The following is a 115,343-nucleotide window of genomic DNA, read 5'->3' on the forward strand; positions in this document are numbered from 1 at the left end:
GGAACAAGTCGCTTCACTGAAAGTGCTTGAACAGCAACTTGTGACGCTGCGAAAGCAGTGCCAAGCACCACACTCCGTTGAAGACTGTGGAATATTGCAAAATCTGAATGAGACTGCAGATGGGCATGAATGTGCATGCCACGACGACGATGCCAAAACTGCGACATCAGTTCGTGATCGCCTGTGAGCGGTAGCGGCAAGGAGTTGCCGCGCTACTGCAACACCTTTGACGGCAGGCTTGGCAATCAACTTTTCGACTGCGGCGGCCGGTACGTGGCCTTCAATAACCTGCCCAGATACGTCAACCACTCCACTGTATCGCTATGCGTCGACACGACCAGACGAAGCGGTCGCCCTTGCACCGATCATGGTGATTGCGGTCAAATCAGACTTGATCGCAATCACCGAAGTTTCATCGTGTCATGGGACATCACGCAAGCCGGTAATCAGGCGGCAACCATGCATGCATTCACGCCTGATTCAAACTCTCGTCCGGCTCACGTCTTTTTGACAAACTCCGATTTCAGGCTCATCGCGCCGAAGCCGTCGATCTTGCAGTCAATGTCATGATCGCTATCGACCAGGCGAATGTTCTTGACCCTGGTGCCCATCTTGACGACGCCCGCACCTCCCTTCAATTTCAAGTCCTTGATCACCGTGACGGTATCGCCGTCCTGCAACACATTGCCGGCCGCATCGCGATAGACCTTGCCGCCCTCTTCTGCCGTTTCGGTGGCGGCTTGCACGGGCCATTCATGGGCGCACTCGGGACAAATGTAAAGGCTGCCGTCTGCGTAGGTGAATTCGGAACTGCATCTCGGGCATGCTGGCAGAACGCTCATGGTGTCATCCTTTCGGCGCGGCGGCAGTCGCATAAAGGACGGCAGTATACTGCGCGCCCATGGTTCCGATGGCATTCCTGTTCATTTCTGTTTCGTTCCGTTCAAGACCTCGAGACGCGCCAGACAGTGCGCCAACATCAGCCTCACCCGACAACAGCTGCGATCGCACCGGCATGTGCTTCACGAAAACAGCTTCGACAATCTTCTCGGCAGAAACGACTTGATCCACGGCTACGCAGACATGATCAAGCTCGGCCGTTCATCTCCCGCGAGAGAAGCACAAGCTTGAGATAAATCAAAAGCTCATGTGCCATCGCTCCGGCACGCGACGCTCTTGCGATGCCCGATTGCATGACGCAACGACCCTGCACGGCGGATTGTCTGGCCGTCATCAACTTGTGCCTGCATTGCCTGCGCTTTGCCTTGCTTCTCCACCCCGGCTGGCTAGTATTAATGAATCTTGCCGTCGCCGGCTGCGGCGGCAAGTTCGTGTTCGCACAGCATGATCGGAGGGTCGCATGAGCTATCACTTGGAGGGTCGTCTACTTGAAGTTTGCAACTGCAATGTCCTGTGTCCGTGCTGGATCGGCGAGGACCCTGACAACGGCACTTGCGACACCATCATCGCGTGGCGCATCGACAAGGGCACGGTCGATGGCGTCGATGTGGGTGGCAACACTATCGCGGCCGTGTCCCATGTGCCCGGCAATATCCTGCAAGGCAACTGGACTGTTGCAATCTACGTCGACGATCAGGCATCCAAGGCGCAGGAAGAGGCATTGCTGAAGGTCTACACCGGCCAGGCCGGCGGCCCGGTCGCCGATCTCGCCAGTCTCATCGGCAAGCTGGTATCGGTGGAGCGCGCGCCGATCAAATTCACCGTGGTCGATGGCAAGGGCGAAATGGCGATCGGCAAGGACTACTACGCCGAACTCGAACCCTATCGCGGCCCGAGCGGCGGTCTGACCACGCTTTCCGACACCGTGTTCTCGACGGTGCCAGGCGCTCCTGTGTTTGTCGGCAAGGCCCCGAGCTATCGCTCCAGGAACGCCGCCATCGGCATCGACCTCGACATCAAGAACCACAACGCCTTGCAGAGCACGTTCGTGTTCGACGCATGAGCGCGACGGCAGGCGCGCCGCCGTCCGGCGTCTCGCGCCATCAGCGCGTGTTCCTGCCGGTCCTGGCCGCGCTGATTACGCTCGCCTGGGTGACGTTGTGGGCGTGGTCGCGCAGTCCGTACGGACGCTATCTCGAACACGGTGACTGGACAGTATCAGGACCGGCGGCATTTCTGTGCCGCGTTGTCCCGGCGGGCGATGTGCTCGTGCCGATGGCGCTCTATGCGGTCGCGTGGATCCTGATGACGACGGCCATGATGCTGCCGACCACCTTGCCGTTGTTCAATGTCTTCGACCGGTTGACGGCCCGGCGTGCAGACCACGGACGGCTGCTCGTGCTGCTCGGCCTGGGTTACATGGCGGTATGGGGCGCATTCGGGCTCCTCGCGCATGCCATGCACAACGCCGTGCTGTCGCTGCTCGCCCGCGTACCGGCACTGGCATGGCATGGCTGGCTGATCGGTGCAGCGACGATTACGCTGGCCGGTGCATTTCAGTTCAGCCGGCTCAAGTACCGGTGCCTGGAAAAGTGCCGCACCCCCCTGAGTTTCGTTATCCGGCACTGGCGCGGGCATGCGCAGGGATGGCACGCATTCGCGCTGGGCGCGCATCACGGCCTGTTCTGCGTGGGATGCTGCTGGGCGCTGATGCTGTTGATGTTCGCGCTCGGCACCGGCAGCCTCGGCTGGATGCTGCTGCTTGCAGCCGTCATGGCGATCGAAAAAAACGTCCGCTGGGGCCCGCGCCTCAGCGCGCCGCTTGGTGTCGCGCTGCTGTCATGGGCGGGCGTCATGGTGGCGAGCCATGCATGAATACGCTGCGGCCTGTTCGCAGGTCAGGGGTATGTGAAAGCATGACGACGGCCTTCTGCCGAAGTCCATGAAGGCAGCCCGGCACAGCACCTTCTGTCAGCCTGTTCAGGATCAAGGCCGAAGACAGCCTTGATCCCGTTCCGGCCTGCCTAGTTGTTCACCAGTTTCCAGTTGCCGTTGTCGATGGTGAGCAGCACCCGCGCATCGTCTTCGAGACCGAAATGGTCCTTGGGCGTGTAGCGAACGACACCCTGGGTGATCGTGATGCCCTTGGTCGATTCAAGCGCATCCTTCAGCGCGGCGCGGAATTCCGGCGTGCCCGGCTTGCCCTTTTTCAGCGCCTGCGGCACGACTGCCTGCAGCAGCAATTGCGCGTCGTAGCCGTGGGCGGCGAACTGGTTGCGGGTACCGGCGCCGAACTGCTTCTCGTAGCGGTCGACGAAATCGACCGCCAGCTTCTTCGACGGATGATTGTCGGGCAGCGCCTCGGGCATGACGGCGAGGCCGGCGACGACGAAGGAGCCTTCAACGTCCTTGCCGCCCAGGCGGATCAGATCGCGCGAAGCCGCGCCGTGGGTCTGGTAGATCTTGCCCTTGTAATTGCGCTCGACAACGGCTTTGTGCGGCATCGCCGATCCGCTGCCGGACGCGCCGATCAGGATCGCATCGGGCTTGGCCGCGACGATTTTCAGGGATTGCGCCGTGACGCTGGTGTCCGCCCGCGCGAAGCGCTCGGTGGCAACGGAGCTGAGGCCGGCCTTGCCGGCGAGGTCGGTGAATGACTTGTACCAGATTTCGCCGTACGCGTCGGAGTAGCCGAGGTAGGCATAGGTCTTCACGCCATGCTTTTTCATGTGCTCGATGATGGCGCTCGCCATCAAGGGCGTGGACTGGGCGACGCGGAAGGTCCACATGCCACGCCCTTCGGGAAGATCGACCGGTGAAGTCGAGATCTGCACCGTCTTGCCTTCCGTCGCGATATCGGCCAGCACGACCGAGGCGGGAGTCGCGGTGGAACCGACGATGACATCCACCTTGTCCTCCGTGATGAAGCGCCGGCCGTTCTTCGCCGATTGCGTGGTGTCGGAGGCGTCGTCCAGCATGATGATCCTGACCTTCTCGCCGGCTATCGTTTCGGGCCAGAGGGAAATGCCGTTCTTCGTCGGGATGCCGAGTCCGGACGCCGGTCCGGTCAGCGGCAGGCTGACGCCGATGGTGATTTCCGCATGCGCATTGGCGGCGGCAAAGGCGGTGACGAGCGCAGCGATCAAGGGGCGAAATCGTGTTTTCATGTTGTCTCCTCGTTGGGTGGGTGGGGCAGGGTTTGCTTCTTCTTCGACAAATAATGCGCGCGCCGGATCATGCGCCGGGCAGCGGGCACAGCTTCTTGAGCAAGTCGCGCAGCAGCTTTTTTTCCGCGCCGCTCAGGGCCTGCGCGATGCGGTGGTCGTGATCCAGCACGGTCTTCTTGTAGCGCTTGAGCTGCCTCTTCCCGTCCCTGGTCAGATGCAGGCTGTAGGAGCGGCGGTCGTCGGACGCGTGCCGCTCGACCAGTCCGCCCTTCTCGAAACGGTCGATGATGGAGACGACGCCCGAGCGGGCAATGCCCATCACTTCCGCAAGCTTCGTCTGGGAAATTCCCGGATTGTTTTCGATGATCACCAGCGAGGAGAATCGCTGCGGAGTGATGTCCTCGGCCGCCAGCGTCGCCGCAAAATCCTCGTAGATCGAGAGCTGCGCCCGGCGCACCGCATAGCCGACCAGATCATCGAGCACGTCGTAATCGATGCCTTCGATTCTGGCATTGAAATGCACCGGATCGCTCTTCGCTTCCGCACCACGCTTGGATACAGCCATTGCCACTCCATTCCGGTTTGCGCACGTCTTCGACGAATCAGCCGCTTTGCCATGCCGGCCGGAGCCGGGCGCGGGCGGATGCGTTGTCCCTCGTCCTTGTGTTACACAAAATAATTGTTATACAGTATAACAATACGACGCTGGAACAAGCTACCGTCCGGTGCTGGTTCCGCGAAGCGGTATCCACAAGGAGACAAGGATGAAAGTTGCAATCGCGGGTGCCGGCATCGGCGGGCTGACGCTGGCATTGATGCTGCACGACAAGGGCATTGAGGTTGATGTCTACGAAGCGACGGGCGAGATCAGGCCGCTCGGCGTGGGCATCAATCTGTTGCCGCATGCCAGCAAGCAATTGTGCGATCTCGGCCTGGAAGACGTTCTGGCCGTCAAGAGCATCGAGACCTCGACGCTGGCGTACTTCAACAAGTTCGGCCAGGAAATCTGGCGCGAGCCGCGTGGCCGGGCGGCGGGTTATCCCTATCCGCAGTTTTCGATTCACCGCGGCGAGTTGCAGATGCTGCTGCTCGATACCGCGCGGGCGCGACTGGGTGCGGCGCGCATCCACGCGGGGCATGCCTTCAAGGCGTTCAGGCAAGCCGCCGACAAGGTGATCTCGACCTTCACGCGGCGCGATGGCGCGACCGATGTCGAGATCGAATCGGACCTCCTGATCGGCGCCGACGGCATTCATTCCGCGGTGCGCAGGTTCATGTATCCGACTGGCGACGAGCCGCGCTTCTCCGGCCGCATGCTGTGGCGCGCCGTGACCGAGGCCGAGCCTTTCATGGATGGCCGCAGCATGTTCATGGCCGGCCACCAGAATCAGAAGTTCGTCGCCTACCCGATCTCCGAACCGCTGCGCCGCCAGGGCCGCTCGCTCATCAACTGGATCGCCGAGCTGCGGGTTCCGAACGGCGACATGCCGACGACCGACTGGAACCGCAAGGTCGACAAGTCGGTATTCAACCAGCCTTTCGCGAACTGGAAGTGGGACTGGATCGACATCCCCGCGATCATCGACGGCGCGGAAGCGGTGTACGAATTCCCGCTGGTCGACCGCGATCCGCTGCCGCGCTGGACCTTCGAGCGCGTCACCCTGCTGGGCGATGCGGCGCACCCGATGTATCCGATCGGCTCCAACGGCAGCGCGCAGGCGATCCTCGATGCGCGCTACCTCGCCGACTGCCTGACGAGCGAGCCGGACCTGCTGTATGCCCTGCGCGAGTACGAGGCCGAAAGGCTGCCGCGCACCGCCGGCATCGTCTTGCGCAACCGCATGAACGGCCCCGAGCAAGTCATGCAACTGGCGGAAGAGCGTGCCCCCGACGGCTTCGCCAACATCAACGACGTCATTCCGCAGGAACAGCTGGAAGCCATTTCGCTGCGCTACAAGCGCCTTGCCGGGTTCGACAAGGACTCGCTCAGTGCGCCGCGTCCGGCCTGAGCGCCATCCTCATTGTCCATTCAGGAAAACACCATGTCCGACATCCTTGAAAACCCGGCGGCCCTGCGGCCGGTGATACGCGTCGAAGTCCATGTCGCGCCACCGACCATGCTGGGCGAACTGGCAGGCGTCGAACGCCGCATCATCGCCATCGCGGGCGGCACGATTGCCGGCGCGGATTTCGCCGGCACCATCCTGCCGGGCGGCAGCGACATCCAGTCGGTGCGTGCCGACGGCACGATCGAACTGACCGCGCGCTACGCGGTCGACCTCGGCCCGCACGGCAAGCTGCTGGTCGAGAACACCGGCATCCGCCGCAATGCGACAGGCCTCGAGGCGCAGTCTGCGCCGCCGTATTTTCGCGGCGTCATGCGCTTCAATGCGCCGGCCGGGCCGCTGCAATGGCTGAACGACAGCGTCTTCATCAGCAGCGGCAGACGTGAAGGCGGCACGGTGTTTCTGGATGTGTTTGAGGTGGTTTAAGGGGGCTCAACCCGCGACCCCGTCATTCGCCCAGAACCCCGCCAGCCAGCCGCTGCGCCAGAAAATTCACCAGCGCCGCGACACGCGGCGCAAGCGTTCCCTGTTTGTAGAACACGGCCCACACCGGCTGCGCCCACGGCAGGGTCGCCGCTTCCAGCACCGGCACCAGGCGCCCGCTCGCCACGTCGCCGCGTGTCAGAAAGTCGGCCAGACAGACGATGCCGGCATCCGCCAATGCCAGGTGGCGCAAGGTCTCGCCGCTGGACACCGCGATGACCGGCTGCACCGGCAATCCTTCGCCGCCTTCCTGCGGCAGCGGCCAGATGTTGAGCGATGCCGGCGTGGTAAAGCCGAGCAGGCGATGCTGCGCCAGTTCATCCGCTTTCTGCGGCATGCCGTGGCGCGCCAGATAGGCCGGCGACGCCAGCAGGCGCAGACAGCTTGATCCGAGCCGTCGGGCATTCAAGGTGGAATCGGCCAGCGGACCGATGCGAATCGCCAGATCGGCACGCTCCTCGATCAGATCGATCACGGTTTCGCCGCTGACCAGTTCCAGCCGCACCAGCGGATAGGCATCCATGAATTCCGCCGCCAGCGGCGCTACCAGATGATCCAGGGCGGGCGTGGCGGCATTGACGCGCACCAGTCCCGACGGCTGCGAAAGACGGGCGGCCAGCTGCTCTTCCGTATCCTGCAAATCGGACAGGACTTTCCGGGCGCGTGCCAGCAGCCACTCGCCTTCTTCCGTCAGGTCCAGCCGGCGCGTGGTCCGTTTGATCAAGGCCATGCCGAGCTGCGACTCCAGACGCGAGATGGCGCGGCTGATTCCCGAGGGAGTCTGTCCCAGCCGCTCGGCTGCAGCGGAAAACGAGCCGCTATCTATTACGGCGGCAAAGGCAATTAGCGCATCGACACTGAGCATTTTTGATTCCCGGTCAAAAGTGTATTGTAGTCAACCCGGTTTTTCTTCGGCGGCGCAGGACTCACACTGCGGGGCATCGTTTATCCAAAAGGAAAAATCATGCCTCTTGCACTATGGGCGCTGACACTGAGCGCTTTCGCCATCGGGACCACGGAATTCGTCATCGTCGGCCTCATTCCCACCATCGCCGCCAGTCTCGATGTCTCCGTGCCGTCGGCAGGATTGCTGGTCAGCCTCTATGCATTGGGCGTCGCTGTCGGCGCACCGGTGCTGACGGCACTGACCGGCCGCGTGCCGCGCAAGGCGCTGCTGCTGGGCCTGATGGCGCTGTTTACTGCAGGCAATCTGATCGCATGGATGGCACCGGGATACGAAGCCCTGATGGCGGCGCGCGTGCTGACCGGCCTGGCGCACGGCGTGTTCTTTTCCATCGGCTCGACCATTGCCACCAGTCTGGTACCCAGGGAAAAAGCGGCCAGCGCGATTGCGCTCATGTTCACCGGGCTGACGGTGGCGCTGGTGACGGGCGTGCCGCTCGGCACTTTTATCGGCCAGACCCTTGGCTGGCAGGCGACCTTTCTTGCCGTCTCGCTGCTGGGCGTGATCGCATTCATCGGCAGCCTGATTCTGGTGCCCGCCGATATTGCCGGCAGCCCACCGGCATCGCTGGCGACCCAGCTGTCCGTGCTGAAAAAGCCGCGCCTGCTGCTGGTCTATGCGATGACAACTTTGGGTTATGGCGGCACCTTCATCGCCTTCACCTACCTTGCTCCGATCCTGCAGGAAGTGTCCGGCTTCCCGGCCTCCAGCGTCAGCCTCGTCATGCTGGTGTATGGCGTATCGGTTGCGTTCGGCAATATCTGGGGCGGCAGGCTGGCGGACCGGAAAGGCCCTGTACGTGCCTTGCAGATCGTGTTCGGCTTGCTCGCGCTGGTGTTGTTTGCACTCACTTTCACCGCGTCGAATGCGTGGCTTGCGGTGGCGACGGTGCTGGCATGGGGTGCGGTCGCATTCGGCAACGTTCCCGGCTTGCAGGTGTATGTGGTGCAGCGCGCCGAACGCGATGCGCCGCGCGCGGTGGATGTCGCATCCGGCTTGAATATTGCTGCCTTCAACGTCGGCATTGCGCTCGGTGCCTGGGGCGGTGGCCTGATCGTCGCCCGCTTCGGCCTGATGGCGACGCCCTGGATCGGCGCGCTGGTAGTGCTCGGCGCACTGGGTCTGACGACACTGGCCGGACGGCTTGACCGCGATGAGGGAATCGATCCCCGCGCCAGGCCTGCGGGCGCAGTCGCGGCACATTGATCCCCTACCCCGAATTTTCTTCTTCTACAGAAAGCGACAAATGCACATTCCCGCCATCGGCCTCGGCACCTTCCGCCTGCAGGACCGGCAAGTCATCGATTCGGTGCGCACCGGTCTGGAACTCGGCTACCGGCACATCGACACCGCGCAGATCTATGGCAACGAAGCGGAGGTCGGCCAGACGATTGCCGACAGCGAGGTGGCGCGCCGGGACCTGTTCGTCACCACCAAGATCTGGACCGAGAATCTGACGGCCGGCAAGCTCATTCCCAGCCTGAAGGACAGCCTCCGGAAACTGCGCATGGAGCAGGTCGATTTGACGCTGATTCACTGGCCATCACCGAAGGACGCGGTGCCGCTCACCGAAACCATGGCGGCCTTGCTGGAAGCGAAAACGCAGGGACTGACGCGACTGATCGGCGTGTCGAATTTCACCATCGCGCACATGACGCAGGCGATCGCCGCCATCGGCGCGGCGAACATCGCGACCAATCAGATCGAGATTCATCCCTTCCTGCAAAACCACAAGGTGGCCGCGTTTGCGCGCCAGCACGGCATCCACCTCACCGCCTACATGCCGCTGGCCTACGGCAAGGTGATGCAGGACCCTGTGCTCCGTCAGATTGCCGAACGCCACGGCATTACTGCCGCGCAGCTGTCGCTCGCATGGCTGCTGCAGCAAGGCTTCGCGGTCATTCCTTCCTCGACGCAACGCGCCAACCTGGCAAGCAATCTTGCCGCGCAAAACATCCACTTGCCGGAAACGGACATGGCGGCAATCCACAGTCTCGACCGCAATGAACGCATCGCCAGTCCGGACTTTGCGCCGGTCTGGGATTGAAGGCATGATGGTCGCGTGAATTGTTGCGGAGACCATTGATGAAAGCCATTGTTACCGGACACACCCGCGGGCTGGGTGCGGCGATTGCGGAAAACCTGCTGGCGCGCGGCGTTGCGGTGCTGGGAATTTCGCGCAGCAACAACACCACGCTCGCAAGGAACTTCCCGGCCGCGCTCGAACAGGTGGAACTCGATCTGTCGGATAGCGCATCGCTGGCACGCTGGCTTGAAAGCGGTCGGCTGCGGCAATTCCTTGCCGGCAGCGAAACGGTTCTTCTGATTAACAATGCCGGATTGCTGCAACCGGTCGGCCCGATCGCGACGCATGACGTCGCCGCCATCGCGCGCTCCGTCGGCGTGAACGTTGCCGCACCGCTGATGCTGGCCGCTGCGGTGGCTGCGGCCCCCGATGCCGGCGAGCAGCGCATCCTGCACGTGTCGAGCGGCGCGGGGCGCAGCCCGTATCCCGGCTGGAGCATCTATTGCGCGACGAAGGCGGCGCTGGATCAGCATGCGCAAGCAGCCGCGCTGGACCGCACGCCCGGCTTGCGCATCTGCAGTCTGGCGCCGGGCGTGATCGACACCGACATGCAGGCCGAAATCCGCGCGACATCGCCGGAGCGCTTTCCGCTGCGCGAGAAATTCGATGCATTGAAGCGCAGCGGCAGTCTGTCCGATCCCGCCGCCTGCGCGCAACGCCTGGTCGCCTATCTCCTGAGCGAGAAATTCGGCGAGCTTGCGCTTGCGGACCTGCGCGATACCGGTGAATGAAAACGGATGAATGAAAGCGGATGAATGGAAACGCGCCTTGCCATGCCGGCAGAGCGGCACAGCAAGGCGCGAATCTCGATGGCGCTCAGCCTGACATCTGACCGAAGCGGCCGCTGTTGAAATCATCGACCGCCTGCGCGATTTCCTCCCGGCTGTTCATCACGAACGGGCCGTAGCCGACGATCGGTTCGTCGATCGGCTCGCCGGCGAGGAGCAGCACGACGGCGTCGTTGTTGGCCTCGATCGAGAGCGAGGTGCCGGCGCGGTCGAGCACCACCATCTGCGCTTCGCGCGCGACCGCGTCGCCATTGACCAGGATCGTCCCGCGCAGCACGATCAGCGCCGTGTTCCAGCCATCGGGTTGACGCAACTCGCTGAGGCTGCCCTGCTTCAGCCGCATGTCCCACACGTTCATCGGCGTAAAGCTGCGCGCCGGCCCGGCCTTGCCGTCATGGTCGCCGGCAATCACGCGCACCGTGCCGGCATCGTCGGGCAGCGCCACTACCGGAATCTCGCGGTCGAGAATGGCCTGATAGCCGGGCGCGGCCATCTTCTGCTTCGCCGGCAGGTTCACCCACAGCTGCACCATTTCCAGCGTGCCGCCGGATTGCGTGAAGGCGTCGGAATGAAACTCCTCATGCAGAATGCCGCCGCCGGCCGTCATCCACTGCACGTCGCCGGGACCGATCACGCCGCCCTTGCCGGTGGAGTCGCGGTGCGCGACCTCGCCCTTGTAGACGATGGTGACGGTTTCGAAGCCGCGATGCGGATGCTGCCCGACACCGCGCGGACGCTCGCCGCGCTCGAACTCCATCGGCCCGGCGTAATCCAGCAGCAGGAAGGGGCTGAGCTGCTTGCCATGGCTTTGATAGGAAAACATCGAACGCACCGGGAAGCCGTCGCCGACCCAATGCTGGTGCGGGGCGCTGTAGACGCCGAGAACTTTTTTCATGCCCATCTCCTTGTGAAGACCATCACGAACATCGTTCCGGTAGTATGGATTCGAAACGATGAGGCCGGTAGACCGCAAAATTCGGCTTCACTGTCCCACCCATGGAACGATGAGGCCGCCATGCAGGATTTGAACGATCTTTATTACTACGCGCAGGTGGTCGATCACGGCGGCTTCGCGCCTGCCGGGCGGGCGCTGGGCATGCCGAAATCGACATTGAGCCGGCGCATCGCGCTGCTGGAAGAAAGGCTGGGCGTGCGGCTGATCCAGCGTTCCACGCGGCATTTTTCCGTGACCGAAATCGGCCAGACCTATTACGAGCATTGCAAGGCGATGCTGATGGAAGCCGAGGCGGCGCAGGAGGCGATCGAGGTGACGCAGGCCGAACCGCGCGGCATCGTGCGCATGACTTGCCCGATTGCCTTGCTGCACGCCAATGTCGGCGCGATGCTGGCCGATTTCATGGCCGCCCATCCGCGCGTGACGGTGCATCTGGAAGCGACCAACCGCCGCGTCGATCCGGTCAGCGAGGCGATCGACGTTGCGCTCCGCGTGCGTCCGCCGCCGCTGCAGGACAGCGAGCTGGTCATGCGCGTGCTGGCCGATCGCGGCCAGTGCCTGCTCGCCAGCCCCGCGCTGCTGGCGCGGCATCCCGCACCGCATGCGCCGGCCGATCTGGCCGACTGGCCCAGCCTTGCGCTGGGCACACCGCAGCAAAGCCATTTGTGGAGCCTGTTCGGACCGGACGGCGCGCATGCCGCCATCCATCACACGCCACGCTTCGTCACCGGCGACATGATTGCGCTGATCCATGCCGCGTTGGCCGGCGTCGGCGTGGTGCAGCTGCCGACGATGTTCATTCGCCCGCAGCTGGCGCAGGGATCGCTGGTGCCCCTGCTGCCGGAGTGGGCGCCGCGACGCGAGATCGTCCACGCGGTGTTTCCGTCGCGGCGCGGGCTGCTGCCTTCTGTGCGCAGCCTGATCGAGTATCTGGCGCAGCGCTTCGCCGCGCTCGACGAGGATTAAACGACGCAACGGCGCGACAAATCGCGCACGCGGGCGCACAATGAACGCCATCCCCGACCAACGTTTCTGCCATGCCCGACCTCCCGCGCGACGATCTCCGCCCTGTTCCGCCCGCACCGCCGGATGACGACGCCTGCTGCCACAGCGGATGCAACCCGTGTGTCTTCGACATGTACGCGGAGGAGCTGGAACTGTATCGCGAGGAATTGCGCGTCTGGGAGGAGCGCCGCAAGCAGGACGGCAAGGGCGACCGCCGTTCCCGCTGAAATCAGAGCTGCGGCAGCATCGGCAGAAGTTCGTGGAGCGCGGGCTGCGCGGGCTGCGCGCGATGCGCCTCGGGCAGCACCAGCGCGCCGCGCTCCCCAGCCGCGTTGGCCGCAAGCCGGTAGGACGCGCCTTGCGGCAGCCAGTGCACCTGCATCTCTGGCAGTTGCAGCAGCTGGTCGGGCTCAAACCCCTCGAGCGGCTGCGGCAGGCGGCGCGCATCCACCAGCGTCACGCCACCCGCGCCGAGCACCTCGAAGCCGTGCCCCTTGCTGATCACGAGCGCGGTGTCTTCATCGACGCCGATGCCGAGCAGCCGCGGGTTCCTGGCCACCGCCGCCAGCAGCCGCGCGAGGCGTCGCCGCTGCGAGAAGTGCTGGTCGATGATCGCCCCCTCCAGCAGGCCCATGCCGTCGCTCACGCCGCGCCCGGCAAGCATGTGGCGCGACATCGCCGCCGCGCCCGCGCTGGTGCCGGCGATGCATGCGCCGCGCGCCAGATAGGCGTAGCGGATCGCCTTCTCGATCTCGGTGCCGCCGATCAGCGACACGAGCCGACGCTGGTCGCCGCCGCCGATGAAGACGCCGTCCGACTGCACGATCTGCGCCGCCAGTGCCGGATCGTTGCAATCGTCGGGCGTGTTGATCGCGAGGTACACGCGCCGCCGCACGCCGATCTCGGTCAGCACCTGATCGTAGCGGCCCCAGGCGAAGTCGGGAAAGGCGCTGGCGGCGGTCAGCACCGCGATCTGCGGATCGTCGCGCCCGGTCAGTTCGACGAAACGGCGCAGGATGAGCTTGTCGCCGGTGCGATCCTCCGCGCCGCCGATGATGACGAGGCGACCCTGCCTGTGCTGCGGCGATGCAGACGGCGGCGCGGAGGGCGGCACTGAGGGTGGCACGATACGCACCGCCTCCTGGTGCGTCACCGCAGCCGCGTGCGCCGCCAGCCGCCAGCACCCGAGCGCGCCGATCCCCGCAATCAGAATGTTTCTTCGTTTCATTGATCCTTCCTTGTGCGCCTGCAGTGTCCGTGCATGCCGTGCATTGTCGCAGAGGCCGCTCGCGGGCGCGATTCGCCGGGAAGAAAGGAAAGGCTCAAGCCGGTGCCGCGATCGCCGGGCCGATCACCGTGCTCTTCGCTTCGTCGACGACGATGAAGCGGCCGCGCAGAAAGTTCGCAATGCACTGCTGCGTCGCCGGCAGGTAGGGAATATTGCAATGATCCGAAGCGGGCACGGTCTGATCGATCACCTCCGCGCCCAGTTGCGACACCAGCAGATCGGTATGCAGATGCGGCACCACGTCATCGGACTCGGCGCGCAGCACGAGCGTGGGTGCCGACACGTGCCGCGCATACTTCACCGACTCGAAGCGGTGCCTGAGCACCAGCGCCACCGGCAGCGAACGGAAGCGACGCTTCGCGAGCGCGAGAACCGAGTCGTACGGCGTGATCAGGGCGAGCGCAGAGACCGGTCGATGCGCCGCCACCTGCAGCGCCACGCCGGAACCGAGGCTGCGCCCGACCACCGCCACGCGCGCCGGATCGACGCGCCGGTGGCCCGCCAGCCAGTCGAACAGCATCCTGCCGTCCTCGATCATCTGGCGCTCGCCCGGGTTGCCGTGCGAGTCGCCGTAGCCGCGATAATTCATCACCAGCACCGCCATGCCGGGAAACATCGCCGCCGCATCGCGTGCGACCCACGACACCTCCTCCGAGCGGCCGCCGAAGTAAATCACCGCCGGGTGCCTGCCCAGCGCCACGGGTACCAGCAGCCACCCGCACAGACGCGTGCCATCGGCGCTGCGCAGCACGACCGGGCGCGTCCGATGCCCGGTGCTGCGCGGCCGTTCCACCACCTTGGTGCGAATGGGATCGAAAATGAGTTTGTGCTGCGAGGCGGCGATCGCTGCAAGTGCGCCAAGCCATGCGGTACCGGCAAGGCCGGCAATGCCTGAAAGCAGGCGTTTGGTTCGAATATTCATGAATCCGTGCAGGTGAATCGATACGGATTCAGTTTAGCCACACGGTAACTAGCGGCCTTGCGCTGGGACAGGAGTGAAAGCGAATGTTTTCGTCGGTGGCGAAGACGCAACAGCGCCCCGTGAATCGGCATCTCATCGCTCCGCGCGCGTTGCCCTCGCGCGAAGCAGCAACAGCAGCGACAAGGACACGGCCAGCAGCAGCCCGCCCGCAAGCCACAACTCGTGGGTGCTCGCCTCTGCCAGCAGGCGCATGATCGCGCGTCCAAAGAAGTAGCCGGCACAGCCGATGAGCGTTGCCCACGCCAGCGCGCTGATGAAGTCGAGGACGAGGAATCGGTACGGCGATACGCCGCTCATGCCGATGGCGATCAGACCGGCAGTGCGCAGGCCGTACAGGAAGCGGATCGAGAGAATGAGCGGAACCTGATGGCGGCGGAGCAGCTTGTTGACATGTTCGGCACGCGTTTGCACCGAGGGGAACCGGCTCAGGAGTGCGGAGCCGTAGTGGCGGCCGGCATGGAAGCACGCCTGATCGGCCATGAAACCCGCGATCGCGGCAACCATGATCACGTACGGCAGCGTCAGATGGCCGCGCGCTGCGGCCACTCCGCCCATGAGCAGCACCGCCTCTCCTTCGACAAACATGCCTAGCGCGATCGCCGCATATCCGTATTGTCCTACCCAGCCTGCAACATCCATTGCAAAATCCTTTCGTTCAGTGGAGATAGAACAGGAATCTGTGCAAAAGTTGCCGTGCATCTGCCAGGGCGATGCCGCGGCTGCAGCCGTGGTCAGGCGTGCCATGAGCGCTAGTGTCCTGAGTTTGAAGTTCGTTGCAAATAAAAGTGATGAAATCGCGACGAGACAAGGAAAAAAGCGCAGCAAGGCCGAGGCCTTGCGAGCATTTTTGACGCCGTATCGGTGCGATTCTCGTCATCTTTTATGCAGCGAATTTCGAATTCAGGACACCAGGATCATTTGCTACACCAACAACGCCGTACGGTCTTTTATTTGCCGCAACAAACCCCAAGTTTGCAGACGCAGGGTAAGCTACCATCTCCCGCAAGACTTCTGCCACGCAAAGGAATGTCAATGAAGCAAGCGAAGGGTTTCACGATTGTTCAAACCATGGTGATTCTGTTTGTTGCCGGCATCATCGGCTGGTTCGCGGTCGATGCCATCATCGACAAGCGCTGCGAAACCGAGCCGTCGGGGGCGATGTGCGCGGACCGTGCGCCGGCCTCGAAATGAGCGCACGATACAGATACGGATACGGCCGGCCTGCAATGCCGCCGGTGGTGGCAACGATGCTTGAAAACTGGACATCCTTCTTCATCAAACCCAGATATGCGCAACCGCCGCAGGATGGCTGGTATGAAACCAGTACCGACGCGTTTGCGACGACGCTCGTGCTGTACTGGCGCGGCGTGGAATGGGTGGCATCCCCCGACAGCCCGCAAGGGAAGGAGCATATTCGCCAGGACCGGCAGTGGCGCGTGTTGCCGGAGGGACCGGCAACAGAATCGCCGTCGTGAACTGGCGTGTTGATGCACCTGTTGCTCCCTGCCTCCCGGCAATCCGAAGCCGCCTCAATGCGCAGTGCCCTCCGCAGCGTAGAGCGGCGCGCATCACCTCGCTGCCGCTGCATGTCGCGCCAGCTGCAATTCATCCGTTCCCCGCTGCCCTTGCATCTGCCCCGTTGCCGGAACCGGTGAGCGCATTCCTGTAATCGATCACGGCGCCGATGAAGGCGGCATGCACGAAGGTCTGCGGAAAATTCCCCAGCATCCTGCCGCTTCCCGCATCGGCTTCCTCGGCGAAAAATCCGAGATCGTTGGCATACTTCAATGCGGTTTCCAGCAGCATGCGCGCCCGCGGCAAGTCCTTGCGCATCACCCAGTACTGCGCGACCCAGATGGTGCCGGCCAGGAACGCTCCTTCCTTGCGCGCATCGAATTCCTCCAGGTGTCTGCGATAGAGACGTCCGTCCGAATGGTCGCGTTCCAGCACGCGCATGGTCGCCAGCATTTCCGGCGCATCGGCAGCCGTGTAGCCCCACACCGGGAACAGCGCGGCGGATACATCGACCGCTTCGCCGCCGGCCACTGCGGCATATGCGCCTTCGGCATTGAGGCAATGCGCGGCGACATGATCGTGGATCTCGCCTGCCGCATCGCGCCAGCGCCGCGCCTGCGCATCGTTGTCGGCATGCTCGGCCAGATAGCGCAGCGCGCATGAGGTGATGACCTTGCCGGCCGTGTACTGGCGGAGGTCATGCTCTTCCCAGATGCCGTTGTCCTCCTGCCGCCAATGGGCGGCGAGGAAATCGGCAAGCTGCCTGACCGTGTCCCAGTGCTCGCGTGTGCCGTAGCGGTCGTAGATCAGTTTCGCGGCGAGCAGCACGTTGGCGAATCCATCCAGTTGCATCTGGTCGTTTGCATTGTTGCCGATGCGGACCGGACGGCTGCCGAGATAGCCGCCAAGCGGCAATTCGACTTCGTCCGGCGCGGGCTGATAATCGAGCGACACGAAAGGCGGCAGCAGCGGCTTGCGCGCATCCTCCTGTTTCGAGCCGCAGATGAATTCGAGGAACTGCCGTGCAGCGCCGCCCTGGCTGCCGGCACGCACCAGCGCGCTCATGATCATGCCGGTGTCGCGCAGCCACACGTAGCGGTAGTCGTAGTTGCGATGCCCGCCCGGCACCTCCGGCAGCGAAGTCGTGGCCGCCGCGATGATGCCGCCATTGGGCGCATAGGTCATCAGGCGCAATGCGCGCAGCGATTGCGCGACTTCCGTTTCGAACGGGCCCGCGTATGCGGTCTCGGACGCAATGTCGCGCCATTGATCGAGCGTGACGTTCAGCCAGCGCCGCACATCCGCTTCTCGCGGTCTTGCCATCGATGCATTCGCCAGCACGGCCCAGCCTTCCTCCCCCGCCGGCAGCTCGAAACGGATCGCGCCATCTTCGATGACAAGCGGATGCGAGGCGTGCAGGCAGTATCGCCCGTCGATGCGCACGCCCTCCTCATGCGGCTGCAGATCGGCCGTGCCCCTCGCATAATCCGGCGCGGGCTTCAGCACGATGGCGATCCGTTGCGGCGCAGAGGAAAACAGCCGGCAAACTCCGTCCGGCACGGCGGCGCCGAGCGGCATCCAGTCCGTTATCGTGCATTCGCCGCCTTGCATGCGCAAACGCGTTTCCAGCACCCCGCTGTGTTCGAGATAACGCCGGCTGCCCTTGATGCTGCCCTTGATTGCGGACGACGGCTCGACCGTCCATGCGCCGCCCTTGTCCTCATCCAGCAGCGCCGCCAGCAGGGAAGGATGGTCGAAGCGCTCTGGGCAGTACCAGACGATGGAGGCATTGCGCGTCACAACGGCACATGTCTTGCGATCGCCGATGAGGGCGAGATCGCGGATGTCAGGTTGAAGCGTCGACATGAGAATCCTTTGGGAGCGTAGTGCGAGCGCATTGCGCTACGGGTCAGGCCGCTGCCTCTGAAACAGTATCAGCGCCCCTCCGCATTAGTCCATGCGTTATCCCGTTCGGTAGCTAGCGTATCCATGGCGAACTTTCCCGTGTTGAATATTGAATCTCGCTTGATCCGTCTTTCGTCGAGGTGTTGTCATTCTTGATGGACACGCTGCCCATATTCAAGTCGAAATCGAAATACGCAAACGGGTGAATCGAGAATGCCAAGGAGATGGCCCCGGCTGACGCGATGGAAACATCCCGCATGTGGTGCCGCAATACACATGCCAGACGGTAGGCGCGAGACAGACCGGAGACAGACCTGATTCAACGCACTGTTGCGCGCATGGTCAGTTCAAAAAGTTCATGAATCAGAAGCAGATGGGAGATGCATCAAGTCCCGGGCCAATTTCTCGCCGATGTGGGGCGAGGTTTTCCAGGTTCGCATTGCTCATCACGGACTGCTCATCATACTGGAGTCATCGTTTCATCAATTTAAGGAGTCTTCCATGAAGTTTCGCTCTCTCTTGATTGCCGCGTTGGCACTACCGATGGGTATTGCATCTGCTCAAACAACAAGCACCCCCGATCCGTTCGTCCCGCTGACTTCCAGCGCCGGCAGCACAGGCGCAAACGGATCGGCAGCCGGCAGCTCGACATGGTTTATCGATACCACCAATAAACTCGTGGTCCTGTGCGCGCAGAGCGCCAGCTCGGGCACGACGGCACCTCCAGCCTTTACCTGCACTGCGCAGGCAGCGCCCACCTCAGCAAGTACCGGCACCACAGGCACTGGAACCGGAGCCACCGGCACCACACCCGCAGCGAGCAGCGCGGCCGGAATCAATCCTCTGGGACGCTGAATACGGATAGCAAGCTTGCCGGATCTGGTTGACCGGCATTTCGTGCCCGCACCGCGAAGCCGTGCGGGCATTTTCATTTCTGGCGCGGATCATGTTCGTTGTGGCGAATGCATTTTCCTGCGCAAGCTCTGATGATGTTCACGCGCCCTGCCCCTGGAACAGCATCAGCGCCCCATCCACCACCAGCGTCGTGCCGTGAATGTAGCGCGCCTCATCGGAGGCGAGGAACACGGCGGCATAGGCGATTTCCTCTGGCTGCGCGGCGCGCTTCATCGGGATCGACTGCACCTGCTCCTCGAGCACCTTGGGGTCGTCTATCGCTTCCTGATTCATCGGCGTGAGCACCATGCCCGGCGCGATGTTGTTGACGTTGATGTTCTTCTCGGCGAGTTCAAGCGCAAGCGTGGTCGTCAGATTGCGCAAGCCACCCTTGGAAGCGTCGTAGCCCGATGCGCCGGCACGCGGAATCTCCTGATGCACGCTCGTGATATTGAGAATCGTGCCGTGCCTGCCGCTGCCTTCGATGCCACGGATGAATTCGCGGCAGCAGTAGAAGGGGCCGTACAGGTTGGTGCGCAATGCGTTGTCCCATTCCTCGTCCGTCATGTCGCTGACCGGCTTGCCCAGGGCATCGATGCCGGCGGCGTTGACGAGGATGGTGACGGTCCCCAGGGTTTTCTTCATGTCGCCGAACAGGCGGGCGACGCTGGCGGAATCGCGCTGATCGAGCTGAAAGACCGCCGCCTTGCGTCCGGCTGCCTCGACCTGCCGCGCCGTATCCTCCGCGCCCTGCTTGTCATGGAAATAGGTCAGGGCGACATCCGCGCCTTCCTTCGCGAACGCGATGGCGGTGGCTTTTCCTATGCCCGAATCCGACCCTGTCACGAATGCGATCTCGCCCTGCAATCTTTGCCTGTCCATACTCGATTCTCCTGCTCAATGCGCACCTGCCATCCACATCTTCCTGTCGGTACGCGGAAACTTCGCATTCGCTTTCATGCACCAAGAGTTGTTGTGATCGGCTCGTGATAATGAGGTTCCATTTTCTGTGCAGCGGAAATGACGGTCCGGAAACGACTGCCGCTCGCAAAGATGCCTGTGCCATTTCCTTTTGCAAGAAGGACACGCGACATGAAAAATCAACAGCCTCCCCCGCCCAAACCGCAACCGGAGGAAATTCCGCGCAAGCCGCAACCGGAAGTTCCACCGCCGCAACGACCGGAACCGGAAATCGAACCGCCGACGCCGCCCGAACCGAAGATTCCGCAACTGCCGCCGGAGATCACGCCAGGCATACCGACGGTGCCGGAAATCATTCCCGATCCATCGCCACGGGAATGACGGGCGCCACGTTTGCAGATGCGTTCGGCACCGATCTGCATTTCGGGCGCGGCACGGTGAGCGGGTTTGGCGGGGCGGAGACCAAAGGGCGGGAGGTGCGGAGAGCTGTGATTGTCGCGACGCGCTCAACGAAGCCGTGTTGATATTTGTGGTGAACGACGTTGTCAAACGCGTTCATGATAATGAGAACGCACATAGAACGGACCAACAAGACGAGAGGGCCGATGCTTGCAAGCTGGATACGATTGGCATTTGCCTGGACCACGGTTGCCGTGTTTTTCATCTTCGGCGGCGACTGGCTGGCCGACCTCTCTTCCACGCCCAAATCGCTGGCGCTGTTTGCCTGGCTGTTCGTCATCATCCTGTGGTGCGTTTTCGGGGTCGTGAAAGAAGCGGATCATCTTGCCGAGATGCTCGGCGAGCCGCTTGGCACGCTGGTGCTGACCTTGTCGGTGGTCATCATCGAAGTGGTGCTGATCGGCGCGGTCATGCTGGATGCCAAGGAATCGCCGACGGTCGGACGCGACACCATGTTCGCGGTCCTGATGATCATCCTCAATGGCGTCGTCGGACTGGTATTGTTGCTGGGCGGATTGAAGCATGTGGAACAGTCGTACAACCTGCAGGGAGCATCGGCCTATCTCGCATTGATCCTGCCCTTGTCTTTCATCGCGCTCATTCTTCCGAATTTCACGCAATCGACCGCCGACGGCAGCCTCACGCGCACGCAGGCATTCTTTTTCTCACTGTTTACCGTCACGCTTTACGGCATCTTTCTCGTGATCCAGACCGGACGCCATCGCGGCTTTTTCATCGAACCGGGTCAGGAAGAAGTCGCTGCCCATGCCGCGCCTGTCACGCATTCGCGCGGCGAAGTGATGCGGCATGTCGCTCTCCTCGTCGTCACGATATTGCCGATCGTGCTGCTCTCCAAACAGCTTGCCAAGCTGGTCGATCACAGCATTGCCGTGCTCGGCGCGCCGCCGGTTCTGGGCGGCGTCCTCATCGCCATCATCATCTTCACACCGGAAGGACTCAGCGCCCTGCGCGCGGCGCTGGATAACCAGCTGCAACGCGCGACCAATCTCTGTCTCGGCGCAGCCGCATCGACCATCGGCCTGACCGTTCCCGCCGTGCTCGGTATCGGCCTTCTCACCGGCAAGCCCGTGGTGCTCGGGCTTGACCAGGCCGGCATGGCGCTGCTGGCACTCACGCTGCTGCTCAGCACGATCACCTTTTCCGGCACGCGCACGACGCTGCTCGAAGGGGCAGTGCATCTGGTCGTGTTCATGGTGTATATCGTGCTGATCTTCAGTCCCTGATCCGCATGCAACGGCATTGTTGCGCGGCAAAGGTGTGCTCGAGTTGTCGAATGACAGTTGTCGAGGAGTACGGCCGATGCACGCAACAGCGTATTTACATTCCTGCCTTCCTCCGTTTTGCGGTACGACAAGGCCCCGCGCAGTGTCGCGTGTTAGAACGATGAGACAGGGGCATCATGGCTGTGCTATCGATCAGAAGATGTGGTGTTCGGTGGCGGCTGTCGTGAACTGCTTGCGAACCAGTCGATCCAACGCCCATGAAGAAAGTAACGCTCTACAGCAAGTCCGCGCATTCGCGCGCGCAGCCGGATGCGCCTGCGAAGGAGACTCCGGCGCAATCCGGCGGCAGCGGTCGCGCGCATGCCGGCGCAACCAGTGTCGCGTCGCCTTCCGTCGCCGCGCGGCCATCACGGCTGCGGCGTTTCATCAGCCGCCACGAGCGCCTGCTGCTGGTGCTGTCGTCCGTGCTGCTGTCCCTGCTCCTGTTCAGCGCCTGGAACGCCAGCCAGGCGCCGGCGCGCAAGATCACGCAAAAGGATATCGACGCGGCGGTGCTGCACACGCTCGACAAGAACGTGCTGCCGTCACCGGAGACAAAGGCCTACGATGCGATCCGGCCGTCGGTGGTGCGCGTGCGCCAGCTCGGCAAGATGCCGGAAAAGGATGCGGAAGTGGTGCGCGGCGTCGGCACCGGCGTGGTGGTGGTGGACAAGGGCGTGATCCTGACCAACCTGCATGTGGTGGCGGGCGCGGATCGCGTGCAGGTGGTGTTCTCCAATGGCCTCGTTTCCGAGGCGAATGTGGTCGGCTTGCAGCCGGAAAACGATCTTGCCGTATTGCAGGCAAAAACCATCCCCGACGATTTGATACCGGCGACGCTGAAATCGACGGGCGATCTGGCTCTCGGCGAAAAGGTGATCGCGGTCGGATTTCCGTTCGGCATCGGCCCCTCGGTGTCGTCGGGCGTCATCTCCGGCCTGACGCGCGAATACCAGTCGCCGGAAGGCCAGCGTCTGCTGACCAACCTGATCCAGTTCGACGCCGCGGCCAATCCCGGCAACTCGGGCGGCCCGCTGGTGACGATGGATGGCTCGGTGGTCGGCATCGTCACCGCGATCCTCAATCCCACGACCGAGGATTTTTTCATCGGCATCGGTTTTGCCGTTCCCATCGAAAACGCGGCATCGGCGGTCGGCACGTCGCCTTTCTAGCCTATCCAGCCGCTCCAACCGGACCAGCCCATGAATGACAGAGACACAGGCCGCACCGACGTATCGCTCCAGATGGAGCACATCCTCTACGAAGTGAAAAAGGTCGTGGTCGGCCAGGACCACTTTCTCGAGCGCGTGCTGGTGGCGATCCTGGCGCAGGGCCACCTGCTGGTCGAAGGCGTGCCCGGCCTGGCGAAGACGCTGACCATCAAGACGCTGGCGCGCACCATCCGCGGCACCTTCCATCGCGTGCAGTTCACGCCCGACCTGGTGCCGGCCGATCTGGTGGGCACGCGCATCTACAACCAGAAGACCGGCGAATTCAACACCTCGTTCGGCCCGGTCTTCACCAACCTGCTGCTGGCCGACGAGATCAACCGCGCCCCGGCCAAGGTGCAGAGCGCGCTGCTGGAAGTGATGCAGGAGTACCAGGTCACGATCGCCGGCGAGAGCCATCCCGTGCCCGCGCCCTTCCTCGTGATGGCGACACAGAATCCGATCGAGACCGAAGGCACCTATCCCTTGCCGGAAGCGCAGGTGGACCGCTTCATGATGAAGGTGCTGGTCGGCTATCCGAGCGAGGAGGAAGAGTTCGTCATCGTCAATCGCGTCACCGGCCCGGCGTCGGCGGTGACGGCGGTGACCACCACCGACCAGCTGGCGGACCTGCAGCGCATCTGCCGCTCCGGCTATGTCGATCCCTCGCTGGTGCAGTACGCGGTGCGGCTGGTGGCGGCCACGCGCGACCCGGCGCGCTACGGCGTATCCAACATGGCGCAGTACCTGACCTACGGCGCCAGCCCGCGCGCCACCATCCATCTGGTCGAAGGCGCGCGCGCGCTGGCCTTTCTGCGCGGGCGCAGCTATGTGTTGCCGGAGGACATGACCGATATCGCGCCCGACGTGCTGCGGCATCGGCTGTCGCTGTCCTACGAAGCCCTGTCCGAGGGCATGACGCCGGACCATCTGATCCGCCGCCTGATGAAGCACATTCCGGCCCCTGAAAAGCCGCTCGATACCCATGTCAAAGTTGACGCCAACACCTGAAGCCATCCTGCGCCGGCTGGAATGGACGGTGATCCATCGGCTTGACGGCCTGCTGCACGGTGACTACCACACGCTGTTTCGCGGCGCGGGGGTCGATCTGGCCGACCTGCGCGAATACGAATACCAGGACGATGTGCGCCACATCGACTGGAACGTCACCGCGCGCATGCAGACGCCCTACGTGCGCGTGTACAACGAGGATCGCGACATCACCGCATGGTTCCTGCTCGACCTTTCCCCGTCGGTGGATTTCGGCTCGCAGGACGTGAAGAAGAGCGGCATCTCGACCGAGCTGGTGACGGTGCTGGCGCGCATGTTGAGCCAGCACGGCAACCGCGTCGGCGCCATCATGTACGGCGGCAAGGTCGATGCGGTGATCCCGGCGCGCTGCGGCCGCCGGCAGGTGCTGCACATCCTGCACCGCATGCTGACGCGGCCCGCACTGCCGCAGTCCGACGCGACCAATCTGACCGTGCTGCTGCGCAGTGCGATGCAGATCATTCCGCGCCGCTCGATGGTGTTCGTGGTGTCGGACTTCATCAGCCGGCCCGGCTGGGTCAAACCGCTGGCATACCTTGCCCGGCGTCATGAGATCGTCGCGGTGCGGCTGTACGACCGGTTGGAAATGGAACTGCCCGATCTCGGCCTGCTGGTGATCCAGGATGCCGAAACCGGTGAGCAGGTCTTCGTCGATACGCACGACCGCACGTTCCGCGACCGCTTCTCGGCCAGCGCCGCGCGGCGCGAACAGGAGTTGCGCGACGCCTTCCGTCATGCCGGCGTGGATGCGCTGGAACTGGCGACCGACGACGACCTGATGGACGCGATCCTGCGTTTTGCCGACCTGCGCAAGCGGCGCAGCCGGCTGGCGGCCGGCGGCACGCTGCCGCATCACCTGGAGCAATGATGGGATTTCTGTGGCCGCAATTGCTCGCCTTGCTGATCCTGGTGCCGCTGCTGGTGGCGGGATACATCCTGCTGCAGCGCCGCCGGAAGAAGTTCGCGCTGCGCTATGCCAGCCTGAATATCGTGCGCGAGGCGATGGGCCCGGGCCAGCGCTGGCGGCGGCACATTCCGCCGCTGCTGTTCCTGCTGTCGCTGACCCTCTTGATCGTCGCCATCGCGCGGCCGGTGACGGTGGTCACGCTGCCTTCGCAGCACGACACGGTGATCCTCGCCATCGACGTCTCCGGCAGCATGCGCGCGCACGACGTCGAGCCCAACCGCATCGAGGCCGCGCTGACGGCGGTGCGCAAGTTCGTCGCGGAAACGCCGCGCACCACCCGCATCGGCATCGTCTCGTTCGCCGGCACCGCGTCGGTCGCGCAGGCGCCGACGCTCAACCGCGAAGACATCCTGGCCGCGCTCGACCGCTTCCAATTGCAGCGCGCAACGGCGGTCGGCAGCGGCATCCTGGTATCGCTCAAGCTGATCTTCCCCGACATCGAGTTCGACCTCGAATCGTCCAACCCGCGCCCCAACCGCAACGGCCGCGACCCCATGCGCGGCACGCCATTCGCCGATCCGCCCCGGCCGCAGGAGCAGGACTTCAAGCCGGTGCCGCCCGGCTCGTACAACTCGGCCGCGATCATCCTGCTGACCGACGGCCAGGCCACCACCGGCCCCGATCCGGTCGAGTCGGCGAAGATGGCCGCCGAACGCGGCGTGCGCGTGTTCACGGTCGGCATCGGCACGGTCGACGGCGAAATCCTCGGCGTGGAAGGCTGGTCGATGCGCGTGCGGCTGGACGAGGAATCGCTCAAGCGCATCGCGCAGGTCACCAATGCCGAATATTTCTACGCAGGCACGGCCACCGATCTCGCCAAGGTCTACAAGACCCTGAACTCGAAGCTCGTGCTGGAAACGAAGGAAACCGAAATCACCGCCCTGTTCGCCGCCATCGCCGCCTTCTTCGCCTTGCTGGCGGGTCTGCTTTCCATGCTGTGGTTCAACCGGGTGTTGTGAGCGGGTGTTGTGAGCGGGTGTGTTGATCGAGACTTGCAACCCGGCACCATGGTTTGCGCAAGATTCAAAGGCAGAACTATTCCTGGCGGATTGCGATCTATTGATATCCCGTCCTCGATCACCTCTGGCCGCATGGAACTCCGACGCCTGCTTCTGCTTGCCTTGAATTCGTCCCTGCTGGCGTCGCCGCTGCCGGCGCTCGCCGCGCTGGGCGGCCCGCCGGAAACCTCGCAGGCGTCGCGACCGGTGTTTGCCGCCAACGTCGCCAGCACCGTCACGCCCTTCACCATGCATGAGAGCCTGATGCCGTCGGGCACTGTGGTGCGCGAATACGTCGCTGCTGGCGGGATCGTGTTTGCGGTGTCATGGGAAGGCCCGGTGCAGCCCGACCTGCGCCAGTTCCTCGGCCCCTATTTCCAGCAGTATCTGCAGGCCGCCTCCGTCAGCCGCACCGGACGCGGCAGTCTGACGGTGAACCGGCCCGGACTCGTGGCGCAATCGGTCGGCCGCATGCGGGCGTTTTCGGGCAAGGCATGGGTGCCGCAATTCGTACCGCAAGGGGTGAGCGTTGAACAATTGCAATAGGAAGCTGCCATGGCTTGCGCGCTGGCATGTGCTGCTGCTCGCCTGCGTGCTGGCGCTGGCCGCGTGCGGCGGCGATGACGACGACGATTCGGCTTCCGGCAACGGCGGCTCAACCGGCGGTTCGAGCACGGTTGCGGCCAATGCGGTGAGCATCGCGATCGGCGGCGGACCGGCGAACAATATCAACCTGCCGCTCGTCAGCGTCACCATCTGCGCGCCCAACAGCAGCAGGGATTGCCAGACCATCGACAACATGCTGGTCGATACCGGCTCGTCCGGCGTGCGCGTGTATGCCTCCGTGCTCGCGCCGTCGATTCCGCTGCCGCAGGAATTGCTGGCCGACGGCAGCGCGCTGGTCGAATGCGCGCAGTTCGCCGATGGCAATACCTGGGGGCCGGTCATGCGCGCGGATATCAAGATGGCGAGCCAGCTCGCGACCGCGATCCCGATCCAGGTCATCGCCGATACGCGCTTTCCCGCCGTGCCGACGGAGTGCGTCAACAGCGGCGAGATTCTCGATACCGTGCGCTCCTTCGGCGCGAACGGGGTGCTGGGCATCGGCGTGTTCCAGGAGGATTGCGGCATCGCGTGCGCGCTCACGATCGGCCACGGCATTTACTTCAGCTGCACGACCGCGACCTGCCGCACGGTGGCCGCGCCCATGGCGCAGCAGGTGCAGAATCCGGTCGCCTTCTTCGCCACCGACAACAACGGCGTCGCGATCACGCTGCCGGCCGTCCCCGCCGAGGGCGCAGCCAACGTGACCGGTCTGCTGGTGTTCGGCATCGGCACGCAATCGAACAATGCGCTGGGCAGCGCGACCGTATTGACGGTCGATCCCGACACCGGCCTGTTCACCACGATCTACAAGGGCAATGCGCTGCGCCGCAGCTTCATCGACAGCGGCTCGAACGGCTTGTTCTTCCCCGAGAGCACGATTCCCGCATGCACTTCGGGCTTCTATTGTCCACCCGCAACGCTGTCGCTGACGGCCACGCATCAAGGCCTCAACGGTGTGCAGCGCGAGATCCCGTTCACCGTGGCCAATGCCGATGTCCTGATCAAGAACAATCCGGGCGCGCGGGCCTACGGCAACCTCGGCGGACCGGGCCTGAGCGTCGACATGTTCGACTGGGGCCTGCCCTTCTATTTCGGCCGCACGGTGTTTACCGCCATCGAGGGACGCGCCACGCCGGGCGGCGTCGGGCCTTACTACGCGTATTAGTGTCCTGAATTCGAAATTCGCTGCATAAAAGACGACGAGAATCGCACCGATACCGCGTCAAAAATGCTCGCAAGGCCTCGGCCTTGCTGCGCTTTTTTCCTTGTCTCGTCGCGATTTCATCACTTTTATTTGCAACGAACGTCAAACTCAGGACACTAGCCCGCATCGGCGCGCGCCATGATCTACGAACTCTATTACTGGCCGACGATCCAGGGCCGCGGCGAATTCGTGCGCCTCTCGCTCGAAGAGGCGGCGGCCGATTATGTCGATGTCGCGCGGCAGCCGGCACGGCAGGGCATGGGGACGCCGGCGCTCCTGCGCGCGCTGGAGGACGGGGCACTGGCGCAGCCTGCGTTCGCGCCGCCGTTTCTGAAGGCGGGCAAACTGGTGATCGGCCAGACCGCGAATATCCTGCAGTTTCTCGGCCCGCGCCACGGGCTCGCGCCGCGTGCCGAGGCGGGCCGCCTGTGGACGCACCAGCTGCAGCTGACGATCGCCGACCTGGTCGCGGAAGCGCACGATACGCATCATCCGATCGCCAGCAATCTCTATTACGAGGAGCAGAAGGCGGCGGCCAGGCAGCGCGCCGCCGATTTCACGCGGCATCGCATGCCGAAGTATCTCGGCTATTTCGAGCAGATTCTGGAACGTAATCCGCGCCGTGGCGGCTACCTTGCCGGCGGCAGATTGTCCTATGCGGACCTGTCCCTGTTCCAGATGGTGGAAGGTTTGCGCTACGCCTTTCCGCGCGCGATGGCGCGACTGGAATCCGGGCATCCGCGCCTGATCGCGCTGCACGACCGGATTGCCGCGCGCCCGCGCATCGCCGCCTACCTCTCTTCTTCGCGACGCCTGCCATTCAGCGAGGAAGGCATTTTCCGGCACTACCCCGAGCTGGATACCTGATGGGCGGGGCGCCGCGCTCCGCATCTCTCCCTCAAGCCCGTCCTTCCCGCTGCGCCAGCCGATCCCTGCGCCGCAGCGCGACAACTGTTGCGCCAATGTGATTAATTTTTGAATGTTGCGCGTCTGACATTTAACCCCGACAGAGGGATGGCTATAGTTGCGTCATGGAAATTAGTTACGAAATGTAACGACCCTTCCAGATTAAAACCAAGCCCTCGGAATTCGTCCGGATCGAAGCACCGCAGCTCTGCAACCGGCCGTCAGCGACACGAGGGCAATCGACTCACAGGCAACAAGAACCAACGAAGATGTCAGTTGCATCATTCAATACCCGCAAGAAACCGCTTGTCATCGCCGCTTGCCGCGACATGCATTACCGGCGTCCTGCCTCTTGTCTTGCGCGCTTATCCGACTGTTTTTGTCAGGTATCGCTCAGATTCGCTCAATTCCACACGGCAACTTTTCGGTATTTTGCGGATTGTTAACGCTCAGGAAATTTTTCACGGGTTCCCTTGACCCGCAGAAAACAATTCTCGAACGGCAACTTCTCTCAAGCACGCACATTTTCGTATCAACCAGGTTCAACCAGGCAATTCATTTTTCAACAAGCAAACAAGCATCCAGGAACATGACAATCGCACTCAACACTCGCAAAAAGCAGCTCGCCATTCTGGTATCCGCAGCCTGCATCACGATGGGCAGCGCATCGGCATTCGCCGCAACCTGCCCGGCACAGGGCAACGGCAACGGCAGCACGACAAACAACCTCACCACCATCCACGGCAACGTCGTCGATACCTGCACGCTGGCAGCGGGCGAGAGCATCTGGCTCACGTCCACCGGCGGACTGATCGATGGCGGCGAAGGCGGTCCGATCGGCATTGCGGTCGGCAGCGGCACCACGGCCGGCTCCATCAAGAACGACGGCACCATCGACAAGAGACAGAACATCCTGGTTGAGGGCACGCTGACCGGCGGCATCGAGAACACCGGCACCATCTACGCGGATGCAGCGTATTACGACGCGGTGAAGCTCGATCAAGGGATCGTGGGCGGAGACATCACCAACAGCGGCCAGATCACCAACACAGCCGGCGCGGGCATTGCCCTCATCAACGGCTCGCAAGTCAATGCCATTGTCAATACCGACACGGGCCTGATCATGTCGTCCAGCCTCGGCATCCTGGTCGAGGATTCGACAGTCACCGGCACCATCTTCAACCAGGGCACCATCACCGGCTCGGAAGGCGTAGGCGGCGGCATTGCGGTCCTCGGCGCCAGCACGATCGGCGGCATCGTCAATTCCGGCACGATCAATGCGGCGGCGTCGTCTTATGGCGGTCCCATCGGCACCGGCGACGGCATCCTGATCGATTCCACCGCCGCCGCATTACAGCCATACACCCTGCCAAGCCCGGCCATTGTGAACGGCAATATCATCAACGCGGTGGACGCACAAATCGATGCGCAGAATGACGGCATCAGGGTCAACGGCGCGCAGGTCAACGGCAGCATCAGCAATGCCGGCACCATCGACGCCGGGGCTTACGGCATCCGCGTCGGAGGCAGCACGGTCACGGCCGGCATCAGCAATACCGGCCAGATTTTCAATGAAGACGGCGGCATTCGGGTTGATGACAGCACCGTCAACGGCGGCATCCGCAACGGCGGCACCATCACCAACAACAATGACGGCAAAGGCATCGCCGTCCGCAACGGCTCGACCGTCACCGGCGGCATTCTCAATGACGTCGGCGCCCGCATCGATTCCAGCGCGGAAGGAATCTATGTCAGCAGCTCGACCATCACCGGCGGCATCACCAACGCCGGCACCATCGACGGCGCGGAAGGCTGGGGCATCGGCGTCTCCAGCAGCACCATCAACGGCGACATTCTCAACAGCGGAACCATCACGACCGCAGCGGAATATGGCGGCGCGATCTGGGTGGATAGCGGCTCGACCATCACCGGCAGCATCATCAACAGCGGCACCATCACCGGCGCGCAAGGCATCGCCATCGATGTCTACGACAGCACCATCAACGGCGATATCCGCAACAGCGGAACCATCACGACCAACGGATACGGCGGCGCGATCGTGGTGGAGGGCGGCGCTGTCATCACCGGCAACATCGTCAACAGCGCCACCATCAAGAACACCGGCATCGGTGTGCACGTCAAAGAGGCGAGCGTCGGCGGCATCCGCAATTCCGGCACCATCGAAGCCATCAACGGCGGCATCCTCGTGGAATATGGCGGCAGCATCCAGAACGGCATCGTCAACGAAGCCGGCGGCAGGATTACTTCGAACGCCTTCGGGATCGTGATCGGTGGCGGAACGGTCAGTGGCGGCATCACCAACGCCGGCACGATCGACGGCGTGGAAGGCGGCGGCGGCATTGCCGCTATCGAAAGCACCATCAACGGCAACATCAGCAACAGCGGCACCATCCACGCCGGTTTTGACAGTGCTAACGTGCCGTTCGGCGCACTCAGCCTGCTTGTCTCGACCCTCAACGGCAGCGTCGTCAACAGCGGCACCATCTCGGCGCCGAACGGCACGGCGCTCACGATCTACGCCAGCATCATCACCGGCAGCATCGACAACAGCGGCACCATCAGCGGCCTGAAGGCAATCGAGATCGTCGAGCCGTTCGCCCCCGTCACCATCAACAACAGCGGTACCCTGGCCGGCGACGTCCTGCTGGCCAACGGCACCCTGAACCTGAACGGCAGCAACGGCCGCGTCACCGGCACGGTGCAAGGCGTCGGTTCGACCGTCAACGTCAACGGCAGCTTCGCCTCGCAGAACAGCTTCGACGTCGGCGCGTTCAACGTCGCCAGCGGCGGCACCTTCCAGGGTGCGCACAACGTCAAGACCGCCAACGGCTTCAACAACCAGGGCACGGTGTCCGTCGCCGCCGCCAATCCGTTCACCGTGACCGGCGACTACACGCAAGCCGCCGGCGCGACCTACCGGATGGAGGCGCTGTCCCCGACCGCATACGGACAGATGAGCGTCAGCGGCACGGCGACGCTGGCAGCCGATACCGGCATCGACGTGCGCGTTGCCCGGCTCGCACCGCTGGTGCCGAACGGCATACTGGCCGGCGTCATCAAGGCCGGCACGCTCAATGCCTCGACCTTCAAGGTGACCGACGACAGCGCGCTGTTCAACTTCGAGGGCGTCGTCAACGGCAACAATGTCGACCTGAACGTGCGTCAGGCCACGACGGTCCACGCCAATACCGTGAACAACGGCAACTTCGTGGGCGGCGGCGCGGCAATGGTGTTCGACTCGCTGATCGCCAATCCGAACGGCGTCGGCAGCGACATGGGCGCCGTGATTTCCGCCCTCGGCCAACTGTCGACCGGCGGAGAAGTATCCGATGCGGTCAGGCAGACCCTGCCACTGATGACCGGCGCGGCAGCCTCGGCCACCACCTCCACCGTCAACCTGACCGGCCGCATCGTGCAGGCGCGCCAGGAAGCCAACCTCGGCCTGTCGTCGGGTGACGGCTTCATCACCGAGAAACAGGTCTGGCTCAGGCCGTTCGGCTCGTGGGCCAAGCAAGGCGATCGCGAAGGCGTCACCGGCTTCGACGCCAGCACCGGCGGACTGGTGATCGGCGCCGACGGCGTGCTGTCCGCGACCGACCGGCTGGGCGCGGCGTTCGCCTATGCCCATACGCGGGTGAACGGCAACGACAGCGTGGCTGCGCAATCGGCCAGGATCGACAGCTACCAGGCCGTGGTGTACGGCAGCCACAGCATCGACGAGCGCACCGACCTGAGCTGGCAGGCTGACGCCGGCGTCAACCAAACCGACGGCGAACGCAGCATCAACTTCGGCGGCCTGAACCGGAAGGCATCGAGCAGCTACGGCGGCTGGAGCGCGCACGTCGGCGCGGGCATCGGCCGGATCTTCAACCTGAATCCGGTGACCAACGTGGTGCCCTCGATCCGGCTCGACTACACGACCGTGAAGAACCGCAGCTATACCGAAACCGGTGCGGACGCCTTGAACCTGCAAGTCGCCTCGCAGCGCGCGGAAGAGCTGATCATCGCGGCGGAGGGCAAGCTGTCCTACGCGATGGCGCAGGACACGACCTTCGTGGCGAACCTGGGTGTCGGCTACGACATGCTGGCCAAGCGCGCGCAGATCACCTCGACCTTCGTCGGCGGCGGCGCGGCGTTCGCCACCGCCGGCCTCGACCCGTCGCCATGGATCGTGCGCGGCGGCGCGGGCGTGGTGCTGCACCGGCAGAACGGTCTGGAAGTGACTGCTCGCTACGATGCCGAAGCGAACCGCACGTCCTTCACCAACCAGACCGTGTCGCTGAAGGTGCGCAAGTCGTTCTAAACATGTGGCGGCGCGCGGTTCTTGAAGGAACCGCGCAACCGCTACAATATGCAGTACTGGCGGCCGCTGATGCGGCCGCTTTTTTTATCGGGCCGGCGAAATGTCACAATTACCAGACCGGAATCATCGGAATGATTCCGCCCCCTCTCTCCTGAACATCCGCAGCGACATGCCGGGCATCGTCTGGCCGCCGCTCGCCGGCGGCATGCCGGCGTCGCTGCTGGCCCTGATGCATCAGCTGGAGGCGAGCCAGTGGCTCGCCCCGGAGCAGCTGGCGGCGGGACAGTCCCGCCAGCTGGCCGCGCTGACCCGGCATGCCGCCGCGCACTCGGCGTCGTTCCGCACGCGCATGGCAACGGCCGGACTCGGCCTCGACGAGCTTCGCACGCCCGCCGGGCTGGCCGCCTTGCCGATCCTGCGCCGGCGCGAAATCCAGTCGGAGCGGCACCAGCTGCTGTGCGACAGTGTGCCGCCCGCGCACCTGCCGCTGCACGAAACAAGCTCGTCCGGCTCGACCGGAGAGCCGGTGGCGGTGACGCGCACCGCCATCAACCAGCTGTTCTGGCTCGCCTTCACCCTGCGCGAGCACCTGTGGCACCAGCGCGACTTCAGCGGGACGCTGGCCGTCATTCGCGCCAGCCTGCCCTCCGCGCAGCCGATCACGCAGGCCGACTGGGGCGCGCCGGTCTCGCTGTTCTTCCCCAGCGGCCCGGCGCATGCCATGCGGACCAGTACCGACGTGGGCGCGCAACTGGACTGGCTGCTGCGCATCGATCCGCAGTATCTGCTGGTCTATCCCAGCAATCTGGCCGCGCTGCTCGATGAGTGTGAAGCGCGCAACATCACCCTCCCCGGTCTCCGGCAGATCCGCAGCTTCGGCGAAAATCTCGCGCCCGCGATCCGCCAGCGCGCAATGGACGTACTGAACGTCGCCATCGCCGACACCTACAGCTCGCAGGAGCTGGGCGTCATCGCGATCCAGTGCCCCGCCAGCGGGCTGTATCACGCGATGGCGGAAGGCTATGTCGTGGAAGTCCTCGACGAGCAAGGCAGGTCATGCCAGCCTGGCGAAATCGGCCGCCTCGTCGTCACCGACCTGCACAATTTCGCGACGCCCCTGATCCGCTACGACACCGGCGACTATGCGCAGGCGTCGGCGCCATGCCCCTGCGGCCGGTGCCTGCCGACCATCGAGCGCGTCGCCGGACGCGAACGCAACATGGTGGTGGTGAACGGCTCGCGCCGCTGGCCGCTGTTCGGCTTCGATCACTTTCTCGAGATTGCGCCGATTGCGCAGTACCAGCTGGTGCAGCAGAGCGCCGAGCTGATCGAGGTCAGGCTGGTGTGTTCGGAGTCGCTCACCGCCGATCAGGAGCAGCGCCTCGCCGACCTGATCCGCGAGTCGCTCGGCCACCCCTTCACGATCCGCTTCACGCTCTTCCCGGAGCGCATCCCTGCAAGCACATCAGGCAAGTTCGAGGAATTCATCTGCATGGTGAAGCCGTGAGCCGCAACGCGGCCCGCGGCGTCCGTGCATCGATGTGCGGGACCTAGTCGCGCACCAGCTCCAGCAAGGGCGCGAGATGCGCGCCGAAGCGCTTCCAGCGCGCCACCGATGTTTGATAGATCGGCTTGCGCACCTGCGCCACGCTGGCGGTTTTGACATGCCGTTTGTTCTTGTGAAAATCCAGGCAGCTCTCGTTCCACGGCAGGCCGACGAACTCCAGCATGCGCCGCGATTGTCCCTCCATGTCGGCCACCATCTGCTCGTAATGCAGATCGAGTATGGTCCCCGCCGGCAGCACCGCATGCCAATGCCGCATCAGGTCCATGTAGCGCAGGTAATACCGCCCCAGCGTGCGCAGGTCGTAGGCGAAATCCATGCGGTCGCTGAACAGCCGCGAGTAGCAGGAAAAGCACGAATCCATCGGATCGCGCATCGCATGGATGATTTTCGCGTTCGGCAGCATCTGGTGAATCATCCCGATCAGGAAAAAATTTCCCGGCATCTTGTCGGTGATGAACGCCTTGTCCGGCGCCAGGCGCCACACGCGCTCCCGATAGGCTTCGCCCAGCGCGGCGAATTCCTGCGCCGACAGATTCGCGCACCAGGCGGTGAACGGCTGCCCGGCCACCGCTTGCGGCACCTGATGGATCACATCGCTGAGATCCTTCAATTCGCCCGCGCCGAACAAGTCCGGATGACTGGCGAATATCTGCTCGATCAGCGACGTGCCGGAGCGCGGCATGCCGAGGATGAACACGGGCGTGCGGCCCTTGCTGTCGCCGGCCTCGATGCGCGGTCGCTGCTCGAAGAAACGGCGGTCGAACGTCGCCTTGATACTGACGCACAAGGCATCCGCCCACGCCTCGTCGTACGGATGCAGGCCCGCCTGCAAGCGGTTGCCCCGCGCGTAGGCGGCAAACGCCCGGTCATGGTCGCCCACATCCTCGTGCGCCTTTCCGAGCGCAAAATGGAAACGGATGCGGGCCTCCAGCGGCAAGGATTCCGCCACGTCGGCCAGCGTTTCCAGCATGATGTAGTGCGGATCGCTGACGCTGTACGTCTTCAGCGTGGACAGGTTGAAATGCGCTTCGGCAAAGCCGTGGCGCGCCGCGATCGCCGCATTGAAGCACTCGCACGCGTCCTCCAGCCTGCCCTGTCCGCTGTACAGCGCCCCCAGATTGTTCTGCGCTTCCGCATGGCGCGGATTGAGCGCCACCGCCTTCGCATACGCATCTTCCGCAGCCGCCTTGTCGCCCATCAGGTCCAGCGCCGAACCCAGGTTGTTCCACGCCGGCCCGTGCTCCGGGCCGAGCGCCAGCGCGCGGCGATAGCCGGCCGCCGCCTCCGCGTAATGCTTGCCATCGGCCAGCGCCAATGCCAGGTTGTAGTGTGCATCGACATTGTCCGGCAGCAGTTGCGCCGCCCGCCGGCCCGCCGCAGCGGCATCGTCCAGCCGCCCCAGCCGCCGGCACATTTCACCGAAATCGCGGTGATAGATTCCGACCGTCCCATCCAGCGCAATCGCCCGCGCGGTCAAGTCCGCCGCCAGCGGCAGGCGGCCGAAGCGGCATGCCAGCAATGCCAGCGCGTGATACGCCGGATGGCAGTCCGGCGCGGCTGCCAGCAATTGTCGGTACAGCGCTTCCGCCGCTGCCGACTCGCCCGCGGCATCAAGGCGGGCAGCCTCACGCATGGCCTGCGGCACAGTCATGCCGGATGGTTGTCGGGTTGTCATGCGAGGGGTGTCTTGTCGTGAAAAGTACGGTTGAGGTTTGACTCAAGGAGCTGCGGGATTGTAGCGGGATTGACGGCGCGCTGCGTCTGCCCACCCGGCTGCGAGGCACTGGCATGCCCCTCCTCAAGGCAAAAGGGGAGGGCTTGTTCAAGCCCTCCCCTTCCGAACCTTCCCCCGTTGCAGGGGAAGGCGTTACGTTACATCAGAACGGCATGCGCAGCTTGACCGACGCGGTCTGGTTGGTGAAACCGCGACGCGCCTCGAAGTCGTAGCCGGCGGTGACTTCGACGTTGCCGGTCTGGTTGACCACCACGCCAAAGCCGCCGCGTGTCAGCCAGCGCGACGGATCGATGCTCGGCGTGGCGAATGCCGCGCCGCCGCCGACGAAGGACGACGTGATGGTTCCCGACCCGCCCAGCGCATCGTAGCCGACGCCGAGGTTGGCGGTCAGCCTGGTGCCGCGATTCAACGCATGGGTCAGCTTGCCGCCGGCCAGCAGGATCAGCTCGTCGGTGGTGCGGCTGTTGACCTTCAGGCTCAGATCGCCCGCACCGCTTTCGGTATAGCTGCTGTCACGAACGCGCATGTAGTCGGCGCGCAGCGTCGGTTCGAACGAGGTGCTCGCGTTGATGTCCATCACGCGGCGCACGCCGACGCCGACGTGCGTGCTCCAGCTGTCGTAATCGGCCGAGGCGGCACGGTTCAGGCCGCCGAAGTTGATCACGCGGTTGGCGCTGTTCTGGTGGTTGCCGACATCGAGCTGGAAGTCGAGCGCGGTGCGCGCGTCAAGGCTGTGGCTGCCGTAGACGATCGCCTGATAGCTGTCGACCTTGGCGTGCTGTGATGAGGCGCTGGCATTGCCGTCGACCTTGCTGTGCGAAAAGGCGAACGCGGCACCGGCGCGGGTCGCGCCGCCGATGGCGCTGTCCGCGCCCAGCACCAGCCCGTACATGTCGGCACGGTAGCCGGCCACGCCGTCGCTGTCGGATTGCCGGGCCCACGAGCCGAACGGCTTGGCCCATGCCTGGCGGTCGCCTTTGGTTTCGTCGCCGGACGACAGACCGCCGTTCGGGTTGCCGCCCGCGCTGCCGCCGTCGAGGCGCGACTGCACCACGTGGCTGGCGCCGTAGCCGGCGTTCATCGCGGCCTGGGCGGTGCCCTGCATCGGCAGCAATTGATTGACGGCGGCGCCGACTTGCGCCGCAGTGCCCAGCGAACCGAGCGCATTGATCACGCCCTGCATGTCGGTACCGCCCGCACCGCTTGCCATCATGCCGTCGAGCACGCCGGCTGCGCCTTGCGCGGCCGGATTGGCAGCATCCCTCACGGACAGTCCGCGCTTGGTGGTGATGTCGATGCCTTTGCCGCTGGCATTGACCGCGGCGCTGAAGTCCCACAGCGCGCTGTTGTCGGCGACGGTCAACGGACCGGCGGTCAGCGTGCCGGTGGCGTGCAGCACGTCGGTCAGGACCGCGCCGTTGGCCAGGGTGTCGTTGGCGCTGACATTGACCGCGAGCTTGTTGCTGGCCGACAGGTCGGCCGTGCCGCTCACGGTCAGCTTGCCGTAATGGCTCGCGCTGGACGCGCCGGTTTCGAACACGCCGGTCGCGCCCTGCACGTAGTTGCCGCTGATGACGGCGGTATTGCCGGCCGCTACCGACAGCTTGCCGTTGTTGCGCAGCGTGGGAACGGTGATGCCGCGTCCCGCGCCATCACCCATGTTCAGGACGCCGCCGCTGGCGATGTTGAAGGCGCCGACGTCGAAGGTGTTCGCGGTGCTGAAGCTGCCGTTGACGTTGACCGTCGCGTTCCTGCCGGTGACCGCGCCGCTGATGCTGCCGGTGGCACCGTCGAGATTGAGGACGTGGGCCGTGGTTTCACCCAGGTTCACGCCGCCGGTGATCGTGCCGCTGTTGGTGATCGTGACGGCCCCGGTCGCGCCGGACAGGTCGATGGCGGTGCCGCCGGTACCGATGATCGAACCGCTCGCGGTGTTGACGATGCCGTCGGTAATGCTGCCGCCGTAGTAGCCCCCATATCCGTCATCCCCAAACTGGCCGGTATGGATTCCGGTCACGCCGGTGATCGTGCCGCTATTGGTGATGCGGGTGACGCTGCCATCCCTGACCACGTCAATGCCGTTGCCTGTGCCCCCGGAAATCACGCCCCCGGCATTGTTGGTGATGCCGCCGGTGACGTGGCCTTCACGGTCAACCTGAATGCCGGCATCCGCGCCGGTGATCGTGCCGCTGTTGACGATGCTGCCGAGGAGATATCCGCTCTCGACGACAATGCCGCGTTCCCCGCCGGCGATCGTGCCGGTGCTGCTGTTGGTGAGGTTGGTGATGACGTCCGCCTCGCCACCCCACGCGGGGGAGGCAAAACGGATGCCGTTGTCACTCCCGGAAATCGTTCCCGTGTTGGTGATGCCATTGACCGCCCCGCCGCCCGTGTACACCGCGATACCGTCTCCGAAAAGACCGGAAATCGTTCCATGGTTGGTGATGCTGCTGACTTCGTTGGACGTCCACAAGGCAAGTCCGGTATTGCCGCGAATGATGCCGCCGGCGTTGTTGAGAATCGCGCCGGCCTTGCCATGGTCATAAAATTGAATGCCGTTGCCATAGCCATATGTCGACTCGATGATGCCGGAATTGGTGATGTTGCCAACGGTAACGCCGGAGTCGATGGTGATGGCGTCTGTGGAAGTCATCGTCACGCCCGCGCCGTTCCTCACGGTCAGGTCGTTCCCTGCGGAAATGTAGCAAGACGTGGTAGTCGTGGTGCTGATGTCCGTGCCACACGACGCAGTCGCCAGCGCGGCACTCGACGCGAGCGCCAGACAGGCGGCGGCCACCGCAAGATGCATGGCCTTGTGTTTCAAAACCTTGTTGTTCGACATGTAAATCTCCGTGGATAACAAAAAATGCCGGCACCGCAACTGCGGCGTCTGATCGGCCATGCAACATTTATTGCTTATATGCAATGCGCAATGTCGGAGTGTATGGCATGAGGCGGGAGGCAAAACTAACCGATTCTTACAATTGCTCACAATTGGAAACAAATCCGTCCGGTTTGCACAATGCCTTGTGGCATTGAATTGATCTCTGACTGGACGTCTTGATCAGGCCCGTTGACCGCTTTTTGCCGGACGATGAAAGAAATTGCCTTCCAGATAACCTGCCGCAGGGCGCATCGGCATCTCCACGCCACAAGCCTGAGCCGCTTGCGACAAAAACTTGCCGATCTTCAACTATAGTGACGGCTTGCGACAACAGGAATCACGGGCTCATGGACGAAGAAGGCAATGAAACATCGGCAGGACGCGCCCTGCCGGCAAAAACGATCTGGCTGACCGGCTTGAGCGGCGCCGGGAAATCGACGCTGGCCCTCAGCCTGCACCAGCGCCTGACGCGCGCCGGCCATGCGGCTTGCATCATCGACGGCGACACGGTGCGCGGCGGACTGAACGCGGACCTCGGGTTTACGGCGGCGGACCGGGCCGAGAATGTGCGCCGCGTCGCCGAGATCTGCAAGATGATCAATCACTCGGGGGTCATAGCGATTGCTGCCCTGATTTCTCCCACCCGTGCCTGCCGCTCTGCAGCGAAGGGCGTCATCGGCGCGCATGCGTTTGTCGAAGTACATGTCAGCGCCGCCTTGGCGGTCTGTGAAGCACGCGATGTCAAGGGCCTGTACCGCCGCGCCCGCGCCGGCGCAATCCAGCACTTCACCGGCGTTTCGGACGGCTACGAGCCGCCCGACGCTGCCCGACTGGTGCTGGACACGGAAAGAATGAGCATCGAGGCCTGCACCGATGCCATGATGGGCACGCTCGTTTAGCATGATCGCGCCGATGCGTCGCAAGAGCGTGCTGCCGTCGATCTGGCTGATGCTCACCACGGTACTGCTCATTATCGGCGCCTTGCTCGCCTGGTTTTCCTGGGCCGACTATGAATCGACACAGGCGTCGGAATACCGCCTGCTCGAAGCCCATGCCCGCAACACGGAAGCACAGGTCACCGTCGCACTGGACGATATCAGTCAGCTGTTGAGCCAGATCGCGGAACAACGGCTGGCGGAAGGTTCAGCGCCAGCCAGCAAATTCCAGGCTGCACTCACCAGACACCTGTCCGCTTCCCCGGCCATCGGCACGCTGCTGGTGACCGATGCCAGCGGACGTGTCGTGCTCGCCACCAACCCGTCGATGAAGGGAATCGACACCTCGAAACAAGCCTGGTTCACCGCCCACCTCGACCGGACGCGTGCGCCGAAACTGCATGTCTCCCGCCCCGACAAATCGCTGCTGGACACGAATGTCATCACCGTCACGCTACCGATCGTCGATGCCCGGCGCGGCTTTCTCGGCGTGGTCGGTGCCACCGTCGACTACAGCTGGTTCACGCACGTATTGAAGTCCGTCCACCCCGATGACTCGGGCAGCGTCACCGTTCTTTTCAACGGCGACGGCGACATCGTTTATCGCCGCTTCGATCCGGAAAAATTCTTCGGCTCCAACATGGTGAACGTCAGCAAGGTTTTCCGGGAACATGTCGCATCCGGCCAGCGGGTCAGCCGTCATATCGGCCCCTCTCAGGCCAACGGCAAGACCCGCGTGTTCCTGGTGCGCCGTCTCGGCGATACCGGTTTCAGCGTGATCCTGTCGCGCCAGCTGGACGAAGTCCTTGCCGGCTGGCTGCGCAATCTCGTCGTCAACGCGCTGATCTTCACCCTGGTCGCGGCCGTCATGCTGCCGCTGGCCTGGGTGTCCGAACGCCGCCAGCGCGAAGTGCTGGCGGCCAAGGCCTTCACCGACAAATTGATCGCGACCGCCAGCGTCATGCTGGTGGGCCTCGATGCCGCCGGCCGCGTCACCATTTTCAATCAGGCCGCGGAGCGCGTCTGCGGCTATCGCCGCGACGAGGTGCTGGGCAAGAACTGGTTTGAGCTGGTCGTGCCACGCACGCACATGGCGCAGGTATCGACAGCGTTCCACCAGTTCAGACAAACCGGCGACATGCCGCATGCCTTCGACTACCCGATCCTGACCAGAGCCGGGACGGAGCACCTCATCTCCTGGCAAAGCAGCACCGTGCGGGACCAGGCCGACATGTCCACCTTGATCTTCTTCGGGATCGACGTGACCGAACGCCGGCAGGCGGAGGACGAGCAAAAACGCTTTGTCGCCATGATTTCGCATGAATTTCGCACACCGCTCGCCACCATCGACGGTGCCGTGCAGCATCTGGAGATGCATGCGCACAACGTGGATGAGGCAACCCGCCGGCGTTACGTCAAAATCCAGAAATCGGTCGATCGCCTGACCAAGCTGCTGGACGATTATCTGATTCAGGAGCAGCTGGACAGGGTGGCGCACGGTTTGCGCGTCGTATCGGTTGCGCCGCTGACCTTGCTGGAAGACTGCCGCGCCTCGGCCCTGGCGCTATCGACCGAACACATCGTGACCGTAGAGCAGTCGGAAATACCGGACGCCGTCCTGTGCGACCCGGATCTGATGCGGCTGACCTTGCGGATTCTTGCCGACAATGCGGTGAAATACACGGCGCCGGGGTCGACCATCCAGTTGTCCAGCCGCCATGCCGATCGCAACGGCATCGACGGCGTCGCGCTCCTGGTCAGCGATAACGGCGCGGGGATCGACGAAGCCGAACTGCCGCAAGTATTCGAAAAATTTTTCCGGGGGCGAAGCGCCGCCCGGGAAACGGGGTCCGGCATCGGCTTGCACCTGGCGCGTTCCGTGGTGGAGTCGCACGGCGGGTCCTTGACGGCCCGCAATCTGCCAACGGGCGGCGCGGCATTTACGATATGGCTGCCCACTGGCGTGGCGAACGAGATAAAACAAGCCCCTGCTCCAGTGAGAATTGGATAGTTTCCAACAAACACCTTCCTGCACAATCCAGACCGACACCGCCACGACCAATCCAGATGACCAACATAATCTTCGTTGAAGACAACGTATCGTACGCCGAGGATGTGGCGGAGTATCTGGGCGGCATCGGCTACCGCGTGACGCTCGCCGCCGATGCGGCCGCGCTCTGGGCCGCGCTGTCGAACGGACCTGCCGACCTCGTGCTGCTCGATCTCGGGCTGCCGGACGAGGACGGCTTCAACCTCATCCCGGCGCTGCGCCGGCACCATCCCGATACCCGCCTGATCGTCTTGACCGCGCGCGTCACGCTGGACAACCGGATTCAAGGCTTGCGCCTCGGTGCCGACACCTATCTGACCAAACCGATCAAGTTCCGCGAGCTGGCGGCCCACATCGAAGCGCTGTGCCGCCGCATCGGCACCAGGGAGCTTGCCGCGCCGCCTTCGCCGTGGCGGCTTGAAGCAAACGGGCGGCGTCTTGCGTTGCACGGCAAAGGAACGATTGCCCTCACCGAGCGGGAGTTCAAATTCCTGCACCTGCTGGCGCACAACCGGCAGCCGGTGCCGAGGACGTCCCTGCTGATCGGCATGGGCGAGAGCGACGACCCGCAGGCCGCTGCCCGGATCGACATGCTGGTCTATCGCTTGCGAAAAAAAATCAAGACCGGCATGGGCGAGGCGCTGCCCTTGCAAAGCACCTACGGCGGCGGATACAGCCTGTCCGTCCCGTTCGAGCTGGCCTGACCGGCGCCGTTCGAGCTGGCCTGACCGGCGTCATTTTTTATCAAACCAATCAAACGTCGCAATTACCGGACAAGCGTGAGGAATTTATCGGCATGGTGAAAAAATCATGAGCAGCATCGTATTCGCCTGGGAGCTGGGCGACAATTTCGGCCATCTGTGGCGCATGCTTCCGATCGCCGAGGAGTTGATCCGGCGCGGACACCAGGTGCGCTTCGTTCTGAATCATCTTGCCAGCGCGCAGGCCGTGCTTGCGCCCAAAGGCATCGCCTTCCTGCCCTCTCCGTCCATCCAGGGGAAGACCGAGCTCGGCAGGGAGATTGCCAGCTATGCGGACATTCTCGCCACCCACGGCTTCACCCGGCCCGCCGTGTTCAACGGCATGATGAGCGCCTGGGCAAATCTCCATGCGCTTCTCGAAACCGATATCGTCGTGCTGGAGCACGCGCCTTCGGCGCTCGTCGCCGCCCGCATGCTGGGCTTGAAAACCGTGCACATCGGCACCGGCTTCACCATCCCGCCGCGCGTGTCCCCGATGCCGTGCTTTCGTCCATGGCACCAGGGAACTGCGGAAGCGCTGGAAGCGACGGAAAGCAGCGTGCTGTCCGTCATCAATGCCGCGTTTGCCGCCTGCGGACATGTGGCGGCGACGACCTTGAGCGAGGCCTTGTCGACCGACCGCACCCTGCTCATGACGCTGCCCGAACTGGATCACTACCAGGGTGCCGACCGCAGCGCCATCGAATTGACAACCCCCGTGGAAAACAACGGCGGCGGCATGCGCGTGCCGTGGTTGCAGACGAGATATCCGCGCATCTTCATGTATGTGCGCAATCAAGTCTGGCTGCCAGCCGTGCTCGATGTCCTGGCAGGCAGCACCGTGGAAGTCATTGCCGTCATTCCCGACATACCGGATGCGCTGCGCAGCAAGCATGCATCGTGTGAGCACCTGCGCATCTACCGCGAACCCGTCGACCTGCATGCGTTGCTGCCGGGATGCCAGCTCGCGATCACCCACGCCGGCCACGGCACCTCGGTTGACTGTCTGAAAACCGGCGTGCCGATGCTGCTGCTGCCCAATCATATTGAACAGTTGATGATCACCGGCCGGATCGCCGCGACCGGCGCGGGCGTGGGCATCATCCCTTCCACGGTACAGGCCAATTTTGCGCAGGTGCTGCGGGACATGCTGACGCAGCCGGGCTATGCGCAAGCAGCGCAAGGCATCGCCGCGCGCTACAAGGATGCGGACCCGGCACGCTCCCTGCAGCGCGTCGCGCAGACGATCGAATCGCTCCTGCAATAAGTCTGTTGCGGCCGCTTCGGCGGCGCGGGCGTTCCCACCGATGGCGATGCCGCACGACGGCAAGCACTGAAGCGTTTTCCTTGCGGGAGACGCTGCCGTCGACACAGATGGCGCGACGTGCGCCGCGTCGATCAGACCATCCGACGCCACCTCAAGCAGGCAGCATCAGCCGATACCCCACCGCCGTCTCCGTCAGCAGATAGCGCGGCTGCGCCGGATCGTCTTCGAGCTTCTGCCGCAGGTGCCCCATGTAGATGCGCAGGTAGTGGCCGCTTTCGGAATGGGACGGTCCCCATACTTCGCGCAGCAGTTGCCGGTTGGTGACCACGCGTCCCGCGTTGTTCGCCAGCACCGTCAGCAGCCGGTATTCGGTCGGGGTCAGGTGCACCGGCTGCTCCGCCTTCGTCACCAGGCGCGCCTTGATATCCAGCCTGACATCGCCGAACTGGATGATGCCGTGCGCATTGTCGCCGGATTGGCGCTGCCGCCGCAGCGTGGCACGCACACGCGCCAGCAGCTCGCCGACGCCGAACGGCTTGGTCAGGTAGTCGTCGGCGCCGGCGTCGAGCGCCTTGATCTTGTCGCGCTCGTCCACGCGCGCCGACAGCACGATGACCGGCACCGCGGACCAGCGCCGGACATCGGCGATGAAGTCCACACCGTCGCCGTCCGGCAGGCCGAGGTCGAGGATCACGAGGTCCGGCTTGCGCGTACCCGCGTCGATCAATCCGCGCTGCATGGTTTCCGCCTCGAAGATTTGCCACCCCTCTTCTTCCAGCGCGCTGCGCACGAAGCGGCGGATTTGCGGTTCGTCTTCAACCAGCAAGGCAACAGGTATCGATTCGCTCATGATGTGTAGGGTTCGGCGCTGGAATTGGGTTCATCGACAATGTCGGGCATGGCGGGCGGCGTGCCAAGCGGAATGGTAAAGAGGAACGATGCGCCGCCTTCCTGCGCATTCCCGGCGCGGATGGTGCCGCCGTGCGCTTCGACGATCGCGCGGCAGATCGCGAGTCCGAGTCCGACGCCGGGAGTGGCCGATTCGCGTTCGCCGCGCGTGAATTTTTCGAAGAGGGCTTCCTCGCGGCCTGGCGGCAGGCCCGGTCCGTTGTCGCGAACGACGATGTTCAGGAACGGCTCGGCGGTTTCCGCCGCGATCTCGATGGTGGAACCGGCCGGTGTGTATTTGGCGGCGTTTTCCAGCAGGTTGCACAGCACGCGCTCGATCAGTACCGCATCGAAGCGCACGAGCGGCAGCTCACGTGCGAGCCGTGTCTCCACCTTGTGTCCGGCGAGCGAGGAGCCGCTGGCGCGCAAGGCGCTGCCGACCACTTCCTCGATCGGCTGCCATTGCAGGTTGAGTTTGACTTCCCCGCTCTGGATGCGCGCCATGTCGAGCAGGTTGGACACCAGATTGCTCATGCGCAGCGCTTCGTCATGCAGCGCCTCGGCCAGTCCCTGCTGCGCCGGCGACAACGGCGGCTTCGACAGGGTCAGCGACTCGGACAAGCCGACCAGCGCCGTCAGCGGCGTGCGCAGGTCGTGCGACAGCGCGGCCAGCAAGGAATTGCGCAGGCGTTCGGATTCCATGCGCACCAGCGCATCCTGCGCGACCTCGATGTAATGCACGCGCTCCAGCGCAATCGCGGCCAGCGCGGCGAAGGTATCGAGCTGCTGCCGCTGCTCGGGGATCAATATCCAGCGACGGCTGCCGGGCTGGATCGCGAGCACGCCGCGCGTGCGCATCGGCGCCACCAGCGGCAGGTAGAACAGACTGCTGCCGGGCAGCGTGTCGGTCCCCATGCCGGCAGGCGTGGCGCGGTCGAATGCCCATTGCGCGATGCCCATCTCGAGCACGCTCATGTCAGGCATCGCCTCGCCGGACGCAGCCGCCGGCGGCTGCTGCAGGCGGCCGGCATCGTCCGGCAGCAGCAGCACCGCCCTGGCGAGGAAGGTGCGCTGAATGCAGGTGCGCGTGGTCTCGAACACCTGCTCGGTTTGCAAGGCGCCCGACAATTCGCGCGCGAATTCATACAGTGCGCGGGACCGCGTTTCCCGATGCGCCGCGACCCTGGCCTGATAGCGCAGACCCGACGTCAGGTGTCCGGTAATCAGCCCGACCGCCAGCATCACGGCAAAGGTGAGCAGATACTGCACATCGCTGACGGCGAACGAGAAGCGCGGCTGCACGAAAAAGAAATCGAACGCCGCGACCCCGGTCACGGTGGCCATCACCGCCGGCCCGCGCCCCAAGCGGACCGCGACCAGCACAACCGTCAGCAGGAACAGCATCACGATGTTGGCCAGATCGAAGTAGGGCAAGAGCGGCGTGGCGACAAGCGCCGTCAGCAGGCTGGCGGCGGCGGCCCCTGCGTAGCGCGCGAAATGCGAGTGGCGGCGCGGCGCGGCGGCCTTGTCCGCCTCCATCTGTGTTGTGACCGTTGCGCTTCGCTCGTCCGATTCCTGCAGGCTGGGACGGCCGATCTCGATCAGATCGATATCGGGGGCCAGGGCGGCGATCCGCTTCGCATGCGCGAGCCGCCATGACCATGCGGAATGCGCACGCCCGAGCATGATCCTGGAAAAATTCTGGCTGTGCGCATAGTCGACAATCGCCGCCGCGACATCGCTTCCCGCCAGAACTGCGGTAGTGGCGCCCAGGTCCTGCGCGCGTTTCAGCGACTTCAGTATCTGCTCGCGCCGCGCCGATGGCAGCCGCTGCAGGCGTGGTGTCTCGACGTACACGGCGTGCCACTCGGTGTTCAATTGACTGGCCAGCCGCGCCGCGCTGCGAATCACGTGCTCCGCCCCCGGGCGTGGTCCGACGCATGCGAGCAGCGCCGCATCGGTCTTCCACACCGCGTTGATGGCTTTCTCCACGCGGTACGCCTGCACATCGTCCTCGATGCGGTCGGCGGTGCGGCGCAACGCCAGCTCGCGCAGCGCGATCAGGTTTCCCTTGCGGAAAAAATTGCGCGATGCGCGCTCGGCCTGCTGCGCCTGATACACCTTGCCCGCCTTCATCCGCGCCAGCAATTCGTCCGCCGGAACGTCCACCAGCACGACCTCGCCGGCCTCGTCGAACACGGTGTCCGGCAAGGTTTCCGCCACGCGAATGCCGGTGATGCCGCCGACCACATCGTTCAGGCTCTCCAGATGCTGCACGTTGACGGTGGTGAAGACGTCGATGCCGGCATCGAGCAGCTCCTCCACGTCCTGCCAGCGTTTGGGATGGCGCGAGCCGGGCGCGTTGGAATGCGCCAGCTCATCGACCAGGATCAGCGACGGACGACGTGCAAGCGCGGCGTCGATGTCGAATTCGGTGAGCGCCCTGCCGCGGTAGTCGATCGTCTTGAGCGGCAAGACATCGAGCCCTTCCAGCAACACGGCGGTTTCGCGACGGCCATGGGTTTCCACGATGCCGACCAGCACCTCATGCCCGTCTTCCTTCAGCTTGCGGCCGGCGTTCAACATCGCATAGGTCTTGCCCACGCCTGCAGATGCGCCGAAGTAAATACGCAGCTTGCCACGCAATGCCCGGCGTTCCTGCTCTTTCACCTGGGCAAGCAAGGCATCGGGGTCGGGCCGTTGATAATCAGTCATGAGGTCATGATTCGCTGCAAGGGTTTGACATGGTTGATTGTGACATGGCGATCGGATTGTGCGCCGCCCTCACGCCGGATCGTGGTTCGCGCGGCTGCCGCCGGCGCAAGCGCCGACCGCCTGCAGGATGCCGCGCGGATCGTTCGCATCCCTGAGGCGCTGGCGGAAGTCCTGATCGCACAGCATTTCCGCCAGCTCGGCCAGTATCTGCAAATGCGCTACCGCCGCATTGCCAGGGACGAGCAGCAGGAATACTTCCGACACCGGCATGTCATCCGGCGCATCGAACGGGATGGCTTTCCTGAAGCGGGCAAAGGCAAGCATCGGCTGACGCAATCCCTTGATGCGCGCATGCGGAATGCCCACGCCCATGCCAAGAGCGGTCGAGCCCATCCGCTCGCGCTCGCACAGACTGTCATGGACCAGCGTGCGTCCGATCTGATGCTGGCGCTCGAGCAGCGCGGCGATGTGCGCAAATGCCTGCATCTTGTTCGACACATTCAAGTCAAGCGCAATGTTCTCCGGGTAGAGAAGATCGGCAAACGCGTTCATCGGCAATGTCCCGCCTTCCGAGTGTCCTGAGTTGGAAATCCGTTGCAAATAAAAGCGATGAAATCGCGACGAGACAAGGAAAAAAGCGCAGCAAGGCCGAGGCCTTGCGAGCATTTTTGACGCGGTATCGGTGCGATTCTCGTCATCTTTTATGCAGCGAATTTCCAACTCAGGACACTAACAATGCGGAGACGATACCGTTTCCCGTGTAAAAAATTCGTAAAAATTCGATCAAGAGTCGCCACGAACTTCAGCAGCGACAGCCTCAATGATCAGGTTCGTCCGCGCCAGAAAACCATTGTTGGATGCGGACTGATGATTCGCATGCGGGCATTTCATCAATGCCCTTGCCTTGCGAAGATGAAGCAGCGTGCGAGACACGCCATGATTTCCAATTTGACAACAAACAGGGAGTTCAGCATTATCGGCGCCGATGCGAAATTTATTCCGATTCATCAGCCCAGAGAAACGCCATGCCATACGTCTGCAATAAATATCCGGACCTTGAAAATAAAACGCTTTTGGGGTCACATCAGTGCGTTGCATTAGTTCAGGAGTGCGCAAAAGCACCTCATACCTCATTGTGGAAAGAGGGAGAAAGGGTGAAAGGCAGTTTGGTTCTTGCGCCTGGGACGGCAATCGCAACCTTTGTCAAAGGCAGGTATCCCAATCAGGCACATGGAAATCATGCTGCAATCTATGTGCGACAAGATTCCGCTGCGATCTATGTCCTCGACCAATGGAAGGGAAAATCCAGAATCACGATACGTCCGCTTTATTTCAAGGGAAAAGACAAGAATGGAAACTACATTGACCCAAGCAACAATGCCGATGCATTTTCTGTGATCGATTGAGGAGCCCGGCACATGACCTGCAAACCAGCATTCTTCGTCCTGTTTTATTCATTGCTGTTTCCAGCGGCATCCTTCGGCGCAACAAACCTCAAGAACGTTTGTCCTGCCCGGATCGAGACCTCACAATCGCCGAGAAAAATTCCTGAAGGATGGACTCCTGTTCTCGAAGGCGGACCTTCCATATTGACCAACGCCGGCTTTTATGACGGCCATCCGGAACAACTGGCCGAACTTGCGCCATCGAAAAGCAAATCAACCAGGCGGGAATTAGTCAACGACTGGTCGTTCTCGACTGCGCATAACGGGAGCATCTGGATCAAGTGCATTTATTCAAATACAGGGTTGTCACTTGCAAGGCAATTGGATAAAGACATTTCTTCCTGCTCGATTTCGTATGACGCAAGGCACGCGCCCTTCTCTATTGCCGACATCACCTGCAAATAGGAAGCAAATCTTGCATGGCGGGTGATTGCGGAGATCGCGCCACCGGCCTGCATCGCACCGATCCCGGCCGCGTATACAAATCTTTTACGCGCCGGCCGCCCATTTTTAGAGAATTTTTATATGTGAAGGATTAATCTGCATTTCACGATAACCACGAAGACAGGGTCCTATGAATCACACAGCTTCAACGTGCTTGACGCATGCGCGCCCCCGATTGCCTGAGCCTCCCGGCGCTACGTCGATGGCGGTATTGCACCCGGCAGACCGCATCATGCGCTGCCCCCTCAGGGAAGAAGGCGGATTCATGATGCATATCATCATCGACGCGGCGCTCGTGACCGAATTGCGGCGGCTGGTGATGAGTACCTGTGGCGACATGGTGTCATTCATGCGGATCCAGCCGATCGCGCATGCGACACGAATGAAGGTATGGCTGCCCTTGAGCAAGCCTGCCATCGACCGCGTCATGGCAGCCGTCATGCGCAGCCTGCCCGGCGCGGAATTCGGACGCATCACACCCGCCTGACACGCCCATGAATCCCGAACGAACAAGTACCACGCCCCTCTTTGAAGGCATCTGGGTCCCGATTGTCACGCCGTTTCGCGACGGCCATATCGATCTCGATGCAGCGCAAGGTCTCACCACCCATCTCGTCGATAGCGGCGTGCACGGCCTTGTCGTGTGCGGCACCACGGGCGAAGCGGCCACGCTCGACGACGGCGAGCAAGCGGACATGCTGGCCGCCGTGCTCGAGGCGGCTGGCCGCCGCTGCCCGGTCGCCATCGGTATCGGCGGCAGCGATACGCGGGCAGTGGCCAGACAGGCAGCGCGTTACAACCGCGCGCCGCTCGCCGGTCTGCTCATCTCCGCGCCGTCGTATGTACGCCCTTCGCAGCAGGGAATCCTGCATCACTTCCGCGCCATCGCGGAAGTCACCGACAAGCCGATCGCGCTCTACAACATCCCGGCCAGAACCGGTGTCAACATTGATGCGGCAACGGCATTGTCGCTATCTGCCGACCCGCGCTTTGCCGCCATCAAGGAGTGCGGCGGCAACATGCCGCAGCTGGCCGCGCTGATCAACCATACGCCGCTGAAGGTCCTGTGCGGCGACGATGCGCTCATCCTCGTCACGCTGTGCCTGGGCGGACACGGTGCAATCACGGCCGCTGCGCATATCCGTCCCGACCTGTTCGTCCGGCTGTTCGATCTGGTCCGGTCCAACCGCATCGGGCAGGCTCGCACCCTGTTCAAGGCCATGCTGCCGCTGATTCAGTTGCTGTTTTCGGAACCGAATCCCGGGCCGGTGAAAGCGGCGCTGGCGATGCAGGGATGGATCGGCGATGAACTGCGCCTGCCGATGACGCCCATGTCTGCGGATGGCAAGAAAGCACTTGCCATCGCGCTGGAACGCATGATGGCCTTGCCTGGCTGATTTACGCGGCCCCGCGTTGCTGATGCGGGGCAACAAGCTCCCTCCCACCTGTCTTCAATCAAGGAAAAGAATGCAGCCGTCCGGCTGCGCAACGATGTTCGCTTGCCTGTTGATCCGGCATCCATGATGCTGAAAAGAATGGGGATGAAAGCAGTTCAAGGTTCGTCGCCACGTCGAAGGCGCGCATGCCGGCATGCCCCGCGTCACTTTCCCTGCAGGAGAAGCGTCACCGGTTCCCGGCCTGCGCCGGGATAACGCATGTTTGATATCACCTCCTGAAATCGGCTCGGGCTTGCCGAAGCCGACTCAGTACAAAGGCGAGAGTTGGAAGGGGGTTGAAATACTTCGGTGCGTGTCAACGATCAGCATGCGATCGTTGACACGCACTCCCCGCTTGGCACGTCTTGCTGATGGAGAGGGCCATTCAGTTTCATGGCGCACCTCTTGCGCTTTAGAAGGTTTTGGAGAGGGACAGCACGGCCGTGGTTTCCCCCAGTTTCCTGGTCGAGCTGCCGTTGGTGGCCTGCCAGTAGTCCTTGTCGGCATCGGTGCCGATCACGGCCAGGCCGAGCGTGGCGAAGCCGAAATCGCGCGCCACGCCGATCTTGTAGTCGGTATAGCTCAACGCGCCGTAACTCTTCACGGTCTGGCGGCCGACATGCAGGTTCAGCGTGGTCTTGTCGGCGATTTCGAAGTTGGCGTTCAGGTCGAGATAGCCGGAGCCTTTCGAATTGCCGCTCGGGTTCAGCGCGGTGAAGGCGTAAAGGCCGGCGGTCGTGTTGTTCAGGCCGAAGAAGTCGGTCACGCCGTAGCTGTACTTGGCCGAGAACCACTTGTAGCCGACGGCGAAATAGATCTCGCCATTGTCGAATTTCTCGCTGGTGCCGGCGACCTTCGCGCCCGGATAGTAGTAGTACAGGAAGCCGACGTCGCCGGTGACATCCTTGACCGGTTCGAACTTGTAGCCGGCGTAGAAGTCCATCTCGATGGAGCCGCCTTGCGGATACTGCACGCCGCTGACGTTGGAGTTCCAGTTGCCGACGTAGAAACCGCTGCTGTGGGCGTAATCGAAGCCGCCCTGGATGGCCGGCTTCTTGAAGGTTTGCGAAATGCCGCGAAAACGATAGTCAGTGACTACCGCCACGTTGCCAGTAAAGGTATGCTCGGGTGCCGGCTGCTCGGCCGCAGCTTGTGCGAAAGCAGAAGAAGCAAAAGCGGAAAATACGGCAGCGGCCAAAATCGTTTTTTTCATGGTGTATAAACTCCCTGTGTTCCTACTAACTGAAGTGATGATGTTTGCAGGGTGGGCAGGCAATGGCCACGCGCTAGTGGTCTGCTTTGTATTTTGTTGAACCAACAAAAGGGATGGATTTTCGTGGCAGGCTAGGCGCAAACCGCAGCGATAGTGAACTATCGCGAGGATTTGCAACGACGCATGGCGCGAAAAGACGCCCTTTTGGGTTCAATCAATTACAAAGCAGACCACTAGCCATGCATGTTTGAAGCATGGGCACGACGTGCCCACCCCGCGCGTGCAAAAATGCGATCAGCGCTTTTGGTCCAGCGCCAAATTCAGCGCCAGTACATTCACGCGCGGCTCGCCGAAGATGCCGAGGCTGGGTGTCTCGCTGTGGAGATCGATCAGGCTGCGCACTTCCTCGACCGCCAGCTTGCGCTCGCGGGCGATGCGGCCCGCCTGGTAGTGGGCCGCCGCGACACTGATCTCGGGGTCGAGGCCGCTGGCCGACGCGGTCACGAGGTCGACCGGGACCGGCGCGGTGTTGTCGGGGTCGGCGGCCTTCAAGGCTTCGATGCGGCCCTTCACGGCATCGACCAGCGCGGGATTGGTCGGGCCGAGGTTGGAGCCGCTCGACAATGCGGCGTTGTTCGGCATCGGGCCGGTGGCGGAAGGACGTCCCCAGAAATAGTTCGGCGAGGAGAACGCCTGCCCGATCAGCGTGGAGCCGACCGTCTTGCCATCGCGCTGCACGAGACTGCCTTCGGCCTCGCCGGCAAAGGCGAGTTGCGCGATGCCGGTGACCGCGTAGGGATACAGCACGCAGCAGATCACGGTCAGTGCGGCGAACAGGACGAACGCGGGACGAAGAATGGATTTCATATCGGTTCCTACACGAAATTGAACAATGACAGCGCCATGTCGATCAGCTTGATGCCGACGAATGGCAGCAGGATGCCGCCCAGGCCGTAGATCAGCACATTGCGTCGCAACAGCAGTGCGGCACCCACCGCGCGGTACTTCACGCCTTTCAGCGCCAGCGGGATCAGGGCGATGATGATGAGGGCGTTGAAGATCACGGCCGAGACGATGGCCGACGACGGGCTGGACAGATGCATGATGTCGAGCGCCTTCAGCTGCGGATAGGTGGTGACGAACGCCGCCGGGATGATCGCGAAGTACTTGGCGATGTCGTTGGCGATCGAGAACGTGGTCAGCGAGCCGCGCGTCATCAGCATCTGCTTGCCGATCTCGACGATCTCCAGCAGCTTGGTCGGATTGGAATCGAGATCGACCATGTTGCCGGCTTCCTTCGCGGCCTGCGTGCCGGAGTTCATGGCGACCGCGACGTCGGCCTGCGCCAGCGCCGGCGCGTCGTTGGTGCCGTCGCCGGTCATCGCCACCAGCCGCCCTTGCGCCTGATAGCTGCGGATCAGTTTCAGCTTGTCCTCGGGCGTGGCTTCGGCGAGGAAGTCGTCGACACCCGCCTCGGCGGCGATGGCGGCGGCGGTCAGCTTGTTGTCGCCGGTGATCATCACGGTCTTGATGCCCATGCGGCGCAGTTCGGCGAAGCGCTCCTTGATGCCGCCCTTGACGATGTCCTTCAGTTCGATCGCGCCCATCACGCGGCCGTCATCGACCACCACCAGCGGCGTGCTGCCGCGCCGCGAAATGTCGTCGACGGTTTTCGCGACTTCCTCGGGGAAGGGACGTCCCAATGCCTCGACATGCTTCTTCACGGCATCGACCGCGCCCTTGCGGATCTGGCGCTGGCCGACGCCTGTGCTCACATCCACGCCGCTCATGCGGGTCTGGGCAGAAAAGTGCACGAAGCTCGCGTGCAGTGCTGCAATGTCGCGCTCGCGAATGTTGAACTGCTGCTTCGCCAGAATCACGATGCTGCGGCCTTCCGGTGTCTCGTCGGCCAGCGAGGCGAGCTGCGCGACGTCGGCCAGCTGCACCTGCGTCACGCCGGGTGCCGGATAGAACTCCGACGCCTGGCGGTTGCCGAGCGTGATGGTGCCGGTCTTGTCCAGCAGCAGCACATCGACGTCGCCCGCCGCTTCCACCGCGCGGCCGGAAGTGGCGATGACGTTGGCCTGCATCATGCGGCTCATGCCGGCCACGCCGATCGCCGACAGGAGGCCGCCGATGGTGGTCGGAATCAGGCACACCAGCAGCGCGATCAATACCGTGATCGATATCGGCGCGCCGGCCTTGGCGGCCTCGACCGAGAACAGCGAGAACGGCAGCAGCGTGACGGTGACCAGCAGGAAGATGATGGTGAGCGCGACCAGCAGGATCGTCAGCGCGATCTCGTTCGGCGTCTTCTTCCGTTTCGCACCCTCGACCATGGCAATCATGCGGTCGATGAAGGCTTCGCCCGGATTGACCGAGACCCGCACCACCAGCCAGTCCGACAGCACGCGCGTGCCGCCGGTCACGGCGGAGAAATCGCCGCCCGATTCGCGGATCACGGGCGCGGATTCACCGGTGATGGCGCTTTCGTCCACCGAGGCGACGCCTTCGATGACCTCGCCGTCCATCGGGATCAGGTCGCCCGCTTCCACCAGCACGATGTCGCCCTTGTGCAGCATGTTGGCGGGCAGCGGAATCCGCTTTCCGTTGTAATGCGGCTCAAGCAGCTTCTTCGCCATCACGCTCTGCTTCAGCCCGCGCAGGAAGGCCGCCTGCGCCTTGCTGCGGCCTTCGGCCAGCGCCTCGGCGAAGTTCGCGAACAGCACGGTGAACCACAGCCAGACGGCGTTGACGAGGATGAAGGTGGAACTCTCCTCCCCCTTGGCGAACAGGGATTGGATGTACAGCAGCGTGACGATGATGCTGCCGGCGTAGACGACGAACATCACGGGGTTGCGCAGCTGGTGGCGCGGATGCAGCTTCCTGAACGTATCCACCAGCGCCGCATCCATCAGCGCGGGATCGAACAGGGTCAGTTGCTTGCGCGGCGTGCCGGGTTCCGCCTTCGTGCCGGACGACGCCTCCGGCATGAGCATGTGCGGTTTCTTTTTCAACATGTCAGATTCCTGTATCAGAGTCCTGTATCAGATTCTTGTTAACGAGCCGTGTATAACTGCAGGTGCTCGACGATGGGGCCGAGGGCCAGCGCCGGCACGTAATTCAGTACGCCGATCAGCAGCACCGTTCCGACCAGCAGCACGACGAACATCGGACCGTGCGTCGGCATCGTGCCGGCGGTGACTTCAAGCCGTTTTTTCGCGGCCAGAGAACCGGCAATGGCGAGAATGGGCACGATCACCGCGAAGCGGCCGAACCACATCGCCACGGCGAGCAGGATGTTGTAGAACGGCGTGTTGGCAGACAGGCCGGCGAAGGCGCTGCCGTTGTTGTTGGCCGCCGACGACAGCGCGTACAGGATTTCGGAGAAGCCGTGCGCGCCGGGATTCAGGATGCCCGCCCTGCCTGCATCGAGCATCACCGCCAGCGCGGTGCCGGCCAGCACCAGCGCGGGCGTGACCAGGATCGCGATCGATGTCATCTTCATTTCATGCGCCTGGATCTTCTTGCCCAGGTACTCCGGCGTGCGGCCGATCATCAGGCCGGCGATGAAGACGGCGAGAATCGCGAAGATCAGCATGCCGTACAGGCCGGCGCCGACGCCGCCGAACACCACTTCGCCCAGCTGCATCAGGAGCATCGGCATCATGCCGCCCAGCGGCGTCATGGAGTCGTGCATCGCATTGACCGCGCCGCAGGATGCCGCAGTGGTGACGGCGGCGAACAGGGACGACGCGCCGATGCCGAAGCGGGTTTCCTTGCCTTCCATGTTGCCGCCCGATTGCAGCGCGCTGCCTGCCTGATCGACCCCGAGTGCATGCAGGGCGGGATGCGCCTGCTGCTCCGCACCCATGATGACGACCGTGAAGACGACGAAGATCAGGGTCATCGCGCCGAGGATGGCCCAGCCCTGTCGCGTGTCGCCGACCATGCGACCGAAGGCGAAGCACAGCGCGGCCGGGATCAGGAAGATGGCCAGCATCTGGAAGAAGTTGGCCAGCGGCGTCGGGTTCTCGTAGGGATGCGCGGAGTTCGCATTGAAGAAGCCGCCGCCGTTGGTGCCGAGCAGCTTGATCGCCTCCTGCGACGCAACGGGGCCCATCGCCAGCGTCTGCGTTGTGGCGGTCGCATTTTCCAGCACCGGATTGCCCTGATCGTCCTTCAGCGGCTGACCGTCCGCGCCGATTTTCGGCTGCTGATACGTCACCGGCTCAAGCAGCGAGACTTCCTTGTAGGCGGAAAAATTCTGGATCACGCCCTGGCTGACGAGGAACACGGCAAACACCGTGGACAGCGGGACCAGCACGTACAGGGTCGATCGTGTCAGGTCGACCCAGAAGTTGCCGATGGTCTTCGCCGAGCGCTGCGAGAAGCCGCGAATCAGGGCGAACGCGACGGCGATGCCGGTCGCGGCGGAAAGGTAGTTCTGCCCGGTCAGCGCCAGCATCTGCGTCAGATAGCTCATCGTCGATTCGCCGCCGTAGCCCTGCCAGTTGGTGTTGGCGACGAAGCTCACGGCAGTATTGAATGCCGAATCGGGACTGACATTGGCAAAGCCCTGCGGGTTGAGCGGAAGCCAGGCCTGCAGGCGCTGCACCGCGTAGACGAACAGCGCGCCCAGCGCATTGAATGCCAGGAGCGCCAGCGCATACGTCTTCCAGCCCATCGCCGAATCAGCCGAGACGCCGGCCATGCGATACAGGAACTTTTCCACCCCGGCCAGCCATCCGAGGCCGCGTATCGGCGCGCCTTCGCCGACCTTCGCGAGGTAGATGCCAAGCGGCCAGGAGAGCGCCAGCAAGACCGCGAGAAACGCGACAAGCAGCATGATCGATTGCATCGACATCACAGTTCCTCCGCCTTCAAGAGCGCCAGGACCAGATACACCAGCAGGCCGGCCGCCGTCACGGCGCCGACGATATAAAACGCGTTCATTGACGTTCCTCCAATTTTTCGCAGGCGCCGGTAAACACACATGCCGCCAGCAAAAATGCCGCGAGCATCCCGATATAAACCATGTCCATCATTCACCTCATACAGTTGTACTGTGACGATGATCAGCGTAGCGGGAACGAAATAAAAATTTCGTAAAAACCTGCGCGGGCGGTGTAAAGAAACCGTAAAAATCAGGAGGCTGCGAGGCCGCAGCGGGAGGAAACAGCGGGAAGGAACAGCGGGAGAAGAAAGGGTCAAGGCACGCGATGCGCGCTCATGCCGTCGTCACGTTCCATCCTGGCGCGAAGCGACGACGGACTGACAAAAAAAGAGGTGCCAAAAAATTCGGCACCTCCAAGGCCAAACACACTCTGTGAACCCTTACTTCAGCTCTTGACGCCCTTGTTCACGACGCTGGAACCGAAGCCTGCGGCGCGGGACAGGGTTCTGCGCCCCGGCGCCTTCGCGTTGAAGAATTCCTGCACGCCCTGCTTCAGGTCATCGACACGCTCGAATTCCAGATACGTCACATCGCACAGGTTTTGCAGTTCCCTGAGGAGGGTCGTCTTGATCGGCGCATGCTTCCAGACGAGGAACAGGATCGGCGCGCAGCTGCCCTTGAAGATGTGATAGGCGAGCTCGAAGGCGCTGCTCTCGCTCATGCCGACACGGATGTTGATGACGGCATCCGCATGGTCGAGCAGCTCCAGCCGGTGGTCGCGGAAGCTCTGCGGCGTAAACGGCTGGCCCGTCTCCAGTTCGAACGATTGCTTGAAGGTCTCTGCGCTCTCCGCATGCAATCCGGTGAGGTAGTTGAACGCATGCGGCGCGCCGTTCGCGCTGTCGATCAACTGCAGCACATCGGCGATGATGCCCTGCTCCTCCTGGCCGGACTCGGTGAACGGCTGCCGGATGAACAGGTTGAGCGGTCTGTCGATGGCGTCCGTTGCACGTCCCCCGCTGTCGTCCTGCGGCAATGCATGCCCGGGCTGCGCGTGCTGCCTGCGCTCGCCTTTGCGCCGCTCCACCTGCGTCGCGGGAGCCGTGGTGACAGAGGCAATGGCGGGCGCGGGCGCAGCTGGCATCGCCTTGTGCATGTCCTGCAGCGAGTACAGGTCGTAGGCATTGATGTGGCGCAGTGCCGCGATGGTCGCAGCTGCGCCCGCGATGGTGGTGCACACCGGCACCTGCGCGGCAAGCGCGGCGGCACGCAGAACGCGCGAGTCCATGATCGAGCTGCGCTTCTCGTCCGCCGTGACGATGACCAGCGAAAATTCCTTGTTGCCGATCATGCCGGCGGTGACCGGGTAGCCGCTGGCTGTCTCGCTGATCGTCGTCACGGAAAGGCCGGCCATGGTGATGAACGTCGCGGTGGATTCATTGGCGGAGATGGCGAAGCCGAGCGCATCCAGTTCCTGCGCCAGCTTCACGACACGCGGCTTGTCGCTGTTCTTGACGGAAAGAAAGACACGGCCGGAGGCGGGGAGCTTGATGCCGGCGCCGAGCTGCGACTTGACGAAGGCTTCGCCGAAGGTCCTTCCCACGCCCATGACTTCGCCGGTGGACTTCATTTCGGGGCCGAGGATGGTATCCACCCCGGGGAACTTGACGAACGGGAACACCGCTTCCTTGACGCTGTAGTAGGCCGGCACCACTTCGCTGCCGATGCCCTGGCTGTCGAGCGTCTGCCCGGCCATGCAGCGCGCCGCGATCCGCGCCAGCGGCAGGCCGGTGGCCTTGGACACGAACGGCACCGTGCGCGAGGCGCGCGGGTTGACTTCCAGCACGTACACGATGTCCTGCAGCTTGCCGTCGATCTCCTGCTGCTGGATCGCGAACTGCACGTTCATCAGGCCGACCACGTTCAGGCCCTGCGCCATCAGCGCGGTCTGGCGCTTGAGTTCGGCGATCGTCTCCGGCGACAGCGAGTACGGCGGCAGCGAGCAGGCCGAGTCGCCCGAGTGCACGCCGGCCTGCTCGATGTGTTCCATCACGCCGCCGATGAAGGTGCGGCTGCCGTCGGACAGGCAGTCGACGTCGACCTCGATGGCGTCGTTGAGGAAGCGGTCGAGCAGCACCGGCGAGTCGTGCGAGACCTTGACCGCCTCGCGCATGTAGCGCTCGAGGTCGCGCTGCTCGTGCACGATTTCCATCGCGCGTCCGCCCAGCACATACGAGGGACGTACCACCAGCGGGTAGCCGATCTCCTGCGCCAGGCGCAGGGCGTCTGCCTCGGTGCGCGCGGTGCGGTTGGGCGGCTGCCGCAGGCCGAGCTTGTGCAGCAACTGCTGGAAGCGTTCGCGATCCTCGGCGGCGTCGATCATGTCGGGGCTGGTGCCGATGATGGGCACGCCGTTGGCCTCGAGGTCGAGCGCGAGCTTGAGCGGGGTCTGGCCGCCGTACTGGACGATGACGCCGACCGGATGTTCCTTGTCGACGATTTCCAGCACGTCTTCCAGCGTGAGCGGCTCGAAGTACAGGCGGTCGGAGGTGTCGTAGTCGGTGGACACGGTTTCCGGGTTGCAGTTGACCATGATGGTTTCATAGCCGTCCTCGCGCATGGCCAGCGCGGCGTGCACGCAGCAGTAGTCGAACTCGATGCCCTGGCCGATGCGGTTGGGGCCGCCGCCCAGCACCATGATCTTCTTGTTGCCGGTCGGCTGCGATTCGCACTCTTCCTCGTAGGTGGAGTACATGTAGGCGGTGCGGGTGGCGAATTCGGCGGCGCAGGTGTCGACCCGCTTGTAGACCGGGCGCACGCCCAGTGCGCGCCGCTTGTCGCGCACCGCGGTGTCGCTGGTCTTCAGGAGCCGGGCCAGGCGGCGGTCGGCGAAGCCCTTCTGCTTCAGGCGGAACAGGGTGGGTTTGTCGAGGCTGTCCAGCGTCTGCGTTTCCAGCCACAGCTCGATGTCGACGATTTCCTTGATCTGCACCAGGAACCACGGGTCGATGTGCGTCAGCTGGTGCACCTCCTCCAGACTGAAGCCCTGGGCGAAGGCGTCGCCGACGTACCAGATGCGTTCCGGTCCCGGTTCGCCCAGCTCCTCCTCGATGGTTTCGCGGTCGGTGGTCTTCTCGTTCATGCCGTCGACCCCGACTTCGAGGCCGCGCAGCGCCTTCTGGAACGATTCCTGGAAGGTGCGGCCGATCGCCATGACTTCGCCGACCGATTTCATCTGCGTGGTCAGATGGCTGTCGGCCTGCGGGAATTTCTCGAAGGCAAAGCGCGGGATCTTGGTGACGACGTAGTCGATGGTCGGTTCGAACGAGGCCGGGGTGGCACCGCCGGTGATGTCGTTGCGCAATTCGTCGAGCGTGAAGCCGACCGCCAGTTTCGCCGCGACCTTGGCGATCGGGAAACCGGTGGCCTTCGACGCCAGCGCCGAGGAGCGCGACACGCGCGGGTTCATCTCGATCACGATCATGCGCCCGTCCTGCGGGTTGATCGCGAACTGCACGTTGGAGCCGCCGGTATCGACCCCGATCTCGCGCAGCACCGCGACCGAGGCGTTGCGCATGATCTGGTATTCCTTGTCGGTCAGGGTCTGCGCCGGCGCCACCGTGATCGAGTCGCCGGTGTGCACGCCCATCGGGTCGAGGTTCTCGATCGAGCAGACGATGATGCAGTTGTCGGCCCGGTCGCGCACGACTTCCATCTCGAACTCCTTCCAGCCGATCAGGGATTCCTCGATCAGCAGTTCGGAGGTGGGCGAGGCTTCCAGCCCGCGCTTGCAGATGGCCTCGAATTCCTCGGGGTTGTAGGCGATGCCGCCGCCGGTGCCGCCCATGGTGAAGGAGGGCCGGATGATGACGGGAAAGCCCAGTTCCTTCTGCACCGCCCACGATTCCTCCAGCGTGTGCGACACGCCGGAGCGGGCCGAGCCGAGACCGATCTTCGTCATCGCCTCCTTGAAGCGGGAGCGGTCCTCGGCCTTGTCGATGGCGTCCGGCGAGGCGCCGATCAGTTCGACGTCGTACCGGGCCAGCACGCCGTGCCGGTGCAGATCGAGCGCGCAGTTGAGCGCGGTCTGGCCGCCCATGGTGGGCAGGATGGCGTCCGGGCATTCCTTGGCGATGATGCGTTCGAGCACTTGCCACGTGATGGGCTCGATGTAGGTGACGTCGGCCATCTCGGGGTCGGTCATGATGGTGGCCGGGTTGCTGTTGACCAGGATGACGTGGTAGCCCTCTTCGCGCAGCGCCTTGCAGGCTTGCGCGCCGGAATAGTCGAATTCGCAGGCCTGGCCGATGATGATCGGGCCGGCGCCAATGATCAGGATGCTTTTGAGGTCGGTACGCTTAGGCATGTTTCTTGGTCTCCATCATCGCCACGAAGCGATCGAACAGGGGGGCCACGTCGTGCGGACCGGGCGAGGCTTCCGGGTGTCCCTGGAAGCAGAAGGCGGGGCGGTCGGTGCGGGCGAAACCCTGCAGCGAGCCGTCGAACAGCGACACATGGGTGACGCGGCAGTTGGCTGGCAGGGTCGATGCGTCGACCGCGAAGCCGTGGTTCTGCGAGGTGATCATCACCTGTTTGGTGTCGAGGTCCTGCACCGGGTGGTTCGCGCCGTGGTGACCGAACTTCATCTTGAGCGTCCTTGCGCCCGAGGCCAGCGCCATGATTTGGTGGCCGAGACAGATGCCGAAGGTGGGGTAGCCGCGCTCGATCAGCTCCTTCGTGGCGGCAATGGCGTAGTCGCACGGCTCCGGGTCGCCCGGGCCGTTGGCGAGGAAGATGCCGTCCGGCTGCAGCGCGATGGCGTCGGCCGCCGAGGCCTGCGCCGGCAGCACCGTGATCCGGCAGCCGCGTGCGGCGAGCATGCGCAGGATGTTGCGCTTGACGCCGTAGTCGAACGCGACCACGTGGTACTGCGCCGCCTCCTGCCGGCCATGGCCTGCGCCCAGCGTCCATTCGGTCTCGCTCCATTCGTAGGCGACCGGGGTCGACACGACCTTCGCCAAGTCCATCCCGGCCAGCCCGCCGAACGAGCGCGCCAGCGCCAGCGCCTCGTCGGCATCGGCACCGTCGCCGGCCACGATCGCGCCGCTCTGGGCGCCCTTCTCGCGCAGCAGGCGCGTCAGCCGCCGCGTGTCGATGCCGGCGATCGCCACCACGTTCTGCGCCTGCAGGTACTGCGACAGACTCTGCGTGGCGCGGAAGTTCGACACCAGCGCCGGCAGGTCGCGAATGATCAGCCCGGCCGCGTGCACCCGGCCCGCCTCCACGTCTTCCGCATTGACCCCGACGTTGCCGATGTGCGGGTACGTCAGCGTCACCAGCTGGCGGCTGTAGCTCGGATCCGTCAGGATCTCCTGATAGCCCGTCATCGCCGTGTTGAACACCACTTCCCCCACCGTCCGCCCGGAGGCGCCGATCGACATGCCGGTGAAAAGCGAACCGTCCGCCAAGGCGAGCACGGCCGGAGAAGGTGGATTGGAAAACAGGTTGGGTGGATGTTTCATTGCGCTCCTTGTCTGTCATTGATGGAAAGCACAGAATCCGCGAGCCATGAAGATGGGCAGCCGGGAATCCTGCGAACTTGTGTGAATCGATCGAAAACTGCTGAAGGAATCGGCCCTTTCATTGTTGCTTTCACAACTTTCAACCCGAACTGAATGGCGCGGATGACGAATGCGTTTCGTCATCCGCGCCGAATCTTCGGATTGCCTACATGGAATAAATCGGGGAAATCGACCGTCGCGATTGCGCTCAGGATGCGATCGCAGTCAGTCGCGGCTTGTCGGCCAGCGGCACATGACGAGCCGTCTTCGCTTGCGTGAGGTTGATTGCGCTGCGCCGCATGTCCACCACCCTGGCCGATGGGGATGGCGCCTGTGCCGCTGCCGGCATCTCGACCAGCTTGAACACGCTGACCACCTGCACCAGGTTTTGCGCCTGGCCTTCCAGCGATTCGGCCGCTGCGGCAGCCTCTTCGACCAGCGTCGCGTTTTGCTGCGTCATCTGGTCCATCTGCGCGACTGCCTGATTGACCTGCTCGATGCCGGCGCTCTGCTCCTGGCTGGCGGATGCAATCTCGCCCATGATGTCGGTGACGCGCTTGACACTGTCGACAATCTCGTTCATCGTCGCGCCCGCCTGATCGACCAGCTTCGCGCCGACACCCACCTTTTCCACCGAATCGCCGATCAGCATCTTGATTTCCTTCGCCGCACCTGCCGAGCGCTGCGCGAGATTGCGGACTTCCGTCGCCACGACCGCAAAGCCGCGTCCCTGCTCGCCGGCGCGCGCCGCTTCCACGGCGGCGTTCAAGGCAAGGATGTTGGTCTGGAACGCGATGCCGTCGATGACGCTGATGATGTCGACGATCTTGCGCGCGGATTCATTGATCGATCCCATGGTGGTAACGACTTCGGACACCACCGCTCCGCCCCTGACCGCCACCTCTGCCGCGGACAGCGCGAGCTGGTTGGCCTGCCGCGCGTTGTCACCGTTCTGCTTGACCGTGCCGGTCAGCTCCTCCATCGAGGATGCGGTTTCCTCCAGCGAACCGGCCTGCTGCTCGGTGCGCGACGACAGGTCCAGATTGCCGGTCGCGATCTGGCTGGACGCGGTGCCGATCATGTCGGTGGCGACACGCACGTTCTGCACGATGCCCGTCAGGCTGGCGTTCATGTCCTTCAAGGCGCGCAGCAGCTGTCCGATCTCGTTCGTGGACGACACCTCAATGTCGCCGGTAAGGTCGCCTTCGGCCACGCGGCGCGCGATCGCGATTGCCTGATCGAGCGGCACAGTGATGCTGCGCACGAGGAAGAAACCGATCGCGACAGCGAGCAGCGCACCGGCCGCCGCCACACCCAGCATGAAATAGAACATGCCGGCGATATCGGCCTCGACCTGCGCGCTGTTGGCTTGCGCGCGCTGCCCCATGGAATCGGTCAGCTCCTTCAACGCGCCGTCCGCAACCCGGTACGTCGGGTTGATCGTCTTGATGAGCACCATCTCGCTGTCATCCCACTTGCCGGCGCGAATCGCGTCGGCCGCGGCACTGATGCCGTCGATCCCCAGCTTGCCGCTCCTGGCGTGCCAGTCGTCGGCCAGCTTGCGCTCGTCCGCGGTGGCGATGCCGGCCATGTAGCGCGCCCAGATGTCGTTGATCTCGCTCGTGGTGTCGTTGATGACCTTGAAGTGAACGTCGATCGGATGATCATGCAGCTTTGCCCAATCCGTCACCGGGTTATGCTGCAGCGTCTGCAGAATCTGGCTGCGATTGACCTCCATCTTGAAGCGGATCTTTTCGACGATTGCCGCCGCTTTCACGTCTTTGAGCGCGATGCTCTGCAGCTGGTCCACCGTATGCTTAGTGCCGTAGATTCCCAGTCCGCCGATGACCAGCACCAATGCGGTGAGAACTCCCAGCGCCAGAATGACGAGCGTCTTGATTTTGAGATTCTTGAACATGCCGTGACTCCTCTATTGATCTTTGCAAAAACCAGTCGGTCAGTGCTGGCTAATGCAGGGAAAACACCGAGCAGGAATGCCGTGCGCATTCCCCATGACGGCATTGAGCGAAAGGTGCTTGAAGGCGGTGATCGTGCAGCGCATGACCGGTTCGGCGAACGGTCTCTTGATCATGTCGAAATGGAAGAACGGAATGCAATGCGACGCACATGGGCGCGGATTGGCAAACCTATTTCATGCAGCTGCGACATGGCTTCGTGACCTCATGGAATTCAGGTGAATCCCATTTTTGTGCATCGACGAACCAAAACCTAGCTGTCAACTCTGACAGTCCGCACGACGAAGGTGCGCTGAAGGGATTGCGCACCCAAATTGTTCGTGAGTGCGCGCAATGCATTGGTGAAACGTGAAGAGGAAATGCCTCCGAGGAAGGCAGGAAGAACTCAGGACAACATGCCCAATGCCGCCGCCTTGACCGCCGCCTGGGTCTTGTTGGACGCGCCCAGCTTCAGCACGACATTGGTGATGTGGAAATTGATCGTGCGCTCGGATACCGCGAGGATCTGCGATATCTCGTAAGCGGTCTTGCCTTCCGCGGTCCAGCGCAGCACTTCCTTTTCGCGCGCCGTCATCATGACCTGCGTTTCCGGGGCGAGCTTCGGAATCAGGAGCCGCGCCATCGCCACGTGCGCGTACTGCGCAAGCCACACCATTCGCGCCTCGTTCTGGTACAGCTCGCCGGCAGTCAGCTGTTCCGCACTGCGCGCCAGTGTCAGCAGACCGAGACTGCCGCCCGCATCGCGCGAGGCCTGCGCCCAGCCATGCTGCAAGCCATGTCCGCGCGCCTCCTCCCACATCTCCTGCGCAGGCTCGAACAGCGTGTTGGACCAGACCACCGGCAGCGTCGACCGGATCGCATGCTGCACCGTGGGATCGATCTGAAGGTAGCCGCGCTCGCTGTAGCACTTCCGCCAGCGCTGGGAATAGTTGTTGAACATTTGCACGCTTGGCCGCGAAATCGGAACCGGCATCTGAATGCCGTATGCGCAGTATTCGAATCCGATTGCCGAAGCCATGCCGGCGATCTCATCAAACAATTCGTGCTCCGATTCGATACGTAGCAGGTCGTTCAGGCGATCTTCTCTCCACGCTTCCATTGCTCAATTCTCCCGTGAGCTTATGCGATGCACAAATGATAACGTCGAACGACACAGAGACGATACAACTTTTGACAACTCATTTTTGCATATCGATACGCGTGCGCTTCATTGCGGTTTGGCGGCAACGCAGAAGTGAATGGAAGGTCTGTTTGATTCGTGTATGTACGGATTCTCCGCGCGGACGATGCAAGGTGAAGCAGCTATCCGGCTTGGCCGGCGCGCGGACCTGCCGCTGTTGTCCCGTTTCGCAGATTCGTCGCAAAGGAAAAGTGACGAGATCGGGGCGAGACAAGAAAAAGCGCAGCAAGGCTGATGCCTTGCGCGCATTCCTGGCCCAGTATCGGCGCGATTCTCGCCATCTTCCATGCAACGTATGTGCGGAACCGAACAACTAGCCCGGCTGCAGCTGCAATGCCGGCATCTGCATCTGTTCCGCAGGCACGCGCGGCATGATTGGATCGTCTTCCGCATGCTCCTCCACAGACGCGATGTTCAATGCGCTGACGGTCTGCTCATCGATTTCGATCCAGCAGGCGAAGATGGGTTTTCCCTCCGCCAGCATGGGCGGCCCCGCCCGGTGGGCGTGAACGCCCATGCGATGCAGCAGGCGTTCGATGCCGAGCGGCGATACCGTGATCAGGCGCTTCGCCCCCTGCTCCGCCGCGGTCTTGACGGCGGCGGCGAGCAGGCTGTACGTGTTGCGCGCGGGGTCGATCGCGGAATCGGGATTGGTGCTGGCTGCGGCGAAGCGCGACAGCTCCCACACATCGTGCGCGCGCGGCGCGGGCGCGCCGCCCAGCAGATGCGGGAACACCTCGCTCAACAGATACGGCTCGGTAGTCGGCAGCAGGCGCGCGCATCCGCATATGGCGCCGTCGGTTTCTCGTGCAACGACATAGATCGTGTCGCGGTGATCGAACTGGTCGCGCTCCAGACCATTTTCGACGGGCAGGGACCAGCCGAGGCGCTCGATGAAAATCTTGTGCCGGTATTCGGCAAGCGCTGTTTCCAGGCCCGGGGAAAGGGCGCTGAATTTACCAAAAATCGTCTGCATGGCTGTGAAACGGAGAGTTGTTCGAAGCCCATTACATCGCCGCAGCCAGGCTTTGGTAACTGGCAAAGTTAACAGGCGATGGAGTCGCGCAATGCCATGCTGACAACACCTTGCCAGTCGAAGGCATTGAGCCACATGCAGAAGAGGTTGGAGGTCTTGCCGGGTCCGAGATCGTAGCCGTGCGCATCGATCAGCATCACGTTGCTGCGTATGCCGTCGGGCGCGAGCAGCATGCGATGGGACTGGCTGTGGATGAACCAGCCCCAGCCGAGCGAAATGGGCGGGCTGGTGTCGCTTTTCCATTCGGAGAATCCGGCCGAACAGGCCGGAACGGTCTGCGCCCTGAGCTCCTGCAGAAAATCGTCATCGCCCTCCGAAAACAGATGGACGAAGGACAGCGCATTGAGACTCGCCAGCGGCAGACGGATATAGCCGTCCGGCGACATCAAGGGCGAGCGGTGCTCGACGGATCGAAGATGTAGATAAGTTTCCACGGCAAGTATAGAAAGCTGCCCAAAGTCGCCATTGCAGAAAACAGAAAACCCGCATGCTGCAAGGGGATTTTATTCGCATGCGATGCTTTTGACGACTGTCATCTTTGACAACGATCGGGCCTGATTCCGCCTTTTGCCGCAGATCGGCGAAGCTGGTGCAGTCCGCCGATCCGATGCATCAGAATTCTTCCCAGTCGCCTCCCTGCGCCGCTGCCAGCTGTTTGGGGGCCACAGGGGAAGGAATTGCCTTGCGCGGCTGGGCGGTCAGCGTCGTCGTCCTGGACGCCGGCACGGCTGCGCGCCTGACCGGTGTCGCGATCCTTGCCTGCTGATGGTCCACCTTGAACACGCTGACCACCTGCGACAGCGCGCCGGCCTGATCCTGCATCGCCTGCGCGGCGGCGGCGGCCTGCTCGACCAGCGTCGCATTCTGCTGCGTGACCTGATCCATCTGCGTGACCGCCTGATTGACCTGCTCGATGCCCTGGCTCTGCTCCTGGCTGGCGGCGGTGATCTCGGCCATGATGTCAGTCACTTTCTTCACGCTCTCGACAATCTCGTCCATCGTCGCGCCGGCCCGGGTGACGAGCTTGCTGCCGGTATCGACCTTCTCCACCGAGTCGTCGATCAGCGACTTGATTTCCTTGGCGGCGGAGGCCGAACGCTGCGCGAGGTTGCGCACTTCCGACGCCACCACCGCGAAGCCGCGGCCCTGCTCGCCGGCGCGGGCCGCCTCCACCGCCGCGTTCAGTGCGAGGATGTTGGTCTGGAAGGCGATGCCATCGATCACGCTGATGATGTCGACGATCTTCTTCGACGAGGCGTTGATCGAGTCCATCGTCTCGACCACCTGCGCCACCACCTCGCCACCCTTGACCGCCACGCCGGAGGCGGTCGCCGCGAGCTGGTTGGCTTCGAGCGCGTTGACCGCATTCTGCTTCACGGTCGAAGTAAGTTCCTCCATCGAGGACGCGGTTTCCTCCAGCGAGCTGGCCTGCTGCTCGGTGCGCGAGGACAGGTCCTGGTTGCCCGCCGCGATCTCGCTCGATGCGGTGGTGATCGATTCGGTACCGCTGCGCACTTCGCTGACGATCCGCACCAGGCTGCCGTTCATGTCCTTCAATGCCTGCAGCAGCTGGCCCGTCTCGTCCCGGCCGGTCGCGTCGATGTGGCTGGTCAGGTCGCCCGAGGCAACCGTGCGTGTGATGCTCACCGCCTTGTTCAGCGGCCGCGTGATGCCGACGGTCAGCAGCCAGGAACAGACCGCGCCAAAGGCGAGCGCGAACACGCCGAGCGCGACAAGCAGGTTGCGGCTTGTCGTGTAAATCGCGTCGATCTCTTGCGCGGCTTCATCGATGCTGGCGCGCTGCATGTCGAGCAGCTTCTGCACCAGCTCCACATAGGCTTTCGAACCGGGGATGAAGGTTTTGTCGAAAATCTGCCCGGCTTCTTCAATCCGGCCTTCGGCTTTCAGTTTGGCAATCGCATCGCGCGAGGAAAGATAGACTTTCCGTTTCTCGCCGATTTCCTGGAACAGCGCCTTCTCCTCGGGACTTTCGAGCCGCTTTTCTATCTCTTTTTGCAGCTCGCCGGAACCCTTGGTGCTGGCCGCGACTTCTTCCGCGAAGAAGGTGCGCAGGCTGTCGTCCGAACTTTTCGCAATGGCCATCGTGCGGCGCACGCCGCTATGGAGATTGCGATACCAGTCGCTGATCATGCGCTCTTTCGCGACAGGCTTTTGCATCATGTCCTGCGTTGTCTCAGCCACGGCCTGCAAGCGCCATATGCCGATGCCGATCATGAGCGTCATCAACAACAAAACGACGGCAAAGCCGATACCCAGGCGAGTGCCGATCTTCAGATTCTTCATTTCGATTTCCTTCAAGCTTGTTCACCGCAAGACATTCGCAGGCGGTCTGTCCGTACCTGGCTCGTGCCGACTTGTACGCTAGGCGGCCATTTTTTCGATGATGCCCATCTCCGCGCTCGACATGAGGCGGTCGATGTCGACCAGGATCACCATGCGCTGGTCGATGGTGCCGAGCCCGATCAGGTAGTCGGTGTTCAGCGCGGTGCCCATCTCCGGCGCCGGCTTGATCTGTTCGGGGGGCAGCGTGATCACGTCCGACACGCTGTCGACCACCATGCCGACCACGCGCTCGCCGATGTTGAGGATGATGACGACCGTGAACTGGTCGTAGGTGGGGGTGCCGAGATTGAACTTGATGCGCATGTCGACGATCGGCACGATCACGCCGCGCAGATTGACCACGCCCTTGATGAACTCCGGCGCGTTGGCGATCTTCGTCACCGCGTCGTAGCCGCGGATCTCCTGCACCTTCAGGATGTTGATGCCGTATTCCTCGCTGCCGAGCGTGAAGGCCAGCGCTTCGAGCAGGCCTGATGTTGTTTCCGTGTTTTGCATCTCTGCCATGATTCCATTTCGCTATCTTGATATTTCGATCATGTGTCTGCCGAATCGTCCGTGCAGACGCATGTCGCCAACGCCGTTTACGGTCGCGTGCGCTCCGCCTTTATGGACTGCAGGTAACAAGAACGCGACAACCGGACAGGAATGACAAGGAAGCAATTCATCGTCGCGCATCACTTCTTGTCACTCCGTCATTCCGTCATTCCGTGTGATTTCAGCGTGGCGGCAATTCTTGATTTACATCAATGAAATTGTCGGCTTAAATAACGACTATTATTTCCATAGAGAAATATCTCGCACTCTCCGCAAAGAACACGGAATCAAAAGGAGCACCACATGCGCAACAACCTGCCCGTCACCAACACCGAGTACGCATTGCTTGACGGACTATCGATCGTTTCGAAAACCGACACCAAGGGGAAAATCACCTACGTCAATCCGTACTTCATCGAGGTCAGCGGATTTTCGGAAGACGAGTTGCTCGGCGCTCCGCACAACATCGTGCGTCACCCGGACATGCCGCCCGAAGCGTTTGCCGACATGTGGGAGACGCTCAAGGAAGGCCTGCCATGGACCGCCCTCGTCAAGAACCGCCGCAAGAACGGCGACCATTACTGGGTGCAGGCCAACGTCACGCCGGTGCGTGAAGGCGGCCGGACCGTCGGCTACATGTCGGTGCGCACCAAGCCTTCGCGCGCCGAGGTGGAAGCGGCCGAAATCCTGTATCGCGAGCTGAGGACCGGTACCGCGAAAGACGTCGCGATCCGGCGCGGCGCGGTGGTCCATACCGGACTCAAAGGCAGGATCGCATCCCTGCGCCACATGCCGCTGCGCCTGCGCATCGGCCTCAACCTTGGCCTCATCGGCGCAGGCATCGCCACCCTCGGCGTCGCTGCGTGGTCATCGCATGCCGGCACCGCCCTGTCGTCCTGGATCGCCGGCGCGACCGTCGCCGGTCTGCTGGTCTGCGCGCGCCTGTGGCACATCCTGTCGGTCTCGGTCGTGCGGCCGCTCAGGGATGTGACGGACGTGGCGCGCGCGATTGCCGGCGGCGATCTGTCCAACAGCTTCGAATCCTCGCGCAACGACGACATGGGGCAACTGGTGCGCGCGCTGCAGCAGATGAACGTCAACCTGCAATCCATCATCGGCGACGTGCGCGCCAACGTCGCCTCGATCCGCACCGGCACGCGTGAAATCGCCTCCGGCAACATCGACCTGTCGGGCCGCACGGAGTCGCAGGCGGCCAGCCTGGAAGAAACCGCGTCGAGCATGGAAGAACTGGCCGCGACCGTGAAGCAGAACGCGGACAACGCGACCCAGGCCAACCAGCTCGCGATGTCGGCCTCGCAGATCGCCGGCAAGGGCGGCACGGCAGTGGCGCAGGTCGGCGCGACGATGAGCGAGATCAGCGAGTCGGCAAGGAAGATCGTGGACATCATCGGCCTGATCGACAGCATCGCGTTCCAGACCAACATCCTCGCCTTGAACGCCGCCGTGGAAGCGGCGCGCGCCGGCGAGCAGGGCCGCGGCTTCGCGGTGGTGGCGTCCGAAGTGCGGCATCTCGCGCAGCGCTCGGCTTCCGCCGCCAAGGAAATCAAGACCCTGATCGACGATTCGGTGGACAAGGTCGAGAACGGCAACCGTCTGGTGGATGACGCGATGCGCACCATGGAAGAGATCGTCACTTCGGTCAAGCACGTGACCGACATCATGGGCGAGATCAGCACCGCCAGCCGCGAGCAGAGCCAGGGCATCGATCAGGCCAACCAGGCGATCTCGAGCATGGATCAGGCAACGCAGCAGAACGCGGCACTGGTCGAACAGGCCGCCGCCTCCGCCGCACGGCTGGATGAGGAAACGATGCGGCTGGAGCAATCGGTCGCGGTGTTCAAGCTGGCGCGCGACGTGACGCAGCCGGTGGTGCGCGCCAAGTCGCCCGCCGCCCCCAGCGCCACGTTGATTCAGATGCCGCGCAAGCCGGCGGCGCAACCGGCGCTCAGACAGGGCTCGGTTGCGCGCATTGCCAACCGCAAGTGAAGCTGCCGGTTGCGTTGACGAAGACCGGCGGCAGCGCGTCCGCCGTCACGGCATCTGCAGCAAGCCGCGATAGAACTCGATGAACTGCCGCGCGCGCGGATTCATGCCTTTCCCCGGCGGCGTGACCGCGTAGACGCCGCCGCGCGGCAAGGTCCAGTCGGCGAGCAGGCGCACCAGGCGCCCCGCGCGGATGTCTTCCTGCACGCTGTACTGGTCCAGCACCGACACCCCGGTGCCGTGCCGCAGCATGGAGCGCAGCACGCCGGGCGAATCCACCCGGATGCGCGATTTCACATGGACCGTCTGCACGTCGCCGGCACGCGAGGCAAAACGCCACGTGAGCGGTGTCTGCAACAGCGTGAGCGCCACCCAGTCCCGCTCGCGCAAATCCCCCGGCTGCCGGATGCGTCCGGCGCGGCGCAGGTAATCGGGCGATGCCACGACATACTGCTCGAATTCGCCGAGCATCACGGCGCGCATCGAGGAGTCGCGCAGCCAGCCGATCCGGATCGCCATGTCCAGCCCTTCCGCCACGAGATCGACGACGCGGTCGCCGGTGCGCACGTCGATCTGCAGCTTCGGATGCAGCGCGGTGAACTGCGCGACCGCAGCGGCGAGTGACTGCACCGCGTGATCGACGGTAGTGCCGATGCGCAATGTGCCGGCGAGTTCTTTCGTTCCCGACTCGACCTGATCGATGGCGTCCTGCATGCCATGCAGCAAGGGCTGGCATTGCAGATGCAAGCTTCGCCCCGCATCGGTCAGGCTGACCCGCCTTGTGGTGCGCATGAAGAGCGTGATGCCGAGCGCGGCTTCGAGCCGGCCGATCTGGACACTGACTTTTGCCTTGGCGATGCCAAGCCGCTCCGCTGCCGCCGTGAAGCCGCCGCTCTCGACGACCGCGTCAAACACCACCAGCGTATTCAGATCGATTTGTCCCAGCGTCGCCATGTTGCTCAATTGTCTTTAAATTCGTAACAATGAATTATCCATTCAGATGTTTATCTGATCAATCCATGCTGCGATGATGGCTCTCCATGCAGACCCGGCCTTGTCCGGGAACCGACCCCATCACGGAGAACCTCATGAAAATCGCACTCATCGGCGCCACCGGTTTCATCGGCGCAGCACTCCTGAAAGAAGCATTGGCACGCCAACACCAGGTGACCGCATTCGCCGGCCATCCCGGCAAACTCGCCGCCGCCGCCAATCTGACGCCGGCGGCAATCGACGTGCTCGACCAGGCACGTCTGGCCGAGGCGCTCAAGGGTTTCGACGCCGTCCTCAGCGCCTTCAGCGGTCACGCACAGGGTGATGTCTGCGATTACTATATGCGCGGCATTCGCTCGATCATCGGTGCCGCCACGCAGGCGGGCGTGCCGCGCCTGCTGGTCGTGGGCGGCGCGGGCAGCCTGTACGTCGCGCCGAATGTGCAATTGGTGGACACGCCGGATTTTCCGGCGCAATGGAAGGCAAGCGCAGAGGGTGCGCGCCAGGCGCTGAAGCTCTTGAAAGAAGAGCAGACGCTGAACTGGACCATGCTCAGTCCGGCGGCGATGATCGCGCCCGGCGAGCGCACCGGCAAGTTCCGCCTCGGCACCGACCAGTTGCTGACTGACGCCCAGGGCAACAGCACTATCTCGCTCGAGGATTACGCCGTCGCCATGATCGACGAACTGGAAAAACCGGCGCATCCGCGCCAGCGATTTACCGTCGCCTACTGACAAGCCGAAGGAAAACCCACCGTCATGACCGATACGCTTCACTACATTTACGATCCGCTGTGCGGCTGGTGCTATGCCGCCGAGCCGCTGCTTGAGCAGCTGTTTGAGGCGCTGCAGGCAGCCGCTCCCGCCGGGCTCGCCGTCCAGCTGCACGGCGGCGGATTGTTTCAGCGCACGCAGCTGCCCGCCGCCACGCGCGAACACATCCGGGTTGCGGATCAGCGCATCGGCCAGCTCAGCGGCCAGCCCTTCGGCGATGCCTATCTGAACGGGCTGCTGGCCGATCCGGCGACGATCTATGATTCGGCGCCGACGATCAGCGCGATCCTGGCGGCGCAGGCCCTGCGACCCGGCAGCGGCCCGGCGATGCTGAAAGCGATCCAGCATGCGCATTACCGCGCCGGCCGCCGCGTGGTCGAACCACAGGTGCTGGCCGACCTGGCCGCATCGATCGGACTGGAGCAGAACGCGTTTTCGCAAGCCTATGAAGCGAGCATCGGCGCGCCGACGCATCGTCATGTCGCCGGCACGCGGCAACTGATGGATCGCACCGGCGTGCGCGGTTTTCCGTCGTTCGTGCTGCAGACCGGCGAACGTCTGGAACCGCTGCGGCACGAAGCGTATTACGGGAAGCCGGAGGCCTTCGCCCTGCTGGTGTCGGAGCGGCTGCGCGCCGCATAAAAATTGATCGCGCCGTGAACGCCGTGAACGCCTTGAATTGCCCCGCGCATTGACGGCCTTGCCGCCCGTGCCGATTGAGCGATAGCGGCAGCAGGTTTGCGGACGGCCTCCGCGATCAATGCATCTCGTGCCAGCTGGGCGCGCCGCCCGATTGCGGCATGCGGTTGATGCGCGACCACGAGCCTTTCAGCATGATCTCCTCGAACTTGTCCGCCGGCACCGGCGGGCTGAAGATGAAGCCTTGCGCGCTGGTGCAGTCATGCGATTTCAGATACGCGAGCTGCTCGACGGTCTCGACGCCGCCGGCGGACACGCCGATGCCGAGGTTGTGGGCGAGATTGATGATGGCGGCCGTGATCGCGGAATCCTTGCGGCGGTGCGGCAGGTGCTGCACGAAGGCCTTGTCGATCTTCAGGCTGTCGACCTCGAACTCCTTCAGGTCGATCAGCGCGGTGGTGCCGGTGCCGTAGTTGTCGATCGCGATGCGCACGCCGCTCTCGCGCAGCTGCGCCAGCGGCTCCTTGATTTCCGGATGCATCGCCAGCATCGATTCGGTGACTTCCAGTTCGAGGCTGGATGCGTCGAGTCCGGTTTCCTCGAGGATCGGCAGGATCATCCTGACGAACTGCGGATCGCCGAACTGCCGCGCGGAACAGTTGAATGACACGCGCAAGTCCTCCATGCCGCGGGTCTGCCATTTCCTGACCTGGCGGCATGCCTGGCGCATCGCCCATTCGCCGATGTCGACGATGATGCCGGTTTCCTCCGCCACGGCGAGAAAGTCCCTCGGCAACACGACTTCGAGATCGGTGGCCTGCCATCGCAGCAGGACCTCCACGGTCGAGATGGTCCATTTGCTCAAGTCGATCTGCGGCTGGTAGTACAGCGCGAACTCGTGGTTCTTCAGCGCATTGCGCAATGCCTCCTCGCGATTCTTCTTCCACGCGTGCTCCGAGAACAGGTCGGGCGTATAGAACTGGAAGGTGCCCCGGCCGCCGCTCTTGGCGCGATACAGCGCGAGATCGGCATGCTTGACCAGCTCGACCGAATTTCTCGCATCGGCCGGATAGGTGCAGATGCCGACGCTGGCGCCGCTGACGATCTCGTTCGCATCGAGCGTGTAGGGGCGGCCCAGCTCGATGATCAGCTTGCGCGCCAGCACTTCGGCCGCCGCCGGCTGCGACACGTCGGTCTGGAGCACGACGAACTCATCGCCGCCCAGGCGCGCGACGAAATCGGTTTCGCGCAGCGACGACACGATGCGCAGTGCGACTTCCTTCAGCAGCAGGTCGCCGACGTCGTGACCGAAGGTGTCGTTGACGAGCTTGAACCTGTCGAGATCGAGCAGCAGCACGGCGAACGGGATGTGGTTGCGCTCGCAGCGCGCGATCGCCTGGTGCAGCTGGCTGCTGAAGCTGACCCGGTTCGGCAGGCCGGTCAGCGCGTCGTGGTTGGCGAGGAACTGGGTCTGCTCGTCGGCCAGGCGCTGCACCGTCCGGTCGCGCATGATCTTGACGAAGCCGCGCAGGCGGCCGTCCTCGTTCCACAAGGGCGTGACCACGCCGCTGGCCCAGAAGCGCGTGCCGTCGCGCCGCACATGCCAGCGATCGTCCTCGGAGCGTCCGTATTTGCGCGCCTCCTCCAGCTCGCGCAGCGGCTCGCCGAAGTCGCGGTCTTCCGGCGTGAACAGGTTGGAGACAGGCTGGCCGATGGCTTCTTCCTGCGACAGGCCGAGAATGTTTTCCGCACCGGAATTCCAGCTCACGATCATGCCTGCCGGATCGATCATCAGGATTGCGTAATCGGTGGACGCATCCACCAGCAGACGGTAGTTTTCCTGCGACTGGCGCAGCGCGCGCTCGGTCTGGATGCGCTGCGTCACATCGGTGTTGATCTCGAGGTAGCGCAGCGGCGTGCCGTTCTGGCGCTCCAGCACCCACTTGCTGAAAACGACAATCTCCTTCCCTTCCTTGGTGGTCTGCACCAGCTCGCCCTCCCAGTAGCCCTTTTCCGTGATCACGGTCCGGAGCTGCTCGAAGGGCAGCGGAAAGTTCGTCGCCAGCAGCACATGGCTGACCTGGCCGACCGCCTCGTCCTTGCTGTAGCCGTACAGCCGTTCAGCGCTGCGATTCCAGTAGGTGATGACCTCGTCCGGCGTGCGCACCAGGATGGCGTCATGGGTCAGGTCGAGCAGACTGGTCTGCTCCTGCAGGCGGGATGCCTGGAGCGCCAGCGCCTCTTCGCGCTGCCGCAGGTCGGTGATGTCGTGGAACACCACCACGGCGCCCATGATCGCGCCGTTGCCGTCGATCAGCGGCCGGGCATTGGCGCTGACACACACCGCGTGCTGCGCCCCCTCCGGGTAGACGAGGCCAATCGTGCCGTTGACGGATTCGCCACGCATCGCCCGTACCAACGGCCGCTCGCTGTCCGGAAACAGCCGCACGCCGTCCGGCCGGAACAACTGATAGGACAGCATCGACTGCTCGGGATCCTCTTGCGCCGGGCGCAGATTCAACAGCCGCTGCGCAGCGGGATTCGCCATGACGATGCGCTGCAAGGAATCGGCCACCACCACCGCATCGGCCATGCCGTCCAGTATCGATTCGGTGATGCCTGCCTGCCGGCGGAGCTGGTCCTCGAGTTCCTTTGTGCGGGAGATATCCTTGATCGACGCGGAAAAGATCATCCGTCCCACCAGATGGATGGGCGTGACCGTCAGTTCGATCGGGAACTCGGTGCCGTCCTTGCGGCGTGCGGCCAACTCGACGCGCCGCGTGAGAATCACGCTTTCGCCGCCGTCCAGGTAGCGCCGCATGCCGCGCAGATGCGCCGCGTGATAACGGTCGGGGATGATGGTGGAAGTGAGCGCCAACCCAAGTGCTTCATGCCGCGTCCAGCCGAACATCTTTTCGGCTTGCCGGCTCCATTCGATGATGCAGCTGTGCTCATCGATCGCGACAAACGAGTCGATCGCATTGTCCAGGATCAGACGATACAGCTGGTCACTCTGGACGGTGTCTGGGGGAACGATCATGGAGGAGATGAGTTCGCGCCTGGAAATGGGAGGTTGCATGCATATGTGACATCGAACCGCGTGCATGGTTTCTGCAGGAAGGCGCAAATGCGAAACAGGTACCGAAACCGGTATCAAACCGCAGCCGGTTTCATGCCATGAAGAAAGGCTCCGCAAGGAAGCGGCTACGCGCCTGGGGAGTGTTGCGGCAGTCATCCCAAAGCGACGACAATTTTCAAAATGGCATCAAATTCGGGATAAAATAGCCCGGCTGTATTGACCAGCATCAAGAATTTGCCGGGGGACGCACTGGATCGCAGTGCAACACACATCGCGAAAAACCATCCACACGCCGCCTCCATGTCCAGCCCACTCCGCCTAACGTCCCGCTCGCCTTCGGCGCGCATGGTGCAGGCGTCCGGAACAAGGATCTGCTGATGGAAGCGCTCCTCAAGCATCTCATCGACATCACCTGCCAGCGCGACCACACGCTGCTCAACTCTTCCGTCGTATCGGCGCTGCAGGCCCTGACCGGCGCCGAGCAGGTCAGAGTGCATGAGTTGTTCCGCTTTCGCCACCAGCTGTTTGTCCAGCCCAAGGCATGGCTGCAGAACGGCGCGGTCGTGCTGGCCGAGGACTCGACGCAAATCGAGAACCAGGGCGAGCCGATCAGCCGCTTTCCAAGCCTGATCTCCGCCATCAGGGACCGCCAGAACTGCGTCGAGGAAATGACCGCCGCCGGCGCGCGCATCCTGTGGCTGCCGATCTGGCTGAACGACAAGGTCAGCACCTGCCTCGAAGTCACCAATCCCGCCCCCTATTGCGACAACACGCTGCGCGTGCTGGAAGGCATACTCGGCGTCTACCGCAATTATCAAAGCATCCTCGACTACAGCGAACGCGATTCGCTGACCGGCCTGCTCAACCGCAAGACTTTCGACGAAAAATTTTCCCGGCTGCTGGCGGCATCTGCACCGGAGGGGGCGCCGCATGAGAGCGAGGACGAGCGGCGTCACCACGCAAAAGCCGCATCGCAGTGGCTGGCCGTGGTCGATATCGATCACTTCAAGCGAGTCAACGATCAGTTCGGTCACCTGTACGGCGACGAGGTCCTGATCCTGGTCGCCAACCTGCTGCGCTCCTCATTCCGCGCACACGATCGCGTGTTCCGCTTCGGCGGCGAGGAGTTCGTGGTGCTGCTGCGCTCCACCACGCTGGAGGAAGCGCACCGGATTTTCGAGCGTTTCCGCATCAGCGTCGAGCAGCATGCCTTCCCGCAGGTCGGCCAGGTCACCGTCAGCCTCGGCTTCGCCTGCATCACCCAGGAGTCGCCGGTGGTGATCCTGGGCCACGCCGACCAGGCCTTGTACTACGCCAAGGAAAACGGTCGCAACCGCGTCTGCTATTACGACGGGCTGGTCAGCAGCGGCCTGCTGCATTCCGAAATGGCGAACGATACGGTCGAGTTTTTCTAGATCACGCCGGAATGCCGCGCTTATTGCGCCGCGCTCTTCACCATCGCCATCATTGTCCCCGCTGCCATCAGCAAGCCGCCCGAGGTGCGGTTGCTGATCCTGACGAATTTTTCGTTGGCGGTAAACCGCCGCGTCTTGCTGCCCAGCCATGCATACAGGCTGTAGGCGGCGGTGTCGAGCACGATGCAGGTGACGCCGAATATCAGCAGCTGCATGCCGACCGGCCTCGCCGGGTCGATGAATTGCGGCAACAGCGCAACGAAGTACAATAAGGCCTTGGGGTTGGACAACTCCACCACGACCGCCTGCCAGAAGGCGCGCGGCCCGGAGGTGGCGCGGCCGATATCCCCGCTGACGGTCAGCGCGCTCGACTTGCTGCGGATCGCCGCCCATCCGAGATAGAACAGATAGGCAACGCCGACCCATTTGATGATGGAGAACAGCGTGCTGCTGGCGACGATCAGCGCCGCAATGCCGGTAGCCGACAGCGCAAAATAGATCGCATTGCCGAGCGCAATGCCGGCAATCGCCCAGTACGAACGGCGCAATCCGTTCGAAATGCCTTGCGCGACGACCAGCAAGGCAGCCGGCCCTGGCGTCAGGCAGACCACCGCGGTCGTGACGACAAAGATCAGGTAGGTGTTCCAGTTCATGATGTTTCCTGTTTGGTTGGCGCAATGCGCTCAATGATGTTTGACGGCTGTTGCGGCAATCGGCGCAGCGCCTGGTTCGGGTGCCGGTTTGCCGCGCGAGCGTGACGTCGTCAGCAGCAGCACGCTGCCAAGGATGACGGCCATGGCGACCGCTTCCCGCGTGCCCGTCGTTTCGCCGGCCAGCCATCCCCCCAGCACAACGGCGATGACCGGATTGACGTAGGCATAGCTGGACGCCAGTGCCGGCGTCACGTTCGCCAGCAGATACATGTAGGCGGAAAAGGCGGCGAGCGAACCGGCAATCACCAGATAGGCCCAGGCCAGCATGGCGCGGACATCGAGCGGCATGACGATCGCCTCGCCCCGTACCAGGCCGACGCCCAGCAGAAAGATGCCGCCGATCAGCATCTCGCTGGCGAAGCCCATCGCGCCCGGCGCCAGCGTCAGCTTCTTCTGTGACAGCACCGAACCGAAGGTCCAGCAAACCAGCGCGCCCGCCAATGCCGCCACGCCGGCCGGCTGCGCCGCAAATTCGCCGCCGCTGGCCAGCAAGGCGGCACCGGAGAAACCGGCGAGAATGCCCACCCATTCGCGCCCGCGCGGCCATTCGCCGAACAAGCCACCCCACAGCGCGAACAGCAACGGCGCGCTGGCGATGAATACGGCGGTCATTCCCGAGGATACGTATTGCTGCGCCACGGCAGTCAATCCCATGCCGCCGGCCAGCAGCAACACGCCGACGATGCCGCCGTCGCGCCATTGCCGCAGCGTCGGACTCGGCGCGCCGCGCAGCTTGAGCCAGCCGAACAGCAAGCCTCCCGCCACCAGAAAGCGCGTCGCCATCAGCAGGAAGGGCGGGAAGGAAATCAGCGATACATGAATCGCCAGATAAGTCGAGCCCCAGACCAGATACACGGTCAGCAAGGCCAGAAGGACGGTTTTGGGCAGGCGGCGCATGTTTCGCTCTTCCATATTGTTTTTCACGAAACAGTGTATGCCTCCGCAAACGTCTTTTGAATGCATAATGCAAGGCAAAGCAATGCAAATACTTTCGCTTTAATCGAAAGGAATCCGGTTGACCATGAAAATCGAATTCGACGCGATGGATGGGAAAATCCTCGAAATCCTGCAGACCGATGCGCGCACGACGCTGGCCGAAATCGGACGGCGCATCCACATGAGCCAGCCGGCAGTGGCCGAGCGGGTCAAGCGGATGGAAGCGGCGGGAGTCATCGCCGGCTACCACGCGCGCATCAATCCGGCGGCGCTGGGCTACGGCATCACCGCCTTCATCCGCGTCTCCAGGCGCAGCCATGACACGCCGGTCGAGGTCGTGGCGGCACAGGTGCCGGAAATCATCGAATGCCATTCCATCACCGGCGACGATTGCAGCATCGTCAAGGTGGTTGCGCCTTCCGTCGCGGAACTGGAAAAGGTGATCGTCCAGTTGACGCGCTGCGGCGTGACCTCGACCTCGCTCATCCTATCGTCCTCCATCGAACGCAAGGCGATCAGGCCGGCCGGCTGAGGGCCGCGCCCGATGCGCCGTCGGTCGGCGCAAGCGGGTTTTACCGCCAGGCGATTCCTGGCATTTTTCGTTCTCTTTCCTTGCGGAATGGCATCTGCCGGACTTGTTCCGCCGTCATCTTGACGTTAACGTTAACGTCAGCTACCGTAGCCTTTCCCGCCTGCCGTCCCACGAAGGAACGCACCATGACCGACCTGTCCGTCGCCCGCACGCTGACCGAGTACAAACCCGCCAACAAGGTGCGCTTCGTCACCGCCGCCTCGCTGTTCGACGGCCACGATGCCTCGATCAACATCATGCGCCGCATCCTGATGGCGAACGGCGCGGAAGTGATCCATCTCGGCCACAATCGCTCGGTCGATGAAATCGTCACCGCCGCGCTGCAGGAAGATGCGCAGGGCATCGCGGTGTCCAGCTACCAGGGCGGCCATGTCGAATACTTCAAGTACATGATCGACCTGCTGAAGGAGCGCGGCGGCGCGCATATCAAGGTGTTCGGCGGTGGCGGCGGCGTGATCGTGCCGCACGAGATCGCCGAATTGCATGCGTACGGCGTGACGCGCATCTTCAGTCCGGAAGACGGGCAGCGCATGGGACTGGTCGGCATGATCCTGTCGATGATCGAGGCCTGCGATGCGGATTTGTCGGGCTACGCACCGGCCACGCTGGAGGCATTGACCGCCGGCGACATCGGCGCGCGCCAGCGGCCGCTGGCGCAGCTGATCACCGCGCTGGAAAACGGCAAGGTTGCACCGGCGCTGAAGACCGAATTGCACAAGGCGGCCGACACCATCAGGATTCCGGTACTCGGCATTACCGGCACCGGCGGCGCGGGCAAGTCCTCGCTAACCGACGAACTGATTCGCCGCATCCGGCTCGACCAGGATGACACCTTGCACATCGCGGTGGTGTCGATCGATCCATCGCGCCGCAAATCGGGCGGCGCGCTGCTGGGCGACCGCATCCGCATGAATGCCATCAATCCGTGGCACGGCCAGGCGCGTGTCTTCATGCGCTCGCTCGCCACGCGCGAAGCGGGTTCCGAAATTTCGCAGGCATTGCCGGATGTGATCGCGGCATGCAAGGTGGCCGGCTTCGATCTCGTCATCGTCGAGACCTCCGGCATCGGCCAGGGCGACGCCGCCATCGTGCCGCATGTGGATGCCAGCATGTACGTCATGACGCCGGAATTCGGCGCGGCATCGCAGCTGGAAAAAATCGACATGCTCGACTTCGCCGATTTCGTCGCGATCAACAAGTTCGACCGCAAGGGCGCGCAGGACGCATTGCGCGATGTCGCGAAACAGTATCAGCGCAATCGCGAATTGTGGAGCAAGCGGCCGGAGGAAATGCCGGTCTACGGCACGCAGGCGTCGCGCTTCAACGACGATGGCGTGACGGCGCTGTATCAGGGCCTGCTGCCGACGCTGGCGCAGTTCGGATTGCAGGTGAAAGCGGGCAGGCTCGCGCTGGTTGCCGCGCGTTTTTCTTCCGGCAGGAATGCCATCGTGCCGCCGGCGCGCTCGCGCTACCTCGCGGAGATTGCGGATACGGTGCGCGGGTATCACGGGAATACGCAGAAGCAGGTGAAGCTGGCGCGGGAACGGCAGCAGCTAACCGAGAGCAAGCGCATGCTGCTGCTCTCCTCCCCCTTTAAGGGGGAGGCCGGGAGGGGGATGGGTTTGACATCATCGCAGATAACCCATCCCCACTTGCAGTGCGCGCCCGGGCTTGCAAGCCCGGACCGTTCCGCAGGCGAGGAGCATGCTCCTCGAAACCCCTGCGTCACCCCTAACCCTCCCCTTGAAGGGGAGGGAACAAGCGCCCTGAACGAATTGATAAAAGAACGCGACGACCAGTTCGACCCCGCCGCCAAAAAACTCCTCGCCATGTGGCCCGACATGCAGGCCGCATATTCCGGCGATGAGTACGTCGTCAGGATTCGCGACAAGGAAATCCGCACCCGCCTCGTGCAGCAAACCCTGTCCGGCACCAAGATCCGCAAGGTCGCGCTGCCGCGTTTCGAAGACCACGGCGAAATCCTGCGCTGGCTGATGCTGGAAAACGTGCCCGGCTCCTTCCCCTACACCGCCGGCGTGTTCGCCTTCAAGCGCGAGGGCGAAGACCCGACCCGCATGTTCGCAGGCGAAGGCGATCCCTTCCGCACCAACCGCCGCTTCAAGCTGGTGTCCGAGGGCATGCCCGCCAAGCGGCTGTCGACCGCCTTCGATTCCGTCACGCTGTACGGCGCGGACCCGGCGCTGCGCCCGGATATCTACGGCAAGGTCGGCAACTCGGGCGTCTCGATCGCCACACTCGACGACATGAAGGTGCTGTACGACGGCTTCGATCTGTGCGACCCGGCGACCTCGGTTTCGATGACGATCAACGGCCCGGCGCCGACCATCCTCGCGATGTTCATGAATACCGCGATCGATCAGCAGATGGACAAGTTCCGCGCCGACAACAGGCGCGAACCGACCGACGACGAAGCCGCGAAGATCAAGGAGTGGGTGCTGGAAAACGTGCGCGGCACGGTGCAGGCCGACATCCTGAAGGAAGACCAGGGGCAGAACACCTGCATCTTCTCGACCGAGTTTTCGCTGAAGGTGATGGGCGACATCCAGGAATATTTCGTGCACAACCGCGTGCGCAATTTCTATTCGGTATCGATCTCCGGCTACCACATCGCCGAAGCGGGCGCGAACCCGATCTCGCAACTCGCCTTCACGCTATCGAACGGCTTCACCTTCGTCGAAGCCTATCTGGCGCGCGGCATGCATATCGACGATTTCGCGCCCAACCTGTCCTTCTTCTTCAGCAACGGCATGGACCCGGAATACACCGTGCTCGGCCGCGTCGCGCGCCGCATTTGGGCGGTCGCGATGCGCGACAAATACGGCGCGAACGAACGCTCGCAAAAGCTCAAGTACCACATCCAGACCTCCGGCCGCTCGCTGCACGCGCAAGAGATCGACTTCAACGATATCCGCACCACGCTTCAGGCGCTGATCGCAATCTACGACAACTGCAATTCGCTGCACACCAATGCCTACGACGAAGCGATCACCACGCCAACCGACGAATCGGTGCGCCGCGCGCTGGCGATCCAGCTGATCATCAACCGCGAGTGGGGCCTGGCGAAGAACGAGAACCCGAATCAGGGTTCCTTCATCATCGAGGAACTGACCAATCTCGTCGAGGAAGCGGTGCTGCAGGAATTCGAGCGCATCGCCGAGCGCGGCGGCGTGCTGGGCGCGATGGAAACCGGCTACCAGCGCGGCAGGATTCAGGAAGAATCGATGCATTACGAGCACCTGAAGCATGACGGCACGCTGCCCATCATCGGCGTCAACACCTTCCGCAATCCGAACGGCAATCACACACCGCACACACTGGAACTGGCGCGCTCGACCGAGGATGAAAAGCAGTCGCAATTGCAGCGGCTGGAAGATTTCCATGCGCGCAACCGCGAGGATGCACCGCAGGCGCTGGCTGCCTTGCAGCAGGCGGTAATCAGGGACGAGAACGTGTTCACACGCCTGATGGAAGCGGTGCGCGTATGCTCGCTGGGACAGATCAGCAATGCCTTGTTCGAGGTGGGCGGGCAGTACCGCAGGAACATGTGAGCGGTTCGCCGTGCTCGCTGAAAGACTCTGGCGTCGATTCGGCGCCCGGTCATCACGACACGGAACTTTTCCAGCCGACATTCAACAGATGGTGACTCAACGGCCATCTGGACTGAAAATGACATTCCTTCAAAAACTGGCGGTGTGCTTTCCGTGCTGCGGACCGCGCAACCCGGCAGCGGACGCAGCGGCAAGCACGATTCCAACGCCGGCATCCACGACGTCATCCACACCGCCTTCGGCGCACACCCCTTTGCGGCACAGCAGCAGCGAATGGCGGGTGCGTAGAAACTTTCCCGTTCAGAAGCCTTCCGTGAATGCGGCAGCCATCCCGATTTCCAGCGGTGCCGAGCAGACAGTCCCGTCTGAGTTGTTCTCATTTGACAGCTATTTTTCGCAGCTGGAGCAACAACATTCAGACAATGAATCAATAAGCGAAGTGCCAGACAAGCACCGAAGCCATCTCGGCGAAACGGCAGCCCCTCATGCACTCCCCGCATCATGGAATGCGTCTGAGGGAGAAAGCGTGCGCTCCGTCACGAGCACCGGCAGCAAACACGTTCGCGACGCCCCCATCGTCATTGAAACCCCCAGCAGCGCCGGTACGTGTACCAGCGACAGCGCTTCAGACGCAAGCGATTCCGTCGAACACGTCTCACGCCATCGGTTCAATGCGATGCCCATCGAGTGCGGTCCCGTTTTCGACAGGTTCTGCGCCAATCTTCAACGCTTGATGGCAGATCAAACCAAGGAGGCTCTCGACATCACGCACATAGCGACTGCCGCCATGCTGGATGCCACATGGGAATCCGTTCGACGCACAGGAATCGATGCTTCCGATCCCGACATCTATCAAAAGATCGATTTCCAGAAAAGCATTGATGAGACAAAAAGAGTCATTCTTCAACACTCTTCCCATCTGACTCGGGGCTGCGAAATTGCCAGCGACGCCATGGCGATCAAGCGAACCATCAAGGATTTCGATCACGCCACGGTCCGCGACACGCTAAGGAGTCTCGCCACACTCGACATGCCGCCATTTGACACCGTCCCGGTGACAAAAAGAGGACTGGCATGCATCGATGCCTTGAAACTCGCAGCCCTCGAAGAATGCGGGGTGGATTTCCGGAGCAATCCGCTCGCCATTTTCCTGTTCAATGCGGATGCGGGATATGCGCAAGGAATGGTCGAAGGATGGAAGGTCGCGCTGGCCCCCGCCAACCCATTCAATACCGAATTGAACCTTGCCGTTCACAAGGCATTGACGCTCGATGGCACCGTCGAAAACAGTGTGTCCGGCAGCGCAATCCGGACCGGCTATTGGTTAAGAGGCGGCATCACGTTCGGAATGTATGAGGGTATCAATTGCACGCAGAAAGGACGACAAGAACTGGCGGCACTGAATGCGGCCATGAATGCGCATGACGGGGAAACCGGCATCACGCTCAAGAAAGACAAATCCGGCCTGTACCAGCACACACGATCGCGTTTGACGGAAGCACAAATGGCGCATTTCACAGGGGAGTTTTTCGCCTCGTTTCACCAAGAAGTGGCCGGGGCGCGGCAATCTCCCGTTGACGCGGACACCATGAATGAACGACTGGACCGTGCGGCATTGAAACTGGCGTCCTCTCATCAGAAACTGCATCCATTCATGGATGGCAATGGCCGCGCATTTTCGATCTTTCTGCTCAATCGCGCGCTGCGCGAGCTTGGACGGCCACCGATGCTGATTGATGACGCAACCAGGTTGGACGGTTTTTCACATCTGGAGATCAACATCGCGGATGCACGGCAGGCCTTCGAGAAGCTGCAATCGCAAAGCGCATGAATCGGTGACGAGCGATAATCCGCTCCTCATTGGCCCATGTCCCTCTCGGCGTGGCGAACAAGCTGCGCGATGCGCCCTCACCCCATGACTATCCAATCCTCACACCACACTTCACCGCAAGCCCTCGTCTCCTGGAGCGGCGGCAAGGACTCCTGCCTCGCACTGTGGCGCGCACGCCAGTCCGGCATGGCGATCCGGCGCCTGATCACCGCGATGGATGAATCCGGCGGCAGTTCGCGTTCGCATGGCGTGCCGCCAGCATTGATCTCGGCACAAGCCGCCGCGCTCGGCGCAGAGATGCGGTTTTACGACACCTCGTGGAAAACCTACGAGGAAAAATTCATTGCGATCCTGCGCGCGGCGCGTGACGATGGCATCACGCACGCGATCTTCGGCGACATCGACCTGATGCCGCATCGCGAATGGGAAGAAAAGGTGTGCGGAGAAGCCGGCATCACGCCATGCCTGCCGTTGTGGGATGAGCCGCGCCGCAAACTGGTGGACGAATTCCTCTCGCTTGGATTCAAGGCAATCGTGGTCTGCGTGAACGGGACGTACCTTGGCGAAGAATTCTGCGGACGCGAATTCGACGAACAGTTTCTCGCCGACCTGCCGCCGAATGTCGATGCCTGCGGCGAGAACGGCGAGTTCCATACCTTCGTGTACGACGGCCCGGCGTTCGCGCAGCCGGTCGCTTTCAGGCGCAGCGAGAAACAGCGGTACGAAGCGCCTGCCAAATTCGGCGGAGCGACTTACTGGTTTCAGAGATTGGTTACGACCTGACCGGGTTCGGCGACAAGCTATACATTTGCGATTCTTTTATAGAGGGCTTCATCGCGCGTCGCAAAGAACATCACGGGCGTTCCGGCACCGAGTACATGAACGGCTTGTGCTCCTCCACTTGCTTCCAAAATGCATCGGCTTGCTCATTGTCCTGGTCAAGGGGAGAAAAACCATACGTATTTACAAAATTCTCGTAATGCTCGGGCGAGCAAGCTTCCTTGAATATGTACCACTCGTCAAAACCTGGCATGGGAAGTTGGGACGTCTCCGCAATCATCGGACTGACAGCAATACCTTGTTTCAACTGCCATCCGGCAGCCAACTCGACTTCTCCGAGATGGTACTGGCCGCTATCGCAAGAAGCTATTACAACGTGGTTTCCGATGACCACATCGGGAAAATCGGCAACAAACTCCTTAAGCGAAGGATCCCAATCTTCTCTCCACTGTACGACCCAATAGCCGACTCTCGATCCAGTCTGCATCATGTTTAACTAACCACTAACGCATGCCCGCACTGACGCCGACATCGCGCGTCAACGGCAGCCGCACACCCGCCAGCGGCAACCGCTTGTCGGTCGAGATCGCGCCGCCCGCCATCAGGGACTGGTAACGCAGGCAGCACACGCGCAGGAAGGATGTGAAGTTGTCGATCTCGCCGCGATAGTCGATCAGTTCGTCGTAGAGCCTGGCGATCAGCTGTGCGGTGCTCATGCCGTCGCGCGTGGCGATTTCCTCGAGCGTGTTCCAGAACAGGTTTTCCAGACGGATCGAGGTGACCGCGCCATGCAACCGGATGGAGCGCGCGCGTGATTCGTAGAGGGTGGGATCGGCCTTGACGAAGATTTCACACATGCGCGCTCCTGTGCCATGGGATGAAGGTGCGCGAGGTACCCGAGGGCGCACCGTTCACGTGTTATAGCACAATCTCGGTGCCCAGCACGCGCAGGAATTGCGCGATCCATGCAGGATGCGCCGGCCATGCTGGCGCGGTGACGAGCTTGCCGTCCGTCACTGCTTCGGTCACCGCAATCTCGGCATATTTGCCGCCGGCCAGCGTGACTTCCGGCGCGCAGGCGGGATAGGCGGAGCAGCGTTTTCCTTCAAGCACGCCCGCAGCGGCAAGAATCTGCGCGCCGTGGCAGATCGCGGCAATCGGTTTATTGCCTTGCGCAAAGTGCCGCACGATACCCAGCAGCTTCTCGTTCAGACGCAGATACTCCGGCGCGCGTCCGCCCGGGATGAGCAGTGCGTCATAGGCGCTTGCTTCCACCTTGTCGAAATCATGCGTGAGCGTGAAGCGGTGGCCGGGCTTTTCGGTATAGGTCTGCTGGCCTTCGAAGTCGTGGATCGCGGTCGCGATGTAATCGCCGGCCTTCTTGTCGGGGCAGACCGCATGCACCTCATGCCCCACGGCAAGCAATGCCTGGAAAGGCACCATGATTTCGTAGTCTTCGCCGAAATCGCCGACCAGCATCAGAATTTTTTTCGCAACCATGATCGTCTCCTTGAATAGTTGGGAGAATCATTCTTCGCCTTGTCGGCGCTGCGCGGGTAATTGCCGGTTACTACATGCGGCGGATATGCAGAAATTTCAGGGCTGTCTCAAGAAAAGCGATCCCGGATTGCGCGATTCCTCGACGCCCCGAAAATGCACCAGTGTCCTGAGTTGGAAATTGGTTGCAAATAAAAGTGATGAAATCGCGACGAGACAAGGAAAAAAGCGCAGCAAGGCCGAGGCCTTGCGAGCATTTTTGACGCGGTATCGGTGCGATTCTCGTCATCTTTTATGCAGCGAATTTCCAACTCAGGACACCAGCTAATGCGTGGCCTGCCAGCGCTTCACCCATTGCTCCGCCGCCTCGATCTGCTGCGGCGACAATTCGGCGACGGCCTTCTCGATGTTGTAGGTACCGCCAGGGTAGAACGCGAGCTTGACCAGCCGGAACCATTGATAGGCCGCCAGCGGATCCCTCGCCTCGCCCTGTCCCAGGGCCATCACGCCGAGGTTGTATTGCGCGGCGGCATAATTTTTTTCGGCAGCCTTGCGGAACCAGTGCTCGGCTTGCGCGTAATCCTGCGCGACGCCCTTGCCGAGGTAATACTGCGTGCCGAGATTGTATTGACCCAGCGTGTCGCCCTGATCTGCGGCCCTGGCATACCACTGACGCGCCTGTGCGTAATCCTGCGCGCCGCCCTGCCCGTATTCCAGCATCCAGCCGAGGTTGACCTGCGCCGGTGCGGATGGTGCTGTGGGCCGCGACGCCGCCTTGCCGAACCAGCGACGCGCCTGTGCGTAATCCTGCGGTACGCCCTTGCCCTGGTAATGCATCAGACCGAGCATGAATTGGCCATCGGCCGATTGGCGTGCCGCGGTCTTTTCATACCATTGCCTGGCCGCCGCGTAGTCCTGTGGCGTCGCAATGCCCTGCTCGCTCATCACGCCGAGAAAAACCTGCGCCTTCGCGTAGCCTTGTGACGCCGCCTTCAACAGCCACTTGCGCGCCGCCTGGTAATCCTGCTTGACGCCATGGCCTCTGGCGTATGCCGCACCGAGTCGGTACTGCGCCTGCACTTCACCCTTGCCGGCCCGCTGCGACAGTGTCCGGATATCGGGCACTTCCCCCACTGTCTGCACCGCAACGCTGTAGGCGGGCAGCGCGTAGTACAGCATGCTGCCGCGCTGAAAGCGCAGCTTCTCTTCCTCGTAATCGGGCTCGGCAGGCGCAACGTAGTCAGCCAGTGCGGCTTCCTTCGCCGGCATGCCCGCCGTATCGGCCGCGGCAAACGCGCAATGCGCGCTCAGCAGGGCAATCGCAAGAATCGTCAAACGCATGGAATACCTCATCAATATGTCGAAAGAATCATTCGTTCAGTTCTGGAATTGGCGCAAGCCTTCCAGATTCAGCACCGTGATGCCGCCGTATTCCGCCTGCACCAGTCCCGCCTTCTCCAGCACCTGCAAGGCGCGGTTCACGCGCTGGCGCGAGGCATTGCACAGATAGCCGATCTCTTCCTGCGAGATCCTCAGCTTCCAGTCGATGCCGGGATTGAGGTGCGGATTGAACAGCGCAGCGAGGCAGCGCGCCAGCCGCGCATCGGTATCGAGCATGCGATCGTACTCGACCAGCGAGATGAACATGCCGAGCCGCTCGTTCATCAGCGACAGCACGAAGCGGTTGAAGTGGATGCTGTTGTCCAGCAACTCATGAAAAGTCGCGCGCGGCATGAAGGCCAGCCGCGTGTCGCGCAAGGCGATCACATCGTACTGGCGCGCACTGGTCTTGAGCAGCGAACCTTCGCCGAACCAGCCGCCGCCGAGCACACCGGTGAAAGTGATGGTCTTGCCTTGCGAGGACACGCAGCTCATCTTCACCAGGCCATCGAGCAGGCCGATCCAGTGCTCGACCGGCTCGCCCTTGCGGCAAACATAGCCGCCGGCAGGCACGAAGCGTTCGATGACGTCGGCTTCGACACGCGCCATTTGTTCCGCAGTAAGCGGCCCGGCCCAAACGGTCTGGCGCAATACGTCGATCAAGGGAATGGATTCAGCGCTCATGTGTGCAATCGGTGTGGATGACAACTGGCCTCGGCGTGCGGGACGATCATATACGCTGCATTGCACGAAGCCAAGAAAATTGATTGTTATGCAAAACGCGCTTTCCTTGCCGCATGGTCCGGCGGAAACGCACGCGCGGGATTGCTGGGATAATGTGCGCTTGCTGCAGGCGTTTAGTTTCAGGCTGCACGGCGCAGTGTGCATCCACCGGGATGCACTCGCCCCCCTTCACAATCAATCGTCCCATCATGCATATTGGAATGCTCTACGCCGCCGCCGCTTACGCGATGTGGGGCGTGTTCCCGCTGTACTTCAAATCGCTGCAGGACATTCCGCCCGAGCAGATCCTGATGCACCGCATGGTGTGGTCGCTGGTGTTCGTGGTGATCGTGCTGGCGTGGCGGCGGCAATGGGCATGGCTGCGCGACGTGCTGCGCCGGCCGAAGGTGCTGGCCGGATTCGCCGCCAGTGCGGTGCTGCTGTCGTCCAACTGGTTCATCTACATCTGGGCGGTCAACTCCGGCAATGTGGTGGAAGCCAGTCTCGGCTATTTCATCAATCCGCTGTTCAATGTGCTGCTCGGCTTCGTGGTGCTGGGCGAACGCCTGCGCCGGGTCCAGTGGATCGCGGTGGCGCTGGCCGCCTGCGGCGTCGCCTGGCTCACCTGGCATGGCGGCACGCTGCCGTGGATTGCGCTGCTGCTGGCGCTGACCTTCGGCCTGTACGGGCTGCTGCGCAAGACCGCGGCCCTCGGCGCGCTGGAAGGATTGGCGCTGGAAACGCTGCTGCTGTTCCCGCTCGCGCTCGGCTACCTGATCGTGTTGAGCGTCCGGGGGACCAACGCCTTTGCGACCGCGTCCACCTCGACCCAGCTGCTGCTGGCGGCGGCGGGACCGATCACGGCGGTGCCCCTGCTGCTGTTTGCCGCCGGCGCGCGCCGCATTTCGCTGTCGGTGCTGGGCATCCTGCAATACATCGGCCCGACGCTGCAACTGCTGCTCGGCGTCTGGCTGTATCACGAACCCTTCGGCGGCGTGCGGCTGGTCGGCTTCGCGCTGATCTGGAGCGCACTCGCGGTGTTCTCGCTGGAAGGCTTGTGGAGGACATGGACCAGCCGCCAGGCGTGACGCCGAGCGGAGTGCCTGCAAGTCATTTTCACTGTCATTCCTCGCCATGCTCGGAATGACAACACATTGCAACAAGCGCGCATGACGACCCGGAGCCCGCGCGGCTCCCAACTGTCGTATCCTATCCGTTTTCCCTTTTTACACTCGCAGAAAAGACATGGCTCAATACGTCTACACCATGAATCGCGTGGGCAAGATCGTCCCGCCCAAGCGCCAGATTCTCAAGGATATCTCGCTGTCATTCTTCCCCGGCGCCAAGATCGGCGTGCTCGGCCTGAACGGTTCCGGCAAATCGACCTTGCTCAAGATCATGGCCGGCATCGACAAGGACATCGAAGGCGAAGCCGTACCGATGCCGAACCTGAACATCGGCTATCTGCCGCAGGAACCGCAGCTCGACCCGGAACAGACCGTGCGCCAGGCGGTTGAATCCGCGCTCGGCGAAATCTTCGAAGCGCAGGCCAAGCTCGACGCGGTCTATGCCGCCTACGCGGAAGAAGACGCCGACTTCGACGCGCTCGCCGCCGAACAGGCGCGCCTCGAAGCGATCATCGCCACCTCCGACGGCAACAACGTCAACCTGCAGCTGGAAATGGCCGCCGACGCGCTGCGCCTGCCGCCGTGGGACGCAAAGATCGGCGTGCTGTCCGGCGGCGAGAAGCGGCGCGTCGCGCTCTGCAAGCTCTTGCTATCCAAGCCCGACATGCTGCTGCTCGACGAGCCGACCAACCACCTCGACGCCGAATCGGTCGAGTGGCTGGAGCAATTCCTGCAACGCTTCCCCGGCACCGTGGTCGGCATCACGCACGACCGCTACTTCCTCGACAACGCCGCCGAGTGGATCCTCGAACTGGACCGCGGTGCCGGCATCCCGTGGAAGGGCAATTACAGCTCCTGGCTGGAACAGAAAGGCAACCGCCTGAAGCAGGAAGAATCCAGCGAATCTGCACGGCAGAAAACGATTGCAAAAGAACTCGAATGGGTGCGCCAGAATCCGAAAGGACGCCAGGCCAAGAGCAAGGCGCGTCTGGCCCGCTTCAACGAATTGTCCGAACACGAATACCAGAAGCGCAACGAAACGCAGGAAATCTTCATCCCGGTCGCCGAGCGCCTCGGCAATGAAGTGATCGAGTTCAAGAACGTGTCAAAGGCCTTCGGCGACCGTCTGCTGATCGACAACCTGTCCTTCAAGATCCCGGCCGGCGCGATCGTCGGCATCATCGGCCCGAACGGCGCCGGCAAGTCCACGCTGTTCAAGATGATCTCCGGCAAGGAACTGCCGGACAGCGGCGAAGTCGTGCTCGGACCGACAGCGAAAGTGTCGCTGGTCGACCAGTCGCGCGATCAGTTGGAGAACAACAAGACCGTGTTCGAAGACGTGTCCAACGGCGCCGACATCCTGACCGTGGGCCGCTTCGAAATGCCGTCGCGCGCCTACCTCGGCCGCTTCAACTTCAAGGGTGGCGACCAGCAAAAGATCGTCGGCAACCTGTCCGGCGGCGAACGCGGCCGTCTGCATCTGGCCAAGACCCTGCTCATGGGCGGCAACGTGCTGCTGCTGGATGAACCGTCGAACGACCTCGACGTGGAAACGCTGCGCGCGCTGGAAGACGCGCTGCTCGAATTCGCCGGCAGCGTGATGGTCATCTCGCACGACCGCTGGTTCCTCGACCGCATCGCGACCCACATCCTGTCCTTCGAAGGCGATTCGCAAGTCGTGTTCTTCGACGGGAATTATCAGGAATACGAAGCGGACAAGAAAAAGCGGCTGGGCGAGGAAGGCGCGAAGCCGAAGCGGATCAGGTACAAGCCGATTTCGCGGTAATTGCGCATTGCGCCGACCGGGTGGACGCGCATGCTTTCACCCGGCTTTCACGTGGATCTGTTCGATTGCCTCCTGCAGCCGGGCAGACGACTCGAGATTCGCCAGATGCGCCTTCGCATCTTCAAACAGCTTGATGCGCTCGACCTCGATTGCAGCACTGTATTGCCTGTCGCCCCTTCGCACCTGATGCGCAGCATGGTTGGCAAGCAGCGCCTTGGTGTCTTCCGATTGAGGCATCCCCTTCAAGGCGCGCGCTGAATGTGCGTGTCGGTACATTTCGGGCGGCAAGATCGACTCGCCATCGGCAATCAGGCGGCCGATATTCGGATAGTCGGGATTTGCCGCACCCGGCATTTCGCCGTCATCCTGCCGCTCCCGAATCCGGTTGGCGAAATCGTTCCGGTGCATGTCGATCGCCTGACACAAACTGAAGATCACGCAATCCGCTATCGAGTCTTGCGCGCCACTCGTGATATACGTGCACCTTGCGTCCGGGATTGCTTCCAGCTGCTCATTCAGTGCCTTCAGACCATCCTTGACGCCATCGTACCGGGCATGACCGGCATCGACGAATGTCAAATTCACACTTCCATCGCGCTCGAACCGAACGTCGGCGATGGCGTGATGAAGCGTCCCCATGCGCACAATCGCACGCTCATCGAACGGAAACAGAAAATCGCAGTCCGCGAATTCCAGCACTGCTTTTTTCAATTGAAGATGCTGCACAAGCTCCCGAGGCGAGTTGGCGCGCACCAGATTCAGCCCGGGATGCTTGGCGTTCAGTGCGAGGATAATCGCGCTCATTGCCGCGATGTCCTTGTGCGTGCTGAAGGTCGCCGGCTGAAAATTGTCTCGGAGCTTACGCACGGAATAGGTGATGTACGCACCAATCTCGTTCATCCAATCGCCATGGTCCGCCGTGTTCTTGAACAATGCCGTATTTTCTGCGCGAATGGCGTTTGCCAGCATGGCAAGATCTCTTCCGTGATCCGCATACCGGCCCAGGAAAGCGCCAATGGCTACGCCCATGTCGGGTTCTTGTGAATCCGAACGCGCCGTAAACATCCCCAGCTGCACCCTCAACCACGCCGGCGGCCGTGGCACATTAGAGCGACTGCCCGGATTGCCTGGTCGACGGTCGTGCGTCACTGCGGCAGCAGGATCGACCGCTTCCCGATCCGCGTTCACGCTCGGCAAGGTGCCTCGCAGCACCGATGTGATTGCCTTGAACATGGGGGTCACTCCACGCAAAAAACTTCTGCCTTCCCCGCCTCATGCAGTACCGAGTCGAAGAACAGCACATGGCTCCAGAGCGCGTCGGGGCCTGCATTCGCACCTTGCGCGAGATCGAGCCCAAGGACGTTCCGGGGCTCGCGGCCGACTATGCGACTGGTCAGCGTATTGCTCACCTCGGGCGCAGCCTTCATCCAGTAGCTGCTGCCGACATGCGATGAGTCTTGACGCAGCGGGGGCGAGACGTAGCTGCCGACCAAACCGGGTATCAGATCGCCTTCGACGGCATAGTGCCGAATGTGATGCTTTCCGAACGCGCGCCCCTGCTCGCCGAGCTCTTCGAGAATCCCCTGTCCCAGCTGCGGCGCGCTGAAACAGATCGCGCGCAGTCGACTTTTCAGCGCAGCATATGCCGCCTCGGCGCCGCCTTTGGAATGGCCGGTCAGGGAAATCTTCCAGCCGGTTCGCTCTGTGCTTGCGTGCTGCTTGACGAGTTCGGCCAGCATCGCGGCCTGGCGGTAACTATCGGGCGCCGTCATTCCTTCATTCAATAACTTTCCGGTCGCACTCGAAATATTGGCGAGCCATTGATGATGCGACAGTGGCAGATTCAATACCGAGCGGCTGATCGGACCCGTTTTGTGATATCCCGAGAAGGTGCCTCCAAACGCGATCGTGACCTCTTTCGTCTTCTCGTTGTTGAAGACTTGCGCAACGAAGCCTGTCTTGCCATCAAGCAACCGGCCATCCTCCAGTCGCTTCAGATTAGGAAAAGCAGCTTGCAGTCGGCCCATCACCGCATCCGGCAAGTCCATCGACTTCCAGGATTCGGGCGCGGTCCGTAACAAGTGCGGGCCGACCTTTTGGAGATTTTCCTCGGGCGCATCCTGATAGACCGTTTGCGCGAACGAAGCGTGAAGCACCATGTCATCAATCTCGTCGCGACCAAGCGTGGGGACGAAGTTTTCCGTGTGGTCGACGTGACATGCCGACGCCGCAGTCGCTTCCGGCTCCGGCTTGCGCGCCCATGCAGTTGCATTACGAAGCACGAACAGTGCGCCCGCCACGTCCGCACTCTGCCCGCCGAGCGTGTTGACAGGCTCCAGCACATTCCGCTGCGTTCGCATCGATGCATCGATTTCCACGCCGAAGGTGCGGCTCAACTCATCAACCTTCTGCAAACTCGCGGCCAGCCGGTCCGCCAGTTCGGTGGCCAGTTCGGGCATCATCTCTTTCAGGATCTCCGGCTCATGGCAAAACAAATCGTCCGGACCCGGATCTTCGCCGAACAGAAAATTTCTCACCACCGAAAGCTGGTCGACGCAGTCATCTGCCAAGGCATCCGCGTTCTTGACGCGTTCCGCGAGCGGCGGCGTCGACAGTTCCCGGGACAAGCTCGTGGAGGCGGGGCGTGACAATTCCGCATCGGAGCATGTCTGTGATGCGCCCCCGCCCCGCCACTTCAGCAACTCTGCCGTGCCAGCCGAATTCTTGCGAGAAGGAGGGGCGGCAGGATTCTCATCGGCACCAGGTTCAGTTCGCTTGTCGACGGAGGCCGTGACCGTGGACGCGGGGGCCGTTGGCGGCACATCAGCAACTCTTCTGAAATAGGTGCTCAGTGATGAAAGCATGGTGTCCTTTCGATTCCGGTCGAAGACCACTTCAAGACCGCAGTTGCACCATGAGTACCGCCAGCACCCCGCGCGGTTCCACCGCCGCTCGCGGATGGAACCGCCGAGCTTGTGCCGACATTCATCGAGACCGCAAATCCTTGCCATCCTCCACTTCGGGATCCGTCATGTTCAAATCTGCAATCAACCCCATCATCACCGCGTCAAACCGTTTGACGTCATCGAATGCGCTTGCGCGCCGTTGGACTCCGGCACAGATACAAGCGAAACGCTCGAACATCTCCACCATCGTGACGCATGGCACGGCAGGGATGCTGAAGAAGCTTGCGGCAGGCGGCGGGCACCGGACGGTGGTGACGGCCTCGACGCATGAGAAGCTCAAGCACATCGTGCCGGACAAGACCGCTCTGACAAGTGTCGCACCGTATCAGCGCCCCGATCTTTGCCATTTTCAGGCCGAGGACGTCGTCGGCGAGTGGCGGCAGAAGGCGGGTATCACGTCGCCCGCGACGAAGGTGAAACCGGCGCCCGAACCCGGCGCGCCGCGGTCATTGCGCGGCATGTGGGAGGCCTTCACGGCAAAGCTGGCTGCAATGACCGAGACAAGCATGGGATCGCGCACATTGAAAAGTGCCGAGGACCATCTCGCAACCTACGAGAAGCACGGCCCTTATGTATTCATTGCGGATGGACTGGGGGAGGCGTATGCCCACCATGCCATTGCCGTGTTTGCGGTAGTGAAGGCGGAAACCCCGCAAGGCACCCGGATCGTTGCCGGCACAGTGGATTGCAACGATCTGGCTTCCGACCCGCATACCGCCGCATCAAGGAAGAAGGCCAGGGAAACCGGCAAAGCGCATGTCAGCGAGCTCAGCATCGAGGAGGCAAACGAGAACGGCGCCCATCTCGCCCGCATTCGCCTGCTGGACGTCGAGTCCATGGCGATCCACACCATGGAACGGTACAAACTGCTTGCGCAACACGACACCGATTTTCTTTCCGGTTTGCCTGCGCATGTGCCTGAAGCCCGCTTTTACAAGGAAGGCATCGATCGACTCGCCCCCGGGACATTGCAGGAGTTGTCCGCACTCTTTGCGGAGCTTTACGACACCGACGAAGTGGAGAAATTCGGGGCCGCGGCCATCCGGACGGACCGCGGGGCCGGCCGCGCATAGCGATGCGTCGTGCATGGCGCCATCCGGCAGTGGCAATCTGCCGATGTTCAGGTGCGATGCGGTTCTCGCCACGGTCCGGTGCCGCGTCGATGGAGCCTCTCATGATCTGCATGAACATGCTCATGCTGAAGCTCCCCTCACCGAGCATGAGGATTGGCAATTTTTCAAGGCGGTTCTGGATGGGCAAGGATTTGCCGATCAGGACCACGCAGTAAGGCTTTCTGATCTGACAAGACGAATGCGACGGCGAAACGATAAGGGAATGACAGGCGTCAATCCTGAATCCGTCATGGATCTGAGCGCATTGCGGTAACGGTGCGGGTCGTGGTTCCGCATTTCCGCACTTGCATCGAGAACAACATGAGCTGCAATTGATGGCAAATTCACACCACGCCGGAGTGCGCGTTCGACACGCAAGGTGATTTCTCTTGTCAAAACAAAGGGATGTCGCTTCCCGCACTTGTACCTACAATGCCGGAAGAAGGCACAATGTCGGGCTAGCTGGTGCATATGCCCGCGCTTGCAGCACCTGCCGGTGCAGCAATGGCAACATGCTCTTATCCATCACTGAACGTTTTTTAGCGAACTCCCTATGAAATGGTTTGTCGTCGGCATTTATGCCCTTTCCATCTTCCACATCCATTTTCGCGGCAAGGTGCGCCTGCCCTTCTTCCGGCAGATCTTCGATCACTCCTCCTTCGTCGCGCCGGTCAACACCTTCATGCACATGTTCTCCAGCGTGCCGTCCACGCCCTATCTGTCGGCGAAGGAATTTTCCGGCCTCGATCTGCTGGACAAGAACTGGGAGATGATCCGCGACGAGGCCGTGAATCTGCGCGAGATGCATCGCATCAAGGCCGCGGAAAAGAATGACGACGCCGGCTTCAATTCCTTCTTCAAGAATGGCTGGAAGCGTTTCTACCTGAAGTGGTACGGCGCCAGCCATCCTTCGGCCGAACGCTTCTGCCCGAAGACGGTGGCGCTGTTGCGCGACATCCCGTGCGTGAAGGCGGCGATGTTTGCGGAATTGCCGCCGGGCGGCAAGCTGAACATGCACCGCGATCCGTTCGCCGGTTCGCTGCGCTATCACCTCGGCCTGCTGACGCCGAACGACGACCGCTGCTTCATCGAAGTCGATGGGCAGCGCTACAGCTGGCGCGACGGCAAGAGCGTGGTGTTCGACGAAACCTACATCCACTGGGCGCTGAACGACAGCGACGGCGACCGCATCATCCTGTTCTGCGATATCGAGCGGCCGATGCGCTACCGCTGGGCGCAGGCGATCAACCGCTGGCTGGGCCGCACGATGATGACGGCGGCCAGTTCGCCCAACGACACCGGCGACCAGACCGGCGGCATCAACAAGCTGTTCCGCTTCGTCTGGGCGGCGGGCCAGTATCGCCGCCGTTTCAAGGCATGGAACAAGACCGTGTATCGCCTCACCAAGTTCGCGCTGATCATCGGCGCGGCGGCCCTGATCATCTGGGCCTGACACCTGCAGACGCCTGCGGGCAAGCCGTCATTCCTCGACGCGGCTCGCCTTCACGTCCCCTGATCCGCTTGCGGACTCCCCTTTCCCGAACAGCAGGCGCGAGATCGTTTCGCGCGTTCCCGACGCCGCCGCATCGGACGGCAGTTCGCCGGTTTCGATCAGCCATTTGAAGCGCCGCAGGTCGTCGTCGATCTGCGCGGCCGGATCTGCGCCGAACACGCGCGCAATCCATGCGCCGGCCATGCCGCGCGGCGGACTGTATTGAAAGTCCACGCGCAGCATGGTGCCGCGTCCGTCCGGGGCCGGCTCGAAGCGGACGGTGCCGCCATGCTCCTCGCCGGAACCCTCGACTGTGCGCCATGCCAGCAATTCCCCGGGGCGGTCGGCGATGATTTCCGCGTCCCACTGCATGCTGGCGCCGATCGGTGAGCGCGACTTCCAGCGCCAGCGGTTGCCGTCGATGGCCTGCACCGATTCGACATGTTTCATGAAGCGCGGGAAGTTCTGGAAATCACGCCAATAGCGATAGCACTGCTCGGGCGAATTGCTGACGCCGATCGCCTTCTCGATGCGCAGCGGCGCGTGGTTCCACTGGCTGCGCGGCAGGCTGCGCACGGCGCGCGCATGCTGCACGCTCGACAGCACGTCGAGCAGGGTGACGCCGGCCACGGCGGCCGTGGCGATGCCGACGCGGCTGCGCAGAACGCTGGTCGATCTTCCGGCGGCGACGCCCAGCAGCGTCAAATCCATCGCGTCGCCCGCCACCCGCGTCCAGAGCCACGGCGCGGCTTGTCGCTGGCTGAGGAGGCCGGCCCCGGCAGCGATGCCGCGCGCGCCGACGGCGCGCATCAAGAGCGGCCGGCCCGATACGCCGATGAGACGCGACATCGTGCGCGGCGCGAGCAGCTGCAATACGCCGAGGCCGATGCTGAACCAGCCGAGCGTCTTGATCAATTGCAGGTTGGGATCGGCCCCGTAGGTGCGGTAACGTTGCGGCGCGTGCGGATCGCGCTGTGAAAAGGGGAAATTGATTTGCGGCAAGCGATGCCGCGTGGTGGCGGTGCGAGTGGGTCCGGCGTGTCTGACGCGCATTGGTTTTCTCCGTTGCGCCGGCCACTGCGAGTGATCTTGCTGATTCGACCCGGACCGGCGAATGAACGATGGCAGCCCGGCGCGGGTAACAGCCGCCGTCTGGGCGTCAGGTTAGTCCGGTTTTATGCGCAACTGGTTCCCGCCGGTCATGCCAGGCGCGATCGCGGCCCGGCACAGACTTGCGTTGAAGCATTGTCGGTCTGTCAGGCATTCAGCTGCGGGCCGTCGGTGTTGCCGGACGCCTGCTCGAAGTGTTCCCATGACAGCTCGGTGGCTTCCACCTTGGGGATGTACTTGTAGTTCTCCAGACCTTCGTTGATGTATTCGTCGGTACCTGCCGCGACCGATACCGGCGCTTTCCCGCCTGCGACCGCTTCGGGGGCGGGCGCGTCCTGCGCGGCGGCTTCTCCGGCTGCGGCGGTGTCCTTGATTTCCTTCACCTCCTTGATCGGGAAGCGCCAGTAGACCTTGCCCAGCTCCTGCCCGCAGGCCTTGCGCACGTGTTCCTTCAGAGTCATCTCGATGATGTGCGACAGGCGGAAACGCTTCATCGGCTCGGATTCGATGAAGGCGGTGTATTGGCTCTTGCCCGGCAGGCGCGTGCAGGACGTGGCGACGTTGACGCCGCTGCGCTTGAAGTAATCGATGATGGCGGCCGCGACATCGGCGACATGGCGCTGCTCGCGGCGCGCCTTGAGCCTGACGCTGGCCGCATAGAGCAGAATGCCGGCCGCGTTGACTGCCAGCAGCAGGAGAAACGGCAGTGCGAGGGCGTCAAGGGAAAAGGACATGCTGGTTCAATCTCTGTTCAAAAAAGGCCACTGCCGGCACGGGCCGGGCGCATCAAATGTTGTCAATTCGACACCACACGCAAAATGCGCGGCCATGATGGGTATTTACGACCGCATGTGCCGCCGACTTTAGCCGCCGGCGGGCATGCGCGCGATCAGCGCGATTTGGTCAGCAGCGTGAAGTGCTCGACCGTCGGCGGCACGGCGAAGTAGGGGCCGACCATGGCGCGCCACTCCTGGAAAGCGGGCGACTGGCGGAAATCGACAGTGTGGTTTTCCAGCGTTTCCCAGAAGATCGTCAGCAGGTAACGCTCCGGCGATTCGACGCCTTTGTTGACTTTATAGCCACGAAAACCCGTGGCGCGGGAAATGACCCGGTCCAGACCGCGCTGGATGGCGGCGTCAAATTCCGCCTGCTTGCCAGGCTGGATGCGAATGTCGGCGAGTTCGAGAATCATGAGGTGGTCCGTTGGGTGGAATGCGATAACCGGAAGTTGGTCGAGCGTAACGCAATCCTGTTCCTCATGGCAACTCCGCCAGGGAGTTCAGCCTGCTCTCAGGTTTGCCGCGCCGGCAATGGCGCAATGACGGCATCCCCTCCCATGCCGGTCGCAACATCCGGCACCCCATGCGCGCGCATCGGTATGGACAGGTGCAGCACGGTGCCCTCGCCCGGCGCGCTGTCGATGCGCAATTCGCCGCCCAGCATGCCGATGCGCTCGGCCATGCCCACCAGTCCGAACCGGTGCGCCTTGCGGCGGTCGTTGGGGTACATGCCGACGCCGTTGTCGGTAATCACCATCCACAGCTGTCGGCCGTCGGTCCGCATGTCGATGCTGACGCTGGTCGCGCATGCATGACGGCGAATATTGGTGAGCGATTCCTGCAGCACGCGGAAGATCGCAGTGGCCTGCATGTCGTCGAGCGTCGCGCCGTGATGGTCCATCGTCAGCTCGCATTCGATGCTGCTCAGACGCCTGAATTCATTGACCTGCCATTCGATGGCGGCATGCAGGCCGAGGTCGAGCACGGCCGGCCGCAGGTTGTTGATGATGGCGCGCACCGATTTCATCGTGGTATCGATGTGACCGAGCGCCGCGCCGATCTTTTCGTTGAGATTGGGATGCCGCTCGCTGGTGCGCGCATGCAGGATCGAGACATCGAGCCGCAGCGCCAGCAGGTTCTGCCCGAGGTCGTCGTGGATTTCGCGTGCGATGCGCTTGCGCTCGTCTTCGCGGATTTTTTCCTGGTAGGCGGCGAGCTCGCGCAGAATCGCCTGCGATTGCCGCAGCGCCTCTTCCGCGCTCCTGCGCTCGACGATTTCCCCTTCGAGCTGGGCGATCACTTCGTGCATGCTTTTCCTGCTCGGCAATTGCAGCATGACCGGGATCAGCGGCCACAGCACGGCCGCCGCCGCAACCGCCATCACCGCGGCGACTGCCTTGATGATCGCGCCAGACCAGCCGGCAGGATGCCACTCTGTCCCGATCTCCACGAAATGCATGACGCCGCAGATGACATAAAACACCGCGAACGCCAGAAACATTCCATTGAACTGCAGGTCCTTCCTGTGACGAATCAGATAGAGCACCGAGGCGGCAATCGCAAAAAAAGCCAGTCCGATAATTGCGTCGGACAGCAGATGCGTCAGCAACAATTCCGCGGACCAGGGATGGGGGTGTCCGGGCGGATTGAGGCCTGCATTCGGGAACCATCGGTTCAGCGTGTCGGTCAAGGTGCATCCTCCTTTGCCTGGCAGCTTTATTGCACGAGAATAACCTGATTGCAGCGGGCATTACGCGCCGTTGTTACATTTCGAATCACAATTGCTCACATTTAACAACATGACAACAAATTCAACATCGACAGACATGGATACGGGAAACCTGTTTCAACACATTCCAGCCACGCTGCCCGACGAATTGACCGATACGCTGGTCAGCGGCAGACAGCTGCGGATCGAGCGCATCGTCTCGCGCGGGCACGCTTCGCCGCCCGGTTTCTGGTACGAACAGGACAGCGACGAATGGGTATTGCTGGTCAAGGGCGAGGCCGGCTTGCGTTTCGAATCGGGCGACCGCCTGCTCCACCTGACCGAAGGCATGCACGTCCACATCCGCGCCGGCGAACGGCACCGGGTGGAGTGGACGAGCGACGCCGGCGACACGATCTGGCTCGCCGTGTTCCATGAGGCCGACCAGGCGCGATGAGCGCCGCATGCAATCGATCATTGCAGCCTGATCAGGCCATGCTCCCCGCAGAACCGGGCAGAACCATCGCGAATGCGTTAACGTATGCACGGCAAAGGATTCATCGACATGGAAACAGCATTAACTGACACACAACTTACACAGTTCAAACACGACGGCTATCTGATCTTCAGGAACATGGCGACGCCCGCCGCCTGCGCGCAGATGTCGGCGGTCACGGCGGAACATCTGCAGCAGGCGGTGCCGCCGCTCGAATACGAGGCCGAGGTCGGCTATCCCGGCGCGCCGAGTTCGCTGGATGCGCCGGGCGGCAGGACCGCGCGCCGACTGCGCGACGCCTGGCACCGCCACGAATGCTTCCGCGCCTGGGCCGGGGACCGGCGCATCGTCACGCACATGGAACAGATTTTCGGCGAACGCGCCTGTCTCGCGCTCGCGCACCACAACTGCGTGATGACCAAGCATCCGCACTTCGGCACGGCGACCGGCTGGCATCGCGACATCCGCTACTGGTCGTTCGCGCGGAACGACCTGGTGACCGTGTGGCTCGCGCTCGGCACGGAAACCGAAGGCAATGGCGCGCTGCAAGTCATTCCGGGCTCGCACCGGCTCGACATCCAGCGCTCGCAGCTCGACGAGCTCGACTTCCTGCGCCCCGACGTGGAGGAAAACCAGGCCTTGTTCAGGCAGGGCATCACGCTGGAACTGCAACAGGGCGACGTGCTGTTCTTCCACAGCGGCCTGTTCCATTCGGCCGGCACCAACGACAGCGATGCGGTGAAGACCTCGGTGGTGTTCGCCTATCGCGGCGCAAGCAATCTGCCGAGGGAAGGCAGCCGCTCGGCGGCGGCCGGCGACGTGCCGCTGGGCGCGGACTGACAAGGCGGGCTCCTGAAGGCGCGGATGCCGCAGGGTGCACCGATCTAGAGGCGCAGATCGAAGGCTTGCTGCAGGCCTTCCCTGCCCTGCGGTGACAGCTGCAGCACGCGCGTCTTTTGCACCCGCATCAGCCAGCGGCGCTGCAGCAATTGCTGCAGCAGGGCCGCGCCGAGCGCGCCGCCGAGATGGAACTGGCGCTCGCTCCAATCGAGGCAGCCGCAGGCGAACTGCCGCTTGCTGCCGCGCAGCGCATCGAGGTCGATGCCGAGATCCTCAAACGCCTTTTCGCCGCGCGGCGATAGCGCAAAACTCTTGTCCGCGCGCCGCAGCCATCCCTTGTTCTCCATCTTCAGCAGCAGCGTGACCGCCAGCTCGCCGGCCAGATGGTCGTAGCAGGTACGCGCAAAGCGCATGGCCGGCGGCGTTCCTTTCGACGCAAGCAGCGCGCGCACGGCGGGGCGCGGGCTGATCGCCGCCAGCGACTCCAGCGCCAGCGCGACCGTGTGATCGGCAAGCCGGTAATAGCGATGCCGGCCCTGCGTTTCCACCTGCAACAGTTGTGCGTGGACAAGTTTGGAGAGATGGCCGCTGGCCGATTGCGCGGAAACATTGGCCGCAAACGCCAGTTCCCCCGCCGGCCGCGCGCGGCCGTCGATCAGCAGCCACAGCATGGCGGCGCGCGCCGGATCACCGAGCAGCGCAGCGACCGTGGCAATGCCGGTTGCGGATTCCATGATTCACCTCGCGATGAAATATCGAACGGATGACGATCGTATCATGGCCGCCATGATCAACTGTCGATGGAGGATGCGATGTTCGCGGTCATCTTTGAAGTCTTGCCTTCGGAAAGCGGCTATCAGCGCTATCTCGACCTTGCCGCCGCATTGCGCCCGCGGCTGGAGACGATCGACGGCTTTCTGTCGATCGAACGTTTTCGCAGCCTGAGCGATGCCGGCTGGATACTGTCGCTGTCGCGCTGGCGTGACGAAGCCGCGCTGGTGCAATGGCGCGGCCACGGCGAGCATCACGCGGCGCAGTCCGAGGGGCGGCAATCGATTTTCAGCGACTACCGCATCCGCGTCGCGCGCATCGGCGATTGCGCGGACAGCGTGCTGCCGCTGGTCGGCATGTGCGACGGCGCGGACGATTTTCAGACCGACACGGGAAAACGGTATGAAAGCCTGACGACGCCCGGCAAGCGCATCCTGCTGCGCGATTTCGGCAGCAATGCGGAAGCCCTCTCGTGGCGGCCGAGCGCGCCGCAGGCCATGTGCGGCGAAGTCGTGCGCGACTACGGCATGTTCGAGCGCCGCCAGGCGCCGCAGCGATTTCCCGCAGCAGCGAGACACGCCGAGGAGCGCACATGACGCATACCCTGTTCCTGCAATCCGAAGTGCAAGACCCGTATGCGATCTATGCGGAAATGCTGGCGACGCAACCGGTTTTCCGCGACGAACGCAACGGCATCCTGGCGCTGTACGCATACGATGCGTGCAAGCGCGTGCTGGACAGCACGCGCGCCGACATACCGCGCCCGGGCAACACGATGGCGCATCCGATGAGCGCACGCGCCGCGACACTCGCGGACAATCTGGTCCGCCTTGCCAACCCGCCACTGCATGCGTCGCTGCGGCAGGCGGCGATGCACCTGTATCAGGCGCTGACGCCGGTCGATGCCGGCGCGCTGCTGCACGGACTGCTTGAAGAAGCGGACGCATCGACGGCACGCGAGCTCGACTGGGTCGGTGCGGTGGGCAAGAAACTGCCGGCCCTGGCCGTCCTGAGCGGCTTCGGCTTTTCCCGCCGGGACATCGCCCGCATCCTGCCGCAGGTCGCTCCGCTGACGAAGATCATGCTGCCCGCCAAGACCGAACAACAGGTGCAGGAACTCAATGCCGCCGTAGCCGAGGTCTGTCCGCTGGTCGAGCAACACATGCTGCGCATGCCTGCGCTGGCCACGCTGATCGACGGCGGCGAGCCGCAGGAACGGCAGACCCGGCTCGACATTTACGCGGGCAACCTGATCGGCCTCCTGATCCAGAGCTGCGACGCCGGACGCGGACTGCTCGGCAATGCCTTGCTGCAGACGCTCGCGCATCCGCCGGCGCACGCCACCGCCGACACGCTTCACAAGGCCGTCATCGAATCCCTGCGCTTCGATCCGCCGATCCACAACACGCGCCGCGTGCTGGCCGCGGACATGACGCTGAACGGGATGACGCTCGCGAAAGGCGAAACGGTATTGCTGGTGCTGGCGGCGGCGAACCGCGATCCGGCGAAGTTTGACCATCCTGAACGGTACGATGCCGAGCGGCCCAACAACGGCGACCACCTCAGCTTCGGCGCGGGCATGCACATGTGCGTGGCGCAGCACCTATCGGTGCAACTCGCGGTCGATGCGCTGACCGCATTGTTCGGCAAGTACAGGCGCGTCGCGCTGCTGCAGCAGCGCATCATGTACGAGCCGCTGGTCAATGCCCGCCTGCCCAGGGAGATACGCATCGCGCTCGGGTGACCGGCGTTTTTGCCGCGCTCGTTTTTATTCGCATAGAAGAATCGCGCACTACTCGTCGTCGCGCCGCCGCGCGCCCCCAAACGGCAGGTAGAACAGCCGCATCGCCTCGACCATCTGTCGCGCAAACTGCCGCTGCGCCTCGACCACCATGTCGTCGTACGCATCGCGGCCCAGCGTGCCTTCCAGCTCTTCCGACGTGAGCCGTCCATCCTCGAAGCGCGTGCTGGTCCGCTTCACATGCACGCCGGCGCCGCGCGGTGTGAATTCAGTGCGGGAGTAATGAAAGCTGAAAAACGCATTCGGCTTCGGGGGTGACACGGGAGCGTCGAGTTCGTTGCGCTCGTTGCGCTCGGTGCGCTCGGTGCGCTCGGTGCGCTCGGTGCGCTCGGTGGCGGCAACGAGAACATTCCGGATGAGTTCGAGTTCCTTGCGCATACTTCACCTCTCTACGCCAATTCACTGCATCAATTCAGGCGAGCCGCTGATCGCCCCACCGATCGCTTCCCGCACCGCATCGTCCACTGTTTCCAGCCAGATGAATTCCAGTTCGCGGCGCGCCTCTTCCGGAATCTCGTCGAATTCCCTGCGGTTGCGCGCGGGCAGCAATACCCGCTTGATGCCGGACTGCAATGCCGCCAGCACCTTTTCCTTGACGCCGCCGATCGGCAGCACCAGCCCGCGCAGGCTGATCTCGCCCGTCATCGCGCTGTCGCTGCGCACCGCGCGGGCCGTCAGCAGCGACACCAGCGCGACGTAAATCGCGACGCCGGCACTCGGACCATCCTTCGGCAACGCGCCGGCCGGGACGTGGACATGAATGTCGTTCTTGTCGAACTGTTCGCACGGGATGCGCAGTGCGTCGCAATGCGCCTTCACCAGCGTCAATGCGGCCTGCGCGCTTTCCTTCATCACCTCGCCCAGCTGGCCGGTCAGGATCAGCTTGCTGCGGCCCGGTGTGCGGCTGGCTTCGATGAACAGGATGTCGCCGCCGGCCGGGGTCCAGGCGAGGCCGGTGGCGACGCCCGGCAGGCTGGTGCGCATCGCCAGTTCGCTCTCGAATTTCTTCGGCCCGAGAATGTCCGCCAGCGCGGCGGCGTCGATGCGCATCTGCTCCTTTTCCCCCTCGGCCACGCGCATGGCGGCATGCCGGAACACATTGCCGATTTCGCGCTCCAGGTTGCGCACGCCGGCTTCGCGCGTGTAGTCGCGGATGATGGCGCGCACCGCGTCGGGCGTGAGTTCGCATTGCGGCACGCCTTGCTCCGGGCCTTGTTCCACGTCTTGTCTCGATATCAGGCCGCTGGCTTCGAGCTGGCGCCGGATCAGGTAGCGCGCCGCGATCTGCGCCTTCTCGTCTTCGGTGTAGCCGGGCAGGCGCAGCACTTCCATGCGGTCCTGCAGCGGCGGCGGCACGGTGTCGAGCATGTTGGCGGTGCCGATGAACATCACTTTCGACAGGTCGAAGGGCACGCCGAGATAATTGTCGCGGAAGGTCGAGTTCTGCTCCGGGTCGAGCACTTCCAGCAGCGCGGAAGACGGATCGCCATGCACGCCGGCACCGAGCTTGTCGAGTTCGTCCAGCATCAGCACGCAGTTGCGCGTGCCCACCTTGCGGATCGCCTGGATGATGTTTCCCGGCAATGCGCCGACATAGGTGCGGCGATGGCCGCGTATCTCGGCTTCGTCGTGCACGCCGCCCAGGCTGATGCGCGCGAACTTGCGGCCGGTGGCGCGCGCGATGCTCTGGCCGAGCGAGGTCTTGCCGACGCCGGGCGGACCGGCGAAGCACAGGATAGGGCTCTTGCCGTGCGGATTGAGCTTGCGCACCGCCAGATATTCGAGAATGCGCCGCTTGACCTTGTGCAGTCCGAAATGGTCTTCGTCGAGGATGCGACGCGCCTCTGCGATGTCGATGCGCTCTTCGGTGACGGCCGACCACGGCAGTTCGCTCAGGCATTCGAGCCAGGTGCACAGCATCGAGTATTCGGCGGCGGCTTCGGACATGCGCGCAAGGCGCTGCAGCTCCTTCCTCGCGTGCGCCTCGACTTCCTCCGGCATCTTCGCCCTCGCAACCGCCTCCGCCAGTTCCTCCAGCTCGGCATTCTCGCCGTCGGTTTCGCCCAGCTCCTTCTGTATCGTCTTCAGCTGCTCGCGCAACAGGAATTCGCGCTGACGGTCGTCGATGCGCTCCTTGGTCTGCTCGTTGATCTCGTTCGAGATGCGCAGCACCTCGATGCGGTCGGCCAGCACTTCCAGCACCTTGTCGAGGCGCGGCCGCAGATCGGGAGTGGCGAGGATTTCCTGCTTCTGCTCCACCGGCAGGTCGAGCAGGCCGGCCACGAAATCGGCCAGCGCCGAGGCCGAACTCATGTTCTGCGTGGCCGTCGCCAATTCCGCCGGCGCCTGCGGCAGCAGATCGATGACCTGTGCCGCACGCTCCTTGAGCTGCACCAGCCGCGCCTGGATGTCCGCGCCCTGCTCGTCCGGCTCTTCCAGCAGCTCGACGCGGGCGACGTGGAATGGGTAGCCGTCGAGAAATTCAATCGTGCGGAAGCGTTGCTGCCCCTGGCACACGACGTAGTGCCCGCCTTCCTGCGAGGTGATGTAGCGCAGGATGTTGGCGGCGGTGCCGACGCGATAGAGCTGCTCGGGCGTCGGCGCTTCGACTTCGGAGTCGTGCTGCAGGATCAGGCCGATCTGGTGTTTGGAGCGCACCGACTGCTGCGCGGCGGCAATCGATTTTTCGCGTCCGACGCTGATCGGCACGATCATGCCGGGAAACAGCACGAGATAGCGCAGCGGAATGATCGCCAAGGCATCTTCCGGCAAATCGGGAAAATCGCCGAGGGACGCGGCCAGTTCCGCCATGGCGGCGTCATCGCTGTCGAGCTCGAAGATCCGGTCCTGGTCCGCCTTGATCATCATCTTGTCCCGTCCCCGTGGAAATTGCCGGAACGCATGGCGGAATGCATGACGAATTCATGCCGCGGCGCACCCGCATTCAGCAGACATTGGACAAGGACGGCCTGTGCGCCGTTCCGCAAGAAAACAGCTTATGTGCGACCAAACGTTACAGGCCGCAGGCACCGTTCAGATCAGACCATCGAACAACAGCACATCGACTTCGTCGCCAGCATTGACGCTGCCCTGCTCGTGATGCAGCACCACCATGCAATTGGCTTCCGACATCGAGCGCAGGATGCCCGAGCCCTGCGAACCGGTGATGCGCACCTGCTGCCGGCCGCCTTCGTCGCGCGACAGGATGCCGCGCTGATACTCGGTGCGGCCGGGCTTCTTGCGGATTGCCGAAACGGAAGTCGCGCGCATCAGCGGCAGCGGCGCACAGTCGGCCCCCATCATGCGCAGCAACGCATCGCGCGCGAAGAAATAGAAAGTGACCATGACCGCAACCGGGTTGCCGGGCAGACCGAACAGGTAGGCGCTTTTACCATTGGAGGAAATCTTGCCGAACGCCATCGGCCGGCCGGGTCGCATGCCGATTTTCCAGAAGGTCACATCGCCGAGCTGCGCCATGATGCGCTTGGTGTAATCGGCCTCGCCGACCGACACACCGCCGGAAGTGATGACGGCGTCTGCGTTTTCGCAGGCGGAGCGGAAGGCCGCTTCCAGCGCCGCCGGATCATCCCTGACCACGCCCATGTCGAGCATCTCGCAGCCGAGGCGCGACAGCATGCCGTACAGCGTGTAGCGGTTGCTGTCGTACACGCAACCCGCATCGAGCGGCTCACCAACGGAACGCAGCTCATCGCCGGTCGAAAAGAAGGCCACGCGCAGACGACGCTGCACCGGCACTTCGGCCACGCCCAGCGATGCCAGCAGGCCGAGATCGGCCGGACGCAGGATTCTGCCGCGCAACAGTGCCGGCGTTCCCGCCTGCAAATCCTCGCCTTTCAATCGCCGGTTGTCGCCGGTGCGCACCATGTCTGGCGGAATCGTGACCGTCGTGTCGGTACCGGCCTGCGTGAACTCCTGCGGCACCACCGTGTCGCAAGCGGCGGGCATGATCGCGCCGGTCATGATGCGCACGCATTGCCCGGCACCGACCGCACCATCGAAAGCGGTGCCGGCAAACGCGGTGCCGATGATGTGCAGCGTCACCGGCGTGTCTGCCAGCTCGCTTCCGCGCACCGCATAGCCATCCATCGCCGAATTGTCATGCGCCGGCACATTGATGGCCGACACGATGTCTTCCGCCAACACGCGCCCCAGCGCGCTGCGCAACGCCAGCTTCTCGACCGCCTGCACCGGCATCACGAAGTCGCGGATGATCTGCTGCGCCTGCGCCACCGGCAGCGCATTGGGGTCGTATCCGGCCAAGCAGCTGACGACGTCGGAGAGAGTGGTGTCGGGCATCGTGTATGTGCTTTCAGGTGGGTTCAGTTTGTCTCGAAGCGTCGCAGCTCTTCCAGCGTGTTGATGTTGCGAAATTCTGCCTCGTCGGCGAAATGCACTTCGGCCACCTTCAGCGAGCGGTACCACGCATCGACCTTGCGCCCGCCATCCTGCAGATACGCGGAGAGGTGCGGCAGCAGCGCCGCCTTCAGCAGGCAGAACACCGGATGCGGCTGGCGCGTTGCGCCTTCGCCCGTGACCGCCACCGCCACATCGGCATCCTGCGCCAGCAAGGCTTCGCGCAGGCGCGCGACCAGATCGGTCGGCAGGAAAGGCGAATCGCAGGGCGCGGTCACCAGATAATCCGTTTCGCAATGCGCCAGCCCGGTCTGCAAGCCGGCCAGCGGCCCTTCGAAGCCACCCAGCTGATCCGGCCACACCGGCAGGCCGAAGCCTTCATACGGTCCGATGTTCTGGTTGGCGTTGATCATCAGCGTGCCCACCTGCGGCGACAGACGCATGATCACGTGCAACACCATCGGCGCGCCGCGAAACTGCTGCAAGCCCTTGTCCACATGTCCCATGCGCGAGCCGCGGCCGCCGGCGAGGATGAGGCCCGTGATTTGAGTGGTGTCGATGGTCATTGATCAGGCGAATGATGGGTTGTTCATGTGATGAGGAAATTCTACGCAATTCCCTTGCCCTGTCCTTCCGAACCTCAACCTTCAACGCAGCCGCATGCGCCCAGGATTTCTCGCTACGCCACGAAATGTAGGGCGGGTCCCACCCGCCTTCTCCTTGCCGTTGGCGGGTGGGACCCGCCCTACTACTGGTATGCGGCAACGCGCTCACCCCCCGATATACGACATCTCCACCTTCCGCACCGGCGCATCCAGTCCCTCAGTATTGCTCGTGCGCAAAGCCGAATAGCGATCCTCGCGCGCGCGCCAGATGTGCGCCAGCACGGTGGAGATTTCCTCGTCCGTGCGGCCGCCGCGCAGCAAGGCGCGCAAGTCATGCCCGCCGGTCGCGAACAGGCAGGTATACAGCTTGCCTTCGGTCGACAGGCGCGCGCGGTTGCAGCTGTGGCAGAAGGCTTGCGTCACGCTGGAGATCACGCCGACTTCGCCCGCGCCGTCGCGATAGCGCCAGCGCTCGGCGGTTTCGCCGACTGCATTGGCCGCGATCTTTTCCAGCGGCATGGCCGCGTCGATGCGCCGCACCACGTCCGCCGACGGCACCACCTCGTCCATGCGCCAGCCGTTGGATGAGCCGACGTCCATGTATTCGATGAAGCGCAGGATGAAGGGTGTGTCCTTGAAGTAGCGCGCCATCGGCACGATTTCCTGCTCGTTCCAGCCGCGCTTGACGACCATGTTGATCTTGATCGGCCCCAAGCCAGCCTGGTGCGCGACCTCGATGCCGTGCAGCACTTCCTCGACCGAGAAGTCGACATCGTTCATGCGCTTGAACACCTCGTCGCTCAGGGCGTCGAGCGATACCGTGACGCGCTTCAGACCGGCGTCCTTCAATGCCTGCGCCTTTTTCGCCAGCAGCGAGCCGTTGGTGGTCAGGGTCAGGTCCAGTTCGCGGCCGGCGGGCGTGCGCAGCGCGCTCAATTCGGCGATCAGGGTTTCGACGTGCTTGCGCAGCAGCGGCTCGCCGCCGGTCAGGCGCAGCTTTTCCACGCCGTGCGCGACCGCGAGACTGGCGACGCGCGTGATCTCCTCGAAGGAGAGCAGCGAGGATTGCGGCAGGAATTGATAGCTGCTGTCGAACACCTCCTTCGGCATGCAGTACACGCAGCGGAAGTTGCAGCGGTCGGTGACGGAAATGCGCAAGTCGTGCAGCGGACGCGCGAAGCGATCCGCGACGGAGCCCGTCGGCGCTTCGAGTTCGGTTGGCACGGCCGGCACCCGGTTCAGGTAGCGATGGTCGGCGAGGGGAATTACTTTCTCGGTCATGTCGATGCAGCCATTGTTTGAATGCATTGTAAGCCGCGCATGCCGCTTGCGCGACATGATGCGGGCGCATTCCTGCAAACCCTTGATACAAGTGTAAACAAGCGGGCGGATTTTTCGACGAATCGGCATTCATGTAAATATGACAACTTGCCTTGTTCAGTGCAGCATGTGCCAGCATGTGCGAATGACAAGCCGTTGCCCACAACTTGGTTTAGACTTGGTTGACCCGTATCAGCAGAGTCAATGAGGACCCAATGAGCATTTCGATTGAAGCCGTCAAGGCGGCACTGTCACACGTGATCGACCCCAACACCGGGAAAGATCTCAACACGTCCCGTTCCGTGAAGAATATCCGGCTCGACGGCAATGACGTCGTGTTCGACGTCGAACTCGGCTATCCCGCGAAAAGCCAGATCGATGGCATCCGCAAGGCCGCGATTACGGCGGTGCGCGGCGTGGAAGGCGCGGGCAATGTCAGCGTCAACGTCTATTCGAAGATCATCGCGCATACCGCGCAGCGTGGCGTCAAGCTGTTGCCGAACGTGAAGAACATCATCGCGGTGGCTTCCGGCAAGGGCGGCGTCGGCAAGTCCACCACCGCCGTCAACCTCGCGCTGGCGCTGGCGGCGGAAGGCGCGCAGGTCGGCATCCTCGACGCCGACATCTACGGCCCCTCGCAGCCGATGATGATGGGCATTTCCGGCCGCCCGGAAACGGTGGACGGCAAGACCATGGAGCCGCTGGAGAACCACGGCCTGCAAGTGTCCTCCATCGGCTTCATGATCGATCCCGACGAACCGATGGTGTGGCGCGGCCCGATCGTGACGCAAGCCTTGCAGCAGTTGCTGGAGCAGACCAACTGGCGCGACCTCGATTACCTGCTCGTGGACATGCCGCCCGGCACCGGCGACGTGCAGCTGACGCTGTCGCAGAAGGTGCCGGTGACCGGCGCGGTGATCGTCACCACACCGCAGGACATCGCGCTGCTGGATGCGCGCAAGGGCCTGAAGATGTTCGAGAAGGTCGGCATCCCGATCCTCGGCGTGGTGGAAAACATGAGCGTGCATATCTGCTCCAACTGCGGCCACGCCGAACCGATCTTCGGTCAGGGCGGCGGCGAGAAGATGTGCGCCGATTACGACGTCGATTTCCTCGGTGCATTGCCGCTCACGATGTCGATCCGCGAACAGACCGATTCCGGCAAGCCGACCGTGGTGGCCGACCCGGATGGCCCGGTGGCGAAGATCTACAAGGAAATCGCGCGGAAGATCGCGGTCAAGGTGGCGGAAAAGGCGAAAGACATGTCGAGCAAGTTCCCGACCATTGTCGTGAAGAACGATTGATGCACCGCGGGATGAAATGATCCCGCAGCATGTTTGACCGGGCTGGCAAACATTGAAATTTTGGCGCAGTATGACGAGGCATGCGCCAATCACTATGACTATAGGCGCGACGACAGCGCCGGGAGAGCATGGAGACAGAAGCCCTCAACGTCGCGGTGGTGATGCAGCGCACGCTGCTCCACAACCGTTGGCAGCCGCATCAATGGAAGCCGGTCGACATCCTCATGGGCGACGCCTTGTTGCCCGGCGATGCCGCACGCTGTCTGCGCGATGATCCCGCCGATACGCGCTGGCTGTTTCCCGGATTCGCAATCAAGCTGTACCGCGACGAGGCGGAAGGCTATTTCCTCAACATCGATTCCCCGGTGCCCTGCTGGTTCGTCATGTGTCGAATGGAAAACATCGACGGCGTCGAAGTCGCCGTGCCGAAGCGGGTGACCCTGTCCTACAACGAGGCCGCGCGTCTGATGGATGGCGGCGAACAGGTCGAGACGCTGCCGGCTGCCGAGGTGATCGTGCAGCGCATGGCCGAATTCATCGCCGAACATTACCGTCCGGAACCGAAGGGAAAGCGGAGGAAGCCGTCCTTCGAAGGCGGCGCTGCAGTCGAGCAAATGGCGAAGCAGGAAGGAGACGCGCATGGCCGCTGAAAGCTTTTTCGCACGCTGGAGCAAGCGCAAGACGGAGGACGAGGCGGCCCCGCCTGTTGCCGGCGAGCATGCCGATGCCACTGCGCCTGTCGTTTCTCCGTCCGCCGACCCGCAACGCGTCCCGACCATCGAGGATGTTGCACGGCTCACGCCGGAATCGGACTACTCGCCTTTCGTGGCGCGCGGCGTGGACGAGCAGGTCAAGCGCTCCGCCTTGAAGAAGCTGTTTGCCGATCCGCATTTCAACGTGATGGATGGCCTCGATGTGTATATCGAGGACTACAACAGCTTCACGCCGATCCCGCCGGAAATGCTGGCGGCGCTGAATCATGCGAAAGACTTGCTGAACCCGCAGTTCGGGAATCCATTGCTGCGCGCGCCGGAAGA

General features: G+C 62.9%; 105 protein-coding genes and 1 pseudogene (2 of these 106 cut by a window edge). 52 read left to right on the top strand and 54 right to left on the bottom strand.

Annotation, left to right across the window (positions count from 1 at the left end; genetic code table 11):
• The 3 genes from D3870_RS22835 to D3870_RS16440 form a co-directional block, all read right to left on the bottom strand.
• Positions 1–309 carry the 5' portion of a DUF411 domain-containing protein gene (locus D3870_RS22835; RefSeq protein WP_242490007.1) on the bottom strand. The gene continues 45 nt to the left of window position 1, outside the view, so 309 of the gene's 354 nt are visible here — the first part of the coding sequence; its start codon is at positions 307–309; its stop codon lies beyond the left edge, outside the window.
• A gap of 188 nt (positions 310–497) precedes the next feature.
• Positions 498–842, bottom strand: a complete 345-nt coding sequence (locus tag D3870_RS16435; RefSeq protein WP_119740754.1) for a zinc ribbon domain-containing protein YjdM — start codon at positions 840–842, stop codon at positions 498–500.
• A gap of 4 nt (positions 843–846) precedes the next feature.
• A complete protein-coding gene (locus tag D3870_RS16440) occupies positions 847–1,071 on the bottom strand; it encodes a hypothetical protein (RefSeq protein WP_119740756.1) in 225 nt (74 codons plus the stop codon).
• Positions 1,072–1,360: 289 nt separating this feature from the next.
• Here D3870_RS16440 and D3870_RS16445 point away from each other — a divergent pair, with 289 nt between their 5' ends.
• The gene (locus D3870_RS16445; RefSeq protein ID WP_119740758.1) at positions 1,361–1,963 is read left to right on the top strand and encodes a DUF1326 domain-containing protein; all 603 of its coding nucleotides are present in this window, start codon (positions 1,361–1,363) and stop codon (positions 1,961–1,963) included.
• Positions 1,960–2,775, top strand: coding sequence for a DUF2182 domain-containing protein (locus D3870_RS16450; RefSeq protein ID WP_119740760.1), 816 nt, complete (start codon positions 1,960–1,962; stop codon positions 2,773–2,775). Before D3870_RS16445 ends, D3870_RS16450 begins: the two co-directional genes overlap by 4 nt.
• Positions 2,776–2,924: 149 nt before the next feature.
• On the opposite strand, the gene D3870_RS16455 is transcribed toward D3870_RS16450, so the two are convergent.
• Both D3870_RS16455 and D3870_RS16460 read right to left on the bottom strand, forming a co-directional pair.
• The gene (locus D3870_RS16455) at positions 2,925–4,067 is read right to left on the bottom strand and encodes an ABC transporter substrate-binding protein (protein ID WP_119740762.1); all 1,143 of its coding nucleotides are present in this window, start codon (positions 4,065–4,067) and stop codon (positions 2,925–2,927) included.
• Positions 4,068–4,134: 67 nt separating this feature from the next.
• On the bottom strand, positions 4,135–4,632 hold the full coding sequence (locus D3870_RS16460; RefSeq protein ID WP_119740764.1) for a MarR family winged helix-turn-helix transcriptional regulator: 498 nt from the start codon (positions 4,630–4,632) through the stop codon (positions 4,135–4,137).
• 199 nt (positions 4,633–4,831) lie between these two features.
• Here D3870_RS16460 and D3870_RS16465 point away from each other — a divergent pair, with 199 nt between their 5' ends.
• Together D3870_RS16465 and D3870_RS16470 are read left to right on the top strand one after the other, a co-directional pair.
• A complete protein-coding gene (locus tag D3870_RS16465) occupies positions 4,832–6,076 on the top strand; it encodes a flavin-dependent oxidoreductase (RefSeq protein WP_119740766.1) in 1,245 nt (414 codons plus the stop codon).
• A 33-nt stretch (positions 6,077–6,109) separates the two neighbouring features.
• Positions 6,110–6,559, top strand: a complete 450-nt coding sequence (locus tag D3870_RS16470; protein ID WP_119740767.1) for a DUF3237 family protein — start codon at positions 6,110–6,112, stop codon at positions 6,557–6,559.
• Positions 6,560–6,581: 22 nt separating this feature from the next.
• Here D3870_RS16470 and D3870_RS16475 read toward each other — a convergent pair whose 3' ends face one another.
• Positions 6,582–7,481, bottom strand: coding sequence for a LysR family transcriptional regulator (locus D3870_RS16475; RefSeq protein ID WP_119740769.1), 900 nt, complete (start codon positions 7,479–7,481; stop codon positions 6,582–6,584).
• A 99-nt stretch (positions 7,482–7,580) separates the two neighbouring features.
• Here D3870_RS16475 and D3870_RS16480 point away from each other — a divergent pair, with 99 nt between their 5' ends.
• Genes D3870_RS16480 through D3870_RS16490 form a run of 3 tightly spaced genes read left to right on the top strand, consistent with a single transcriptional unit; the run spans position 7,581 to position 10,397 of the window.
• A complete protein-coding gene (locus D3870_RS16480) occupies positions 7,581–8,786 on the top strand; it encodes an MFS transporter (protein WP_119740771.1) in 1,206 nt (401 codons plus the stop codon).
• Between the two features lie 40 nt (positions 8,787–8,826).
• A complete protein-coding gene (dkgB, locus tag D3870_RS16485; protein ID WP_119740773.1) occupies positions 8,827–9,627 on the top strand; it encodes a 2,5-didehydrogluconate reductase DkgB in 801 nt (266 codons plus the stop codon).
• Between the two features lie 38 nt (positions 9,628–9,665).
• A complete protein-coding gene (locus D3870_RS16490) occupies positions 9,666–10,397 on the top strand; it encodes an SDR family oxidoreductase (protein ID WP_119740775.1) in 732 nt (243 codons plus the stop codon).
• 85 nt (positions 10,398–10,482) lie between these two features.
• On the opposite strand, the gene D3870_RS16495 is transcribed toward D3870_RS16490, so the two are convergent.
• A complete protein-coding gene (locus D3870_RS16495) occupies positions 10,483–11,349 on the bottom strand; it encodes a pirin family protein (protein WP_119742251.1) in 867 nt (288 codons plus the stop codon).
• A gap of 120 nt (positions 11,350–11,469) precedes the next feature.
• Between D3870_RS16495 and D3870_RS16500 the strand changes: the two genes are divergently transcribed.
• The gene (locus D3870_RS16500; protein ID WP_119740777.1) at positions 11,470–12,375 is read left to right on the top strand and encodes a LysR family transcriptional regulator; all 906 of its coding nucleotides are present in this window, start codon (positions 11,470–11,472) and stop codon (positions 12,373–12,375) included.
• Between the two features lie 71 nt (positions 12,376–12,446).
• A complete protein-coding gene (locus D3870_RS16505) occupies positions 12,447–12,641 on the top strand; it encodes an oxidoreductase-like domain-containing protein (RefSeq protein WP_119740779.1) in 195 nt (64 codons plus the stop codon).
• Between the two features lie 2 nt (positions 12,642–12,643).
• Here the strand turns inward: D3870_RS16505 and D3870_RS16510 are convergent, their stop codons facing one another.
• The 3 genes from D3870_RS16510 to D3870_RS16520 form a co-directional block, all read right to left on the bottom strand.
• Positions 12,644–13,642: a cyanophycinase gene (locus tag D3870_RS16510; protein ID WP_119740781.1), complete on the bottom strand. Its 999-nt coding sequence runs from the start codon at positions 13,640–13,642 to the stop codon at positions 12,644–12,646.
• A 94-nt stretch (positions 13,643–13,736) separates the two neighbouring features.
• On the bottom strand, positions 13,737–14,624 hold the full coding sequence (locus D3870_RS16515) for an alpha/beta hydrolase (protein WP_119740783.1): 888 nt from the start codon (positions 14,622–14,624) through the stop codon (positions 13,737–13,739).
• A 132-nt stretch (positions 14,625–14,756) separates the two neighbouring features.
• The gene (locus D3870_RS16520; protein ID WP_119740785.1) at positions 14,757–15,323 is read right to left on the bottom strand and encodes a DedA family protein; all 567 of its coding nucleotides are present in this window, start codon (positions 15,321–15,323) and stop codon (positions 14,757–14,759) included.
• Positions 15,324–15,716: 393 nt separating this feature from the next.
• On the opposite strand from D3870_RS16520, the gene D3870_RS22365 reads away from it, so the two are divergent.
• The gene (locus D3870_RS22365; protein ID WP_158590482.1) at positions 15,717–15,875 is read left to right on the top strand and encodes a hypothetical protein; all 159 of its coding nucleotides are present in this window, start codon (positions 15,717–15,719) and stop codon (positions 15,873–15,875) included.
• Positions 15,872–16,159 (top strand): hypothetical protein, encoded by a 288-nt coding sequence (locus D3870_RS16525; RefSeq protein WP_147375807.1) that lies wholly within the window; start codon positions 15,872–15,874, stop codon positions 16,157–16,159. Before D3870_RS22365 ends, D3870_RS16525 begins: the two co-directional genes overlap by 4 nt.
• Positions 16,160–16,289: 130 nt before the next feature.
• Here the strand turns inward: D3870_RS16525 and D3870_RS16530 are convergent, their stop codons facing one another.
• Positions 16,290–18,065 (bottom strand): glycoside hydrolase family 15 protein, encoded by a 1,776-nt coding sequence (locus D3870_RS16530; protein ID WP_119740789.1) that lies wholly within the window; start codon positions 18,063–18,065, stop codon positions 16,290–16,292.
• Between the two features lie 540 nt (positions 18,066–18,605).
• Here D3870_RS16530 and D3870_RS22370 point away from each other — a divergent pair.
• Positions 18,606–18,959 (top strand): hypothetical protein, encoded by a 354-nt coding sequence (locus D3870_RS22370; protein ID WP_158590483.1) that lies wholly within the window; start codon positions 18,606–18,608, stop codon positions 18,957–18,959.
• A 138-nt stretch (positions 18,960–19,097) separates the two neighbouring features.
• Here the strand turns inward: D3870_RS22370 and D3870_RS16545 are convergent, their stop codons facing one another.
• The gene (locus tag D3870_RS16545) at positions 19,098–19,880 is read right to left on the bottom strand and encodes an SDR family NAD(P)-dependent oxidoreductase (protein WP_119740794.1); all 783 of its coding nucleotides are present in this window, start codon (positions 19,878–19,880) and stop codon (positions 19,098–19,100) included.
• Between the two features lie 210 nt (positions 19,881–20,090).
• Between D3870_RS16545 and D3870_RS16550 the strand changes: the two genes are divergently transcribed.
• From D3870_RS16550 to D3870_RS16600, 11 genes are all read left to right on the top strand, one after another.
• The gene (locus D3870_RS16550; protein WP_119740796.1) at positions 20,091–20,300 is read left to right on the top strand and encodes a hypothetical protein; all 210 of its coding nucleotides are present in this window, start codon (positions 20,091–20,093) and stop codon (positions 20,298–20,300) included.
• A gap of 224 nt (positions 20,301–20,524) precedes the next feature.
• Entirely contained in the window at positions 20,525–21,622 is a 1,098-nt protein-coding gene (locus tag D3870_RS16555; RefSeq protein WP_119740798.1) for a calcium:cation antiporter, read from the top strand.
• Between the two features lie 257 nt (positions 21,623–21,879).
• A complete protein-coding gene (locus D3870_RS16560; RefSeq protein WP_119740800.1) occupies positions 21,880–22,833 on the top strand; it encodes a S1C family serine protease in 954 nt (317 codons plus the stop codon).
• A gap of 30 nt (positions 22,834–22,863) precedes the next feature.
• Positions 22,864–23,880: an AAA family ATPase gene (locus D3870_RS16565; RefSeq protein WP_242490008.1), complete on the top strand. Its 1,017-nt coding sequence runs from the start codon at positions 22,864–22,866 to the stop codon at positions 23,878–23,880.
• On the top strand, positions 23,855–24,787 hold the full coding sequence (locus D3870_RS16570; protein WP_119740802.1) for a DUF58 domain-containing protein: 933 nt from the start codon (positions 23,855–23,857) through the stop codon (positions 24,785–24,787). The genes D3870_RS16565 and D3870_RS16570 overlap by 26 nt, the downstream gene beginning before the upstream one ends.
• Complete coding sequence (locus D3870_RS16575; RefSeq protein ID WP_119740804.1) at positions 24,787–25,845, top strand: VWA domain-containing protein; 1,059 nt, start codon at positions 24,787–24,789, stop codon at positions 25,843–25,845. Before D3870_RS16570 ends, D3870_RS16575 begins: the two co-directional genes overlap by 1 nt.
• A 132-nt stretch (positions 25,846–25,977) precedes the next feature.
• Positions 25,978–26,430, top strand: a complete 453-nt coding sequence (locus D3870_RS16580; protein ID WP_158590484.1) for a DUF2844 domain-containing protein — start codon at positions 25,978–25,980, stop codon at positions 26,428–26,430.
• Positions 26,414–27,655 carry a DUF3443 domain-containing protein gene (locus tag D3870_RS16585; protein WP_119740808.1) on the top strand — a complete coding sequence of 414 codons (1,242 nt, stop codon included), beginning with the start codon at positions 26,414–26,416 and terminating at the stop codon, positions 27,653–27,655. Before D3870_RS16580 ends, D3870_RS16585 begins: the two co-directional genes overlap by 17 nt.
• Before the next feature lie 177 nt (positions 27,656–27,832).
• Entirely contained in the window at positions 27,833–28,561 is a 729-nt protein-coding gene (locus D3870_RS16590) for a glutathione S-transferase (protein ID WP_119740810.1), read from the top strand.
• Positions 28,562–29,189: 628 nt separating this feature from the next.
• A complete protein-coding gene (locus D3870_RS16595; RefSeq protein WP_119740811.1) occupies positions 29,190–32,924 on the top strand; it encodes an autotransporter outer membrane beta-barrel domain-containing protein in 3,735 nt (1,244 codons plus the stop codon).
• Between the two features lie 100 nt (positions 32,925–33,024).
• On the top strand, positions 33,025–34,431 hold the full coding sequence (locus D3870_RS16600) for a phenylacetate--CoA ligase family protein (RefSeq protein WP_119740813.1): 1,407 nt from the start codon (positions 33,025–33,027) through the stop codon (positions 34,429–34,431).
• Positions 34,432–34,474: 43 nt separating this feature from the next.
• On the opposite strand, the gene D3870_RS16605 is transcribed toward D3870_RS16600, so the two are convergent.
• Both D3870_RS16605 and D3870_RS16610 read right to left on the bottom strand, forming a co-directional pair.
• Positions 34,475–36,166: a tetratricopeptide repeat-containing sulfotransferase family protein gene (locus D3870_RS16605; protein WP_119740815.1), complete on the bottom strand. Its 1,692-nt coding sequence runs from the start codon at positions 36,164–36,166 to the stop codon at positions 34,475–34,477.
• A 202-nt stretch (positions 36,167–36,368) separates the two neighbouring features.
• Complete coding sequence (locus tag D3870_RS16610; RefSeq protein ID WP_158590485.1) at positions 36,369–39,068, bottom strand: autotransporter outer membrane beta-barrel domain-containing protein; 2,700 nt, start codon at positions 39,066–39,068, stop codon at positions 36,369–36,371.
• A gap of 389 nt (positions 39,069–39,457) precedes the next feature.
• On the opposite strand from D3870_RS16610, the gene cysC reads away from it, so the two are divergent.
• From cysC to D3870_RS16630, 4 genes are all read left to right on the top strand, one after another.
• A complete protein-coding gene (cysC, locus tag D3870_RS16615) occupies positions 39,458–40,009 on the top strand; it encodes an adenylyl-sulfate kinase (protein ID WP_119740819.1) in 552 nt (183 codons plus the stop codon).
• Between the two features lie 13 nt (positions 40,010–40,022).
• Positions 40,023–42,056 (top strand): sensor histidine kinase, encoded by a 2,034-nt coding sequence (locus tag D3870_RS16620; protein WP_158590486.1) that lies wholly within the window; start codon positions 40,023–40,025, stop codon positions 42,054–42,056.
• 56 nt (positions 42,057–42,112) lie between these two features.
• A complete protein-coding gene (locus D3870_RS16625; protein ID WP_119740823.1) occupies positions 42,113–42,799 on the top strand; it encodes a response regulator transcription factor in 687 nt (228 codons plus the stop codon).
• A gap of 106 nt (positions 42,800–42,905) precedes the next feature.
• Positions 42,906–44,102: a glycosyltransferase gene (locus D3870_RS16630; protein WP_119740825.1), complete on the top strand. Its 1,197-nt coding sequence runs from the start codon at positions 42,906–42,908 to the stop codon at positions 44,100–44,102.
• A gap of 151 nt (positions 44,103–44,253) precedes the next feature.
• Here the strand turns inward: D3870_RS16630 and kdpE are convergent, their stop codons facing one another.
• The 4 genes from kdpE to D3870_RS22130 form a co-directional block, all read right to left on the bottom strand.
• Positions 44,254–44,952 (bottom strand): two-component system response regulator KdpE, encoded by a 699-nt coding sequence (gene kdpE / locus D3870_RS16635; RefSeq protein WP_119740827.1) that lies wholly within the window; start codon positions 44,950–44,952, stop codon positions 44,254–44,256.
• Positions 44,949–47,705, bottom strand: a complete 2,757-nt coding sequence (gene kdpD, locus D3870_RS16640) for a two-component system sensor histidine kinase KdpD (RefSeq protein WP_119740829.1) — start codon at positions 47,703–47,705, stop codon at positions 44,949–44,951. The genes kdpE and kdpD overlap by 4 nt, the downstream gene beginning before the upstream one ends.
• Before the next feature lie 69 nt (positions 47,706–47,774).
• The gene (locus D3870_RS16645) at positions 47,775–48,257 is read right to left on the bottom strand and encodes a PTS sugar transporter subunit IIA (RefSeq protein WP_119740831.1); all 483 of its coding nucleotides are present in this window, start codon (positions 48,255–48,257) and stop codon (positions 47,775–47,777) included.
• A gap of 231 nt (positions 48,258–48,488) precedes the next feature.
• A complete protein-coding gene (locus D3870_RS22130; RefSeq protein WP_147375808.1) occupies positions 48,489–48,737 on the bottom strand; it encodes a hypothetical protein in 249 nt (82 codons plus the stop codon).
• On the opposite strand from D3870_RS22130, the gene D3870_RS16650 reads away from it, so the two are divergent.
• The 4 genes from D3870_RS16650 to dapA all read left to right on the top strand — a co-directional run bounded on the left by D3870_RS16650 (position 48,731) and on the right by dapA (position 50,991).
• The gene (locus D3870_RS16650) at positions 48,731–49,111 is read left to right on the top strand and encodes a BPSL0067 family protein (RefSeq protein ID WP_147375809.1); all 381 of its coding nucleotides are present in this window, start codon (positions 48,731–48,733) and stop codon (positions 49,109–49,111) included. The two genes, D3870_RS22130 and D3870_RS16650, sit on opposite strands and share 7 nt — an antisense overlap.
• Positions 49,112–49,123: 12 nt before the next feature.
• Positions 49,124–49,555: an STY0301 family protein gene (locus D3870_RS22135; RefSeq protein WP_147375810.1), complete on the top strand. Its 432-nt coding sequence runs from the start codon at positions 49,124–49,126 to the stop codon at positions 49,553–49,555.
• 304 nt (positions 49,556–49,859) lie between these two features.
• Complete coding sequence (locus D3870_RS16655; protein WP_242490009.1) at positions 49,860–50,081, top strand: hypothetical protein; 222 nt, start codon at positions 49,860–49,862, stop codon at positions 50,079–50,081.
• A 7-nt stretch (positions 50,082–50,088) separates the two neighbouring features.
• Entirely contained in the window at positions 50,089–50,991 is a 903-nt protein-coding gene (gene dapA, locus D3870_RS16660; protein WP_119740835.1) for a 4-hydroxy-tetrahydrodipicolinate synthase, read from the top strand.
• A gap of 451 nt (positions 50,992–51,442) precedes the next feature.
• Here dapA and D3870_RS16665 read toward each other — a convergent pair whose 3' ends face one another.
• The 13 genes and pseudogenes from D3870_RS16665 to D3870_RS16730 all read right to left on the bottom strand — a co-directional run bounded on the left by D3870_RS16665 (position 51,443) and on the right by D3870_RS16730 (position 69,761).
• Complete coding sequence (locus tag D3870_RS16665; RefSeq protein ID WP_119740837.1) at positions 51,443–52,243, bottom strand: TorF family putative porin; 801 nt, start codon at positions 52,241–52,243, stop codon at positions 51,443–51,445.
• 294 nt (positions 52,244–52,537) lie between these two features.
• The gene (gene kdpC, locus D3870_RS16670) at positions 52,538–53,110 is read right to left on the bottom strand and encodes a potassium-transporting ATPase subunit KdpC (protein WP_119740839.1); all 573 of its coding nucleotides are present in this window, start codon (positions 53,108–53,110) and stop codon (positions 52,538–52,540) included.
• A gap of 8 nt (positions 53,111–53,118) precedes the next feature.
• On the bottom strand, positions 53,119–55,236 hold the full coding sequence (gene kdpB / locus D3870_RS16675; protein WP_119742257.1) for a potassium-transporting ATPase subunit KdpB: 2,118 nt from the start codon (positions 55,234–55,236) through the stop codon (positions 53,119–53,121).
• 65 nt (positions 55,237–55,301) lie between these two features.
• Positions 55,302–57,110, bottom strand: a complete 1,809-nt coding sequence (kdpA, locus tag D3870_RS16680; RefSeq protein ID WP_119740841.1) for a potassium-transporting ATPase subunit KdpA — start codon at positions 57,108–57,110, stop codon at positions 55,302–55,304.
• Positions 57,110–57,199 carry a K(+)-transporting ATPase subunit F gene (gene kdpF, locus D3870_RS16685; protein ID WP_119740843.1) on the bottom strand — a complete coding sequence of 30 codons (90 nt, stop codon included), beginning with the start codon at positions 57,197–57,199 and terminating at the stop codon, positions 57,110–57,112. The genes kdpA and kdpF overlap by 1 nt, the downstream gene beginning before the upstream one ends.
• Before the next feature lie 1,082 nt (positions 57,200–58,281).
• Positions 58,282–61,506: pseudogene (carB, locus tag D3870_RS16690) on the bottom strand (carbamoyl-phosphate synthase large subunit); the annotation flags it as partial.
• On the bottom strand, positions 61,499–62,662 hold the full coding sequence (gene carA, locus D3870_RS16695; RefSeq protein ID WP_119740847.1) for a glutamine-hydrolyzing carbamoyl-phosphate synthase small subunit: 1,164 nt from the start codon (positions 62,660–62,662) through the stop codon (positions 61,499–61,501). The pseudogene carB and the gene carA, both read right to left, overlap by 8 nt.
• A gap of 247 nt (positions 62,663–62,909) precedes the next feature.
• On the bottom strand, positions 62,910–64,619 hold the full coding sequence (locus D3870_RS23085) for a methyl-accepting chemotaxis protein (protein ID WP_119740849.1): 1,710 nt from the start codon (positions 64,617–64,619) through the stop codon (positions 62,910–62,912).
• A gap of 443 nt (positions 64,620–65,062) precedes the next feature.
• A complete protein-coding gene (locus D3870_RS16710; RefSeq protein WP_119740853.1) occupies positions 65,063–65,776 on the bottom strand; it encodes an autoinducer binding domain-containing protein in 714 nt (237 codons plus the stop codon).
• A gap of 394 nt (positions 65,777–66,170) precedes the next feature.
• Positions 66,171–66,833, bottom strand: coding sequence for an acyl-homoserine-lactone synthase (locus D3870_RS16715; RefSeq protein WP_119740855.1), 663 nt, complete (start codon positions 66,831–66,833; stop codon positions 66,171–66,173).
• Positions 66,834–66,901: 68 nt separating this feature from the next.
• Entirely contained in the window at positions 66,902–67,327 is a 426-nt protein-coding gene (locus D3870_RS16720; protein ID WP_147375811.1) for a DUF4902 domain-containing protein, read from the bottom strand.
• Positions 67,328–67,505: 178 nt separating this feature from the next.
• Positions 67,506–69,197, bottom strand: coding sequence for a methyl-accepting chemotaxis protein (locus tag D3870_RS16725; protein ID WP_119742259.1), 1,692 nt, complete (start codon positions 69,195–69,197; stop codon positions 67,506–67,508).
• 78 nt (positions 69,198–69,275) lie between these two features.
• Complete coding sequence (locus D3870_RS16730; protein WP_422879656.1) at positions 69,276–69,761, bottom strand: chemotaxis protein CheW; 486 nt, start codon at positions 69,759–69,761, stop codon at positions 69,276–69,278.
• Between the two features lie 333 nt (positions 69,762–70,094).
• On the opposite strand from D3870_RS16730, the gene D3870_RS16735 reads away from it, so the two are divergent.
• Positions 70,095–71,798, top strand: coding sequence for a methyl-accepting chemotaxis protein (locus D3870_RS16735; protein WP_119740857.1), 1,704 nt, complete (start codon positions 70,095–70,097; stop codon positions 71,796–71,798).
• Positions 71,799–71,843: 45 nt separating this feature from the next.
• On the opposite strand, the gene D3870_RS16740 is transcribed toward D3870_RS16735, so the two are convergent.
• Entirely contained in the window at positions 71,844–72,749 is a 906-nt protein-coding gene (locus tag D3870_RS16740; RefSeq protein WP_119740858.1) for a LysR family transcriptional regulator, read from the bottom strand.
• A gap of 134 nt (positions 72,750–72,883) precedes the next feature.
• On the opposite strand from D3870_RS16740, the gene D3870_RS16745 reads away from it, so the two are divergent.
• A complete protein-coding gene (locus D3870_RS16745; protein WP_119740859.1) occupies positions 72,884–73,522 on the top strand; it encodes an NAD(P)-dependent oxidoreductase in 639 nt (212 codons plus the stop codon).
• A 24-nt stretch (positions 73,523–73,546) separates the two neighbouring features.
• Positions 73,547–74,203 carry a DsbA family protein gene (locus D3870_RS16750; RefSeq protein WP_119740860.1) on the top strand — a complete coding sequence of 219 codons (657 nt, stop codon included), beginning with the start codon at positions 73,547–73,549 and terminating at the stop codon, positions 74,201–74,203.
• Between the two features lie 115 nt (positions 74,204–74,318).
• Here the strand turns inward: D3870_RS16750 and D3870_RS16755 are convergent, their stop codons facing one another.
• A complete protein-coding gene (locus D3870_RS16755; protein WP_158590487.1) occupies positions 74,319–77,240 on the bottom strand; it encodes a sensor domain-containing protein in 2,922 nt (973 codons plus the stop codon).
• Between the two features lie 191 nt (positions 77,241–77,431).
• The gene (locus D3870_RS16760; protein ID WP_147375812.1) at positions 77,432–77,677 is read right to left on the bottom strand and encodes a hypothetical protein; all 246 of its coding nucleotides are present in this window, start codon (positions 77,675–77,677) and stop codon (positions 77,432–77,434) included.
• Between D3870_RS16760 and D3870_RS16765 the strand changes: the two genes are divergently transcribed.
• Positions 77,657–78,694 (top strand): GGDEF domain-containing protein, encoded by a 1,038-nt coding sequence (locus D3870_RS16765; protein WP_199710682.1) that lies wholly within the window; start codon positions 77,657–77,659, stop codon positions 78,692–78,694. The genes D3870_RS16760 and D3870_RS16765 overlap by 21 nt on opposite strands.
• A gap of 20 nt (positions 78,695–78,714) precedes the next feature.
• On the opposite strand, the gene D3870_RS16770 is transcribed toward D3870_RS16765, so the two are convergent.
• Both D3870_RS16770 and yedA read right to left on the bottom strand, forming a co-directional pair.
• Complete coding sequence (locus tag D3870_RS16770; protein WP_119740868.1) at positions 78,715–79,347, bottom strand: LysE family translocator; 633 nt, start codon at positions 79,345–79,347, stop codon at positions 78,715–78,717.
• Between the two features lie 30 nt (positions 79,348–79,377).
• Complete coding sequence (gene yedA / locus D3870_RS16775; RefSeq protein ID WP_242490010.1) at positions 79,378–80,304, bottom strand: drug/metabolite exporter YedA; 927 nt, start codon at positions 80,302–80,304, stop codon at positions 79,378–79,380.
• 124 nt (positions 80,305–80,428) lie between these two features.
• Between yedA and D3870_RS16780 the strand changes: the two genes are divergently transcribed.
• The 5 genes from D3870_RS16780 to D3870_RS16800 all read left to right on the top strand — a co-directional run bounded on the left by D3870_RS16780 (position 80,429) and on the right by D3870_RS16800 (position 87,118).
• The gene (locus D3870_RS16780; RefSeq protein WP_199710684.1) at positions 80,429–80,875 is read left to right on the top strand and encodes an Lrp/AsnC family transcriptional regulator; all 447 of its coding nucleotides are present in this window, start codon (positions 80,429–80,431) and stop codon (positions 80,873–80,875) included.
• A 185-nt stretch (positions 80,876–81,060) separates the two neighbouring features.
• Positions 81,061–84,504 carry a methylmalonyl-CoA mutase family protein gene (locus tag D3870_RS22850; protein WP_242490011.1) on the top strand — a complete coding sequence of 1,148 codons (3,444 nt, stop codon included), beginning with the start codon at positions 81,061–81,063 and terminating at the stop codon, positions 84,502–84,504.
• Between the two features lie 153 nt (positions 84,505–84,657).
• Positions 84,658–84,792, top strand: coding sequence for a hypothetical protein (locus D3870_RS23090; RefSeq protein ID WP_277986367.1), 135 nt, complete (start codon positions 84,658–84,660; stop codon positions 84,790–84,792).
• A 25-nt stretch (positions 84,793–84,817) separates the two neighbouring features.
• Positions 84,818–86,335, top strand: coding sequence for a hypothetical protein (locus tag D3870_RS22140; RefSeq protein WP_158590488.1), 1,518 nt, complete (start codon positions 84,818–84,820; stop codon positions 86,333–86,335).
• Between the two features lie 84 nt (positions 86,336–86,419).
• On the top strand, positions 86,420–87,118 hold the full coding sequence (locus tag D3870_RS16800; protein ID WP_119740871.1) for a Dph6-related ATP pyrophosphatase: 699 nt from the start codon (positions 86,420–86,422) through the stop codon (positions 87,116–87,118).
• Between the two features lie 70 nt (positions 87,119–87,188).
• On the opposite strand, the gene D3870_RS16805 is transcribed toward D3870_RS16800, so the two are convergent.
• From D3870_RS16805 to D3870_RS16825, 6 genes are all read right to left on the bottom strand, one after another.
• Complete coding sequence (locus tag D3870_RS16805; RefSeq protein WP_242490012.1) at positions 87,189–87,605, bottom strand: hypothetical protein; 417 nt, start codon at positions 87,603–87,605, stop codon at positions 87,189–87,191.
• 13 nt (positions 87,606–87,618) lie between these two features.
• The gene (locus D3870_RS16810; RefSeq protein WP_119740873.1) at positions 87,619–87,972 is read right to left on the bottom strand and encodes a ribbon-helix-helix domain-containing protein; all 354 of its coding nucleotides are present in this window, start codon (positions 87,970–87,972) and stop codon (positions 87,619–87,621) included.
• A 61-nt stretch (positions 87,973–88,033) separates the two neighbouring features.
• Positions 88,034–88,615 (bottom strand): DJ-1/PfpI family protein, encoded by a 582-nt coding sequence (locus D3870_RS16815; protein WP_119740875.1) that lies wholly within the window; start codon positions 88,613–88,615, stop codon positions 88,034–88,036.
• A 70-nt stretch (positions 88,616–88,685) separates the two neighbouring features.
• On the bottom strand, positions 88,686–88,901 hold the full coding sequence (locus D3870_RS22145) for a hypothetical protein (RefSeq protein WP_147375814.1): 216 nt from the start codon (positions 88,899–88,901) through the stop codon (positions 88,686–88,688).
• Positions 88,902–88,936: 35 nt separating this feature from the next.
• Positions 88,937–89,953 (bottom strand): tetratricopeptide repeat protein, encoded by a 1,017-nt coding sequence (locus D3870_RS16820; RefSeq protein WP_158590489.1) that lies wholly within the window; start codon positions 89,951–89,953, stop codon positions 88,937–88,939.
• 36 nt (positions 89,954–89,989) lie between these two features.
• Positions 89,990–90,676 carry a Crp/Fnr family transcriptional regulator gene (locus D3870_RS16825; protein WP_119740878.1) on the bottom strand — a complete coding sequence of 229 codons (687 nt, stop codon included), beginning with the start codon at positions 90,674–90,676 and terminating at the stop codon, positions 89,990–89,992.
• Positions 90,677–90,924: 248 nt separating this feature from the next.
• Here D3870_RS16825 and rarD point away from each other — a divergent pair, with 248 nt between their 5' ends.
• Both rarD and ettA read left to right on the top strand, forming a co-directional pair.
• A complete protein-coding gene (rarD, locus tag D3870_RS16835; RefSeq protein WP_119740882.1) occupies positions 90,925–91,803 on the top strand; it encodes an EamA family transporter RarD in 879 nt (292 codons plus the stop codon).
• A 157-nt stretch (positions 91,804–91,960) separates the two neighbouring features.
• Entirely contained in the window at positions 91,961–93,628 is a 1,668-nt protein-coding gene (ettA, locus tag D3870_RS16840) for an energy-dependent translational throttle protein EttA (protein WP_119740884.1), read from the top strand.
• Between the two features lie 36 nt (positions 93,629–93,664).
• On the opposite strand, the gene D3870_RS16845 is transcribed toward ettA, so the two are convergent.
• Together D3870_RS16845 and D3870_RS16850 are read right to left on the bottom strand one after the other, a co-directional pair.
• Positions 93,665–94,861, bottom strand: a complete 1,197-nt coding sequence (locus tag D3870_RS16845; protein WP_119740886.1) for a YopJ family acetyltransferase — start codon at positions 94,859–94,861, stop codon at positions 93,665–93,667.
• Positions 94,862–94,866: 5 nt separating this feature from the next.
• Positions 94,867–96,639, bottom strand: coding sequence for a lipase family protein (locus D3870_RS16850; RefSeq protein WP_147375815.1), 1,773 nt, complete (start codon positions 96,637–96,639; stop codon positions 94,867–94,869).
• Between the two features lie 20 nt (positions 96,640–96,659).
• Here D3870_RS16850 and D3870_RS16855 point away from each other — a divergent pair, with 20 nt between their 5' ends.
• The 3 genes from D3870_RS16855 to lpxO all read left to right on the top strand — a co-directional run bounded on the left by D3870_RS16855 (position 96,660) and on the right by lpxO (position 99,159).
• A complete protein-coding gene (locus D3870_RS16855) occupies positions 96,660–97,667 on the top strand; it encodes a hypothetical protein (RefSeq protein WP_119740890.1) in 1,008 nt (335 codons plus the stop codon).
• A gap of 13 nt (positions 97,668–97,680) precedes the next feature.
• On the top strand, positions 97,681–97,980 hold the full coding sequence (locus D3870_RS22150; RefSeq protein WP_147375816.1) for a hypothetical protein: 300 nt from the start codon (positions 97,681–97,683) through the stop codon (positions 97,978–97,980).
• 279 nt (positions 97,981–98,259) lie between these two features.
• Entirely contained in the window at positions 98,260–99,159 is a 900-nt protein-coding gene (gene lpxO, locus D3870_RS16860) for a lipid A hydroxylase LpxO (RefSeq protein ID WP_119740892.1), read from the top strand.
• Positions 99,160–99,186: 27 nt separating this feature from the next.
• Here the strand turns inward: lpxO and D3870_RS16865 are convergent, their stop codons facing one another.
• The 4 genes from D3870_RS16865 to D3870_RS16880 all read right to left on the bottom strand — a co-directional run bounded on the left by D3870_RS16865 (position 99,187) and on the right by D3870_RS16880 (position 102,777).
• Positions 99,187–100,251 carry an SRPBCC family protein gene (locus tag D3870_RS16865; protein ID WP_119740894.1) on the bottom strand — a complete coding sequence of 355 codons (1,065 nt, stop codon included), beginning with the start codon at positions 100,249–100,251 and terminating at the stop codon, positions 99,187–99,189.
• Between the two features lie 203 nt (positions 100,252–100,454).
• Positions 100,455–101,042, bottom strand: coding sequence for a hypothetical protein (locus tag D3870_RS16870; RefSeq protein ID WP_119740896.1), 588 nt, complete (start codon positions 101,040–101,042; stop codon positions 100,455–100,457).
• Between the two features lie 155 nt (positions 101,043–101,197).
• A complete protein-coding gene (locus D3870_RS16875; RefSeq protein WP_119740898.1) occupies positions 101,198–101,500 on the bottom strand; it encodes an antibiotic biosynthesis monooxygenase family protein in 303 nt (100 codons plus the stop codon).
• Between the two features lie 98 nt (positions 101,501–101,598).
• Entirely contained in the window at positions 101,599–102,777 is a 1,179-nt protein-coding gene (locus D3870_RS16880) for a sensor histidine kinase (protein WP_242490013.1), read from the bottom strand.
• Positions 102,778–102,886: 109 nt separating this feature from the next.
• Between D3870_RS16880 and D3870_RS16885 the strand changes: the two genes are divergently transcribed.
• Positions 102,887–103,252 carry a cupin domain-containing protein gene (locus D3870_RS16885; protein WP_242490014.1) on the top strand — a complete coding sequence of 122 codons (366 nt, stop codon included), beginning with the start codon at positions 102,887–102,889 and terminating at the stop codon, positions 103,250–103,252.
• Positions 103,253–103,360: 108 nt separating this feature from the next.
• Positions 103,361–104,131 carry a phytanoyl-CoA dioxygenase family protein gene (locus D3870_RS16890; RefSeq protein WP_119742269.1) on the top strand — a complete coding sequence of 257 codons (771 nt, stop codon included), beginning with the start codon at positions 103,361–103,363 and terminating at the stop codon, positions 104,129–104,131.
• Between the two features lie 44 nt (positions 104,132–104,175).
• Here D3870_RS16890 and D3870_RS16895 read toward each other — a convergent pair whose 3' ends face one another.
• Complete coding sequence (locus tag D3870_RS16895) at positions 104,176–104,865, bottom strand: ArsR/SmtB family transcription factor (protein ID WP_119740901.1); 690 nt, start codon at positions 104,863–104,865, stop codon at positions 104,176–104,178.
• A gap of 78 nt (positions 104,866–104,943) precedes the next feature.
• Here D3870_RS16895 and D3870_RS16900 point away from each other — a divergent pair, with 78 nt between their 5' ends.
• Together D3870_RS16900 and D3870_RS16905 are read left to right on the top strand one after the other, a co-directional pair.
• The gene (locus D3870_RS16900; RefSeq protein ID WP_119742271.1) at positions 104,944–105,498 is read left to right on the top strand and encodes an antibiotic biosynthesis monooxygenase family protein; all 555 of its coding nucleotides are present in this window, start codon (positions 104,944–104,946) and stop codon (positions 105,496–105,498) included.
• Positions 105,495–106,646: a cytochrome P450 gene (locus D3870_RS16905; RefSeq protein ID WP_119740903.1), complete on the top strand. Its 1,152-nt coding sequence runs from the start codon at positions 105,495–105,497 to the stop codon at positions 106,644–106,646. Before D3870_RS16900 ends, D3870_RS16905 begins: the two co-directional genes overlap by 4 nt.
• Positions 106,647–106,694: 48 nt before the next feature.
• Here the strand turns inward: D3870_RS16905 and D3870_RS16910 are convergent, their stop codons facing one another.
• The 5 genes from D3870_RS16910 to moaA form a co-directional block, all read right to left on the bottom strand.
• Positions 106,695–107,081 (bottom strand): hypothetical protein, encoded by a 387-nt coding sequence (locus D3870_RS16910; RefSeq protein WP_119740905.1) that lies wholly within the window; start codon positions 107,079–107,081, stop codon positions 106,695–106,697.
• A 21-nt stretch (positions 107,082–107,102) separates the two neighbouring features.
• The gene (lon, locus tag D3870_RS16915) at positions 107,103–109,514 is read right to left on the bottom strand and encodes an endopeptidase La (RefSeq protein WP_199710785.1); all 2,412 of its coding nucleotides are present in this window, start codon (positions 109,512–109,514) and stop codon (positions 107,103–107,105) included.
• Positions 109,515–109,736: 222 nt separating this feature from the next.
• On the bottom strand, positions 109,737–111,020 hold the full coding sequence (gene moeA / locus D3870_RS16920; RefSeq protein ID WP_119740909.1) for a molybdopterin molybdotransferase MoeA: 1,284 nt from the start codon (positions 111,018–111,020) through the stop codon (positions 109,737–109,739).
• Between the two features lie 23 nt (positions 111,021–111,043).
• Positions 111,044–111,643, bottom strand: coding sequence for a molybdenum cofactor guanylyltransferase MobA (mobA, locus tag D3870_RS16925; RefSeq protein WP_199710686.1), 600 nt, complete (start codon positions 111,641–111,643; stop codon positions 111,044–111,046).
• A 204-nt stretch (positions 111,644–111,847) separates the two neighbouring features.
• Entirely contained in the window at positions 111,848–112,963 is a 1,116-nt protein-coding gene (moaA, locus tag D3870_RS16930; protein WP_119742275.1) for a GTP 3',8-cyclase MoaA, read from the bottom strand.
• A 254-nt stretch (positions 112,964–113,217) separates the two neighbouring features.
• Between moaA and apbC the strand changes: the two genes are divergently transcribed.
• The 3 genes from apbC to D3870_RS16945 all read left to right on the top strand — a co-directional run.
• Positions 113,218–114,306 carry an iron-sulfur cluster carrier protein ApbC gene (apbC, locus tag D3870_RS16935; RefSeq protein WP_119740911.1) on the top strand — a complete coding sequence of 363 codons (1,089 nt, stop codon included), beginning with the start codon at positions 113,218–113,220 and terminating at the stop codon, positions 114,304–114,306.
• 128 nt (positions 114,307–114,434) lie between these two features.
• The gene (locus D3870_RS16940) at positions 114,435–114,956 is read left to right on the top strand and encodes a DUF3305 domain-containing protein (protein ID WP_119740913.1); all 522 of its coding nucleotides are present in this window, start codon (positions 114,435–114,437) and stop codon (positions 114,954–114,956) included.
• Positions 114,946–115,343: the 5' portion of a DUF3306 domain-containing protein gene (locus D3870_RS16945; protein ID WP_119740915.1), read on the top strand. The gene runs 169 nt beyond the window's last position; the window shows 398 of its 567 coding nt (coding positions 1–398); its start codon is at positions 114,946–114,948; its stop codon lies beyond the right edge, outside the window. The genes D3870_RS16940 and D3870_RS16945 overlap by 11 nt, the downstream gene beginning before the upstream one ends.

The sequence above is a fragment of the Noviherbaspirillum cavernae genome, assembly GCF_003590875.1.
GTDB classification, from domain to species: Bacteria; Pseudomonadota; Gammaproteobacteria; order Burkholderiales; family Burkholderiaceae_D; genus Noviherbaspirillum; species Noviherbaspirillum cavernae.

Coding starts and splice junctions, on each gene's coding strand:
- D3870_RS16480 (WP_119740771.1), top strand. CDS start 7,581: ATGCCTCTTGCACTATGGGCGCTGACACTGAGCGCTTTCGCCATCGGG.
- D3870_RS16770 (WP_119740868.1), bottom strand. CDS start 79,347: ATGAACTGGAACACCTACCTGATCTTTGTCGTCACGACCGCGGTGGTC.
- lon (WP_199710785.1), bottom strand. CDS start 109,514: ATGGCGGAACTGGCCGCGTCCCTCGGCGATTTTCCCGATTTGCCGGAA.
- D3870_RS22850 (WP_242490011.1), top strand. CDS start 81,061: ATGACCGACCTGTCCGTCGCCCGCACGCTGACCGAGTACAAACCCGCC.
- moeA (WP_119740909.1), bottom strand. CDS start 111,020: ATGCCCGACACCACTCTCTCCGACGTCGTCAGCTGCTTGGCCGGATAC.
- D3870_RS16645 (WP_119740831.1), bottom strand. CDS start 48,257: ATGAACGCGTTTGCCGATCTTCTCTACCCGGAGAACATTGCGCTTGAC.
- D3870_RS16905 (WP_119740903.1), top strand. CDS start 105,495: ATGACGCATACCCTGTTCCTGCAATCCGAAGTGCAAGACCCGTATGCG.
- D3870_RS16555 (WP_119740798.1), top strand. CDS start 20,525: ATGCTTGCAAGCTGGATACGATTGGCATTTGCCTGGACCACGGTTGCC.
- D3870_RS16620 (WP_158590486.1), top strand. CDS start 40,023: ATGCGTCGCAAGAGCGTGCTGCCGTCGATCTGGCTGATGCTCACCACG.
- D3870_RS16740 (WP_119740858.1), bottom strand. CDS start 72,749: ATGGCGACGCTGGGACAAATCGATCTGAATACGCTGGTGGTGTTTGAC.
- D3870_RS16510 (WP_119740781.1), bottom strand. CDS start 13,642: ATGAAACGAAGAAACATTCTGATTGCGGGGATCGGCGCGCTCGGGTGC.
- D3870_RS16560 (WP_119740800.1), top strand. CDS start 21,880: ATGAAGAAAGTAACGCTCTACAGCAAGTCCGCGCATTCGCGCGCGCAG.
- D3870_RS16750 (WP_119740860.1), top strand. CDS start 73,547: ATGACCGATACGCTTCACTACATTTACGATCCGCTGTGCGGCTGGTGC.
- D3870_RS16445 (WP_119740758.1), top strand. CDS start 1,361: ATGAGCTATCACTTGGAGGGTCGTCTACTTGAAGTTTGCAACTGCAAT.
- apbC (WP_119740911.1), top strand. CDS start 113,218: ATGAGCATTTCGATTGAAGCCGTCAAGGCGGCACTGTCACACGTGATC.
- D3870_RS16465 (WP_119740766.1), top strand. CDS start 4,832: ATGAAAGTTGCAATCGCGGGTGCCGGCATCGGCGGGCTGACGCTGGCA.
- D3870_RS16520 (WP_119740785.1), bottom strand. CDS start 15,323: ATGGATGTTGCAGGCTGGGTAGGACAATACGGATATGCGGCGATCGCG.
- D3870_RS22370 (WP_158590483.1), top strand. CDS start 18,606: ATGAAGTTTCGCTCTCTCTTGATTGCCGCGTTGGCACTACCGATGGGT.
- D3870_RS16665 (WP_119740837.1), bottom strand. CDS start 52,243: ATGAAAAAAACGATTTTGGCCGCTGCCGTATTTTCCGCTTTTGCTTCT.
- cysC (WP_119740819.1), top strand. CDS start 39,458: ATGGACGAAGAAGGCAATGAAACATCGGCAGGACGCGCCCTGCCGGCA.
- D3870_RS16760 (WP_147375812.1), bottom strand. CDS start 77,677: ATGCTTGAGGAGCGCTTCCATCAGCAGATCCTTGTTCCGGACGCCTGC.
- D3870_RS16825 (WP_119740878.1), bottom strand. CDS start 90,676: ATGAGCGCTGAATCCATTCCCTTGATCGACGTATTGCGCCAGACCGTT.
- yedA (WP_242490010.1), bottom strand. CDS start 80,304: ATGCGCCGCCTGCCCAAAACCGTCCTTCTGGCCTTGCTGACCGTGTAT.
- D3870_RS16805 (WP_242490012.1), bottom strand. CDS start 87,605: ATGATGCAGACTGGATCGAGAGTCGGCTATTGGGTCGTACAGTGGAGA.
- D3870_RS16595 (WP_119740811.1), top strand. CDS start 29,190: ATGACAATCGCACTCAACACTCGCAAAAAGCAGCTCGCCATTCTGGTA.
- D3870_RS16610 (WP_158590485.1), bottom strand. CDS start 39,068: ATGTCGAACAACAAGGTTTTGAAACACAAGGCCATGCATCTTGCGGTG.
- carA (WP_119740847.1), bottom strand. CDS start 62,662: ATGAAACATCCACCCAACCTGTTTTCCAATCCACCTTCTCCGGCCGTG.
- D3870_RS22130 (WP_147375808.1), bottom strand. CDS start 48,737: ATGGCATGGCGTTTCTCTGGGCTGATGAATCGGAATAAATTTCGCATC.
- D3870_RS16800 (WP_119740871.1), top strand. CDS start 86,420: ATGACTATCCAATCCTCACACCACACTTCACCGCAAGCCCTCGTCTCC.
- D3870_RS16765 (WP_199710682.1), top strand. CDS start 77,657: ATGGAAGCGCTCCTCAAGCATCTCATCGACATCACCTGCCAGCGCGAC.
- D3870_RS16550 (WP_119740796.1), top strand. CDS start 20,091: ATGAAAAATCAACAGCCTCCCCCGCCCAAACCGCAACCGGAGGAAATT.
- lpxO (WP_119740892.1), top strand. CDS start 98,260: ATGAAATGGTTTGTCGTCGGCATTTATGCCCTTTCCATCTTCCACATC.
- dapA (WP_119740835.1), top strand. CDS start 50,089: ATGAATCCCGAACGAACAAGTACCACGCCCCTCTTTGAAGGCATCTGG.
- D3870_RS16570 (WP_119740802.1), top strand. CDS start 23,855: ATGTCAAAGTTGACGCCAACACCTGAAGCCATCCTGCGCCGGCTGGAA.
- D3870_RS16470 (WP_119740767.1), top strand. CDS start 6,110: ATGTCCGACATCCTTGAAAACCCGGCGGCCCTGCGGCCGGTGATACGC.
- kdpB (WP_119742257.1), bottom strand. CDS start 55,236: ATGCCGGAGGCGTCGTCCGGCACGAAGGCGGAACCCGGCACGCCGCGC.
- D3870_RS16575 (WP_119740804.1), top strand. CDS start 24,787: ATGGGATTTCTGTGGCCGCAATTGCTCGCCTTGCTGATCCTGGTGCCG.
- D3870_RS22135 (WP_147375810.1), top strand. CDS start 49,124: ATGACCTGCAAACCAGCATTCTTCGTCCTGTTTTATTCATTGCTGTTT.
- D3870_RS16735 (WP_119740857.1), top strand. CDS start 70,095: ATGCGCAACAACCTGCCCGTCACCAACACCGAGTACGCATTGCTTGAC.
- D3870_RS16475 (WP_119740769.1), bottom strand. CDS start 7,481: ATGCTCAGTGTCGATGCGCTAATTGCCTTTGCCGCCGTAATAGATAGC.
- D3870_RS16890 (WP_119742269.1), top strand. CDS start 103,361: ATGGAAACAGCATTAACTGACACACAACTTACACAGTTCAAACACGAC.
- D3870_RS16460 (WP_119740764.1), bottom strand. CDS start 4,632: ATGGCTGTATCCAAGCGTGGTGCGGAAGCGAAGAGCGATCCGGTGCAT.
- kdpE (WP_119740827.1), bottom strand. CDS start 44,952: ATGAGCGAATCGATACCTGTTGCCTTGCTGGTTGAAGACGAACCGCAA.
- D3870_RS16565 (WP_242490008.1), top strand. CDS start 22,864: ATGAATGACAGAGACACAGGCCGCACCGACGTATCGCTCCAGATGGAG.
- D3870_RS16505 (WP_119740779.1), top strand. CDS start 12,447: ATGCCCGACCTCCCGCGCGACGATCTCCGCCCTGTTCCGCCCGCACCG.
- D3870_RS16755 (WP_158590487.1), bottom strand. CDS start 77,240: ATGATCGTTCCCCCAGACACCGTCCAGAGTGACCAGCTGTATCGTCTG.
- moaA (WP_119742275.1), bottom strand. CDS start 112,963: ATGACCGAGAAAGTAATTCCCCTCGCCGACCATCGCTACCTGAACCGG.
- D3870_RS23085 (WP_119740849.1), bottom strand. CDS start 64,619: ATGTTCAAGAATCTCAAAATCAAGACGCTCGTCATTCTGGCGCTGGGA.
- D3870_RS16900 (WP_119742271.1), top strand. CDS start 104,944: ATGTTCGCGGTCATCTTTGAAGTCTTGCCTTCGGAAAGCGGCTATCAG.
- D3870_RS16820 (WP_158590489.1), bottom strand. CDS start 89,953: ATGCGTTTGACGATTCTTGCGATTGCCCTGCTGAGCGCGCATTGCGCG.
- D3870_RS16590 (WP_119740810.1), top strand. CDS start 27,833: ATGATCTACGAACTCTATTACTGGCCGACGATCCAGGGCCGCGGCGAA.
- D3870_RS22365 (WP_158590482.1), top strand. CDS start 15,717: ATGAAGCAAGCGAAGGGTTTCACGATTGTTCAAACCATGGTGATTCTG.
- D3870_RS16630 (WP_119740825.1), top strand. CDS start 42,906: ATGAGCAGCATCGTATTCGCCTGGGAGCTGGGCGACAATTTCGGCCAT.
- kdpD (WP_119740829.1), bottom strand. CDS start 47,705: ATGACTGATTATCAACGGCCCGACCCCGATGCCTTGCTTGCCCAGGTG.
- ettA (WP_119740884.1), top strand. CDS start 91,961: ATGGCTCAATACGTCTACACCATGAATCGCGTGGGCAAGATCGTCCCG.
- D3870_RS16650 (WP_147375809.1), top strand. CDS start 48,731: ATGCCATACGTCTGCAATAAATATCCGGACCTTGAAAATAAAACGCTT.
- D3870_RS16745 (WP_119740859.1), top strand. CDS start 72,884: ATGAAAATCGCACTCATCGGCGCCACCGGTTTCATCGGCGCAGCACTC.
- D3870_RS16865 (WP_119740894.1), bottom strand. CDS start 100,251: ATGCGCGTCAGACACGCCGGACCCACTCGCACCGCCACCACGCGGCAT.
- D3870_RS16780 (WP_199710684.1), top strand. CDS start 80,429: ATGAAAATCGAATTCGACGCGATGGATGGGAAAATCCTCGAAATCCTG.
- D3870_RS16850 (WP_147375815.1), bottom strand. CDS start 96,639: ATGGCAAGGATTTGCGGTCTCGATGAATGTCGGCACAAGCTCGGCGGT.
- D3870_RS16545 (WP_119740794.1), bottom strand. CDS start 19,880: ATGGACAGGCAAAGATTGCAGGGCGAGATCGCATTCGTGACAGGGTCG.
- kdpF (WP_119740843.1), bottom strand. CDS start 57,199: ATGAACGCGTTTTATATCGTCGGCGCCGTGACGGCGGCCGGCCTGCTG.
- D3870_RS16495 (WP_119742251.1), bottom strand. CDS start 11,349: ATGAAAAAAGTTCTCGGCGTCTACAGCGCCCCGCACCAGCATTGGGTC.
- D3870_RS16500 (WP_119740777.1), top strand. CDS start 11,470: ATGCAGGATTTGAACGATCTTTATTACTACGCGCAGGTGGTCGATCAC.
- D3870_RS16845 (WP_119740886.1), bottom strand. CDS start 94,861: ATGTTCAAGGCAATCACATCGGTGCTGCGAGGCACCTTGCCGAGCGTG.
- D3870_RS16885 (WP_242490014.1), top strand. CDS start 102,887: ATGACAACAAATTCAACATCGACAGACATGGATACGGGAAACCTGTTT.
- D3870_RS16730 (WP_422879656.1), bottom strand. CDS start 69,761: ATGGCAGAGATGCAAAACACGGAAACAACATCAGGCCTGCTCGAAGCG.
- D3870_RS16870 (WP_119740896.1), bottom strand. CDS start 101,042: ATGTCCTTTTCCCTTGACGCCCTCGCACTGCCGTTTCTCCTGCTGCTG.
- D3870_RS16600 (WP_119740813.1), top strand. CDS start 33,025: ATGTCACAATTACCAGACCGGAATCATCGGAATGATTCCGCCCCCTCT.
- D3870_RS16435 (WP_119740754.1), bottom strand. CDS start 842: ATGAGCGTTCTGCCAGCATGCCCGAGATGCAGTTCCGAATTCACCTAC.
- D3870_RS16940 (WP_119740913.1), top strand. CDS start 114,435: ATGGAGACAGAAGCCCTCAACGTCGCGGTGGTGATGCAGCGCACGCTG.
- D3870_RS16580 (WP_158590484.1), top strand. CDS start 25,978: ATGGAACTCCGACGCCTGCTTCTGCTTGCCTTGAATTCGTCCCTGCTG.
- D3870_RS16855 (WP_119740890.1), top strand. CDS start 96,660: ATGTTCAAATCTGCAATCAACCCCATCATCACCGCGTCAAACCGTTTG.
- D3870_RS22150 (WP_147375816.1), top strand. CDS start 97,681: ATGGCGCCATCCGGCAGTGGCAATCTGCCGATGTTCAGGTGCGATGCG.
- D3870_RS16725 (WP_119742259.1), bottom strand. CDS start 69,197: ATGAAGAATCTGAAGATCGGCACTCGCCTGGGTATCGGCTTTGCCGTC.
- dkgB (WP_119740773.1), top strand. CDS start 8,827: ATGCACATTCCCGCCATCGGCCTCGGCACCTTCCGCCTGCAGGACCGG.
- D3870_RS16910 (WP_119740905.1), bottom strand. CDS start 107,081: ATGCGCAAGGAACTCGAACTCATCCGGAATGTTCTCGTTGCCGCCACC.
- D3870_RS16655 (WP_242490009.1), top strand. CDS start 49,860: ATGATGCATATCATCATCGACGCGGCGCTCGTGACCGAATTGCGGCGG.
- D3870_RS22145 (WP_147375814.1), bottom strand. CDS start 88,901: ATGACGAGAATCGCACCGATACCGCGTCAAAAATGCTCGCAAGGCCTC.
- D3870_RS16450 (WP_119740760.1), top strand. CDS start 1,960: ATGAGCGCGACGGCAGGCGCGCCGCCGTCCGGCGTCTCGCGCCATCAG.
- kdpC (WP_119740839.1), bottom strand. CDS start 53,110: ATGAAATCCATTCTTCGTCCCGCGTTCGTCCTGTTCGCCGCACTGACC.
- D3870_RS16895 (WP_119740901.1), bottom strand. CDS start 104,865: ATGGAATCCGCAACCGGCATTGCCACGGTCGCTGCGCTGCTCGGTGAT.
- D3870_RS16710 (WP_119740853.1), bottom strand. CDS start 65,776: ATGGAAGCGTGGAGAGAAGATCGCCTGAACGACCTGCTACGTATCGAA.
- mobA (WP_199710686.1), bottom strand. CDS start 111,643: ATGACCATCGACACCACTCAAATCACGGGCCTCATCCTCGCCGGCGGC.
- rarD (WP_119740882.1), top strand. CDS start 90,925: ATGCATATTGGAATGCTCTACGCCGCCGCCGCTTACGCGATGTGGGGC.
- D3870_RS16530 (WP_119740789.1), bottom strand. CDS start 18,065: ATGTCGACGCTTCAACCTGACATCCGCGATCTCGCCCTCATCGGCGAT.
- D3870_RS16810 (WP_119740873.1), bottom strand. CDS start 87,972: ATGTGTGAAATCTTCGTCAAGGCCGATCCCACCCTCTACGAATCACGC.
- D3870_RS16715 (WP_119740855.1), bottom strand. CDS start 66,833: ATGCAGACGATTTTTGGTAAATTCAGCGCCCTTTCCCCGGGCCTGGAA.
- D3870_RS16515 (WP_119740783.1), bottom strand. CDS start 14,624: ATGAATATTCGAACCAAACGCCTGCTTTCAGGCATTGCCGGCCTTGCC.
- kdpA (WP_119740841.1), bottom strand. CDS start 57,110: ATGTCGATGCAATCGATCATGCTGCTTGTCGCGTTTCTCGCGGTCTTG.
- D3870_RS16525 (WP_147375807.1), top strand. CDS start 15,872: ATGAGCGCACGATACAGATACGGATACGGCCGGCCTGCAATGCCGCCG.
- D3870_RS16455 (WP_119740762.1), bottom strand. CDS start 4,067: ATGAAAACACGATTTCGCCCCTTGATCGCTGCGCTCGTCACCGCCTTT.
- D3870_RS16605 (WP_119740815.1), bottom strand. CDS start 36,166: ATGACAACCCGACAACCATCCGGCATGACTGTGCCGCAGGCCATGCGT.
- D3870_RS16625 (WP_119740823.1), top strand. CDS start 42,113: ATGACCAACATAATCTTCGTTGAAGACAACGTATCGTACGCCGAGGAT.
- D3870_RS16490 (WP_119740775.1), top strand. CDS start 9,666: ATGAAAGCCATTGTTACCGGACACACCCGCGGGCTGGGTGCGGCGATT.
- D3870_RS16875 (WP_119740898.1), bottom strand. CDS start 101,500: ATGATTCTCGAACTCGCCGACATTCGCATCCAGCCTGGCAAGCAGGCG.
- D3870_RS16815 (WP_119740875.1), bottom strand. CDS start 88,615: ATGGTTGCGAAAAAAATTCTGATGCTGGTCGGCGATTTCGGCGAAGAC.